The sequence below is a fragment of the Aeromonas caviae genome (assembly GCF_000819785.1).
Lineage (GTDB): Bacteria > Pseudomonadota > Gammaproteobacteria > Enterobacterales > Aeromonadaceae > Aeromonas > Aeromonas caviae.
On the sequence record NZ_CDBK01000094.1, the window covers coordinates 1 to 85,272 of the forward strand.

The 85,272-nt window shown below is 61.5% G+C and carries 73 protein-coding genes; 34 read left to right on the top strand and 39 right to left on the bottom strand.

All coding sequences use genetic code 11. From position 1 onward, the window contains the following. The first annotated feature begins 107 nt into the window (after positions 1 to 107). On the top strand, positions 108 to 2,087 hold the full coding sequence (locus BN1120_RS16485) for a Lon protease family protein (RefSeq protein ID WP_042017065.1): 1,980 nt from the start codon (positions 108 to 110) through the stop codon (positions 2,085 to 2,087). Positions 2,088 to 2,165: 78 nt separating this feature from the next. After that, the gene (gene fabA / locus BN1120_RS16490) at positions 2,166 to 2,726 is read left to right on the top strand and encodes a 3-hydroxyacyl-[acyl-carrier-protein] dehydratase FabA (protein ID WP_042017067.1); all 561 of its coding nucleotides are present in this window, start codon (positions 2,166 to 2,168) and stop codon (positions 2,724 to 2,726) included. A gap of 80 nt (positions 2,727 to 2,806) precedes the next feature. Here fabA and rmf read toward each other — a convergent pair whose 3' ends face one another. From rmf to BN1120_RS16555, 14 genes are all read right to left on the bottom strand, one after another. Beyond that, complete coding sequence (rmf, locus tag BN1120_RS21000; RefSeq protein WP_005315693.1) at positions 2,807 to 2,986, bottom strand: ribosome modulation factor; 180 nt, start codon at positions 2,984 to 2,986, stop codon at positions 2,807 to 2,809. Between the two features lie 157 nt (positions 2,987 to 3,143). Then, complete coding sequence (locus BN1120_RS16495) at positions 3,144 to 4,793, bottom strand: DUF3466 family protein (protein ID WP_010674760.1); 1,650 nt, start codon at positions 4,791 to 4,793, stop codon at positions 3,144 to 3,146. Positions 4,794 to 4,801: 8 nt separating this feature from the next. Further along, positions 4,802 to 6,712, bottom strand: coding sequence for an ATP-binding cassette ATPase Uup (uup, locus tag BN1120_RS16500; RefSeq protein WP_029314544.1), 1,911 nt, complete (start codon positions 6,710 to 6,712; stop codon positions 4,802 to 4,804). Between the two features lie 72 nt (positions 6,713 to 6,784). After that, positions 6,785 to 7,012 (bottom strand): glutaredoxin family protein, encoded by a 228-nt coding sequence (locus BN1120_RS16505; protein WP_042017071.1) that lies wholly within the window; start codon positions 7,010 to 7,012, stop codon positions 6,785 to 6,787. Beyond that, on the bottom strand, positions 7,012 to 9,183 hold the full coding sequence (rlmKL, locus tag BN1120_RS16510; protein WP_042017072.1) for a bifunctional 23S rRNA (guanine(2069)-N(7))-methyltransferase RlmK/23S rRNA (guanine(2445)-N(2))-methyltransferase RlmL: 2,172 nt from the start codon (positions 9,181 to 9,183) through the stop codon (positions 7,012 to 7,014). The genes BN1120_RS16505 and rlmKL overlap by 1 nt, the downstream gene beginning before the upstream one ends. A 307-nt stretch (positions 9,184 to 9,490) precedes the next feature. Further along, complete coding sequence (locus tag BN1120_RS16515) at positions 9,491 to 10,027, bottom strand: cell division protein ZapC (protein ID WP_042017074.1); 537 nt, start codon at positions 10,025 to 10,027, stop codon at positions 9,491 to 9,493. An 85-nt stretch (positions 10,028 to 10,112) separates the two neighbouring features. After that, a complete protein-coding gene (gene pyrD / locus BN1120_RS16520; protein ID WP_039040791.1) occupies positions 10,113 to 11,123 on the bottom strand; it encodes a quinone-dependent dihydroorotate dehydrogenase in 1,011 nt (336 codons plus the stop codon). A 47-nt stretch (positions 11,124 to 11,170) separates the two neighbouring features. After that, positions 11,171 to 16,012: an NAD-glutamate dehydrogenase gene (locus BN1120_RS16525; protein ID WP_042017075.1), complete on the bottom strand. Its 4,842-nt coding sequence runs from the start codon at positions 16,010 to 16,012 to the stop codon at positions 11,171 to 11,173. A gap of 274 nt (positions 16,013 to 16,286) precedes the next feature. Then, a complete protein-coding gene (locus BN1120_RS16530) occupies positions 16,287 to 16,508 on the bottom strand; it encodes a DUF2835 family protein (RefSeq protein WP_010674767.1) in 222 nt (73 codons plus the stop codon). A 67-nt stretch (positions 16,509 to 16,575) separates the two neighbouring features. Beyond that, on the bottom strand, positions 16,576 to 19,200 hold the full coding sequence (gene pepN / locus BN1120_RS16535) for an aminopeptidase N (RefSeq protein WP_042017078.1): 2,625 nt from the start codon (positions 19,198 to 19,200) through the stop codon (positions 16,576 to 16,578). A 129-nt stretch (positions 19,201 to 19,329) separates the two neighbouring features. Continuing rightward, positions 19,330 to 21,345: a carboxy terminal-processing peptidase gene (gene prc, locus BN1120_RS16540; protein ID WP_041211433.1), complete on the bottom strand. Its 2,016-nt coding sequence runs from the start codon at positions 21,343 to 21,345 to the stop codon at positions 19,330 to 19,332. Positions 21,346 to 21,353: 8 nt separating this feature from the next. Further along, a complete protein-coding gene (gene proQ, locus BN1120_RS16545) occupies positions 21,354 to 21,998 on the bottom strand; it encodes an RNA chaperone ProQ (protein ID WP_010674770.1) in 645 nt (214 codons plus the stop codon). A 101-nt stretch (positions 21,999 to 22,099) separates the two neighbouring features. Continuing rightward, the gene (locus tag BN1120_RS16550; RefSeq protein WP_042017080.1) at positions 22,100 to 22,558 is read right to left on the bottom strand and encodes a GAF domain-containing protein; all 459 of its coding nucleotides are present in this window, start codon (positions 22,556 to 22,558) and stop codon (positions 22,100 to 22,102) included. A gap of 108 nt (positions 22,559 to 22,666) precedes the next feature. Continuing rightward, the gene (locus BN1120_RS16555) at positions 22,667 to 23,125 is read right to left on the bottom strand and encodes a hypothetical protein (protein ID WP_042017082.1); all 459 of its coding nucleotides are present in this window, start codon (positions 23,123 to 23,125) and stop codon (positions 22,667 to 22,669) included. Positions 23,126 to 23,404: 279 nt separating this feature from the next. Between BN1120_RS16555 and ccoN the strand changes: the two genes are divergently transcribed. The 11 genes from ccoN (at position 23,405) to ttcA (ending at position 33,572) form a co-directional block, all read left to right on the top strand. Beyond that, on the top strand, positions 23,405 to 24,829 hold the full coding sequence (gene ccoN / locus BN1120_RS16560) for a cytochrome-c oxidase, cbb3-type subunit I (protein ID WP_042017084.1): 1,425 nt from the start codon (positions 23,405 to 23,407) through the stop codon (positions 24,827 to 24,829). Positions 24,830 to 24,847: 18 nt separating this feature from the next. After that, positions 24,848 to 25,462 carry a cytochrome-c oxidase, cbb3-type subunit II gene (gene ccoO, locus BN1120_RS16565; RefSeq protein WP_010674774.1) on the top strand — a complete coding sequence of 205 codons (615 nt, stop codon included), beginning with the start codon at positions 24,848 to 24,850 and terminating at the stop codon, positions 25,460 to 25,462. 11 nt (positions 25,463 to 25,473) lie between these two features. Further along, entirely contained in the window at positions 25,474 to 25,653 is a 180-nt protein-coding gene (locus tag BN1120_RS16570) for a CcoQ/FixQ family Cbb3-type cytochrome c oxidase assembly chaperone (protein WP_010674775.1), read from the top strand. After that, positions 25,653 to 26,642 (top strand): cytochrome-c oxidase, cbb3-type subunit III, encoded by a 990-nt coding sequence (gene ccoP, locus BN1120_RS16575; protein WP_039040785.1) that lies wholly within the window; start codon positions 25,653 to 25,655, stop codon positions 26,640 to 26,642. Before BN1120_RS16570 ends, ccoP begins: the two co-directional genes overlap by 1 nt. A gap of 113 nt (positions 26,643 to 26,755) precedes the next feature. Then, a complete protein-coding gene (locus BN1120_RS16580; RefSeq protein ID WP_039040784.1) occupies positions 26,756 to 27,244 on the top strand; it encodes a FixH family protein in 489 nt (162 codons plus the stop codon). Positions 27,245 to 27,332: 88 nt separating this feature from the next. Then, complete coding sequence (locus BN1120_RS16585; RefSeq protein WP_042017166.1) at positions 27,333 to 29,729, top strand: heavy metal translocating P-type ATPase; 2,397 nt, start codon at positions 27,333 to 27,335, stop codon at positions 29,727 to 29,729. An 82-nt stretch (positions 29,730 to 29,811) separates the two neighbouring features. Continuing rightward, the gene (gene ccoS, locus BN1120_RS16590; RefSeq protein WP_039040783.1) at positions 29,812 to 30,018 is read left to right on the top strand and encodes a cbb3-type cytochrome oxidase assembly protein CcoS; all 207 of its coding nucleotides are present in this window, start codon (positions 29,812 to 29,814) and stop codon (positions 30,016 to 30,018) included. After that, a complete protein-coding gene (locus tag BN1120_RS16595) occupies positions 30,002 to 30,688 on the top strand; it encodes a sulfite exporter TauE/SafE family protein (protein ID WP_042017085.1) in 687 nt (228 codons plus the stop codon). Before ccoS ends, BN1120_RS16595 begins: the two co-directional genes overlap by 17 nt. Before the next feature lie 68 nt (positions 30,689 to 30,756). Next, positions 30,757 to 31,512, top strand: coding sequence for an FNR family transcription factor (locus BN1120_RS16600; protein ID WP_041215139.1), 756 nt, complete (start codon positions 30,757 to 30,759; stop codon positions 31,510 to 31,512). Positions 31,513 to 31,648: 136 nt separating this feature from the next. Next, positions 31,649 to 32,596 (top strand): universal stress protein UspE, encoded by a 948-nt coding sequence (gene uspE, locus BN1120_RS16605; protein ID WP_039040780.1) that lies wholly within the window; start codon positions 31,649 to 31,651, stop codon positions 32,594 to 32,596. A 67-nt stretch (positions 32,597 to 32,663) separates the two neighbouring features. After that, positions 32,664 to 33,572, top strand: a complete 909-nt coding sequence (gene ttcA / locus BN1120_RS16610; RefSeq protein ID WP_010674783.1) for a tRNA 2-thiocytidine(32) synthetase TtcA — start codon at positions 32,664 to 32,666, stop codon at positions 33,570 to 33,572. A 71-nt stretch (positions 33,573 to 33,643) separates the two neighbouring features. On the opposite strand, the gene BN1120_RS16615 is transcribed toward ttcA, so the two are convergent. Both BN1120_RS16615 and BN1120_RS16620 read right to left on the bottom strand, forming a co-directional pair. Then, a complete protein-coding gene (locus tag BN1120_RS16615) occupies positions 33,644 to 34,306 on the bottom strand; it encodes a DUF2987 domain-containing protein (protein WP_042017087.1) in 663 nt (220 codons plus the stop codon). A 60-nt stretch (positions 34,307 to 34,366) separates the two neighbouring features. Further along, entirely contained in the window at positions 34,367 to 35,122 is a 756-nt protein-coding gene (locus tag BN1120_RS16620) for a DUF2189 domain-containing protein (RefSeq protein ID WP_042017089.1), read from the bottom strand. A 257-nt stretch (positions 35,123 to 35,379) separates the two neighbouring features. On the opposite strand from BN1120_RS16620, the gene BN1120_RS16625 reads away from it, so the two are divergent. The 7 genes from BN1120_RS16625 (at position 35,380) to BN1120_RS16655 (ending at position 42,154) form a co-directional block, all read left to right on the top strand. Further along, positions 35,380 to 35,997 (top strand): glutathione S-transferase family protein, encoded by a 618-nt coding sequence (locus tag BN1120_RS16625; RefSeq protein ID WP_039040777.1) that lies wholly within the window; start codon positions 35,380 to 35,382, stop codon positions 35,995 to 35,997. Positions 35,998 to 36,242: 245 nt separating this feature from the next. Next, positions 36,243 to 36,662, top strand: a complete 420-nt coding sequence (gene rbsD / locus BN1120_RS16630; protein ID WP_010674787.1) for a D-ribose pyranase — start codon at positions 36,243 to 36,245, stop codon at positions 36,660 to 36,662. 35 nt (positions 36,663 to 36,697) lie between these two features. Next, on the top strand, positions 36,698 to 38,227 hold the full coding sequence (rbsA, locus tag BN1120_RS16635) for a ribose ABC transporter ATP-binding protein RbsA (protein WP_042017090.1): 1,530 nt from the start codon (positions 36,698 to 36,700) through the stop codon (positions 38,225 to 38,227). After that, on the top strand, positions 38,224 to 39,192 hold the full coding sequence (rbsC, locus tag BN1120_RS16640) for a ribose ABC transporter permease (protein ID WP_042017092.1): 969 nt from the start codon (positions 38,224 to 38,226) through the stop codon (positions 39,190 to 39,192). The genes rbsA and rbsC overlap by 4 nt, the downstream gene beginning before the upstream one ends. Before the next feature lie 30 nt (positions 39,193 to 39,222). Further along, positions 39,223 to 40,098 carry a ribose ABC transporter substrate-binding protein RbsB gene (gene rbsB / locus BN1120_RS16645; RefSeq protein ID WP_010674790.1) on the top strand — a complete coding sequence of 292 codons (876 nt, stop codon included), beginning with the start codon at positions 39,223 to 39,225 and terminating at the stop codon, positions 40,096 to 40,098. 98 nt (positions 40,099 to 40,196) lie between these two features. After that, a complete protein-coding gene (gene rbsK / locus BN1120_RS16650; RefSeq protein WP_042017094.1) occupies positions 40,197 to 41,129 on the top strand; it encodes a ribokinase in 933 nt (310 codons plus the stop codon). Then, positions 41,129 to 42,154 carry a substrate-binding domain-containing protein gene (locus BN1120_RS16655; RefSeq protein ID WP_041211440.1) on the top strand — a complete coding sequence of 342 codons (1,026 nt, stop codon included), beginning with the start codon at positions 41,129 to 41,131 and terminating at the stop codon, positions 42,152 to 42,154. The genes rbsK and BN1120_RS16655 overlap by 1 nt, the downstream gene beginning before the upstream one ends. Positions 42,155 to 42,243: 89 nt before the next feature. Here the strand turns inward: BN1120_RS16655 and BN1120_RS16660 are convergent, their stop codons facing one another. The 13 genes from BN1120_RS16660 to thrS all read right to left on the bottom strand — a co-directional run bounded on the left by BN1120_RS16660 (position 42,244) and on the right by thrS (position 58,271). Beyond that, positions 42,244 to 43,893, bottom strand: coding sequence for a GGDEF domain-containing protein (locus BN1120_RS16660; RefSeq protein ID WP_042017095.1), 1,650 nt, complete (start codon positions 43,891 to 43,893; stop codon positions 42,244 to 42,246). Beyond that, the gene (locus tag BN1120_RS16665) at positions 43,890 to 44,369 is read right to left on the bottom strand and encodes a putative pterin-binding protein (protein ID WP_042017169.1); all 480 of its coding nucleotides are present in this window, start codon (positions 44,367 to 44,369) and stop codon (positions 43,890 to 43,892) included. Before BN1120_RS16665 ends, BN1120_RS16660 begins: the two co-directional genes overlap by 4 nt. Before the next feature lie 85 nt (positions 44,370 to 44,454). Next, positions 44,455 to 45,228 carry a Sir2 family NAD+-dependent deacetylase gene (gene cobB / locus BN1120_RS16670; RefSeq protein ID WP_041215132.1) on the bottom strand — a complete coding sequence of 258 codons (774 nt, stop codon included), beginning with the start codon at positions 45,226 to 45,228 and terminating at the stop codon, positions 44,455 to 44,457. Between the two features lie 72 nt (positions 45,229 to 45,300). Next, a complete protein-coding gene (locus BN1120_RS16675; RefSeq protein WP_042017096.1) occupies positions 45,301 to 45,915 on the bottom strand; it encodes a GNAT family N-acetyltransferase in 615 nt (204 codons plus the stop codon). Next, entirely contained in the window at positions 45,916 to 47,166 is a 1,251-nt protein-coding gene (locus tag BN1120_RS16680) for a response regulator (RefSeq protein WP_042017097.1), read from the bottom strand. A 1-nt stretch (position 47,167) separates the two neighbouring features. After that, positions 47,168 to 51,091, bottom strand: a complete 3,924-nt coding sequence (locus tag BN1120_RS16685; RefSeq protein ID WP_042017098.1) for an ATP-binding protein — start codon at positions 51,089 to 51,091, stop codon at positions 47,168 to 47,170. Positions 51,092 to 51,145: 54 nt separating this feature from the next. After that, positions 51,146 to 51,442, bottom strand: coding sequence for an integration host factor subunit alpha (gene ihfA, locus BN1120_RS16690; RefSeq protein WP_005300715.1), 297 nt, complete (start codon positions 51,440 to 51,442; stop codon positions 51,146 to 51,148). Positions 51,443 to 51,445: 3 nt separating this feature from the next. Then, positions 51,446 to 53,833, bottom strand: coding sequence for a phenylalanine--tRNA ligase subunit beta (gene pheT, locus BN1120_RS16695; protein WP_042017099.1), 2,388 nt, complete (start codon positions 53,831 to 53,833; stop codon positions 51,446 to 51,448). 12 nt (positions 53,834 to 53,845) lie between these two features. Next, positions 53,846 to 54,829, bottom strand: coding sequence for a phenylalanine--tRNA ligase subunit alpha (gene pheS / locus BN1120_RS16700; RefSeq protein ID WP_041215128.1), 984 nt, complete (start codon positions 54,827 to 54,829; stop codon positions 53,846 to 53,848). Positions 54,830 to 55,134: 305 nt separating this feature from the next. After that, positions 55,135 to 55,491, bottom strand: coding sequence for a 50S ribosomal protein L20 (rplT, locus tag BN1120_RS16705; RefSeq protein WP_010674800.1), 357 nt, complete (start codon positions 55,489 to 55,491; stop codon positions 55,135 to 55,137). A 15-nt stretch (positions 55,492 to 55,506) separates the two neighbouring features. Then, positions 55,507 to 55,704: a 50S ribosomal protein L35 gene (rpmI, locus tag BN1120_RS16710; protein WP_005300673.1), complete on the bottom strand. Its 198-nt coding sequence runs from the start codon at positions 55,702 to 55,704 to the stop codon at positions 55,507 to 55,509. 86 nt (positions 55,705 to 55,790) lie between these two features. Next, positions 55,791 to 56,339 (bottom strand): translation initiation factor IF-3, encoded by a 549-nt coding sequence (infC, locus tag BN1120_RS16715; protein WP_026139078.1) that lies wholly within the window; start codon positions 56,337 to 56,339, stop codon positions 55,791 to 55,793. A gap of 3 nt (positions 56,340 to 56,342) precedes the next feature. Continuing rightward, positions 56,343 to 58,271, bottom strand: a complete 1,929-nt coding sequence (gene thrS / locus BN1120_RS16720; protein ID WP_042017100.1) for a threonine--tRNA ligase — start codon at positions 58,269 to 58,271, stop codon at positions 56,343 to 56,345. 325 nt (positions 58,272 to 58,596) lie between these two features. Between thrS and BN1120_RS16725 the strand changes: the two genes are divergently transcribed. Further along, positions 58,597 to 58,809 carry a hypothetical protein gene (locus tag BN1120_RS16725; RefSeq protein ID WP_010674802.1) on the top strand — a complete coding sequence of 71 codons (213 nt, stop codon included), beginning with the start codon at positions 58,597 to 58,599 and terminating at the stop codon, positions 58,807 to 58,809. Between the two features lie 3 nt (positions 58,810 to 58,812). Here BN1120_RS16725 and BN1120_RS16730 read toward each other — a convergent pair whose 3' ends face one another. Then, positions 58,813 to 59,403, bottom strand: coding sequence for a tetratricopeptide repeat protein (locus BN1120_RS16730; RefSeq protein WP_042017101.1), 591 nt, complete (start codon positions 59,401 to 59,403; stop codon positions 58,813 to 58,815). A 174-nt stretch (positions 59,404 to 59,577) separates the two neighbouring features. Here BN1120_RS16730 and BN1120_RS16735 point away from each other — a divergent pair, with 174 nt between their 5' ends. After that, positions 59,578 to 60,633: a PA0069 family radical SAM protein gene (locus BN1120_RS16735; RefSeq protein WP_042017102.1), complete on the top strand. Its 1,056-nt coding sequence runs from the start codon at positions 59,578 to 59,580 to the stop codon at positions 60,631 to 60,633. A gap of 6 nt (positions 60,634 to 60,639) precedes the next feature. On the opposite strand, the gene BN1120_RS21630 is transcribed toward BN1120_RS16735, so the two are convergent. Next, complete coding sequence (locus BN1120_RS21630) at positions 60,640 to 60,813, bottom strand: hypothetical protein (RefSeq protein WP_167418740.1); 174 nt, start codon at positions 60,811 to 60,813, stop codon at positions 60,640 to 60,642. Between the two features lie 304 nt (positions 60,814 to 61,117). Further along, the gene (gene gyrA / locus BN1120_RS16740; RefSeq protein ID WP_042017103.1) at positions 61,118 to 63,865 is read right to left on the bottom strand and encodes a DNA topoisomerase (ATP-hydrolyzing) subunit A; all 2,748 of its coding nucleotides are present in this window, start codon (positions 63,863 to 63,865) and stop codon (positions 61,118 to 61,120) included. 199 nt (positions 63,866 to 64,064) lie between these two features. Between gyrA and ubiG the strand changes: the two genes are divergently transcribed. From ubiG to yfaE, 5 genes are all read left to right on the top strand, one after another. Continuing rightward, positions 64,065 to 64,781 carry a bifunctional 2-polyprenyl-6-hydroxyphenol methylase/3-demethylubiquinol 3-O-methyltransferase UbiG gene (gene ubiG, locus BN1120_RS16745; protein ID WP_042017105.1) on the top strand — a complete coding sequence of 239 codons (717 nt, stop codon included), beginning with the start codon at positions 64,065 to 64,067 and terminating at the stop codon, positions 64,779 to 64,781. After that, positions 64,781 to 65,467 carry an HAD family hydrolase gene (locus tag BN1120_RS16750; RefSeq protein ID WP_042017107.1) on the top strand — a complete coding sequence of 229 codons (687 nt, stop codon included), beginning with the start codon at positions 64,781 to 64,783 and terminating at the stop codon, positions 65,465 to 65,467. The genes ubiG and BN1120_RS16750 overlap by 1 nt, the downstream gene beginning before the upstream one ends. A 588-nt stretch (positions 65,468 to 66,055) precedes the next feature. Further along, positions 66,056 to 68,323, top strand: a complete 2,268-nt coding sequence (gene nrdA, locus BN1120_RS16755) for a class 1a ribonucleoside-diphosphate reductase subunit alpha (protein ID WP_039040757.1) — start codon at positions 66,056 to 66,058, stop codon at positions 68,321 to 68,323. Positions 68,324 to 68,402: 79 nt separating this feature from the next. Then, a complete protein-coding gene (gene nrdB / locus BN1120_RS16760) occupies positions 68,403 to 69,536 on the top strand; it encodes a class Ia ribonucleoside-diphosphate reductase subunit beta (protein WP_042017109.1) in 1,134 nt (377 codons plus the stop codon). Between the two features lie 48 nt (positions 69,537 to 69,584). Next, positions 69,585 to 69,905: a class I ribonucleotide reductase maintenance protein YfaE gene (gene yfaE, locus BN1120_RS16765; protein ID WP_042017113.1), complete on the top strand. Its 321-nt coding sequence runs from the start codon at positions 69,585 to 69,587 to the stop codon at positions 69,903 to 69,905. Between the two features lie 133 nt (positions 69,906 to 70,038). Here the strand turns inward: yfaE and mltA are convergent, their stop codons facing one another. Then, positions 70,039 to 71,190, bottom strand: coding sequence for a murein transglycosylase A (gene mltA, locus BN1120_RS16770; RefSeq protein ID WP_042017118.1), 1,152 nt, complete (start codon positions 71,188 to 71,190; stop codon positions 70,039 to 70,041). Positions 71,191 to 71,340: 150 nt separating this feature from the next. Between mltA and BN1120_RS16775 the strand changes: the two genes are divergently transcribed. Further along, complete coding sequence (locus BN1120_RS16775) at positions 71,341 to 71,592, top strand: DUF1289 domain-containing protein (protein WP_039040754.1); 252 nt, start codon at positions 71,341 to 71,343, stop codon at positions 71,590 to 71,592. An 82-nt stretch (positions 71,593 to 71,674) separates the two neighbouring features. Here BN1120_RS16775 and fruA read toward each other — a convergent pair whose 3' ends face one another. The 3 genes from fruA to fruB are packed head-to-tail and all read right to left on the bottom strand — an operon-like array spanning position 71,675 to position 75,485. Next, on the bottom strand, positions 71,675 to 73,399 hold the full coding sequence (gene fruA, locus BN1120_RS16780) for a PTS fructose transporter subunit IIBC (RefSeq protein ID WP_039040753.1): 1,725 nt from the start codon (positions 73,397 to 73,399) through the stop codon (positions 71,675 to 71,677). Then, positions 73,396 to 74,385: a 1-phosphofructokinase gene (pfkB, locus tag BN1120_RS16785; RefSeq protein WP_042017119.1), complete on the bottom strand. Its 990-nt coding sequence runs from the start codon at positions 74,383 to 74,385 to the stop codon at positions 73,396 to 73,398. Before pfkB ends, fruA begins: the two co-directional genes overlap by 4 nt. Further along, positions 74,385 to 75,485: a fused PTS fructose transporter subunit IIA/HPr protein gene (fruB, locus tag BN1120_RS16790; RefSeq protein WP_042017120.1), complete on the bottom strand. Its 1,101-nt coding sequence runs from the start codon at positions 75,483 to 75,485 to the stop codon at positions 74,385 to 74,387. The genes pfkB and fruB overlap by 1 nt, the downstream gene beginning before the upstream one ends. 307 nt (positions 75,486 to 75,792) lie before the next feature. Between fruB and cra the strand changes: the two genes are divergently transcribed. The 4 genes from cra to BN1120_RS16810 all read left to right on the top strand — a co-directional run bounded on the left by cra (position 75,793) and on the right by BN1120_RS16810 (position 79,923). Continuing rightward, the gene (gene cra, locus BN1120_RS16795; protein ID WP_010674823.1) at positions 75,793 to 76,779 is read left to right on the top strand and encodes a catabolite repressor/activator; all 987 of its coding nucleotides are present in this window, start codon (positions 75,793 to 75,795) and stop codon (positions 76,777 to 76,779) included. Between the two features lie 613 nt (positions 76,780 to 77,392). Continuing rightward, on the top strand, positions 77,393 to 78,586 hold the full coding sequence (locus tag BN1120_RS16800) for an aromatic amino acid transport family protein (RefSeq protein WP_042017123.1): 1,194 nt from the start codon (positions 77,393 to 77,395) through the stop codon (positions 78,584 to 78,586). Positions 78,587 to 78,829: 243 nt separating this feature from the next. Next, positions 78,830 to 79,234 (top strand): antitoxin Xre-like helix-turn-helix domain-containing protein, encoded by a 405-nt coding sequence (locus tag BN1120_RS16805; protein WP_042017124.1) that lies wholly within the window; start codon positions 78,830 to 78,832, stop codon positions 79,232 to 79,234. Beyond that, positions 79,234 to 79,923, top strand: coding sequence for an RES family NAD+ phosphorylase (locus BN1120_RS16810; RefSeq protein WP_042017126.1), 690 nt, complete (start codon positions 79,234 to 79,236; stop codon positions 79,921 to 79,923). Before BN1120_RS16805 ends, BN1120_RS16810 begins: the two co-directional genes overlap by 1 nt. 86 nt (positions 79,924 to 80,009) lie before the next feature. On the opposite strand, the gene BN1120_RS16815 is transcribed toward BN1120_RS16810, so the two are convergent. Further along, complete coding sequence (locus BN1120_RS16815; protein WP_010674827.1) at positions 80,010 to 81,410, bottom strand: DEAD/DEAH box helicase; 1,401 nt, start codon at positions 81,408 to 81,410, stop codon at positions 80,010 to 80,012. A gap of 305 nt (positions 81,411 to 81,715) precedes the next feature. Between BN1120_RS16815 and BN1120_RS16820 the strand changes: the two genes are divergently transcribed. After that, positions 81,716 to 82,534, top strand: a complete 819-nt coding sequence (locus BN1120_RS16820) for a substrate-binding periplasmic protein (RefSeq protein ID WP_042017128.1) — start codon at positions 81,716 to 81,718, stop codon at positions 82,532 to 82,534. An 87-nt stretch (positions 82,535 to 82,621) separates the two neighbouring features. On the opposite strand, the gene aroC is transcribed toward BN1120_RS16820, so the two are convergent. Continuing rightward, positions 82,622 to 83,710, bottom strand: coding sequence for a chorismate synthase (gene aroC / locus BN1120_RS16825; RefSeq protein WP_042017130.1), 1,089 nt, complete (start codon positions 83,708 to 83,710; stop codon positions 82,622 to 82,624). A gap of 16 nt (positions 83,711 to 83,726) precedes the next feature. Beyond that, positions 83,727 to 84,662: a 50S ribosomal protein L3 N(5)-glutamine methyltransferase gene (gene prmB / locus BN1120_RS16830; RefSeq protein WP_039040745.1), complete on the bottom strand. Its 936-nt coding sequence runs from the start codon at positions 84,660 to 84,662 to the stop codon at positions 83,727 to 83,729. Positions 84,663 to 84,727: 65 nt separating this feature from the next. On the opposite strand from prmB, the gene smrB reads away from it, so the two are divergent. Beyond that, on the top strand, positions 84,728 to 85,252 hold the full coding sequence (smrB, locus tag BN1120_RS16835) for an endonuclease SmrB (RefSeq protein ID WP_041211465.1): 525 nt from the start codon (positions 84,728 to 84,730) through the stop codon (positions 85,250 to 85,252). Positions 85,253 to 85,272 lie beyond the last annotated feature (20 nt).

The window sequence follows — 85,272 nt, forward strand, 5'->3', positions numbered from 1 at the left end:
GCGCATAATGTATATTATGTTAAATTGAATATCTTGGTATTCTGTCACCCTCAACCGAACTGTGTATAATGGTGGCAATTGATCCTATCCCCGACCGGATGTCTTAAGTGGCTGAATTAACATCAGAACAATTAAAACCCGCTTTCTCGATTGAGCAGTTCCCCACACTTGGCGAACTCGACCCCATTCCGTTTGCCGCCCTGCAACCCAGAGCGATTTCGGGTATCAAACGGCTGGCCAGTTTTGATGGTGACTGCCCGGTCATGATCCTCAACGGTTTCCCCGGTGCAGATTACGAGAATGTCTGCCAGACCCTGATTGCCTCTTCGAATGGCAAGGATGGCGACCTGTTCGATCTCTGTTATACCGAGAATCTCAACAACCCTTTCAAACCCATCTGGCTGCGCCTGCAACCGGGCTCGGGTTTCGAGTTCTGCGAGATGGTCGGCGAGCTGCTCAAGCTGATGAGCCACCATCTCGACGCCGAGCGGCTGGTCACCCGGATCATCCGCAAACAGAACAACGACCCCAAGATCGTGGATTTCCTCTCCGATCTGGCCGCCCATGTCGCCCAGGGCCTCGAGTTCCAGCACCCGGTGCTCATCAACCTGCTGATCCATCATGAGGATCAGCAAGCCCCTGTCGTCTACGGCCGCGACCTGAACTGGGATACCTTGTTCGGCTCCATCAACTATCAGACGGAACAAGGCTCCGTCTACGCCAACCAGCACCTTTTGGAACCTGGTCTGCTGCGGGAAGCCAACGGTGGTTACCTGGTACTTCAGCTTGATGAGCTGCTGGATCAGCCTCATCTCTGGTTCAAGCTCAAAAACGCCATGCAAAAAGGCGAGCTGGACTGGAATGCCTATCAGGAAGGCAAGACGCTGACGCCGTTCTTCACCCCGGAAGCGACCCCCATCCGGTTCAAGTTGATCCTGGTCGGTGACAGGCTGGACGTGGCGGAATTCCAGATGCTGGACAGGGACATGGCGGAGCGTATCTTCCTGCGTGCCGATCTGGTCTCCGAAGTGAACATCGAGGAAGATCTCCCCGCCTTCCTGCAATATCTCGCCTGGCTGCGAGCGCGCTGGGCGCTGCTGGATTTCACCCCAGGTGCCCTCCTCGCCCTCTGTCGCCATGCCAGCCGCCTGTGTGACCACCAGGAGTGGCTATCCCTCTCCGAGGTACAGCTCGGCGCCATCATGCGCATGGCCGACAGCTTGGCCCGCGAGCTGGAAGCGACCTGCGTCACTGACGAACATATCCTGCTCGCCCTGGAAGAGCAGGATTACCGCCTCAACTATCTGGTGGAGCAATCGGATCAGGGTGTCATCGACGGCCAGATCCTGCTGCAGACCGACGGGGAAGAGGTTGGCCAGATCAACGGCCTTTCCGTCATCCAGGTGGCTGGCCATCCCTATGACTTCGGGGAGCCGGTACGCCTCACCGCGACCGTCCACCTCGGGGATGGCGATGTGGCTGACATCGAGCGCAAGGCGGAGCTCGCCGGTCACATTCACGCCAAGGCCATGATGATCATCCACGGCTACCTCTCCAACAAGTTCGGCGCAGAGAACCCCTCGCCGCTCTCGGCCAACCTGGTGTTCGAGCAGTCATACCACGAGATCGATGGTGACAGCGCCTCCCTGACCGGCCTGTGTGCCCTCCTCTCCGCCCTCGCCCGCCAGCCCATCTATCAGCACTTCGCCGTGACCGGTGCGGTCGACCAGTTCGGCAATGTGCAGGCCGTTGGCGGCGTGAACGAGAAGATTGAGGGCTTCTTCCGGGTGTGCAAGATCCACGGTCTCACCGGCAAGCAAGGCATTCTGCTGCCAGGCACCAACGCCCAGCAGCTCAACCTCTCTGATGAAGTGATCGCGGCAGTAGAGGCCGGCCAGTTCCACATCCACCCGGTGGATCACGTGGAAGAGGCAATCGAGCTGCTCACCGGCTGCGTCGCTGGCGAACCGGACATGCCGGATACCCTGTTTGGTCGCATCCAGGAGAGACTGGACGAACTCAATGGCACGGCAACCAAGAGTGGCGGCCTGCTGCGCAGCCTGCTGGATCGGCTGCTTGGCCGTTAAATGAAGTGATCGGAGTTGTTTAGCGAACATCTGTAAGCTAAATTGGCCCGGCTTTGACCCATATGAAGGATAAACAGCGTGACCCTAGATAACGACACCACTGATCCCCGCCTCTCCCTGTGCGAACAAGGCAAAGAGTCCTTTACCCGTGAAGAGCTGCTTGCCTGCAGCCGTGGCGAATTATTTGGTGAAGGTAACAGCCAGCTGCCCGCCCCCAACATGCTGATGATGGATCGCATCGTCAAGATCAACGGCCATGGCGGCGAGCACGGCAAGGGTGAAATCCTGGCTGAACTCGATATCACGCCGGATCTCTGGTTCTTCGACTGCCACTTCCCCGGCGATCCCGTCATGCCCGGCTGCCTGGGCCTGGATGCCATGTGGCAACTGGTCGGCTTCTTCCTGGGCTGGAAAGGGGGTCCTGGCAAAGGACGTGCGCTGGGTGTCGGTGAAGTCAAGTTCACCGGCCAGATCCTGCCGACGGCCAAGAAGGTCACCTACAAAATCACCTTCAAGCGCGTCATCAACCGCAAACTGGTCATGGGCATTGCTGATGGCGTCGTGGAAGTGGATGGTCGCCCCATCTACAGCGCCACCGATCTGAAAGTGGGCCTGTTCAAAGACACCACCGCATTCTGATCCTGCTCCTGGGTGAGCAGAGACAACGTAAAGGGGCCACGATGGCCCCTTTCCTTTTGTAATGAGTGATGAAGTATCGGTTACTTCATGAAGAGGCCTGAGCCTCGCCCTTCCATGGCATCGCGCCAACCACCAAGCCAATGGCCCCTGGCATCCAGGCACTGGTACGGACACGCTTCTTTCTGTTTGCCGACTACGCCAGCCTGATAACCACGAGCGCGAGCTCTCTCCAGACGGTCCCGTTTCTGTCTCTTCATCATCTACGACCCTCTTCGTGGAACAAAAAAAGCGACCAGTTTTTCACCGGTCGCCTTCATCTTTACCCCAGGGGGGAGGCAGGGTCAAACAAAAAATTCCATGCTATTCAGGGGTTGTGACACAAGATACTGAACTGCATTAATTTTTGATGACACTTATTTATCGCTGATAGCGACGCAGCCAGGCAAAGGGCAGCGCCAGCAGAGTCAACCAGAACAGGCTGCCACCACCGCCCTCGCCACCATCCTGACCGGTCTGGTTGTTGACCGGCGCATTGCTGACCACATAGCTGGCCGGGGCATTGCCCTGATAATCCGCCACGGCCGGCGTCAGTTTGACGGCGACCACGGTGGCGTTGGCGCGTTTGTTGAGGTCGCTCTCGCTGTCATAGCGATACGCCGTCGCGGCAATGGTGCCGTCGCTGCTGATGCCGCTGGCATAAGCGATGTGATAGTACTTGCCGTTCTGGGCACACTGCTTGTTGCCGGCGTCATCCTTGCCACAGATGAGATCGTTCAGATACCAGCTGTTGGCCGGGGCAGCCGCGTTCAGCAGGAAGGCTTCCTGCATGCGGTTGGTGCCATTGACCACCGGTTGGGTCTGATGGCGGGAGTCGCGCCAGCCAACCACCATGTTGTGCTCGTTGATGGCGGCCGCTTCCGAGCCTGCCCCCGAGACCGGCTTGTCCTGGAGAGGAAGGCTGGCCGCCGTACCCGGCTTGCTCAGGTTGAACAGGAACATCTCCACCGGGCGGTTCTGGCCCTTGTTGATGCGATAGCGCTGGTTGCCGATCACGTAGCCGTTGTCGTTGACGGCCACGGCCCAGCTGTGTTGCAGCTTGGCATCGTCCTTGCCAGGCTCGCCATCCGGCAGCGGGATGATCTTGGTGGTGCCCACGGTGCCGGCAGCCGTATCCAGGGTCCAGTAGCTGGCGAGGTTGCGACCATCCAGATCACCGGTGCCCACCTCGCCGGTAGAGCTGTAGCCCACGCCGTAGAGGGTGCCGTTGTACTTGGCCACGCCCAGTGCAGAGGCAGTTTGCAGCACCTCGTCACGCTGATGACCATAGGTGCCGGCCTGCATCAGCTTGTTGAACCCGCCCGAGCTGTTGAGCAGCCAGAAGCTCGCCTGGGTATCGACCCCGGGGCAGTAGCGGAAGTCACCGTACTGGCTGTCATTGCCCGTCTCGAAACACCACTTGTAGAAGTCACCGCCCACCTTGTGGCGATACTTGTCGCTGGCCGCGGTACCGGTCACCAGATACTGACCGTTGTCCAGCTTCTTGATGGAGGTGGGTACGCTCAGGCCGTGGGTGCTGGCCGCATCCTTGAGCTCGACCGGGTTGCCGTCATTGACCACGGCAAAGGCGGTGCGCAGCTTGCCATTCATCTTGTAACCGACCCGATCCTCCGGGACATCCCCGAGGGCCGTCACCAGGCCATCGACCTCGGAGCTGGTCACGTAGCCCAGGTTGCTGCGTTGATCCACCTTGTCCAGGAAGTCGCGACGCCACTGGTAGGCAAAGCCCGAGTTGTCGCTCCAGAAGGAGTTGCAGACCGAGTTGGAGAGCATGCAACCCTGCTCGAAACGGAAACGATCGACCAGGAAGTCGGCAAACCGCACGGTGGAGAAGTATTCCGCCATGTTGTTCTTGGTGTTGAGCCCGATGAGGCCGTTGGCATCGCCGCTGATCCCGCTGGCATAGCCTTTGACTTCGTCATCGACGATGGTGAAAAAGGAGCTTTGTGCCGCCTGCGCGTTGAGGCTGGCGCCGACCAGGATGGCCAGCATGGATAATTGCTTTTTCATCTACTTCCTTAGTCTTGATGTTTCAACGCTTCCAACTCCTCCCAACGGGAGAAGGCGTGTTCCAATGCGGCCTCTGCCGCATTCAATGCATCCAGTTTGGGCTGGGTCTGCTCTGCTGGCAGGGAGAAGAAACCGGGGTGGTTAATCTCGGCCTGCAGGGCATCGAGTTCCATTTCCAACTGTTCCAGCCGGGCTGGCAGATTATCCAGCTCCAGTTGCAACTTGTAAGAGAGTTTTCGTGTTTTTTTCGCAGGCTCCGCTGCCGATGCGACAGGCTCTGCCACCTTGACCGGGGCCGGCTTGGCCGTCTGTTGGGCGGCCTGCAGGGCTCGTGTAGCCATCATGTCGGCGTAGCCCCCGACATAATCGCTGATCCGTCCATCCCCTTCAAACAGCCAGCAGCCGGTCACGGTATTGTCGATGAAACGGCGATCGTGGCTGACCAGCAGCAGGGTGCCCGGGTAATCGGTGAGCAGCTCTTCCAAAAGTTCCAGCGTTTCGACATCCAGGTCGTTGGTTGGTTCATCCAGAATCAACAAGTTACTGGGTTTGAGGAAGAGTTTGGCCAACAGTAGACGGTTTTTCTCGCCCCCTGACAAGGCCTTGACCGGGGTGCGCGCCCGCTTGGGCTCGAACAGGAAGTCCTGCAGATAGCCGAGGATGTGACGGGAGCGGCCGCGAACCATCACCTCCTGCTTGCCCTCCCCCACGTTGTCCACCACCGTCTTCTCGGGGTCGAGCTGCTCACGGTATTGATCGAAGTAAGCTACTTCCAGGTTGGTCCCCTGGCGCACCGAGCCACGGCTCGCCTCGAGCTGGCCCATCAGCAGCTTGATCAGGGTCGACTTGCCGCAGCCGTTGGGGCCAACCAGAGCAATCTTGTCCCCGCGCAGCACCTGCAGATCTAGTCCCTGGAACAGGGTGCGATCACCAAAGTCCAGCCCCAGCCCCTCGGTCTCGAACACCAGCTTGCCGGAGCGGCCCGCCTCGTCCAGTTGCAGCTTGGCCTTGCCCTGCAGTTCCCGGCGCTGGGTGCGCTCCATGCGCATCGCCTTGAGGGCCCGCACCCGTCCCTCGTTGCGGGTACGACGCGCCTTGATCCCCTGGCGCACCCACACCTCTTCCTGGGCCAGCTTGCGGTCGAACTCGGCGTTTTTCAGCTCCTCGACCCGCAGCCACTCCTCCTTGCCTTGCAGATATTCGTCATAGTTGCCGGGCCAGGAGGTGATCACGCCGCGATCGAGATCGATGATCCGGGTCGCCAGCTTGTGGATGAACTCCCGGTCGTGGGAGATGAAGACGATGGCGCCGCGAAAGTCCTTGAGGAACTCTTCCAGCCAGTTGATGGCATCGATGTCCAGGTGGTTGGTCGGCTCGTCCAGCAGCAACAGATCCGGATCACACGCCAGGGCGCGGGCCAGAGCCACCTTGCGCAGCCAGCCGCCAGACAGACTGTCGAGCGTCACATCAGGGTCGAGATCAAGCAGGGTCAGCACCTGATTGATGCGGGTCTCGTACTGCCAGCCGTTCTGATAGTCGAGCTGCTCCTGCAACTGGCTCATGGTGCGAATGTTGGCATCGGAAGGGTCGTGCGCCAGGGCGTGGGAGACATGGTGGTACTGCTTGAGCAGCTCCCCTACCCCGGCCAGCCCTTCTGCGGCGTAATCGAACACGGTGATCTCGCTCGAGGCGGGCGGATCCTGCTCGAGGCGGGTCACTTTCAAATCTTGTTGCAACACCAGACGGCCGTCGTCCAGCGGCAGTTCGCTGGCAATCACCTTCATCAGGGTAGACTTGCCCGCCCCGTTGCGCCCCACCAGGCAGAGGCGCTCGCCCCGCTCTATGGTGAGCTCGGCATGGTCGAGCAGCGGAAAATCACTGAACGACAGGGACGCGCCGTGCAATGTCAAAAGAGCCATGTTTGTTCCTTGTTGCTTATGAAAAAACGGGCGGCAGCGTGAATCTGCCCCCGTTTTGTCGTCAAATCCTGCTCACCCCTGTGCCAGCCAGCCTTGCAGCTCCCTCAGGGTGAAGGGCCAGCCCAGCTCCCGGCCGGCACTGTCTTGCAGCACCGGGATGCGCACCCGGTAAGCCTCGAGCCAGGCCTCCTCCTCCAGGATGTCGCAGCGGCGGGTCTGCGCGGCCATCCCGGCCTGTTCCACCAGCGCCCACGCCTGTTCGCACAGGTGGCAGCCGTCGGTGTGAAACAGGGTCAGCATCAGCCTTGTGCCTCGGCGTGGGTGATGATCCAGCAGTTGTGGATATGCTGGTTGCGCTCGAAGTCCTTGGGCCGGGTCTTGTTCGTGATGTTCTGCGCCTTGAGACCGATGGCGTCAAGGCCGGCCAAGTCCATCTTGAAGTGGCGCTTGTTGTTGGAGAAGACCAGGGTGCCGTCCGCCGCGAGCAGGCGCTTGAGGTGCTGCATCAACAGCAGGTGATCCCGCTGCACGTCGAAGCTCTCGTCCATCCGCTTGGAGTTGGAGAAGGTGGGCGGATCGATGAAGATGAGGTCGTACTGCTCGTCGGCTTCCGACAACCACTTCAGGCAGTCCGCCTGCACGAACTTGTGCTCACGGCCCACCAGCGAGTTGAGGCGCATGTTGTCCTGGGCCCAGTTGAGGTAGGTGCGCGACATGTCCACCGTGGTGGTTTCGCGGGCGCCGCCGAGCCCCGCGTGCACGGTGGCACTGCCGGTGTAGGCAAAGAGGTTCAGGAAGCGCTTGCCCCGAGCCATCTGGCCCAACATGCGGCGGGTCTGACGGTGGTCGAGGAAGAGGCCGGTGTCCAGATAGTCGTAGAGGTTGACCCAGAGGCGTGCACCGTACTCCTGCACCTCCATCCGGTGCTGCTCTTCGGAAAGCTTCTGGTACTGCTGTTTGCCTTCCTGGCGCTCGCGCACCTTCAGGATCACCTTCTCGCCGTCCATGCCAGTTACCTTGATGGCGGCCTGCACCATGTCCAGCAGACGCTGGCGGGTCTTCTGGGCGGGGATGTCCTTGGGCGCAGCGTACTCCTGTACCACCAGATAATCCTGATAGCGGTCGATGGCGGCGTTGTATTCCGGCAAGTCCGCGTCATAGAGGCGGTAACAATCGAGGTTCTCCTTGCTCGCCCATTTCTCGAGGGTCTTCAGATTCTTGCGCAGACGGTTGGCAAAGTCCTGGGCCACCTCTTTCTGGGAAGCGACGGCATCGAGGGCGATCTGGTAGTTGCGCAGTTGACACTCGAGGGCGCCGTTGAACAGGCGATACTGCTTGTCGGCACGCAGGCGCAGGCAGCTCAGGAGTTCGGGAGAAGCGGAGAGAATGGTGACCTTCCACCCCTGGAAGCCGCGGCGCAGGGCATCGCCAAGGGCCTGATGCACTTCCAGCAACGCCGGGAACTCCCCAAGACGCTCGCCATAGGGCGGGTTGGAGATAAGCATGCCGACCTGACGGCTCTCCCCTTCCACAGCCGGCATCGGCAGCGGGTTTTCCAGCTTGGTGACATCGGCCTGCTTGAAGGTGATGAGATGGGCCACGCCGGCGGCTTTGGCGTTGTCACGGGCCTTCATCAGGACCCGGGTATCCGCATCGCAACCGAACAGTTTCACCTCGCAGCGCTGCATGCCGCGCTTGGCACGCACCTGGGCTTCCATCATCAGACTCTGCCACAGTTCACCATCGTGTTGCAGCCAGCGATCGAAACCGAAGCGTTCGCGGCGCAGGGCCGGCGCCATGTCGGCAGCGATGAAGGCCGCTTCAATCAGCAGGGTGCCGGAGCCGCACATGGGGTCCATCATGGGCTCGCCGGCCCAGCCGCTGCGGGCGATCATGGCCGCAGCCAGGTTCTCTTTGAGGGGCGCCTCGCCGGTGCCCTGGCGATAGAAGCGCTGGTGCAGCGCCGGGCCTGACAAGTCCAGCGTGATATTGGCCTTGCCTTTGCCAAGGTGCGCCATGATGCGAATGTCCGGGGACTTCTTGTCCACATCCGGGCGCACGTGACCGCGCTTGGTGAAGCGATCGACGATGGCGTCCTTGATCTTCAGGGCACCGTACTGGGTATTGCGAATGGAGGCGTTGGTACCGGTAAAGTCCACCGCGATGGTGGCGGTACCGGAGAAGTGATCTTCCCAGGGAATGGTATGGGCCCCGAGGTAGAGGTCCAGATCGTCGTTCATCTGGAACTCGGAGAGCACCAGCACGATACGGGAGGCAAAGCGGCTCCACAGACAGGCCTTGTAGCCGATGGCCAGTTCGCCCTTGAAGTGGACGCCGGCCACGGTCTCACGGACCTGCTCCGCACCCAGATTGGTCAGCTCGACGGCCAGCAGGTTTTCCAGCCCTTTGGGGCAGGTTGCAAAAAATTCTTTCATCACGCTCACGGGGATGCCATAAAAATAGTGCCGCATTATACCTTATCGGCCCGCGCTCGGCACTCGAACCTTGGACAAAGGCGCCATATAAACGGCAAGAGGCGCGGCAAACGCTCCCCTCCCCCTTGCGGGCGACAGGATCCCGCTCCTGGCTGGCAGTTGTCTACCATCACATTCGTAAAGAATTCGAAAATCTTGCCCGGACCAGGCAGAAAATGGTCGTGACGACCAGACGAAGGAAAAAGACAAATAATGGAACAAGAGAGAGACTGAGCGCTTAAATATCAGACCAATATAGCAGGCCTATAACGGACTTATTCGTCGCCATATAACGGTCCCGTCGTCAGCCCACTTCCCGATATTGTGTCTGTGACCGGACTCTGGCTTGCATCCGGTTATTCATCACCTTGATCACGGCAAAGCGCGGCAGCGTCTTGCTGTTGGTCAGCACCAGCTCGTCGGTCAGGTTCAGGCAAACGCTCGCCTGATCGCCAGCTTCGATGACCATGAATTCCCCCCGACCGTGAGGCGTATCCATCCACACCAGGGATCCCATATCCGGAATAACATGAGCCTGCTGTTCATGAAAGAACCAGCTTTGCGGCATCAGGGGTTTATAAAAACGGCTGACGGCGATGGCATTGAGGACCAGCTGGACCTGGTGGGGCGTACTCCAGTCGAGTTCAGCGGCCTTGTCCATCAACTGGTAATAGAGGGCGGCATCATCCACGCAAAAAGGCTGGGTGGTGAAAGAACAGGGAACAAGTTGTCGACCTTTATATTCGGTGGCAAATATCATGCGATCGGACAAATCCAGCATCAGGCGATCATCCTGAGCGTCATAATGCCACTGCCAATTGTCATTGGGTTGAATACACATGGTGGTGCCCTTATCTAAGCCGTCCCTCGACTTTATTCCATGTCGAGAATTTGAGCAACGTTAAATAAGGGCAACCGGTTATTTTTTAAATATGGGTAACGATCTCTTTGACCAGACTCGGCCCTTTATAAATAAAGCCGCTGTAAATCTGGACAAGACTGGCACCCGCTGCCAGTTTTTCCCGAGCCGCCATGGCGCTGTCGATACCACCCACACCGATAATGGGCAGGGCGCCGTCGAGGGCCTTGGCCAGGTGGCGGATCACCTCGGTGCTCTTGTGCTGGAGCGGGCGGCCGCTAAGCCCGCCGGCCTCTGCGGCATGGGGCATGTCATATATCATCTCCCGCTCCAGAGTGGTATTGGTGGCGATGACACCGTCAATACGGTTCTTGATCAAAGAGGCGGCTACCTGATCTATTTCATCGAGTGACAGATCCGGGGCAATTTTCACGGCCAGCGGCACATACTTTTTATATTTCTCGGCCAGTTCCTGTTGACGCTGTTTCAATGCAGCCAGCAGTTCATCCAGTGCATCGCCATATTGCAATTGACGCAGACCCGGGGTGTTTGGTGAGGAAATATTGACCGCAATATAACCGGCATGGTCATACACCTTGTCCATGCAGAGAAGGTAATCATCCTTGCCCTGCTCGATGGGGGTGTCCTTGTTCTTGCCGATATTGATGCCGATCACCCCCTGATATTTGGCCTCTTTCACCTTGGCCACCAGGTGATCGACTCCCTTGTTGTTGAATCCCATGCGATTGATGATCCCCTCGGCCGGGATCACCCGGAAGAGACGAGGCTTGTCATTGCCGCTCTGGGGTCTGGGGGTCACGGTACCGACCTCGATGAAACCGAACCCCATGGCGCCGAAGGCATCGATGCACTCCCCGTCTTTATCCAGACCGGCGGCCAACCCCACCGGATTGGCAAAATTAAGCCCCATGACGGTGACGGGGCGTTTGGGCAGAGAGTGGCGGAAGAAACAATCAAGCGGGGTACCAAGAAGGCGGGGCAAATATTTGATGGAGAGATCGTGAGCCTGCTCCGGATTGAGTTTGAACAGGAAATGCCTGGCGAGTGGGTACAGCATGCTTGCTCCTTAAAAAAAGCCCCGGCAACTGGCCGGGGCTTTTGGGGTTATGCCGAGGTTCGGCAATTCAACTGGAGCAGGTTCAACTCTCGCAAGGCCACCGAGAACTTGGCGAACTCGTGCGTGCTCGTGGTCTTGAAGTCGGCCAACATGTGGGTCCAACGGGACAAGAGTTGCTCATGCTCCGAAATCCAGTCGGCCAGTATGGTAGCGCATTCCCCCTGCTCTTTGCACCCTTCCAGTACCACGGAGGTGAGGCTGCGTTGCTGCCAGTCCAGATCTTCGCGGAAGGAGGCCCGCGCCATCGCCTGCCAGTGATTGCCCACCGGCTGATGGTTGATCTGCTCGAGGAACCAGTGCAGATCCAGTTTGGCGCCCAGGCGGTAGTAGACGTTGGCAACCCGCAGGATGTCGGTCTTGTGCTCCGCGGCAATCTGCGCCAGATCCAGGCAGGAGAAGAGGCTGCTCATGTGGGCCACGCGACGGGCGATGGCCTCCGGCACCTGCTTGTCCACCAGGGCGGCGACCGCCTGGCTGTGCTCGGCCACTTCGCTCTCGTCCATTACCTCATAAAGGTGCTGACTCAAGGTCTCGAAGGCCGGGCGGAAGAAGGCGATGTTCTCGCCGATGCTCCAGCTGCGGTTGCGGGCGCGCAGGAACCAACGGGTGGCGCGGCGCACGATGCGGCGGCTGTAGAACATCAGCTCGAGCTGGGTCTGGGCATCCACCCCGTTGTCACACCCTTCGATGTCACGCCACAGGGCACCGAGGCCGAACACTTCCCGGGCCATGGCGAAGCAGCAGGCCACTTCCGCCACCGAGGCACCGGTCTCGTCCTTCATCCGGCTGGCGAAGTTGAGCCCCATGTCGTTGACCAGCATGTTGGCCACCCGGGTCGCGATGATCTCGCCTCGCAGCGGGTGCTGGGCCAGGGCCGCGCCAAATTGCTGCTGCAACTGGGTCGGGAAGCTGGTGACCAGCATGTTGGCGAGGAAGGGCTCCTCGGTCACTTCCGGGCAATTGAGCTGCTCTTTGAGCACCATCTTGCCGTAAGCCACCAGCACCGCCAGCTCGGGTCGGGTCAGCCCCTGCCCTGCCGCCATCCGCTCGGAGAGCTCCTCGTCGGAGGGGAGGAACTCGAGCGCCCGGTCCAGCTTGCCTTCCCGCTCCAGCCCCTGGATGAAGCGCTGCTGCTCTTTCAGCTGCTCGGCACCACGGAAGGCGGTCACCGAGATGGACTGTGACTGGCGATAGGCGTTGGTGATGACCACCTGGGCCACCGCATCCGTCATCTCGTAGAGCATCTGGTTACGCTGCTTGAGGGTCAGATCCCCGGCGGCAACCAATTGGTTCAGCAGGATCTTGATGTTGACCTCGTTGTCGGAGCAATCCACCCCGCCCACGTTGTCGGTGAAGTCGGTGTTGATGCGCCCACCCTGACTGGCATACTCCACCCGGCCAAGCTGGGTGAAGCCAAGATTGCCACCCTCGCCCACGATGCGGGCACGCAGATCACGCCCATTGACGCGCAGCACGTCGTTGCTGCGATCCCCGACATCGGCGTCGCTCTCGCGGGCGCTCTTCACATAGGTGCCGATGCCGCCGTTCCAGAGCAGGTCGACGTTCAGGCAGAGTAGCGCCTTGATCAGCTCGTTCGGGGCCATGCCGCTCTTGTCGGTGTCAAGCAGGGTCTGCATTTCCGGGCTCAGCTTGATGGACTTGGCAGAGCGCAGGAAGATGCCGCCCCCCTTGGAGATGAGCTCACGGTTGTAGTCATCCCAGCTGGAGCCGGGCAGCTCGAACAGGCGCTTGCGCTCGACGAAGCTCCTGGCCGCATCCGGGGTCGGGTCGACGAAGATGTGCATGTGGTTGAAGGCGCCCACCAGCTGGATGTGCTCGGAGAGCAGCATGCCGTTGCCGAACACGTCGCCGGCCATGTCACCTATCCCCACGCAGGTGAAGTCGGTGGTCTGGCAGTTGATGCCAATCTCACGGAAGTGGCGCTTGACCGATTCCCAGGCGCCGCGGGCGGTGATGCCCATCTTCTTGTGGTCATAGCCCACCGAGCCGCCGGAGGCAAACGCATCGCCGAGCCAGTGGCCGTATTCGAGGCTTATCTCGTTGGCGATGTCGGAGAAGGTCGCGGTGCCTTTGTCGGCCGCCACGACCAGGTAGTAGTCATCCTCGTCGTGACGCACCACGGATTTTGGCGGGATCACCTCGCCGCCGATGATGTTGTCGGTCACGTCGAGCAGGCCGCGGATGAACAGACGGTAGCAGGCCTTGCCCTCCTCCTGAATGACGGCACGGGGGGCGCCTGCCGGCATCTGCTTGCAATAGAAGCCGCCCTTGGCGCCCACCGGCACGATAACGGTGTTCTTCACCTGCTGGGCTTTCACCAGGCCCAGCACTTCGGTGCGGAAGTCCTCTTTGCGATCGGACCAGCGCAGGCCGCCACGGGCCACCTTGCCCCAGCGCAGGTGTACCCCTTCCACTCGCGGGGAGTAGACGAAGATCTCGAACTTCGGCAGCGGCAGCGGCATGTCGGTGATGCTGGAGGGGGCCAGCTTGAAGGAGATGTAGGGCTTGATGTTGCCCGCCTTGTCCAGCTGGTAGTAGTTGGTGCGCAGGGTGGCGTCGATCATCTCCACATAGCGGCGAATGATGCGATCGTCATCCAGGTTGGCGACTTGATCCAGCTTGGCCGCAAGCTCCTCGTGCAGCTTGGCCTGCACCTTGGCGTCCTGCTTGATGGCCGGATCCAGGCGCTGTTCGAACAGAGTGAACAGCAGCTGGGCGATGTCCGGATAACGGGTCAGGGTCTCCTCGATATAGGACTGACTGAAGGAGACGCCGGTCTGGCGCATGTATTTGGCATAGGCCCGCAGCACGGATACCTGACGACCGGTGAGGCCGGCCCCCAGCACCAGACGGTTGAAGCCGTCATCTTCCAGGGTCTTGTTCCAGATGGCGGCGAAGGCCTGCTGGAAGCGCTGCTGGCTCTGCTCCAGATCGAACGGTTGCTCGCCCCGCAGCAGCATGGAGAAATCGAGGATCCAGAACACCTCGCCGGTGGGGGTCCGTACCTGATACGGGGTCTCGCCGATGACGCGCAGTCCCATGTTTTCCAGCATGGGCAGGACGTCGGAGAGGTGGATGGGTTCGCTTCGGTGGAACAGCTTGAGGCGTACCCGGCGATCGTTCTCCTCCTCCTGGGCGCGGTAGAACAGCATGCCAAGCGGCTCGGCCTCGCTCAATCCATCCAGGGCCATGATGTCCGCGACGGCAGAGCCCGGCAGCACATCTTCCTTGTAGGCGCGGGGGAAGGCGGTGCTGAAACGGCGGCGCAGCTCGTTGCCGCGGGCCTCGCCATAGTGGGAAAGCAGCACGGAATCCAGGCGGTCATCCCAGCTGCGGGCCGCTTCAATCAGGTTGTTCTGTACTTCGTTCACATCCACATCCACGTTGTTGTTGTTGACCCGCACTATGTAGTGGGTCCGTGCCAGCACACCCTCGGTGAAGTAGACGTTGAACTCCACATCGATGCTGCTGCCAAAATATTTCTGCAAAATCTGCTGGGTCTTGACTCGCAGCGCCGTGTTGTAGCGCTCCTTGGTGACATAGACCATGCAGGAGAAGAAGCGGCCGTAGACGTCGCGGCGCACGAACAGGCGCAGCATGTCCCGCTCCTGCATCTCCAGCACCCCGAGACCGGTGGCCAGCAGCTCCTCTTCACGGGCCTGGATCAGCTCGTCGCGCGGGTAGGTTTCCAGCACGTTCAGCAGCGCCTTGTAGGCATGGGAGCCCGATTCAAAGCCGGAGGCGGCCATGATGCGCTCGAGGCGGTGGCTGATGAGGGGGATCTGGGTCGCACTGGTGTTGTAGATGGAGGAGGCATACAGGCCGATGAAGCGATCCTCTCCCACCACCTTGCCGTGCTCGTCGAAACGCTTGATGCCGATGTAGTCCACATAGGCCGGACGATGCACCCGGGACTTGCTGTTGGACTTGGTGAGGATCAGCAGGTCGGAACTGAGGGCCGCGTGACGGGCGCTGGCGGGCATGGTGCCGAGGCGCTGGCCTTCGTCCTTGATGGAGTTCTTCATCAGGCCCAGGCTGGACTCGGGCTGCGGCAGGATCTCGTGATCCCCCTCCACCGCCTTGACGTCGTAGCGACGATAACCCATCAGGGTGAAGTTGTGGGCGGCCACCCATTTGAGGAAGGCGACGCAGGAGTCAACCTCGGCCTGGCTAACCGGGTTCTTGCGTTTGGGCAGCTCCTCGATGATCTCGTTCAGGCGCGCCAGCATTGGCTGCCAGTCTCCCACCGCCAGGGCCACTTCCCGCGCGACCGAGTTGAGCTCGGCAGTCAGGGCGTCCATCTCCTCTTCACCGGTCAGGTGATCGATTTCGATGAGGAAGGCGGTTTCCACCGAGGTCTGCTCTGCGGTGTTGTCCAGATCCAGGATGGCGCCAATCTTGCCGCCTTCGCCGCGGATCAGGTGCAGCGGCTGGTGCAGCATCATGTGTGCGGTGATATTGAGACGCTTGAGGGCCATGCGGATGGAGTCCACCAGGAAGGGGGAATCCTGCAGGATGATCTCGACGATGGTATGGGGAGACTGCCATCCGTGGCGGGTCAGCTCGGGGTTGTAGACCCGGATATAGGGCTCGATACCGGTACGGTGGTTGAGGGCATTCCACAGACTGAGGGCGGCGCCATAGAGATCGCTGTCATTGCGGTCATGCAGATCAGTGCTGGCCATGTTGCCGTAGAACTTGGCAACGAAACATTCGACCAGGGAGGCACTGTTTTTCGGCAATTTCTGGTGGATCAGACTGAGAACGTTTTCGAGCAGAACGGAGGTAGGGGCGTCTTTCAATGCCATTGCTAGTTTCCTTATCGGACGACATCACAGACACGGCGACATCCACCCAGGATGCCCACCGGTACAGAGTTGCAGCGAAGTGTAATGGCTTGGATCAAGGAAGGCGAGCAAAGGTGATAACGGGATGTTAAAAACAAGGGACAGATCACGGCTTGGGTTGTGATAAATTTTGCCAAGTTGGCAAAATTCAGAAAATCGCACTGGATGCCGCGCCATTTACCGGATAGATAGTGACTTAAAGCAGATATTTACCCGGATTGATGTTCAAGTTTTGTTAATTTATGCGTTCCAGGGAAATGAATCGATGATCATCCTGGGTTTTCAGTCGAAAGTAGCCGTGAACGCCGCTCTCCGACACAAAACGCCGGATTTTCTCCAACCCCAGCTCCAGGGTCAGACCCTGCTCGGTACGTACCACCAGGCGGTTCACCTGCCCCTGGTACATCAACATGATTTCGTCGCGGCCAAGGGAGAGCCGAAAAGTGTATTGCCTCATGTCACCTCCTGGTCATCCATGAAAAACGGGCAGGAGAGCCAGGCTCCCCTGCCCGCCGTCGTGACGCTTACTGTGCCAGCGCCTTGCTCACCTTCTCGAACAGATCCCGCGCCAGCCCGTCCAGGTTGGCCAGGCGGGTCAGCTCGGCGCGAACCAGCGCCTTGCGCCCCTCATCGAGCCGCTTGAACTGGATAAGCGGGGTGATGAGGCGGGACGCCACCTGGGGATTGACCTCGTTGAGCTCGATCAAGAGATCGGTCAGGAAGCGATAGCCGCTGCCATCGGCGGCGTGGAACTGCACCTGGTTGTTCATGGCGAAGCTGCCGATGAGCGCCCGCAGCCGGTTCGGGTTGCGGATGCTGAAGGTCGGGTGCGCCATCGCCTGCTTCACGTCATCGAGCACATCCTTGGCCGGCTTGGCCCCCACCAGCCGCAGCCAGTTGTCCAGTACCAGGCCATCATGGGCCCACTTGCCTTCGAAGTCGGCCAAGAGCGCGGCGCGGCACGGCAGCAGATGGCTGTTGGCCACCTGGAGCGCCGCCAGGGTGTCGGTCATGTTGTCGGCAGCCCCGTACTGCTCGCGCACCAGGGTATCGGCCTTCGCGGCATCCAGCGCCGCCAGATAACCCAGCACCACACCCTTGAGGGCCCGCTTGGCCATGTCGGCATGGACCACCTGATAAGCCGGCAGACGCAGGCTCTCGTAGCACGCCAGCAGGCGGTCACCAAAGGCGTGGGCCAGAGCAGTCTGAATGCCGTTGCGCACCTGATGGATGGCGTCGATGTCGGCCACCTCGAACAGCTCGGCCAGGGTCGCCTCCCCCGGCAGGGCCAGGATCTCTGCCTTGAGGGCGGGATCCAGTGCAGCCTCGTCCAGAATGGCGACAAAGGCCGCCAGCAGGGTGTGGGAGAGTTCAATCCCCTGCCCGTGCTGGACCCGGGCAACCCCGTCGATCACCGCCTTGTTGATCAGCATCTGGGCCGCATCCCAGCGGGCAAACTCGTTGCGGGCATGGCGCATCAGGAAGGCCAGGGCCTCGTCGCTGTAGTCATAGTGCAGCTTGACCGGGGCGGAGAAGTCCCGCAGCAGGGAAGGTACTGGCCTGACCGGTACCCGATCGAATTCGAAAGTCTGCTGTGCTTCCAGCACGTCCAGCACATTGCCAATGGCCTTGCCCTGGTATTGCAGCGGGATGACGGCACCCTGCTCATCGTAGAGCTCGATGTCGAGGGGGATATGCAGCGGCAGCTTTTGTGGCTGATCCTGGGTCGGCGGCGTGTGCTGGCTCACGTGCAGACGATAGACACCACTTTCGGCATCGTACTCGTCGGTCACGGTGAGCTCGGGGGTGCCGGATTGGCTGTACCAGCGGCGGAAGCGAGCGAGATCCACCCCGGAGGCATCCTCCATCGCCTGCACGAAGTCGTCGCAGGTGGCAGCAGAGCCGTCGTGACGCTCGAAGTAGAGGCGCATGCCCGCCTGGAAGGCGTCCTCCCCCAGCAGGGTGTGCATCATGCGGATCACTTCAGAGCCCTTCTCGTAGACGGTCAGGGTGTAGAAGTTGTTCATCTCGATCACCACATCCGGGCGGATGGGGTGGGCCATGGGGCCGGCATCTTCGGCAAACTGCGGACCGCGCACGGTGCGCACGTTGTTGATGCGGTTGACGCCGCGCGACCCCAGATCGGAGGAGAACTCCTGATCCCGGAACACCGTCAGCCCCTCTTTGAGGCTTAACTGGAACCAGTCGCGGCAGGTGACACGGTTGCCGGTCCAGTTGTGGAAGTATTCGTGACCGATCACCCGCTCGATGCCGTGGTAGTCCGCATCGGTGGCAGTGGCCGGGTTGGCCAGCACGAACTTGGAGTTGAAGATGTTGAGCCCCTTGTTCTCCATGGCTCCCATGTTGAAGAAGTCCACCGCCACGATCATGTAGATGTCGAGGTCATACTCGAGGCCGAAACGCTGCTCGTCCCAGCGCATGGAGTTGATGAGGCTCTCCATGGCGAAACCGGCGCGGTCCAGGTTGCCCTTGTCCACGAAGATCTCGAGCGCCACCTGGCGGCCGCTTTTGGTAATGAAGTGGTTGCGCTCCACGTCGAAGTCACCGGCCACCAGGGCAAACAGGTAACTCGGCTTGGGGAAGGGATCCTGCCACTGCACGAAGTGGCGACCGTCGTCCAGATCGCCGCTCGCGACCTTGTTGCCATTGGAGAGCAGATAGGGGTACTTGGCCTTGTCGGCGGTGATGCGGGTACTGTAACGGGCCAGGATGTCCGGCCTGTCCATGTAATAGGTGATACGACGAAAGCCCTCGGCCTCGCACTGGGTGCAATAGGCATCGCCGGATTTGTAGAGCCCCTCCAGCGCCGTGTTGGCGGCGGGATCAATGTCGGTGACCACGGTCAGCACGCACTCGGCCGGCAGGTTGAACAGGGTCAGGCTGCTCTCTCCCTGCTCGTATTGCTGATAGGGCACGCCATCCACACTGACACTGACAAGGTCAAGCCCCTCGCCGTCCAGCACCAGGGGCTCGTTGTGATCGCCGCTGCGACGCAAACGGGAGATGGCGGTGACCCGGGTCAGGGGCTCTTGCAGCTGAAAATCGAGATCCAGGCTGTCACACCAATAGAGGGGAGCCTGGTAATCCTGGCGATATTTGGCCGTCATGGCCTGAGGTTGTTCAGTCATTATTGTGTGCTTCCACGCTTTGTTATTGACGTGTCAGAGGCTGTCACAAGGCTCGGACAGGGTCAAATAGTTTGCATTCAGGCAAAAGAAAGGGCGACCCGAGTCGCCCTTGTCATTTCGTTGCCAGCATCAGCTCTTCTTGCTGAGGGTGGCCAGATCCGCCGTGATGTTGGCCGCTTCCACCTGGTATTCGTCAGGTGCCTCGAAATCGGTCGGCAGTTCATCCAGGCTCTTCACCGTCGGCTTGCCAAGACGGGTCAGCCGCTCGTTGGCTCGCGCCAGCGCCTTCTCGTCCTGTTTGGCCTGTTCAGCCAGCCGCTCGGCTTCGTTCAGGGAGACCGACTTCTTGTCCTTGTCCGCCTGATACTCCTTGATGTCCTGCAGCACATAGGCAAATTCCGGATCCTTGGTGATCCGCGCCTCGTGGGCCGCTTTCAGCTTGGGCAACAGGCTGGAGAAGTCCCCCAGTCGCTCGTAGCTGGCCGAGGCGATCTTGTCCCAGGGCAAGGCGTTGAACTCGCGGCTCTCCCCCGTCTCCCCCGGCGCCACTGCGGTCGGGAAGGCGATATCGGGTGCAACCCCTTTGTTCTGGGTACTGCCGCCATCGATACGGTAGAACTTGGCGATGGTGTACTGCACGTGACCCAGCGGCTGCTCGTAGAAGTCATAGACCTTTGCGAGGCTGCGATGCTGCTGCACCGTCCCCTTGCCGAACGAGTTTTCGCCGAGGATCAGCGCACGACCATAGTCCTGCATGGCGGCGGCGAAGATCTCGGACGCCGAAGCGCTGTAGCGGTCGATCATCACCGACATGGGGCCACCGTAGTAGACATTGCCGTCGTCGTCACCATTGACGGTGATGCGACCCATGTGATCACGGATCTGCACCACGGGACCACTGGCGAAGAACAGACCGCTCAGGGCGGAGGCTTCCGTCAGGGCACCGCCGCCGTTGCCGCGCAGATCGACGATGAGGCCGTCGATCTTCTGCTTGTTGAGGCTGGAGATCTCCTTGATCACGTCGTCGTGCAGGTTGACGTAGAAGCTCGGGATCTCGAGCACGCCGATCTTCTTGCCCTCGGCGGTGATCACCTTGGACTTGGCGGCTCTGTCTTCCAGACGCACCTTGTCACGCACCAGCTCCACCAGCTCGGTCTTGGCGGTTGCACCCTTGCCGCGCTGGATCTCCAGCTTCACCTTGCTGCCCTTGGGCCCCTTGATGAGCTCGACCACGTCGTCAAGACGCCAGCCAATGACATCCACAATCTTGCCGTCGTCCTGCCCCACCCCGGTGATCTTGTCATCGGGTTTCAGGTGATTGGACTTGGCCGCCGGGCCGCCTGGCACCAGGGAGCGGATGACGGTAAAGTCATCTTCCGCCTGCAGCACGGCCCCAATCCCCTCCAGCGAGAGGTTCATCTCGGTGTTGAACCGATCGGCGCTGCGCGGAGACAGATAGCTGGTGTGCGGTTCGATGGCGCGGGCGAAGGAGTTCATGAAGAGCTGGAACACGTCCTCGCTCTCGGTCTGGGACATCCGCTTGATGGCGTTGTTGTAACGCTTGCCAAGCAGCTCCTTGATCTCGGGCCACTCCTTGCCGCTGAGCTTGAGGCTCAGGGCATCGAACTTGACCCGCTGACGCCACAGCTCGTTGAGCTCGGCTTCATCCTTGGGCCAGGGAGCCCCTTCCCGATCGAAGACGTAATTGTCTTTCTGGGTAAAATCGAAGGGAGTGTCGAGCAGTTTGAGGGCGTATTCGAACCGCTCGTACCGCCGCTGCTGACTCAGGTTGAACATCTCGTAGGCCGGAGCCAGCCGCCCTCGCTCGAGGTCGGTGTCAAAACCGGTACGATATTTCTCAAAACGGCTGATGTCAGAGGCCAGAAACAGGTTGCGGCTGTAGTCCAGATTCTCCAGATACTTGTCAAAGATCACGGAGGAAAAGGCGTCGTCCAGCTTGAACTGTTTGTAGTGGGAGCGGGTAAACAGATTGGCAATTCGCTTGCTGGCCGTAGCATGTTGGCTCTCTTGAGCCAACACAGGCAAATCACTTTCCTTGAGCACCGGCTCGATGGCCTGTGCGAGCCCGGCAAGCGCCAAGCTACAGGCAACGAGTGAAAAACGAATCACGCCATGCTTCAACATTCGTCTCCTTAGAGAACCAGATGCTCGAACTTGACCCGCAACATCATGCCGGTCTGCAATTGAACCTGTACGTCATCCTTGGTCACTTCTTTGATGGTCGCAGGCACAGGGGACTTGCCCAGCACGACGCGAACGCCCTGCTCGACTTTCAGGGTAGCGGCATCCACTTTCACCAGCGGCGCATCGGCGACCGGTGCAGCCTTGGGAGCAGGGGCGGACTTGGGCTTGTCGGAGCGGGGAGCGTCAGCCTTGCGCGGCGCGTTGCGACGCGGCTGCTTGGGCTTGTCTTCCTTCTCCTTGGTGTTGGTGCGGCGGCTGGCAAAGACACGTTCCTTGCTCTCCTTGAGCGCCTGTTTGGCATGCTCGATGTGCTCTTCGGTGAGCAGCTCGCCCGGGTTGCCGTCCAGATCGACACGGGCCTGGCCAGCCTTGAGGCCATGCAGGTAACGCCAGCTGGAGGTGTATTGACGCAGAGCAGAGCGCAGCATGGTCTTGGAGACTCTCTCGTCATCAGCAAGACGCGCGGCCAGATCCTGGAAGATGCCAATCTTGAGTGGCTTGGCCTCTCCTTCAGCGATGAAGCAGGCCGGGAATTTCTCGACCAGGTAGGCGACGATCTCTTTACTGTTCTTCAGCTTTTCAGTGTTTTCCATGTATAACCTTGGCTTTCATATAGACGCACGGGCATGCCCGAACACAACAAAGGCCCCATTATAGAGAGCTTGGGACCTTTTGCGAACCATCTAGCAATGACTTAGAGCATGCTTTCCAAAATTTGCACCGTTTCTTCGAGGCCAATCCGGTCCTGCTCGTCAAAGCGGTTAAAGATTGGACTGTCGATGTCCAGCACCCCGATGATCTCCCCGCCACGGCGCAGCGGGATCACGATTTCCGAGTTGCTGGCACCGTCACAGGCGATGTGACCCGCAAACTGGTGCACGTCGTCCACCAGCTGGGTCTTGCCATCGGCCACCGCTGTGCCACAGACGCCGCGCCCGACCGGGATGCGCACACAGGCCGGCTTGCCCTGGAACGGGCCGAGCACCAAGGTCTCTCCTTGCAGCAGGTAGAAACCAACCCAGTTGATGTCAGCCAGTTCCTGATTGAGCAGTGCAGACAGGTTTGCCAGGGTAGCGATCATGTCGGGTTCGCCCTCTAGCAATGCCTGGGCCTGCTGGTTGAGCGTGCGATAAAATGCTTGTTTTTCAATCATGATTAAATGAACTTCACTCCTTGATAATCCATGCAAGGTACCGTCCTGCCTGAAAATTTCAAATCAATTTTCAATTATCCCCCCTCCTGGGGCCCGATGAGAGTCCGTTCAACGTGCCGCGCCCAACGTCAGTTGATGGCGCTGGCCATTGCTCCACTCGATGGTCAGGAGCCAGTCCATCGCCTCGGTCGTACAACTTCCCACCTGGGTCACCCCTCGCCACCCCGTTTGGCTGGGTTCAAACAGCACGGGGATGAGCCCCATGAACATCTCCTTGCCCTCGAGCCAGGCCTTGACCGGCGTGATGGCCGGCACACCCCCTTGAAGGCGCAGGACAAAGTCATGTTCAGGGCGGATCGGCAAGCCATCGATGCTGACCGTCAGCGGGCGATCCCCGACGATGAGGCGGCAGGGGCTGTGGGACAGATCACAAATCTGAACATTGGTGCCCTCTTCATGGTCGCTTCCAGTGCCTGAAAACCAGGTTCGATAGGCCATCAGGGAGAGCAAAATGACCAGCACCATGGACAGGTGGACGATTTTGCGTGAAGTGAGTCTCTCTTTCATGAAAAAACAGCTCTGTAAGGTACGTTGAAAATGTAATTTTCGTGATCTGGCGCAAGGTAAAAACTGGCGGACATGAGACCCGCTGGAGCCAAATATATCACTGTTTGTACTGTTATTTTACCGGTCATTTCAGTATCATTCTCAATGGATTTTCATTTAACCACCTTTTGCTTTTCCTTTTATTAACAGATGTTAACGAGAGGATTTTGCAAAACCGGGGTGAAAATGGCCCAGGACACCGGGCAACACAAACAACAGCATCGGAAGCGGAATACAACGATGAGCCATACAACAAACCACCCTGAGTACAACTACACCGTTGTGCGCCAGTTCACCGTCATGACGATTGTCTGGGGTATCGTCGGCATGTCGGTGGGTGTATTGATTGCAGCCCAGCTGATCTGGCCTGCCCTCAACTTCGACACCCCCTGGCTGACGTACAGCCGTCTGCGTCCCCTGCATACCAATGCGGTCATCTTCGCATTTGGTTGCAGCGCCCTGATGGCCACCTCCTTCTACGTGGTGCAACGCACCTGTCAGGTCCGGCTGTTTGGTGGTCCCCTCGCCTCCTTCGTGTTCTGGGGCTGGCAGGCGATCATTCTGTCTGCAGCCATCTCGCTGCCGCTGGGGTACACCACCTCCAAAGAGTACGCCGAGCTGGAGTGGCCCATCGACATCGCCATCGCCGTGGTCTGGGTGAGCTATGCCATCGTCTTCTTCGGCACCCTGATCAAACGCACCACCTCCCACATCTATGTGGCGAACTGGTTCTTCGGTGCCTTCATCATCACGGTTGCCGTGCTGCACATCGTCAACAACATGGAAGTGCCCCTCTCCGGCATGAAGTCCTACTCCATGTACTCCGGTGCCATGGATGCCATGGTGCAGTGGTGGTATGGCCACAACGCGGTGGGCTTCCTGCTGACGGCGGGCTTCCTTGGCATGATGTACTATTTCGTGCCCAAGCAGGCGGGTCGCCCCGTCTACTCCTACCGCCTCTCCATCGTGCACTTCTGGGCGCTGATCTCCCTCTATATCTGGGCCGGTCCGCACCACCTGCACTATACCGCCCTGCCTGACTGGGCCCAGTCGCTGGGCATGGTGATGTCCCTCATCCTGTTCGTGCCCTCCTGGGGCGGCATGATCAACGGCATCATGACCCTCTCGGGTGCCTGGCACAAGCTGCGTTATGACCCCATTCTGCGCTTCCTGATCGTCTCCCTGTCGTTCTACGGCATGTCGACCTTCGAAGGTCCCATGATGGCGATCAAGACCGTCAACGCCCTCTCCCACTACACCGACTGGACTATCGGTCACGTTCACTCCGGTGCCCTGGGCTGGGTTGCCATGGTGTCCATTGGCGCCGTCTACCACCTGATCCCGAACCTGTTCGGGCAGGGGCGCATGTACAGCATCAAACTCATCAACGTCCACTTCTGGCTGGCCACCGTGGGCACCGTGCTCTATATCGTCGCCATGTGGATTTCCGGTGTGATGCAGGGCCTGATGTGGCGTGCGGTCAACGACGACGGCACCCTGACCTACAGCTTCGTGGAGGCGCTGCAAGCTTCCTATCCCTTCTACTTCGTGCGCTTCCTGGGTGGCTGCTTCTTCGTCACCGGCATGCTGCTGATGGCCTACAACGCCTACCGCACCGTCACTGCGCCCAAGGGTTCTCTGGAACCCGTCGCACAGCCAGCCTGATTTGAAGGGGTTTAAAGCATGAGCAACAACAACCGTCACGAGATTTTTGAAAAAAGCGTCCCCATGCTGGTCATTGGCATCATCTTCGCCATCAGCCTGGGGGGCCTGGTGGAAATCACCCCCCTGTTCTTCCAGAAGCAGACCAACGAGCCGGTGGAGGGCCTCAAGCCCTACACCGCCCTGCAGATGGAAGGACGCGACATCTACATCCGCGAAGGCTGCACCGTCTGCCACAGCCAGATGATCCGCCCGTTCCGCGCCGAGACCGAGCGCTACGGCCACTACTCGGTTGCCGGCGAGAGCGTGTGGGAGCACCCCTTCCTGTGGGGCTCCAAGCGTACCGGCCCGGATCTGGCCCGGGTCGGCGGTCGCTACTCAGATGACTGGCATCGCGCCCACCTCATCAACCCGCGCGACGTGGTGCCCGAGTCCAACATGCCGGCCTTCCCCTGGCTCGAGACCAATGTGCTGAGCGGCGAGCTGACCGGCAAGAAGCTGGCTCTGTTCCGGGATCACTTCGGGGTGCCCTACACCGATGCCGACATCGCCGGTGCCGGTGAGGCCGTCAAGGGCAAGACCGAGCTGGATGCGCTGATCGCCTATCTGCAATCACTGGGCCATGCCCTGAAATAAGGAGTCGGGATATGGATTACGGCACATTTCGCGGCCTGTACACCCTGCTGCTGATGGTCATCATGATTGGCATCATCGTCTGGGCCTACAGCAAGCGCCGCAAGGCTTCTTTCGACGAGGCCGCCAACCTGGTTTTTGCCGATGACGAGCAACCCAGTGCTGATAACAAGAACGCAGGAGCGAAGCAATAATGAGCACTCTGTTTAGCATTTTTGTGACCGTCATAAGCCTTGGCACCATTCTCGGCTGCTTCCTGCTGCTGGCCTGGTGCATGAAGGACAAGATGGGGGCCGAAGAGGGCAAACCCATGGGTCACACCTTCGACGGCATCGAGGAGATCAACAATCCCCTGCCGAAGTGGTGGTCCTATATGTTCCTCTTCTTCATCGTCACCGGGCTCATCTACCTGCTCGCCTTCCCGGGCCTTGGCAACTTCAAGGGTCTGCTGGGCTGGCAGAGCTCCAACCAGGATGTGCGTTCCCTGGCCGAGTCCAAGGCGGCGGCCGAGTCTGCCAAGGCCGAAGGACGCGCGGTGGAATACGACCGGGAACTCGCCAAGGCTGACGAGATCTACGGCGCCAAGTTCCGCGAGCTGACCTATCAGGCTGACGGCAAGAGCTACAAGGAGATCACCGAGATCGCCAAGGATCCGGAAGCCCTGAAGGTGGGTCAGCGCCTGTTCCTGCAAAACTGTTCCCAGTGTCATGGCTCCGATGCCCGTGGTGGCCGAGGTTTCCCGAACCTGACCGACAGCGAATGGCAGTGGGGCGGCGCACCCGACCAGATCAAGACCACCATCATGGGCGGTCGTCAGGGGATCATGGCCGCCTGGGGCGAGATCCTGGGTCAGGACGGGGTGAAGGAGGTGGCCTCCTATGTGCTGAGCCTCTCCGGTCGCAAGGTTGATCTGGTGGAAGCCAAGAAAGGGGAAGCACGCTTTGCCATGTGCGCCGCCTGCCACGGTCCGGATGCCAAGGGCGGCATCGCCTTCGGCGCACCGGATCTCACCAACAACATCTGGCTCTATGGCGGCTCCCGTCAGGTGGTCGAACAGACCATCACCCACGGGCGCCACGGCGTGATGCCGGCCTGGAAGGACATTCTGGGGGAAGACAAGGTACATCTGCTCGCTTCCTACGTTTACAGCTTGTCCCACAACGATCGGCAAAATCAGCAGTAACATGTGATAAGCACGTGATTAATCAGCAAAAAGCCTCGACTCTTCGAGGCTTTTTGTTATCTTGTGTTGGCTGAATTACCGCCATTTCGTTAACCATTTGTTTCGGTAGCATCATGACTCAACCCTGGTATCGCCAATTCTGGCCCTGGTTCATCATCGCCCTCCCCTGCGCCGCCGTGGTAGGCAGCATCGCCACCGCCATCATTGCCAGCAAGGATGGGGTCAACCTGGTGGCGGAGGACTACTACAAGCAGGGCAAGGAGATTAACCAGGATCTCAGCAAGTTCGATCGCGCCGAGGCGCTCGGCATCCGTATCGCCCTCAATGTCAGCGACAAGGAGCTGACCTTGACTCCCCTGGCAGGGAAGATCCCACCAGGACAAGCACTGCACCTCTCCCTGTTTCATCCCACGTTGGCGGGCCTGGACAGCGAACATCTGCTGACGGCCGATGGCAAGGGAGTCTATCGCCTGATGCTGGACAAGCCCCTCACCGGCAAGTGGCACGTGCGGGTCGATGCCTTCAACCATGAATGGCGCCTCCAGGAGACGGCACAACTGCCGACTCAGGCAGCGATTGAGCTCGATCCCAAGGGACGTTGAATCACGAAGGCAGGGTGATCGGCACGCCGGTCAGCCGCCCTTCTCCCCGACCCGGCCTGCAGGGCTGCATCAAAGAGGGATGATCACCATGACCGGCTGTTTTCACTGTGGTGAACCGGTTCCCACTGGCAGTAACTTTACTCTCGAGATCAAAGGCATCGTTCAGCCGATGTGCTGCCCTGGCTGCCAAGCCGTGGCACAGACCATTCTCGAATGCGGCCTCGCCAGTTATTACGAACACCGCACCGCTCCCGGCATCAAGGGGGAGCTGGTGCCCGAAGAGCTCGCCGCCCTCACCCACTACGATCTGGCGGAGGTGCAGCAGGAGTTCGTCACCGACACCGGTACGGGTCGCGAAACTACGCGCGAGATCCAGCTGACGGTGGAAGGCTTGACCTGCGCCGCCTGTGCCTGGCTCATCGAGCGGCACCTGATGACCCTGCGCGGTCTGCGTTACATCAACGTCAATACCACCACCCATCGCGCCCGCATCAAGTGGGATCCGGCCCAGCTCTCTTTGAGCGACATTCTCAAGGGCTTTGCCAGGGTCGGCTATCGCGCCTATCCCTTCCAGACTCATCAGCAGGAAGCGCTCTACGCCAAAGAGGTGCGCAGCTACATGTTCCGCATGGCGCTGGCCGGGCTTGGATCCATGCAGGTGATGATGTGCGCCGTGGCACTCTACATGGACCTCTTCATCAGCGTGGAAGAGGAGTTCATGATCTACTTCAAGTGGATAAGCCTTCTGCTCTCCACCCCCATCATGATCTACTCGGCCCAGCCTTTTTACGTGGGGGCATGGCGCAGCCTGAAGCAGGGGCACCTCTCCATGGATGTCTCGGTGTCGCTGGCACTGATCGGCGCCTTCGTCGCCTCCATCTGGGCCACGGTCTTCAACACGGGTGAGGTCTATTACGACTCCATCACCATGTTCGTCTTCTTCCTGCTGTTGGGCCGTCTGCTGGAACTGCGAGCGAGGCGCAAGGCGTCGGAATCGAGCTCCAACCTGGCGCGCCTGGTGCCCATCATGGCGACTCGCATCGATGATGACGGCGAACACGAGGTGGCCGCCAAGACGCTGCGAGTCGGAGACAGGGTGCGGGTACTCGCGGGGGCCACTCTGCCAGCCGACGGCATCGTCACCCTGGGCCAGGCCAGCCTCAACGAATCCATGCTGACTGGCGAACAGTTGCCTCTGCTCAAGCAGGCCGGGGATCCCGTCTATGCAGGCACCATCAATACCGATGCCCCCCTGGAGATCCGGGTCAGCCATTCCATTGAAGAGTCGCGTCTCGCCCAGATCATGCGCCTGCAGGATCATGCTCTGGACGACAAGCCCGCCATCGCCCAACTGGCGGACGTGCTGTCGCGCCACTTTATCCTGGTGCTCCTGATCATTGCGGCTGCGGTCTGGACCTTCTGGCATTTTCATCAGCCCGAACGGGCCTTCTGGGTCACCCTGGCGGTGCTGGTGGCGACCTGTCCCTGCGCCCTCTCGCTGGCCACCCCGACCGCACTGACCTCGGCCACTGCCAACCTGACCCGCAGCGGCATTCTGCTGCGCCGCGGCCACGTGCTGGACATTCTGACCCGGGCCAACCGCATCGTGATGGACAAGACGGGGACCCTGACCACGGGCAACATCAGCCTGATGAGCACCCAACCCCTCGGCGAGCTCGACGCAACCCGCTGCCTCGCCCTCGCCCAGGCCCTGGAAACCTACTCCGAGCATCCCATCGCCCGTGCGTTTCGAAGCAAACCACTGGCGGACGGGGTGCAGCTCACCGCCAGCGACGTCACCCCCGTCATCGGCCACGGCGTGCAGGGAGTGATTGAGGGCAAGCATTACCGCATCGGCAGTGCACGCTGGCTCGAACTGGCGCAGGAAGAGAGTGCCGCTCAAGGGCTGGCCATCTATCTGGCCGATGAACACGGACTGCTGGCCCGTTTCATCCTGGCCGACACACTGCGCCCCGATGCCGGTGCACTGATCCAGGCCTTCAAGACGGCCGGCCTCAAGACCACCATCCTCACCGGCGACGGTTCGGACCAGGCGGACATGCTGGCCCGCGAGCTGGGGGTCGATGAGCTGGTAAAAGGGGTCACCCCGGACGGCAAGCTGGCCTACCTCAAGGCCCGGGAAGCGGCCGGGGATATCAGCATCATGGTGGGAGATGGCATCAACGACGCCCCTGTGCTGGCCGGCGCTCACGCTTCTTTTGCCATGGCGGGGGGCACGGATCTGGCCAAGAACAGCGCCGACGCCATCCTGCTGGCCGACGATCTCTCCCGTCTGCTGGCCGCCCGGGCCCGGGCCCTGCGCACTCGCAAGATCATCAAGGAGAACTTTGCCTGGTCCATCGGCTACAACCTGCTTGTGCTGCCGCTGGCGGCCAGTGGCTGGCTCCCCCCTTATCTGGCGGCTGCTGGCATGTCCCTGAGCTCCCTCATCGTGGTCACCAACTCCATGCGGCTCAACCGGTGAGCAGCCGTCTGGCATCCTCCCGGGTGGCGGCACCTCTTGCCTCGCCGGGTTATCATCCCCCTTTCACCACAGGGTCTGCGCCATGAACATCATCTTCGTCCTCATCCCCATCGCCATCCTGTTCGTTGTCATTGCAGGAGCCGTCTTCTTCTGGGCCATCCGCTCCGAGCAGTTCGAGGATCTCGACAGGCAGGGCTCCAACATCCTGTTTGACGAGGAGCAGCGCCCCTTGCCCTCCCCTGAACAACAAGCAGAACAGGAAAGCAGGCCTCATGACCAGCAGCCTTGACCTCATGGGCGCCCTGCTGGTCGGGCTTGCCGGTGCCGGCCACTGCATCGGCATGTGCGGCGGCGTGTCTGCAGCGCTCTCCATGGCCATACCTACCGAGCAGCAGCATTTTTGGGGCAGGCTCGGTTATCTGCTCAACTACAACCTGGGGCGCATCCTGAGCTATGTGCTGGCGGGCGCGCTGGTGGGCGGCTTGCTCGCCACCACCACGGAGATAGGCGCCGGCAAACACGCCCTGGCAGGGCTTCGCCTCATCGCCGCCCTGCTCATGATAGCGCTCGGCCTCTACTTGGCTGGCTGGTGGCATGGCGCCTTGCTGCTCGAGCGCATCGGTGCGAAGTTCTGGCCTCTCATCAAGCCGCTGGCAGGCAGGTTTCTCCCGTTTACATCAGCCTGGCAGGCCCTCCCCTTTGGCATGATATGGGGCTGGCTCCCTTGCGGCCTCGTCTACTCCATGCTGACCTGGAGCGCTGCTGCAGGCTCCGCGAGTGGCGGGGCACTCATCATGCTCTTTTTCGGCCTCGGCACTCTGCCGACCCTGTTTGCGCTGGGGGGGCTGGCAGACCGATTACGCTACTGGCTCACCCTGCGCAGCCTGCGCCTTGGGGGCGCCTTGCTGCTTATTGCCTACGGGATCCACACCCTCTGGATCGGGATGGCGTCCTTTTGAAACCCTATCCAAAACGGATGAGATGGTGGTAAACTTGTTTGATATAAATCAATTATTCATTTGAGCCTATGATCCCGGACAAGAAACCTGGCAGACGTATTCAGAGCGGTGGCTGTGCAATTCATTGCCAGGATTGCAGCATCAGCCAGCTCTGCATCCCCTTCACCCTGAACGACAACGAGCTCGATCAGCTCGACAGCATCATCGAGCGCAAAAAGCCGATCCAGAAGGGTGAAGAGTTGTTCAAGGCCGGCGATGAGCTCAAGTCGCTCTATGCCATCCGTTCCGGGACCATCAAGTCATACACCATCACCGAACAGGGTGACGAACAGATCACCGCTTTCCACCTGGCGGGCGATCTGGTCGGCTTTGACGCCATCCACAAGCAGGCCCACCCCTCCTTCGCCCAGGCGCTGGAAACCGCCATGGTGTGCGAAATACCGTTCGATGTGCTCGACGACCTCTCTGGCAAGATGCCCAAACTGCGCCAGCAGATCATGCGGCTGATGAGCAACGAGATCATGGGCGACCAGGAGATGATACTGCTGCTCTCCAAAAAGAACGCCGAAGAGCGCCTCGCTGCCTTCCTGCACAATCTCTCGGTTCGTTTCTCCGAGCGCGGCTTCTCCGCCAAGGAGTTCCGCCTCTCCATGACCCGTGGGGACATCGGCAACTACCTCGGTCTCACCGTCGAGACCATCAGCCGCCTGCTGGGTCGTTTCCAGAAATCCGGTCTCATCAGCGTCAAAGGCAAATACATTACTGTACTGGACAACGTTGCCTTGGGCGTCATGGCCGGAGCCACTCGTCCTCCCTGCGGTTAATCCCCGTTTATTCCCTCTTTTGCCGGATCGGATCACCCTGAAATTTGATCCGGCACACCTTCCCGTCTCCCCCCTTGGACTAAGCTGTAATAGCTAAAGAGTTGCCATCATTGGCCTTATTGCCAAGGAGGAGAACATGGTCAAGTACCGAAACATTCTGGTGGTGATCAATCCCGAGGAGGAGCGCCAGATCGCGCTCGAGCGCGCGGTCAAGGTCGCCGAGCTGGATGAGGGCGCCCAGCTGACCCTGCTCCTGACGATTTACGACTTCTCTTACGAGATGACCGCCATGCTCTCGGCAGACGAGCGGGAAGAGATGCGCCATGGTGTCATCGCCCAGCGTCGGGAGTGGCTCGACGAGATCCTCACTCCCTATCGGGCCAGAGGACTGGAATGCGAAGTGAAAGTGCTCTGGCACAACCGTCCCTTCGAGTGCGTCATTCAGGAAGTGCTGGAACAGCGTCACGATCTGGTTGTCAAGGCGACTCACAAGCACTCCTTCCTGCAAACCTTCATCTTCACCCCCACCGACTGGCACCTGCTGCGCAAATGCCCCTGTCCGGTTCTGCTGGTAAAAGAAGGGCACTGGCAACGGGGGGGCAACCTGATTGCCGCCATCAACTGCTCGAGCGATGACAAGGAGCAGAAGGTGCTCAACGAGCGGATCACCCGCGAGGGAATCGCCATCGCCGAGCTGCTTGGTGCCAGTCTCTATCTGGTCAACACCTACCCGGGCACCCCGGTCAATGTCGCCATCGAACTGCCAGAGTTCGATCCCAACGCCTACAACGATGCCATTCGCAAACACCATGAAGATCTGCTGCGGGAACATGCCGATCAGTTCGGCATCAACCACATGTGGACCAAGGTGGCGGAAGGCTTGCCGGAGGAGGTGCTGCCGGACATGGCGGACGATCTGAATGCCACCCTGATGATCATGGGATGCGTCGGCCGTACCGGCCTCTCTGCCGCCCTGCTTGGCAACACCGCCGAGCACGTGGTGGACAGGCTCAACTGCGACATTCTCATCCTCAAACCCGACGATTACAGCTGCCCTGTGGATGACAGGCGTCATCCTGCATAAGCGTTTCTTGCCCTCCCCCGGGACATGGCTATAATAAGCCGCTTATTTTTGTCCCGGGTTTGAGGCCATGCTAGAAGAGCTTAACGCCAAAGAGAAATACAGTTTCAACAAGCTGCAGAAACGCCTGCGGCGCAACGTGGGCCAGGCCATCGCCGACTTCAACATGATTGAAGAGGGTGACAAGATCATGGTCTGCCTGTCTGGCGGCAAGGACAGCTTTGCCATGCTCGACATCCTGATGAGCCTGAAGGCCAGCGCCCCCATCCATTTCGATCTGGTGGCCGTCAACCTGGATCAGAAGCAACCCGGCTTCCCCGAGCACGTGCTGCCCGAATACCTGAGCACCCTCGGCATCGACTTCAAGATCGTGGAAGAAGATACCTACTCCATCGTCAAGGAGAAGGTACCGGAGGGCAAGACCACCTGCGCGCTCTGCTCCCGCCTGCGCCGCGGTATTCTGTATCGCACCGCCCAGGAGCTGGGCTGCACCAAGATCGCCCTTGGCCATCACCGTGACGACATCCTCGAGACTCTGTTCCTCAACATGTTTTACGGTGGCAAGCTCAAATCCATGCCCCCCAAGCTGGTGAGCGACGATGGCAAGAACGTGGTGATCCGCCCCCTGGCTTACTGCAAGGAGAAAGACTTGGTGCGCTATGCCGAGGTCAAGGCCTTCCCCATCATCCCCTGCAACCTGTGCGGCTCCCAGGAGAACCTGCAGCGCCAGGCCATCAAACAGATGATGCAGGAGTGGGATCGCCGCTTCCCGGGTCGTCTCGAAACCATGTTCACCGCCATTCAGGACGTGATCCCGAGCCACCTGCTCGATCACCAGCTGTTTGACTTCAAGAGCATCAACCGCGACTCCGGCATCATCGACGGTGGCGACAAGGCATTTGATCCGCCCGAGCTGCCCAAGGCGCCGCTGCTGGACATCGACGAGATGGACATGCTGGACGTGATTGAGGTGCGCTAAGCCCCGTCACCCACAGAAAAGGAGCGCCAGGCGCTCCTTTTTTCATTCTGGCAATCTGCGGACTCGGGTCGCTACCCCTTATGCAGCCAGGGGGTCAGACGCAGGATCTCCCCTTGCAGTTGCAGCTTGCCCTGGGCAAACCCCTTCAGCTGCGCATTGCTGAGCAGCAGTTGCCCCTGCTGCCAGGAGACGGCCTCCTGACGGGCCCCCTCCACAAGGTAGGCTGTGCCTGCGGGCGCCACCATGGAGATCCGCACCCCTTCCATCTTGGGCAGGAAATACTGGCCGACCATGCCGGCCATCTTGTCGAGCAATCGCTGCATCTGCTGCTGGCGCGAGACGAGCTCGGCCAGCGGCACCTCGGGTGTGGCGGGGGCGTCAGCCATCACCTGTACCGACAGATCGCAGGCGGCGTGGGCCTCGGTGAGCCCCACCACCACGATCGCCTTGTCGAGGTTGAGATCATCGTCATAGGGCAGACGCAGTTCGCCATCCACCGTGACCTCGGCGGGCACATCCCTGTCCGGGGTCGAGACCCGGGCCGAGGTGAGCCCGCATCGCCGACCGTTCTGTTGACTGGCCAGATAAAAGCCCAGTCTGGCGTGGCCAAATTCCCCCTTGGCGAAGGTCTTCATCTGGCTGTAGAAGGTGCCGTAGTCGAGTTCAAGGGACGGCTCAGCCTGTCCCAGCATGGGTACCAGCAGGAGCGCCGCCATCCCGTATCGCTTGTTCATATGCCATCCTTTTGCATCATGCTCCGGGCGGGTCGACACCGGCTGACCCCTGGTATCCCGTTATGCGTTGAAATGATCCGGGCCCTGCCCGTCGTTGCCACTGGCAACCTCGGTCACTTCGACTGCCACCCCACACAGATCCCGGTAGAGAATGCCCTTGCAGTTGAAGTAGAGCGGCGCCACCCAGATAAGTCCCAGCCCCATGGGGATGAGCGCCAGGAAGAAGAGTGCCAGCATGACCCCGTGCAGCAGCACTATGCTGGGCCAGCCCCGGGCAAAGAGCTTGAGGGAGACCAGAATGGCCTGAGCCGGGGAAAGACCGCGCTCCAGGACCAGAGGTACGGTAAACACCAGCCCCATGCCCACCAGGGCGGAAGGGATGAAGGCCAGCATCACCGGCACACCCAGCAGCTCGAACAGGGGTCCAAACAGGCTGGTGATGAGGCTGCCGAGCAGACTCAGGCTGCCCAGGCGCAGGAAGTGGCGGAAGAAGTCGAACACCTGGCTCGGCCGGGCGCGCACCCCCACCGACTGCTGCAACCCCAGCATGTCGAGGGAGGAGGTCATGGGTGACATGATCACCGTGACCAGCAGGCTCAGGATCAGGGCCATATCCATATCCCCTCCTTCACGGGCGACATAGGGCGTCAGCAAGGTATTGCTCAGCAGGATCCAGATTGCCATGACCCCGGCGATGGCCAGCGCCAATCCGAAACCGGTACGACGAGTCTGTTGCCACCCCTCTTTCAACACCCCTTGCAGGTCCAGACGATATCCCTGGCTGAGGGACTGTTCGAGGGTTCCACCGATCCGCATTCTATTACTCAATTGACTGTCCAACATTCACTGACGACTGATCCAAGGTGGCACATTATAGCGGTTTGAACCGGCATGCGTAGCCGTTTTTCCTGTTATCTTCCGTTCAGAAAGCCATTGATACCAAAGGCCTTGCAGCCCTTCTTGATGAGGTTCCCCTCACCCTTGGCCCCTCTGTCCAACGGGAGTAGGATGATGGCGCGCGCTGGCGGACGAGATGTCCACTGGCTCTTCTCTCTCACACAAGGAAAACGGTCATGTCCGAACTGACGCTCTATCTTGCCCCCGGTACCTGTGCCATGGCGGTGCGCATCGCTCTGGTGGAGGCCGGTGCCCCTCACCTTGTCAAGCGCCTGGATCTGGCCGCTGGTGAACAGCGCAGCCCCGACTACCTCGCCATCAATCCCAAGGGGCGAGTCCCGGCACTGGTGACGGAGCATGGCGTGCTGACCGAAACACCGGCCCTGCTGCTCTACGTGGCCCAGCGTTTTCCTAACGCCGGGCTGGCCCCATTGGATGACCCCTTCCTCCTGGCCAGGATGCAGGAGGTACACAGTTTCCTCGTCTCCACCGTCCATGTCGCCCATGCCCATGGACGCCGTCCCGGCCGCTGGGCCGACGATGAACAGGCCATGGCTGCCATGCAGGCCAAGATGCCCCAGAACATGCGCGATGGCTTTGACCAGATTGAGCGCCACTATCTGGCCGGCCCCTGGGTACTGGGGGAGCGCTTCAGCCTGGCCGACATCTACCTCTTCGTGATTGCAGGCTGGCTCGAGAGCGACGGGGTTGCCATCAGCGAGTTTCCCAAGGTGGCGGATCACTATCAGCGCATGCTGGCCCGCCCCGCAGTGCAGGCGGCGCTCGCCCTCTGATCTCCTCGCGCCGGGTACGCCTTTTTGTGCGGGCAACATCCGGCGACGCCTCTCAGACGGGTGCTCTTCTGGCACCCGTTTCTTCTGAAATTGCCCTGTCACTGAGATCGTTTTCACATTTTCGTCATCACTGCCTAGACCCGTTAACGGTTAACACCTATCTTTCGCCCTAATGACGCAACCGGTTGCGTAACCGATTGCCCAACTCAATATCCATATGCGGTCCCAGGCCGCCGAGGTGCTGTATGAAACGAGGCAAGCTGCTCAATGCTCCCTTAAGCGCGCTGGTCGCGCAGATGGGCCACACCGACGAGATCACCGTCTGCGACGCTGGCCTGCCCATTCCGGCAGGCCCCGAGCGTATCGATCTGGCGCTGATGGCGGGCACCCCCAGCCTTGAAACCGTACTGACCGCCCTGCTCACCGATCTGGTGGTGGAGAAGGTGATCATGGCAAGCGAGATCAAGCAGATCAGCCCCGCCGCCCATCAGGCGCTGGTGGATCAGCTGGAGGCCCACGCCGCGGCTCAAGGCAAGCCCATCACCATCGAGTACTGCCTGCACGAAGCGTTCAAGGCTCGCTCCTGCCAGAGCAAGGCAATCGTGCGCAGCGGCGAGGTGACTCCCTACGCCAACCTGATCCTCTGCGCCGGTGTGGCGTTCTGAATTCTTCAAAGAAGGCCTCTTCAAGGAAGCTGCAAATGAGCACAACCTCCCCCCTCTCACCCATTCTGGAGCTGACCGGGATCGTCAAGACCTTCCCCGGGGTACGCGCCCTCGACGAAGCGGGTCTTCGGGTCTATCCGGGCCAGGTGATGGCCCTGCTCGGCGAAAATGGCGCTGGCAAGTCGACCCTGATGAAGGTGCTGACCGGCATCTACCAGGCCGATGCGGGCAGCATCAGCTATCGCGGCCAGCCGGTTCACTTCAAGGGCCCCCGTGACTCTCAGGATCAGGGGATCAGCATCATCCACCAGGAGCTGAACCTGCTGCCGGAGTTGTCGATTGCCGCCAACATCTTCCTCGGCCGAGAGCCCCGTACCCGTTTTGGCAGCATCGACCACAAACAGCTGCGCGAACGGGCCAGCACCCTGCTGGCGCGACTTGGCGTCAAGCACGGCCCGGATACCCGACTCGGGGATCTCTCCATCGGTGAACAGCAGATGGTGGAGATCGCCAAGGCGCTGTCGTTCGATGCCAGCGTCATCATCATGGACGAACCCACCGATGCGCTGACCGACACCGAGACCGAGCAGCTCTTCACCGTCATTCGCGAACTGCGCGAGCAGGGCTGCGGCATCGTCTACATCTCCCACCGCCTGAAAGAGATCTTCGAGATCTGCGATCGGGTCACCGTGCTGCGGGATGGCAAGTGGATCGGCGAGCAGGCGGTGAGCGATCTCGATGAAGACAGGATCATCGAGATGATGGTGGGCCGTCGGCTGGAAGAGCAGTACCCGCGCCTGGTGCGCGAGCTCGGCCCGGTCAGCCTGCAGGTGAAGGATCTGGCCGGTCCCGGCGTGCGCGGGGTGAGCTTCTCCCTGCGTCAGGGGGAAATTCTGGGCTTTAGCGGCCTGATGGGCTCCGGCCGCACCGAGCTGATGAAGCTTATCTACGGTGCCAGCCCCATCAGCGCTGGCCAGGTGACGGTAGATGGCCACGCCCTGGTACCCAGAAGCCCGGCCGATGGTCTGGACGCCGGCATCGCCTATATCTCCGAGGATCGCAAGGGTGACGGCCTGGTGCTGGAGCTGTCGGTGCGGGAGAACATGAGCCTGTGCGCCCTCGGCGAGTTCATTCGTGGCGGCAAGATTGACGGCAAGGCCGAGCGCCAGGCGGTAGGGGACTATGTGCGTCTGTTCAACATCAAGACCCCGAGTCAGGATCAGCTGATCAAGCTCCTCTCCGGCGGCAACCAGCAGAAGGTGGCCATCGCCAAGGGGCTGCTGACCCGGCCCAAGGTGCTGATCCTGGATGAACCGACCCGCGGCGTCGATGTCGGCGCCAAGAAGGAGATCTATCAGCTCATCAACCAGTTCAAGAAGGAGGGGATGAGCATCATCCTGGTCTCCTCCGAAATGCCGGAAGTGCTCGGCATGAGTGATCGCATCATGGTGATGCACGAAGGGCGCATCAGCGCAGAATTCAACACCCGCGATGCCAATCAGGAGAAGCTGATGGCAGCGGCAGTCGGTAAACAGTGGCAAGCAGAGCAAGAGGCAGCACAATGACAACCCAAACCCTTTCCCGCCGCGGCGTCATGAGCAAGGCCTGGTGGATCGAGAACAAGTCCCTGGTCGCGCTGCTGGTGCTGATCGGCGTGGTCTCCTTCCTGAGCCCCAACTTCTTCACCGCCGACAACCTGCTCAACATCCTGCGCCAGACATCGGTCAACGCCATCATGGCGGTCGGCATGACGTTGGTCATCCTCACCGCCGGCATCGATCTGTCGGTCGGCTCGGTACTGGCACTGTGCGGCGCCCTGGCCGCCACCATGGTGGCCATGGAGCTGCCCATTGCCCTGGTGATCCCCCTCACCCTGGGGGCCGGCGCCCTGCTTGGCAGCATCAGCGGCCTCATCATTGCCAAGGGCAAGGTACAGGCCTTCATCGCCACCCTGGTCACCATGACCGCCCTGCGCGGCGTCACCATGGTCTACACCGAGGGGCGCCCCATTTCCACGGGCTTCAGTGACGGCGCCGATCACTTCGCCTGGCTCGGGACCGGCTACCTGCTGGGTCTGCCGGTGCCCATCTGGCTGATGGCCATCGTCTTCCTGCTGGCCTGGTACCTGCTCAATCACACTCGCCTGGGCCGCTACATCTATGCCCTCGGCGGCAACGAATCGGCCACCCGCCTCTCCGGTATCAATGTGGATCGGGTCAAGCTCGCGGTGTATGGTCTGTGCGGCATGCTGTCGGCACTGGCCGGGCTCATCGTCACATCCCGCCTCTCGTCCGCCCAGCCCACTGCCGGCATGGGGTACGAGCTGGATGCCATCGCCGCCGTGGTGCTGGGGGGCACCAGCCTGATGGGGGGCAAGGGCCGTATCATGGGTACCCTGATCGGTGCCCTCATCATCGGCTTCCTCAACAATGCCCTCAACCTGCTCGACGTCAGCTCCTATTACCAGATGATCGCCAAGGCCAGCGTGATTTTGCTTGCCGTGATGATCGATAACAAAAGCAACCGTTAACAAGCCACGCCACACACAAGGAATGAAATGATGAAAAAGCTCAATACCCTGCTCGCTGCCGCCATCATGTCCGTGCTGGGCACCGCCCAGGCCGCGGATCACACCCTGGCGATGGTGGTCTCCACCCTCAACAACCCCTTCTTCGTCACCATGAAGGAGGGCGCCGAAGCCAAGGCCAAGGAGCTTGGCTACGAGCTGGTGGTGCTGGACTCCCAGAACGACCCGGCCAAGGAGCTCTCCAACGTGGAAGATCTCACCGTGCGCAAGGTCAACGCCATCCTGATCAACCCGACCGACTCCGAAGCAGTGGGCAACGCCATTCGCCTGGCCAACAAGGCGAACATCCCGGTGCTGACCCTGGACCGCGGCGCAGCCCAGGGTGACGTCAAGGCCCACATCGCCTCCGACAACGTGGCCGGTGGCAAGCTGGCTGGCGACTTCATCGCCGAGAAGCTGGGCAGCGGTGCCAAGGTGATCCAGCTGGAAGGGATCGCAGGTACCTCCGCCGCCCGTGATCGCGGCGAAGGCTTCGCCCTGGCGGTCACCGCCAACAAGCTGCAGGTGCTGGCCTCCCAGCCCGCCGACTTTGATCGCACCAAGGGCCTGAACGTCATGGAGAACCTGCTGGCCGCCCATCCGACCGTGCAGGCGGTGTTCGCCCAGAACGATGAGATGGCGCTGGGTGCCATCCGCGCCGTGCAGGCCGCCGGCAAAGAGGTGATGATCGTGGGCTTTGACGGCACCGACGATGGCAAAGCCGCCGTGGCCAAGGGTAAACTGGCCGCCACCGTGGCCCAGCAGCCCGCCCTCATCGGCGCCATCGGCGTGGAAACCGCCGACAAGGTGCTCAAGGGTCAACCGGTGGAAAAATCCATCCCGGTACCGCTGCAAATCGTCAACAAGTAAGTTGTTGGGGGGAGGTTCGCCTCCCCTCTCTTTTTCTGCCAGTGCCGCCTGGTCTGGGCCCACCCAGACCAGGATGTACTCAACCAAGGGTGATAGGAATGAATCGTCTCGTAGTCCTCGGCAGCGTGAATGCGGATCATGTGCTGCGCGTCCCCCACTTTCCCCGCCCCGGTGAAACCCTGACCGGCCACAGCTATCAGGTCGTTCCCGGCGGCAAGGGTGCCAATCAGGCGGTGGCCGCCGCCCGCCTCGGCGCCCCTGTCTCCTTCATCGCCCGCATCGGTGATGATGCCATCGGCCACCAGATGAAGACCAGGTTTGCCAACGACGGCATCGATGTCAGCGCCGTCGAACTCGACCCCAGGCTCCCCACCGGCATCGCCATCATCTATGTGAGCGACGAGGGGGAGAACAGCATCGGCATCTCCGCCGAAGCCAACGGCGCCCTCACCCCGACCGTGGTGCAAGGTCACGAGGCGATGATCGCCGCCGCCCACACCCTGCTGCTGCAACTGGAAGTACCGCTCGAGAGCGTGCAGGAAGCGGCCCGTCTGGCTCGTGCCCACGGCACCCGGGTGGTGCTCAACCCCGCCCCCGCTCGCCCGCTTTCAAGGGATCTGCTGGCGCTGGTGGACCTCATCACCCCCAACCAGACCGAGGCCGAGCTGCTGACCGGCATCAAGGTGACGGACGAAGCGAGCGCCCGTGAGGCTGCCGCCCGCTTCCACCAGATGGGCATCGGTGAGGTGATGATCACCCTGGGGTCTCAAGGGGTCTATTGCAGCAAGGGGCAGCAACAGGCGCTCATGCCGGGCTTTCGGGTCAAGGCGGTGGATACCACGGCGGCCGGGGATACCTTCAACGGCGCCTTCCTGGCGGCCGAGCTCGCCGGCGCCGACTTTGACGCGGCCGTACGCTTTGCCCACGGGGCGGCGGCACTCTCCGTCACCCGGTTTGGAGCCCAGAGCTCCATCCCGAGCAAACAGGAGGTCGACGCCTTCCTCCTTGAACAAACTGCACAGGGGCACTGATGGCCAATATCAAGGAGGTGGCCGCGCTGGCGGGGGTGTCGACCACCACTGTCTCCCACGTCATCAACGAGACCCGCTTCGTCGCCGAGGAGACCCGTGAGCGGGTCTTCGCCGCCATGCGCGATCTCAACTATGCCCCGAGCCTGGTGGCCCGCAGCCTCAAGGTAAAGGAGACCAACAGCATCGGCATGCTGGTCACCACCTCCAGCAACCCCTTCTTCGCCGAGGTGGTGCGCGGGGTGGAGCGCTACTGCTTCGAGCAGGGTTACAACCTGATGCTGGGCAACACCGAAGGACAGGCCGAGACGGCGCTCTCCTACCTCAAGATGATGCTCAGGAAACGGGTCGACGGCCTGCTCATCATGTGCAGTGAAGGGCAGCAGGAGGTGTTCAACCAGCTCGACTGGCTCAAGAGCCTGCCGGTCGTGGTGATGGACTGGGGCATGGAGAACGGCGAGGTGGATCTCATCGCCGACAACTCCCATCGCGGCGGCTACCTGGCAACCCGCCACCTGCTGGGGCTGGGTCACACTGCCATCGGTTGCATCACGGGCCCCCACAGCCGCGCCCCGGCCAACCAGCGCCAGGCGGGTTTCGAGCAGGCGATGCAGGAGGCCGGGCTCACCGTCAATCCGGGCTGGATCCAGGAGGGAGACTTTGACTGCGCCAGCGGCGCCGCCGCCATGACCCGCCTGCTGGCACTGCCAGAGCGTCCCACCGCGCTATTTGTCTGCAACGACATGATGGCCATGGGGGTCATCAGTGCCGCCCATCAGGCGGGGCTGGTGATCCCCCGCGATCTCTCCATCGTCGGCTATGACAATGTGGCGCTGGCCCAGTTCATGTCCCCCCCGCTCACCACGGTCAATCAACCGAAAGAGGAGCTGGGCCGCCTCGCCGTCACCCGGCTGCTGGCGCGCATCAACGGCGAGCCCATCGCAAACCGCATGATCACCGTGGATCCGGACCTGGTGATCAGACACTCCTGCGCTCCCTTTTCCTCACCGGACAGCAAACCAGTTTAAGTGCCAGCAAGCAGCAGAAGGGCGGCCATGAGCCGCCCTTCTGTGTATTGTCTCCTTGGCATCGGCCCCGAGACTGCATAAGCCACCACTCAACTCAGCTTGAGATCATCCTCTTGCTGCGCCTCTCCCCGGGGAGCCAGGCGCAGCAGCCCCAGCGCCGTTGCCAACGGCTGGAGCAGCGCCTCGTACCCGGAGGGGGCTGGCAGCCAGTAGCGAATTGGCCAGCCCGCCTGCAGCAGTTCGGGGGCGCTGCTGCCAAGCTCGCTCAGCGCCAGCATGCAACCACACTCGCGCACCTTCTCAAGCAGGGTGGCATCCTGTATCAGCGCAGGCAATGCCAGGATCAGCCTCCCCTGTGGCAAGGGGGGCAGGCTCGCCAGCAGAGGGGCCAGCTGGGCAGGCTGATGAAGCCTTACCAGCAAGGTGCCACTGCATGGCTCTTCTGTCAGCCATCGCGCCATCACAGGCCCAAGGACACCACGCTCCTGCATCCAGCCCACGTCACAGGGCTGCTGGCTCACCCGCCAGCGCAGGCTGACCGCCGTCACCGGCACGCCCTGCTCGTCTCTCATCGGCTCGCAGAGGGTCTCCAGGGGTGAAGGGGCGGCCCCCGCCAGCCATTCCCGCAGTTGGTGCAACTGCCGCTGGGCCATGTGGAGGTCAGCCTTCATCGCACTCTGATACCACACCAGGGTGGTCCCCTCACGCTTGGCCTCGTTCAATGCCAATATGGCCTGCTCCAATAGCTCATCGGCATCCTCGCCACCCTCGCACCTGGCCACTCCGAAGCGACACGCCAGATCAAAGCTGCTTTCCCGGGTCACGAACTCAAACTGCAACAGGCTCACCATGGCGGCCATGCGGGCATCGAGATCTCCCTCTTCGTCGTCCAGCACCACGGCGAACTCATCGCCCCCCAACCGGTACGCACGGCCGGGGCATGCCTGACGCAACCGGGCCGCGACCGCCTGCAGCAGGCGATCACCAACCTGGTATCCGAGCAGATCATTGACCTGCTTGAACCGCTTCAGATCCAGCACCGCCAGCGCCTGGACCCGATCTTGCAGCAGGGATTGCCTGAGCTGCCCCTGCAAGGCCCGACGGTTGCCAAGCCGAGTCATGGGATCGAGCAGGGAGAGGCGACGATTCTGCAGATTGGTTCGAATGAGGGCAAAGACCAGCACACAGCCCATCACCAGCAGGATCAACTGCCAGATCTGGATCCAGAACAGGCTCTGCCGCAACTGGTTGAGGGAGGCTTCCCGCTCCTGGCCGGAGAGGATCTGATCCCCAATCTGCTCCACCTGATGGGTCAAGCCGGTCAGCCGGACGAGGGCAAGATCGAGGGCTTTCCCCCTCTTCAGCTCCCCGGACTGCATCTGGGGATCCAGCGCCTTGAGTTCGTCAAAGAGCCGTTCAAGCACCTCCCCCAACCCATGCCTCGCCCGCGCATCGGCGGTCTCGGTACTGATCAGGAACACATCCAGCCGGTTCCACAGCAGATCGTAATCCAGGCTCAGGGCCGCCATGTCGAGCGCCCCGGCACGGTAGAGGCGCACATCATAGAGAAATCGCTGGGACTCCTGCATTACCTGGCTGATGTTCCAGTGGGTGTTGCGGTAGAACATGTCAACGAGCTGCTCGTGCCGACTCTGCAGCAGCAGCCCCCAGAGGGACGAGAAAAGAAACAGCAGGGAAATGGCTGCAAGCAGCAGGTTATCTCGCTGTCGCCGCGTCACGGGACAACCTCGATGCGGATCACCTGCCAGACCATGTTGTTGTGGATGGCGGACACATCCATGTCGGGATGGGCCGAGAGGGGGACTAGCAGCCAGAGCGGCCCTTTATTGCGACGGGTGAGCGGTTTGTCATCCTGGTAACGCACCAGGGTCAGCGGCACCTTGGCAAACAGGGAGAGATCAACCCGCTGCTGGTAGCCATTGAGTGCGGCGACATCGATGGCGCTGGCACTATCCACCTGCTGCGCCGCCAGCACGCTCTTCAGGGTCGGGCCACGATAGCGGTGAGTGCCGAGGGTCCAGGGCGTCGCCGTCTCGAATTCCACTTGTGGCAAGGCGGCCAACGCCGCCTCATCCAGGGTGATTTCCCGCTTGTCCGGCAGGATCAGTTGCAATAGCGAAGAGGAGGAGGCCTGGGTACCGAACGAGAAAAGCACCAGCAGGAGAGAGGCCATCCCGCGCATTGGAAAGTTCATGACATGTTGTGCCAGCTGCATCTTGAAGTTAGGTGTCAGTGTGGCGATTTCAGTGGGTCAATGCAACTGTGTGAAAAATCAATAATTATGGGCCCCGCATCTCCATCCAGTTATGTCCCTCGACGGTGAGAGGCTGATGCACACCGCAACTTTGCAGGAGTTCATCCACAAAAGCGGGCACCAGCAAGGAAGCCGGACCATAACGTTTTTCATCGAACTGGCTGCCCACTTCGCTCGGCTCCAGATTGAGCTCCACCGTATGGGCACCGTTCAGGCCGGCCTCATGGACGAATCCGGCGGCAGGGTAGACCGCCCCGGAGGTCCCGATGGAGATGAAGAGATCGCACTGGGCCAGGGCGCTGTAGATACGATCCAACCCGAGCGGCATCTCCCCGAACCAGACTACATGGGGGCGCAGCGGGTGGGGAAACTGGCAGCAGGAACACAGCTCTTCCTGATGGAGATCCCCGCGCCACTCGATCACCTGACCCGAGCCCGGGCAGCGGGCCTTGAGCAACTCGCCGTGCATGTGGATGAGGTTCTTGCTGCCGGCACTCTCGTGCAGGTTGTCGATGTTCTGGGTGACCAGGGTGACGCGCCCCGGCAGCAGGCGCTCCAGCCGGGCCAATGCATAGTGGGCCGGATTGGGGTGGATCTCGGCGCGCTGCAACTGATGGCGCCGCGCATTGTAGAAACGTTGTACCAGTTCGGGATCCCGCGCATAGCCTTCAGGGGTGGCCACGTCCTCCACCCTGTGCTCTTCCCACAGGCCATCACAGGCCCGGAAGGTCTTGATACCGGATTCGGCCGAGATGCCGGCACCGGTGAGGATCACGATATGTTTGGCTGACTGCACCATGGTTGTTCTCCTCCAACGGGTAACAGGCTGACCTTAGCACAGGAGCAAGAAGCGGCCCATTCGCCCTTGGTCTTAGGCCGATGGGAGCACAAAGCTCGCCATGGGCGCGAGATCCAGCCTGGCAAAGACCATCTCCCGTCCTGTCACCAGGGTAAGCGGCAACCCGAGCCCCTTGAGCAGAGCCAGCATGGGGCGATTCTGGCCGAGCACTTCCGCCGTCCACTCCCGGATCCCCTCCTCGTATGCCAGCCGCGCAAGCGCCAGCAGGATGCGACGCCCGGCGCCGCGATGCTGAAAATGATCCGCGACGATGCAGGAGAACTCGGCCCTGTCCGGGTGCAGGCGCCGGCGCACGGACTGGGCCATGGCAAGCGGCGTCCCCTGCTCGTCGGTCAGCAGCAATCCTATCTGGGGTTCTCTGGGGTAGTCGAGAAAGAAGGCGAGCTGCTCGGCCGTCGCAGGCTGCTTGGCCCGCATGAAGCGCAAATAGACGCTCTGCTCGCTCAGGGCGTCATAAGCCGCGCTTATCCGCTCCGGGTCGCTGCCCGCCAGCTCCTGCAAGCGGCAAGTCAGCCCCCCCACCACCATCGTCATCGGCAGGGCGGCCCGTGAGGCGGGAGCCGTCCAACCCGTCATCCCCTGCCACAAGCGCGTCTCATCGAGCGGCCAGCAAAGATAGCGAGCCATTCACCAGCGACCTGCCACGCCGCGATCCTGCCACTGGGCGGCATCCTGCAGGTTGAAGGGGTCGTCGAGGTAGAGCGCGATGCCAAGCTCCCGGGAGCGCTGGATGAAGCGGGCCAGCAAGGAGTCGGCCGCCATCGCCTCCAGTTCGGGCAGCAGGTGTTGCCCGAGCAGTAAGGATTGCAACGGCAGACGCTCGATGAGATCAAACGGCAGGTGCTGGGCATGATCGAGCAGCAACGCGAGTCTGGCCCCCGCGAGGCTCGCCTGCAGCACCAGGGCGAAACGGTCCGCCTGGTTCAGCAGGTGATCCCGTCGATGGATGACCAGGGTGAGCTCGCTTGCTTCTCGTCCATGCTGCTCGAGCCAGAGCTTGAGCGGCTCCCAGTGAGGGGAAAGGCCGCTCAGGCTCAGCCAGATCGGCAGCGTGCAGGAGGCCGCATCTGCCAGCAGCCCAAGCTGTCCTCTCGCCTCTCCCTGCCAGCTACGCACGGTGCGCTTGAGCCCGCCCAGCCTGCGCTGACGCTGGGGGCCAAGATAGAGCATCTTGAGCAGACGCAGCAGATCGTCGCTTTGCAGCGGCTTGGCCAGGGCGGCCAGCACGTTGAAACCCGCATCGTGCAGGAGACGCCGGGCGCCGTCTATCAGGGTCTGATCATGAGCGGAGAGCAGGATGATGGGCAGACCGCTGTGGCGATACTGGGGATGGCTCATCAGCAGGCTGATGGCATCCTGCTCCGCCAGGCTGAGATCACAGATAAGCAATCTCACGCCCCCCTCTTCCAGCGCCTTGAGGCACCCTTCGCCATCCTGAACCCAGTGGCAGGGCAACCCCAGTCCCTGGATCTCCTGCTGAATGCAGGCTCCCTGGAAGGGGTGATCTTCGAGCAGCAGGATCTGGCACTGGGCGAGCCAGGCACGCCACCCCTGTTCCCGTGCCTGCAACCCCTCGAGCCAGGGATCGCTGAGGCGATAGATCCCCGCCCCGGGAGCCAGCAGATGAGGCAGATAGTCGGCCCCCTGATGAGAGGCAGGATCAAACAGGGCGATGGCCCCGGCGGCAAACAGTCCTTCCCATTGCCAGCCGGCATCGGGTCGGGTGCGGTGCAGATTGGCATAGGCCGGCAGGCCCGCCCCCTTGACCGCCTGATGGGAGACGGCGTCCAGGGCATAGACGCTGACCGGGTAAAACGTTGGCTCCTGGCTGTCATCAGACTCCAGCAAGGCCATCAACTCTTCATCTGTGATGATCATGTCATGCTCTCTCGCCCAGTTGTCGGCAGACCTCTTCCACGCACTGCCTCAAGGCGGCTCCAAGGGGATGTCCGGGGGCCTCCTGCCAACGGTCGATCACCTCTACCAGGGGGGTAGCCCCCACCATTTTGGCGGCCCCCTTCATCTTGTGTAAAGCCGTATTGAGGGCCTTCTCGTCCCCTTGTGTGACACACCGCTCAATGTCGGCCAGATCCTGGTGAACCGATGCCAGATAGATGTCAACGAGGGCCGGGCTGAGGGACACGGGCAGGGAAAGGGCTGCCGTTGGCTGCGGTGCCTTCCCCCCGTCATGGGGGCCAAAGACGGTACGAAGCAGTACGGCCAGATCCCTGAGCAAGACGGGTTTGTCCAGATGGCCCTGACAGCCGCATTCCGCCAGTCGCTGCGCCGCCTGCTCGCTGAGATCGGCGGTGATGACGTAGACGGGCAGATGCTGCCAGCGTTCATCGGCGTGCAATTGCCTGCAGAGCTCGGCGCCGTCCATCACCGGCATCTGCAGGTCCGTCAGCACCAGATCCACCGACTCCGATTGCAGGATCTCCAGTGCCAGACGGCCATTGGCCGCGCTCAATACCCGGGCACCCAGCTGACCCAGCTGCATGCTGATCAGCATTCTGTTCACTTCGTGATCTTCCACCAGCAACACCCGCCTGCCTGCCCCCGGCAGATCCGTGATCTCCTCGGCGCCACGGACGAGTCTGGGTTGCAGCAGGCTGACCACGGAGCCCGGGATCCAGGGTTCCCCCTGCCAGTACCAGGCGCGCAAGCCCCCATCGTCCTGCATGGCCCCAAGGCAAGGTGCAGCCGGGTCCTCGGCCACGCCAAACGCTGCGAGCCAGGCCCGCATATATTCAAGTTCCCCGGGCAACAGTTGCAGGGAGACCGTCTTGACGCGCGGTTGCCAGGGCGCCTTCTCCTGCGCATGCCTGAGGGGCAACGAGCAGAGGAAACGGCTGCCCCCGCGAGCCAGAGGCTCGACCCGGATCTCGCCCCCCATCTGTTCCATCAGCTGGCGGCAGATGGCCAGCCCAAGCCCGGTCCCCTGGGCTCTGGGCTGGCCAGGCTCCTCCCCTTGCTCGAAGGGCTGGAACAACCGGGGCAACAGCTCGGCACTGATCCCGGGCCCCTCGTCATCCACCCCGCACAAAATCCACTCCCCTTGCCGCCGGGCCCAGAGTACCACCTCTCCCCGCTCGCTGAACTTGATGGCGTTGGAGAGCAGGTTGTGCAGCACCTGTTGCACCCGGTGGGGATCGAGTTCCATCAAGGCGGGCAGCGCCGGGTCGAGCGCCAAGCGCAGCTGCAGATGGCGGGATCGCGCCTTGGACCAGTGCACCGCCGCCACATGCTCGCACAGCTCCACCAGATCCGTGGGCTGCACGGAGAGGCGCAACTGGCGCGTCTCGTTGCGGCTGAAATCGAGCACGTCGTTGAGCAATCCGAGCAGTTCATTGCCCGCCTGTCTGACATGGGCCAGAACCGAGGCCTGCTCTGCATTGAGTTCGGTCTGCTCGAGCCACTCCAGCAGGCCGAGCATGGCGTTCATGGGGGTGCGGATCTCGTGGCTCACGGCGGCCAGGAAGCGCCCCTTGGCAAGCACGGCCTGCTGAGCCTGCTCGTGGGAAAGTTGCAGGGAATGCTCCTGCTCCACCCTGGCCGTCACATCCTGCACCACCCCGTAGATCCGCCACCCCTCCCCCTGACGGCGCCCCCTGCCGGAAAATTGCAGCCAGCGGGTTCCCTTGGCGGGGTGCTGATAGCGCAGCAGATGGGAGAAAGGTCGCCCGGCTTGCAGCATGGCTAGCATGGGAGCTCGCATCTCGCGCCTGTCCTGATGGGAGATGCGGGTCAGGGTCTCGTTGGGATTGACCCGGATCTGCTGGCTCGCCAGCCCCAGCAGCTCGTGACTGCCCCGGCTCACAAACTCCACCCGGGTGATGGCTCCCCCCAGCAGGGTGAATTGCAGCACCACACCGGGCACCGTATTGGTGAGGGCGCGCAGGCGCCGCTCTGCCTGACGCAGCAGGCGGGTACGCTCGCGCAGAGCGCTGATGTCGGAGAGGGCGATAAGATCCCCTGCCGGTGCCTGGGGCCCCAGTCGCAAGGGGATCTGGGCATAGGAGTAGACCTGCTCGTGCAGCGCCAGCTCCCCTTCGGCGCCCTGCAACTGAGGCGCGGGCAGCACCAGATCGGCGGCGTAGCGCGCCTCCATGCGCTTGGCCCGCTTGTTGCGCTTGATCACCTCCCCTTTGTCATTGCGCAAGAACACGGGAACGGGGAGCGCCTGGAAGAGAGACTCCCTGAACTTGCTTTCCAGCGCCAGCGCCTGCTCTACCTTGTGACGCTCGCGGGCCTCCTGGGCCAGTTGCTGGCGGGATCGCCAGACTGACCAGATCACCGCCATGCTGATCAGCAGTGCCAGCAACACGGAGCCAAGCCAGAAACCGTAGCTGACACCCTCCTGCTGGTTGACCACCAGGTGGCGCCAGCGTTGCACCAGCTCGTCCACCTGCCGATCATTGAGGGTCATCAGGCTCTGATCCAGCACCCCTGCCAGGCTGGTCTGTTCCGGCCGGATGGCAAAGCCGAGGCCGAAACGCTCCGGCAATTCGGTGATGGTCAGCTCGCTCAACTGGTTGTTTCGAATGGGATATTGGAGCTGGTACAACTCCGCCAGCATGGCCTGGGCATCCCCATGCCGCACCGCCGCCAATCCCTGCAGCAGGTTGTCGGTGACCTCCCACTCATGCTGGCCGAACCGGGCAAGCAGGCCGGGATCATAGAGCATTCTCGGGACCACCACCTTGCCACTCACGTCCGCGAGGGAGACAGGCCCCCTCTTGCTGCGACTGACCAGGGCATAGCGGCTGGTCGCCACCATCCTGGTGAAGTCGAACTCCTTGTTCAGGGCGGCGGACTCCATGAGTCCGACCATCATGACGGCATCGCCACTGCGCAGCAATGCCAACGCCTCCTCCCGGCTGGCGGCGGGTACCAGCTCGAAGCGCAGTCCCGTCTGCCGACTCACTTCCCGCAAGACGTCCGCACTCCAGCCAATGAGCTCTCCCTGCCGGTTGACACCGCTGTATGGCATGAAGCCGGGATCCGCCACCATCTTGATGGTGTGGGCCTTGCCGACCAGCCAGGCCTGCTCCTTGTCGGTAAAATGCAGGGGATTCACATCCTGCTCACCCTGAGGCAGATACTTGCCCAGATCCCGGTAGAGACTGCCCGGCGGCAAATAGCGGATGGCTGTGTCCACCAGCTCCAGCAACTCGGGCTGGTTGCGCATCATCAGCCGATAGCTGATGACCAGATCGTCGCTGCGAAGACGGCGAAGGCGCAGCCCTTCATCCGGGTACTCCCGCATCAGGTAGCGCAGTTGCAGATAATCACCGAGATAGGCGCTGCCCTTGCCGGCCACCAGGGCGCCATACCAGTTCTCGGCATCGGTCAGCAGTTGCTGGGATGAACCAGGATAGAGACGCTTCAGGGTCTCCTGGGCCTGCCAGATGGGTGACACCAGAAACTGCGCCTGATCGAGCTCACCCCGATAGAGGATGGCAGACTCCGCTTCCAGCATGGCGCGGCTCAAGACGGTATCGCTCGAGTTCGACCGGGCAGGCCCGACGTGAGGAATGAGATCGCAGCGCCCGTGCAGCAGATCCTGCGTCACGGCTGCCCAGCTCGGCCGCTTCTCGACATGCACCGGTACCGGCAACAGCTCTGCCAGCCGCGTCATGCGATCGATAAGCAGGCCCCCCTCCGCCTCCAGATAGGGAGGACGTTGCAGGGCCGGGTAACAGAAGGTCAGTCCGGTGAGCGAATCGGCATAAGCCTGGGCATCCGGTGACAGCGGGAGTATGGCGGCACGCAGTGGCAAAGCCAGCAGCGCGCCGGACAACAGAAGGATTTTTATCATCGGAATGGAAAAGCCAGGCGATTGCCTGGCTTTTTGTCACTCGTTGGGTTCAACATTTTCTACCCTGGCCTTGAGCTTCTGGCCGGGCCGGAAGGTCACCACGCGACGGGCGCTGATGGGAATATCCTCCCCCGTCTTGGGGTTGCGTCCGGGACGCTGGTTCTTCTCGCGAAGATCGAAGTTACCGAAGCCGGAAATCTTGACCTGTTCGCCACGCTCGAGCGCCTGTCTGATCTCCTCAAAGAAGGCTTCCACCATATCTTTGGCTTCACGCTTGCTCATCCCGAGCTGGGTGAACAGGTGCTCTGCAATGTCGGCTTTGGTAAGCGCCATAGATCAATCCCTCAAGGATGCATTCAACTCTTCACCGAGGGCCCGCACGACATTGTCCACGGTCTCGGCGATCTCTTTCTCCTCCAGGGTGCGCTGGGTGTCTTGCAACACCAGGCTGATGGCCAGGCTCTTCTTGTCCTCTGCCATACCAGCGCCCTGGTATACGTCGAACAAGTTTATTCCAACTAACTGATTTCCGCCAACTTTTTTAATTACTGCCAGAACGTCGCCTGCCAGGATCTGTCTGTCAACCACCACGGCGATATCGCGACGGTTGGCCGGGAACTTGGATACTTCGGCAGCAACCGGCACCTTGGCCGGCGTCAGTTTGTCCAGCTCCAGCTCGAACATGACAGCGCGGCTCTTGAGCCCCAGCTTCTTCTCGAGGCTCGGATGGATCACGCCGATGTGGCCGATCACGACGCCATTGCGCAGAATGGCTGCGCTCTGGCCCGGATGCAGGGCACTGTGCTCGGTGCGCTCGAAGGTGAAGGTAGCCCCTTCTGCAGTCAGATCCAGTACCGCTTCCAGGTCACCCTTCAGATCGAAGAAGTCGACGGGACGGGCCTTGACATCCCAGTGCTCGTCCCCCTGGTTGCCGGTGATGATGCCGGCCAGCATGGGCTCCTGACGGATGCCGTTCTCGGCATTCTCGTCCTTGATGAAACGCAGGCCCTGCTCGAACAGGCGCACGCGCGGCTGCTGACGGTTCTGGTTGTAGACCACCGCCTGCACCAGACCCGGGAACAGAGAGACGCGCATGGCGGACATCTCGACGGAGATCGGGTTCGGCAGCACGATGGCATCGCTCTGCGGGAACAGGGTCTGCTGAGCCTTGGGATCGACGAAGCTGTAGGTGATCGCTTCCTGGAAACCGCGGTCAACCAGCAGGTCGCGCACGCGCTTCAAGGTTACCTGCCCTTCTGCCTGCTCTACCATCGCGAGGGATGCGGCGGGTTTGAGGTTCGGGATGTTGTTGTAGCCGTAGATACGGGCCACTTCCTCGATGAGGTCTTCCTCGATGGCGATGTCGAAACGCCAGGAGGGAGCCAGCGCGGTCCAGCCGTCAGCATCCACGGTTACCTGCATGCCCAGACGAGTCAGAATTTCGACCACCTGCGCATCCGCCACGCTGATGCCGATCACCTTGTCGAGCTTGGTGCGGCGCAGCTTGATGGGGGCAGCCTTCGGCAGATGGGCATCGGATTTGACTTCGATGACCGGACCCGCTTCACCGCCGCAGATATCCAGCAGCAGACGGGTGGCACGATCCATCACCTTGGCCTGCAGCTCGGGATCCACCCCGCGCTCGAAGCGGTGGGAGGAGTCGGTGTGCAGACCGTAGGCACGGGCACGGCCGGTGATGGAGAGCGGCGCGAAGAAGGCGCACTCCAGCAGGATGTCGGTAGTGGTCTCGGAGACACCGGTGCGATCGCCGCCGAAGATGCCGGCCATGCAGGCAGGGCCTTTGGCGTCGGCAATCACGAGCGTGGTCTCTTTGAGCTTCACCTCGTTGCCATCGAGCAGAGTCATGGGCTCGTCGGCACGGGCGCGGCGCACCACCAGTTCCCCTTCAAGCGTCGCCAGGTCGAAGGCGTGCATCGGCTGGCCGTATTCCAGCAGCAGGTAGTTGGTGATGTCGACAATAGCGTCGATGGAACGGATGCCGCCACGGCGCAGCTTTTCCTGCATCCAGAGCGGGCTCTGGGCCTGCAGGTTCAGCCCCTTGATGACACGGCCGAGATAACGGGGGCAATCCGCCGGCGCTTCAACCCGGATCGGGAAGGTGGCATCACAGGTGGCAGCAGCCGGCGCCCAGGTCGGCTCGACCACGTCCACGCTGTTGAGCACGCCGATTTCACGGGCCAGACCCGCGATGCCTAGGCAGTCGGCACGGTTCGGGGTCAGATCCACATCGATGCTGACGTCGTTGAGCGCGAGGTATTCACGGATATCGGCCCCGATGGGGGCATCCAGCGGCAGCTCGATGATGCCATCGGCCTCGACGTCGATGCCCAGCTCGCTGAAGGAGCAGAGCATGCCGTGGGACGGCTGGCCGCGCAGCTTGGCTTTCTTGATGGTGAAATCACCCGGCAGGGTCGCCCCGACCTTGGCCACGCACACTTTAAGGCCGGCGCGGCAGTTCGGCGCACCGCAGACGATGTCCAGCAGCTCGGCCTCGCCCACGTTGACCTTGGTCACCCGCAGCTTGTCGGCGTCCGGGTGCTGGGCGCACTCGACCACTTCACCCACGACCACATTGTTGAACTGGCCGGCCACCGCTTCCACGGCGTCCACTTCCAGACCGGCCATGGTGATCTGCTCGGCCAGTGCATTGTCACTCAACTCGGTGCGGACCCACTCCATCACCCAGGATTTACTGAATTTCATGTTCTCTCGCCCTTACTTGAACTGCTTGAGGAAGCGCAGGTCGTTTTCGAAGAAGGCACGCAGGTCATTGACCCCGTAACGCAGCATGGTCAGGCGCTCAACGCCCATGCCGAAGGCAAAGCCGGAGTATTTTTCCGGATCGATGCCGACCGAACGCAGCACGTTCGGGTGCACCATGCCGCAGCCCAGCACTTCCAGCCACTTGCCGTTCTTGCCCATCACATCCACTTCGGCGCTCGGCTCGGTGAACGGGAAATAGGAAGGACGGAAGCGAATCGTCAAGTCTTCCTCGAAGTAGTTGCGCAGGAAGTCGTGCAGGATGCCTTTCAGCTCGGTGAAGCTGGCATGCTCGTCAACCAGCAGGCCTTCGACCTGGTGGAACATCGGGGTGTGGGTCATGTCGTAGTCGTTACGATAGACGCGGCCCGGGGCGATGATGCGGATCGGCGGCTGCTGATGTTCCATGGTGCGGATCTGCACACCGGAGGTGTGGGTACGCAGCATCAGATCAGGATTGAAGTAGAAGGTGTCGTGATCGGTACGCGCCGGGTGGTGAGCCGGGATATTCAGGGCATCGAAGTTGTGGAAGCCATCTTCAATCTCGGGACCACGGGCAACCTTGAAGCCCATCTCGCCAAACAGGCGCTCGATGCGCTCGATGGTACGGGTCACCGGGTGCAGACCGCCATTCTCGATGCGGCGGCCCGGCAGGCTGACGTCGATGGTCTCGGCGGCCAGCTTCTGGTTCAGCACGGCGACTTCGAGGGCTTCACGACGCGCGTTCAGGGCATCCTGAACCTGCTGTTTGGCCTGGTTGATCACGGCGCCCGCGGCGGGACGCTCTTCAGCGGACAGGGCGCCCAGGCCCTTCATCTGCTCGGTAAAAAAGCCCTTTTTACCCAGATATTTGACCCGGATTTCGTCGAGGGCGGCGATGTCGCTTACGCCCTCAATTTCGGCCTTGGCCTGGCCGACTACTTCTTCAAGCTGTTGCATGTCTTCCTCGTCACCACTCCCGGAACAGGAGCCTTTAGGCTAAATAAGGTCAAGAGGGGAATAATACAAAAAAAGCCCCTTGGCTGACCATAGTTATGACGGGCTTTTCTCCCTGCAAATCATTTTGTTATATGGAAAAGCCACAAGCCAGATGCAACAGGATTGAGACAAGCGTCGTTTGTTCTAGTTTGTTGGCATATGGAAGGATAAAGCATTCATGAACGTGGCATGCTACCTGCCAACGCTCAAAAATGAGCAACAAAAAAGGAGGCCTGAGCCTCCTTTATTTTTATAACAGAACTGGATTAGACCAGAGCTGCTTTAGCTTTTTCAACCAGGGCGGTGAAAGCCAGCTTGTCGTGAACGGCGATATCGGACAGGATCTTGCGATCGATCTCGATGGAAGCCTTCTTCAGACCGTCGATCAGACGGCTGTAGGACAGGCCGTTCTGACGGGCTGCAGCGTTGATACGCGCAATCCACAGCTGACGGAACTGACGCTTCTTCTGGCGACGGTCACGGTAGGCATACTGACCAGCTTTGGTTACCGCTTGTACCGCTACGCGGTAGACACGGGAACGGGCGCCGTAGTAACCCTTGGCGGCTTTCATTACTTTCTTGTGACGAGCGCGAGCGGTCACACCACGTTTAACTCTTGGCATTTTTCACATCCCCCCTTATGCGTACGGCAGACAAGCGACAACACGTTTGTGGTCGGCAGCGGAAACAAAGAACTTCGGTCCCAGCTGACGCTTACGCTTGCTGCTCTTCTTGGTCAGGATGTGACGCAGGTGGTTGTGCTTGCACTTGAAGCGACCTGAGCCAGTCTTCTTGAAGCGCTTTGCCGCGCCCCGGTTGGTTTTCATCTTCGGCATTTCATACTCCGCATTGTGAGTGACAACAAAATCGCAAGGCGAACCGACTCATGGGGCCAGCCCCATGAGTCAATTTCTTGTGGGCCTTAAGATTTCTTCTTGGGTGCGAGGACCATCACAGCTTGACGGCCTTCGACTTTCGGGAACGATTCGACTACGGCCAGCTCTTCCAGATCGTTCTTGACGCGCTCGAGAACCTTGATACCAAGATCCTGGTGGGCCATTTCACGACCACGGAAGCGCAGGGTGACCTTTGCCTTGTCCCCGTCTTCCAGAAAGCGAACCAGGTTGCGTAGTTTTACCTGATAGTCGCCTTCGTCGGTGCCAGGACGGAATTTGATTTCCTTGACCTGAACGACTTTCTGCTTTTTCTTCTGTTCTTTGGTGGTCTTGCTCTTTTCGTAGAGGAATTTGCCGTAATCCATGATCCGGCAAACGGGCGGCTCAGCGTTCGGACTGATCTCGACCAGATCCACTCCTGCCTCAAGGGCCAAGTTCAGCGCATCCTGAATGGAGGTGATGCCAATGGCTTCACCATCCAGACCAGTCAGACGAACTTCTTTCAGACGGATCTCTTCATTGATCCGGTGAGCGCGGGCTTGCGGTTGCTTGCCCAGTTTTTTTCCGCCTTTTATAGCTTATTCCTCCACTTTCTTTTGTCCGCGGGTCTGAACTTCCTGGGTCAACAGAGCAATCAGCTCTTCAACAGGATAAGAGCCCAGGTCAGCCCCTTTACGAGTACGCACTGCAATCTTGCCGGCTTCTACTTCTTTGTCGCCGCAGACCAGCATGAAGGGTACTCGCTTCAAAGTATGCTCGCGGATTTTAAAGCCAATCTTCTCATTTCTCAAGTCCGCTTTTGCGCGAAGGCCCGCATCATTCAATGCCTTGGCAACTTTCACAGCATAATCGGCCTGGTTATCCGTGATATTCATGACCACGGCCTGGGTCGGCGCCAGCCAGGTCGGGAACAGACCGGCGTACTCTTCCGTCAGGATCCCGATGAAGCGCTCCAGCGAGCCCAGAATGGCGCGGTGGATCATCACGGGGATGTGGCGCTCGTTGTCTTCGCCCACATAGGTGGCGCCAAGACGGCCCGGCAGGGCAAAGTCGAGCTGCACGGTACCACACTGCCAGGCACGATCAAGGCAATCGTGCAGGGTGAACTCGATCTTGGGACCGTAGAAAGCCCCCTCGCCCGGTTGCAGGTCGAACTTCAGGCCGTTGAGTTCCAGCGCCTCGGCCAGCGCGGCCTCCGCGCGATCCCAGGCTTCATCAGAGCCGATACGCTGCTCCGGACGGGTCGAGAGCTTGACCACGATGTTTTCGAAACCGAAGGTACCGTAGACGTCATAGACCATGCGGATGCACGCAGACACCTCTTCCATGATCTGCTCTTCGGTACAGAAGATGTGGGCGTCATCCTGGGTGAAACCCCGTACCCGCATCAGGCCGTGCAGGGAGCCTGACGGCTCGTTGCGGTGGCAGGAGCCGAACTCGGCCATGCGCAGCGGCAGATCGCGGTAGGATTTCAAACCCTGGTTGAAAATCTGCACGTGACCCGGGCAGTTCATCGGCTTGATGGCGTACTCGCGGTTTTCGGACTGGGTGGTGAACATGGCCTGGGCGTATTTCTCCCAGTGACCTGAACGCTCCCACAGCACGCGATCCATCATGAAGGGGCCTTTCACTTCCTGATAGTCGTACTCTTTGAGCTTGCCGCGGATGAAGGTTTCCAGCTCGCGGAAAATGGTCCAACCATCGTTGTGCCAGAACACCATGCCCGGCGCTTCTTCCTGCATGTGGTACAGGTCGAGCTGCTTGCCGATCTTGCGGTGGTCGCGCTTGGCGGCCTCTTCCAGACGCTGCAAATAGGCCTTGAGCTGCTTCTTGTCAGCCCAGGCGGTGCCGTAGATGCGCTGCAGCATCTTGTTGTTGGAGTCGCCGCGCCAGTAGGCGCCGGACATCTTCTGCAACTTGAAGTGGTGGCAATGACGCATGTTGGGCACGTGCGGGCCGCGACACATGTCGATGTACTCTTCGTGATGATAGAGACCGGGCTGGTCATCACGGGCAATATTCTGATCCAGGATCTCGACCTTGTAGGTCTCGCCACGGGCTTCGAACACGTCGCGCGCTTCCTGCCAGGAGACCTTCTTCTTGATGACGTCGTAATCCTTGGCGGCCAGCGCCAGCATGCGCTCTTCCAGGGCAGCCAGATCTTCGTCGGTCAGGGTGCGGTCGAGATCGATGTCGTAGTAGAAACCGTTGTCGATGACGGGACCGATGGCCATCTTGGTCTGGGGCCAGAGTTGCTTGATGGCATGACCCAGCAGGTGAGCACAGGAGTGGCGCAGAATGTCCAGACCTTCTTCGTCTTTGGCGGTGATGATGGCCAGGGAGGCATCGGCTTCGATCAACTCGCAGGCATCCACCAGTTCACCGTTTACCCGACCGGCAATGCACGCCTTGGCGAGACCGGGACCGATGTCCGCGGCCACATCCATGACGGAAACGGCGTGGGCAAATTGACGTTGGCTGCCGTCAGGCAGAGTAATGATTGGCATTAGGTGTTTCCTTATACAGTGGTGACCCCTACCAAAGGCCACATGCAGGTTGGAGAAACCCTTTCATGTCCAGCTGTTCACTCCCGAGTTTCACCGTTCACAATACGGTTGGTACACGGCAGTGGCACACCATATGGCGTGTGCAAGGCCATCCATTGAGAGGTACAGCGGGGGATTGTATCAGACGCGACAACCCAGACAAGCTGTCTTGGCGATTTTGCATACCGCTTAAGCGCGGGTGTCAACCTGTCCTACTTGCGAGGGCGCCCTTCTGCTGCCATACCCTGTACCAGATTGAGGCGTCAGCCAAAGCAAGGAGAGCATGATGTACACCTACGATATTTCATTTCCGGAGCATGCAGAAAAGCTGGTTCATCCGGATCACCTTCTCACGACTCACTGTCCCGTCCATATCGGTGAGCTGGTGATCCTGGGTGATGGCAGCAAGCGGGAGGTATGCAGCATCGTCCACAGTGCCGAGCGCAGTACCCTCTATGTCACGGACGTGACGCCCGGCAAAGTCACCGCCAGCCGTTGATCCCTAACCGGCGTTCAGAAAAGAGTGGCCATTGAAATCGAAGGCGCTGCGTCCCTCCTCGGCCAGCGCCATCTCCTGCAATACCTGTAGTGCCATCTTGTTGCCCTTTTGCGAGGCCTGATAGAGCCACTGCTTCGCCTCGGCCAGTTCAACCCGCCCGTTGACCCCCATCAGGTGCAGGATGCCCACCTTCAGCATGGCGGGCACATCACCGTTCCTGGCTGCCAGCTCCATCCAGCGAAACGCCTCGTGCAGATCCCGCTTCACCCCGGCCCCGCGCAGATAGACCTCTCCCAGCCGATACTGGCCGAAAGCGTCCCCCGCCTGCGCAGCCTGACGATAGAGTCGGATGGCGCGATCCATATCCTGCTCGCTCCCCTGCCCCACTTCATGGCTCCAACCCATCAGCGCCTGTGCCCGTGGCTGGCCCTGCTCCGCCAGGGGCGACCAGATCCGGGTCGCCTCATCAAAGTGCCCTGTCCGCCAGGCGCGGTTGGCCGCCGCCAGCTCCTGCTCGGTGGAGAGCGGGATCAGACGCCAGATGACCAGCGCAATGAGGGCGATGAAGAGCCAGCGGGCGGTAGTAGGTTGCATGACATTTTCCGTGATCTGGTTCGCATTTCGTCTATGTAAACGAAATGTAGCAACAGATCAAGCAGGAGATCACCCGGGTTCACCCTCTTTCATGGGGTCGCTCTTTGCGAACTTGCAGTTTAACGGGCTACACAGCAAAATAACTGTATATATAAACAGTGCATTGGTGATGTGATGGCAGGACGAGGCGCGAACCACAATGTCGAGCACCGCTTCAGCGGCCCGCAAATCGAAACCGTTGACGACGGCTGGAGTCAGAGCGACTGGGACGCGGCATTTGCCGCCAGCGCTCCCCGCACCGAGGTGACGGAGATCAGCGCCCGCAGCATCATCAGCTACAACGATTCGCCGGATCTTCCCTTCGGTCGCTCCATCAATCCCTATCAGGGGTGCGAGCATGGCTGCATCTACTGCTATGCCAGACCCAGCCACGCCTACCTTGAGCTCTCCCCCGGGCTGGATTTCGAGAGCAAGCTGTTTGCCAAAATCAATGCTGCCGAGCTGCTGCGACGGGAGTTTGCCAAGCCAGCCTATCAGCCGCAAACCATCGTGCTGGGGGCCAATACCGATCCCTATCAACCCATCGAGCACCACTATCGCCTGACTCGCGAACTCCTGACGGTGATGCTGGCTCATCGCCATCCGGTAGGGCTCATCACCAAGAGCGCCATGATCCTGCGCGACCTCGATCTGCTGACCGAGCTGGCCCGAGAAGGGTTATGCCAGGTGATGGTGTCGGTCACCACCCTCAATGACACGCTGAGGCGACAGCTGGAGCCCAGGGCCAGCACGGGGGTTGGTCGGATCAAGGTGATCGAACGACTGGCCAAGGCCGGTGTGCCGGTCGGGGTGCTGGCGGCCCCCATGATCCCCAGGCTCAACGAGCCGGAACTGGAACAGATCATCAAGGCCGCCGTCGACGCCGGGGCGGGCTGTGCGGATTACATCTTGCTGAGATTGCCCCACGAGCTCACCACCCTCTTTTGCGACTGGCTCGATACGCACTATCCCGGCCAGAAAGAGGCGATCCTCAACCAGCTGCGGGCAAGCCGGGGTGGCGCACTCAACAGCGCCACCTTTGGCAGCCGCATGCGAGGTGAAGGGCTGTTTGCCGACCTGCTCGCCCAGCGCTTTCGCCTGATCAGCAGGCGGCTGCAACTGGGCAAGCGCCATATTGCACTCAATACAGCCGACTTCATCCGCCCGGGCGAGCAGCTGCGTCTGTTCTGAGCGCCGTCAGCCCCGTGGTCTCGGCGGGCAGCTCCCCGCTGGATGGCGCTGTGCAATCAGCTCCGCAGGCAGGCGGGATGGCTCGTGCGCCACCTCCTCCTCATACACCCTAAGGCGCGCCTTCTCCTGCCCTCCCCACATCCGGCTCCACCAGATCTCCCACATTACCCAGCTCGTCATAACAGTGCTCCTGGCAAGCGATGCCTGCCTCTGTGGTGGCCTCATTCAACGCAGGCAGCATGGCTGGCAGTCATGACAGGGCCATGACAGCCGAGTGAAGGAATCATGTTGATGCGATGGGGTCAACCCTGCATATCAGGAAGATGACGCCGTGGCAGGCAGGGCTGCATGCACGGCAGACGGAGCCGGGCACCAGAGAAGAGAGCGCCAGAGCAAGCACAAGGACGGGGAGAGCCTGCGGTGAGGCGGACAAAAAAAGAGCGACCATCAAGGTCGCTCTTTTGCACCGGACAAAGGGGGACGATTACTCGTCGCTCGCCTCTCCGGTATCGACGGCGCCAGCGTCCGCTGCGGTGTCGGTGCCTTCAGACACCTCCCCTTCAACAGCCAGGGCCTCGGTTTCCTCTTCGTCGCTCTCGGCAACGCGCTGCAGGCCAACCACGGTCTCGTCTTCACCGGTACGGATCAGACGCACACCGCCGGTGTTGCGGCCGATGACGCTCACCTCGGACACCCGGGTACGAACCAGGGTACCGCCGTTGGTGATCAGCATGATCTGGTCGGTATCTTCGACCTGGATCGCATCGATCACCTTGCCGTTGCGCTCATCCACCTTGATGGAGATGACGCCCTGGGTACCACGGCTCTTGGTCGGGTACTCGTCCAGCGCGGTGCGCTTGCCGTAACCGTTCTCGGTAGCGGTGAGGATGGCACCATCACCACGGGGCACGATGAGGGAGACCACCTTGTCACCGGCGCCCAGCTTGATGCCGCGCACGCCAGCAGCGGTACGACCCATGGGACGTACGCCCTTGAAGGTGCCCTTGCTTTCGGTGCCTTCGCCGTTGTCGCTGCCGTCATCGTCGTTGCCGGCGTCGTCATCGGTGTCGACCTCGTCAGTGGCATCGGCATCGGCGCGACCGCTGCCTTCCGCGAAGCGAACCACCTTGCCCGCATCGGAGAAAAGCATGATCTCGTTGCTGCCGTCGGTGATGTCCACCCCGATCAGCTCATCACCCTCTTTGAGGTTGATGGCACGGATACCGGAGGAGAGCGGACGGCTGAAGTCGGACAGGCTGGTCTTCTTCACGGTGCCGTTGGCGGTGGCGAAGAAGACATACTTGTCGGCGTCATATTCTTTCACCGGCAGGATGGCGGTGATGCGCTCACCCTCATCCAGCGGCAGCAGATTGATGATCGGACGACCGCGGGCGCCACGGGACGCTTCCGGCAGCTGGTACACCTTGAGCCAGTAGACCTTGCCACGGGTGGAGAAGCACAGAATGGTGTCGTGGGTGTTGGCCACCAGCAGACGCTCCACAAAGTCCTCTTCCTTGATCCGGGTGGCCGACTTGCCACGACCACCGCGGCGTTGGGCCTCGTAGTCCGAGAGCGGCTGATACTTCACATAGCCCTGGTGAGACAAGGTAACGACCACGTCTTCCGGGGTGATCAGATCTTCGATGTTGATCTCGGCACTGGACATGCTGATCTCGGTGCGACGCTCGTCGCCGTACTGCTCGCGCACGGCCAGCAGCTCGTCACGGATCACTTCCATCAGGCGTTCCGGGCTTGCCAGGATGTGCAGCAGCTCGGCGATGAGATCCAGCAGAGATTGGTACTCTTCCAGGATCTTCTCGTGCTCGAGGCCGGTCAGCTTGTGCAGACGCAGGTCAAGGATGGCCTGGGCCTGGATCTCTGTCAGGAAGTACTGCCCTTCACGGATGCCGAACTCCGGCTCCAGCCACTCGGGGCGAGCCGCGTCGTCGCCCGCTTTTTCCAGCATGGCGGCCACGTTGCCGAGCTCCCAGCCCTTGGCTACCAGGGCGGCTTTCGCATCCGCCGGGGTCGCACTGTGGCGAATGAGCTCGATGATGGGGTCGATGTTGGCCAATGCCACCGCCAACCCTTCCAGGATATGCGCCCGATCCCGCGCCTTGCGCAGCTCGAACACGGTCCGGCGGGTCACCACTTCACGGCGGTGCAGCAGGAAGGCATCCAGGATCTCTTTGAGGTTCATCACCTTGGGCTGGTTGTTGTCCAGCGCCACCATGTTGATGCCGAACGTGGTCTGCATCTGGGTGTGCTTGTAGAGATTGTTCAGCACAATCTCGCCGGACTCGCCGCGCTTGATCTCGATGACGATGCGCATGCCGTCCTTGTCGGACTCATCGCGCAGGGCGCTGATGCCCTCGATTTTCTTCTCTTTGACCAGCTCGGCGATCTTCTCGATCAGGCGAGCCTTGTTCACCTGATAGGGGATCTCGTGGACGATGATGGTCTCGCGACTGGTCTTCTCGTCCACCTCCACTTCAGCCTTGGCCCGCACATAGACGGAGCCGCGACCGGTACGGTACGCCTGCACGATGCCGGAACGACCGTTGATGATGCCGCCGGTGGGGAAATCCGGGCCGGTGACATGGGTCATCAGCTCGTCAATGGTGAGGTCGCCGTTTTCGATCAGCGCCAGGCAACCGTTGACAATCTCGGTGAGGTTGTGAGGCGGGATGTTGGTCGCCATGCCCACCGCGATACCGGAGGAGCCGTTGACCAGCAAGGTGGGGACCTTGGTGGGCATGACAGCCGGGATCATCTCGGTGCCGTCGTAGTTAGGCACCCAGTCCACGGTCTCTTTGTCCAGATCGGCCAGCAGCTCGTGGGAGATGCGCGCCATCCGCACTTCGGTGTAACGCATGGCCGCGGCGTTGTCGCCGTCCACCGAACCGAAGTTGCCCTGACCGTCGACCAGCATGTAGCGCATGGAGAAATCCTGCGCCATGCGGACGATGGTGTCATACACGGCGCTGTCGCCGTGCGGGTGATATTTACCGATTACGTCACCGACCACACGGGCCGATTTTTTATAGGGCTTGTTCCAGTCGTTCCCCAGCTCGTTCATTGCATACAGAACGCGGCGGTGAACCGGTTTCAAGCCATCACGCACATCCGGCAGAGCTCGTCCTACGATCACGCTCATGGCGTAATCCAGATAGGAACTCTTGAGCTCTTCTTCGATGTTGACCGGCGTGATCTCTCTGGCCAGATCGCTCATAGAAAGCCTTAATCCCTAATTAGTTGTTCTTTGGCTTAAACAGCGCGACATGGTAACACACTGAGCCAAATACATTAAGCCACAAATCCGATGAGCACATCGGGCTGGTGCGACGAGGTCGCTCCGTTATAATGCGCGCCAGGACAATAGATTGCGCGCGCCCAGCCCGCTGCGCGCCTTGCCACAGGATCATCAAAACATGAATAGTGATGCCAATGTCGATCTGACAGAAATCGCCAAATTTGAAGCCATCGCCTCCCGCTGGTGGGACATGGAGGGCGAATTCAAGCCGCTGCATCAAATCAACCCGGTGCGCCTTGACTGGATCACCGACAAGAGCGGCGGCCTGTTTGGCAAGCGCGTGCTCGACATCGGCTGCGGTGGCGGCATCCTCTCCGAGAGCATGGCCCGCCGGGGGGCCCGGGTCACCGGCATCGACATGGGCAAGGAACCCCTCGGCGTCGCCCGCCTCCACGCGCTGGAACAAGGTGTGGAGCTCGAGTACCGCCAGATCACCGCCGAAGCCCACGCCGATGAAGTGCCTGGCCAGTATGACGTGGTCACCTGCATGGAGATGCTGGAGCACGTGCCGGACCCGGCCTCGGTGCTGCGCGCCATCGCCACCCTGGTACGGCCGGGGGGCAAGGTGTTCGTCTCCACCATCAACCGCAACCCCAAAGCCTATCTGATGATGATCCTCGGGGCCGAGTACCTGTTGAAGATGGTCCCCAAGGGCACTCACGATCACAAGAAGTTCATCACCCCCGCCGAACTGTGTCGCATGGGGGAAGCGGCGGGCCTCCTGGTGCGGGACATGAGCGGCGTTCACTACGCCCCGCTCTCCAACAGCTTCAAGCTCGGCAAGAATGTCGACGTCAACTACATGGTGGCGTTCGAGCGCCCGGAGCAAGGCTGATGAGCACACCTCACCCGATGCCCCTTGGCTGCGTGCTGTTTGATCTGGACGGCACCCTGCTCGACACCGCCCCAGACCTTGGCGCCGCCGTCAATCACGTGCTGATAAGCGAAGGCTTTGCCCCGCTCTCTGACGACATCATCCGTCAGACCACCTCCCACGGGGCCCTCGGGCTGCTCAGGGCAGGTCTTGGGGACGAGCTGCTGGAGGAGCTGGGGGCCACCCGCCTTCGCACCGCCCTGCTCGACTACTACGCCGCCAACCTCTGCGTCGGCACCCGCCCCTATGAAGGCATGGTGGATCTCATCGAGTGGCTCGACGAGAAAAAGCTGCCCTGGGGCATTGTCACCAACAAGCCGGGCTTTCTCACCGAACCGCTCCTGGCAGCCCTGCCCGAACTCGCCAGTTGCGGCGTGACGGTGAGCGCCGACACCTTGCCGGTGCGCAAGCCCGACCCCGCCCCCATGTTCTTTGCCTGCGAGCGCCTCGGCATCGCGGCGAGCCAGTGTCTCTATGTGGGGGATCACGTGCGCGACATCGAGGCTGGCCGCAATGCCGGCATGCGTACCGCAGTGGCTGGCTGGGGTTATCTCAGTGATGACGAGGATCCCGCCCTCTGGGGCGCCGATCTTCACTTTGATACCGTGCAGGCCCTGCACCACTGGCTGCGTTACGAACTGAGCTGACTCGTTCATTGCCCATGACCGACAAGGCATCCGGATAGAGGTGGATCTGCGGGGCAACTTTGATGTTGTCCCGATGGCCATGTGGGCATCTGCCCCGGCGCGCAGCTCCCCCCGCAGCGCACCAGAGGGATCCCGGACGATCCCTCTTTTTACGGGCTTGGCAACCCCCCGAACGGCGTAACAGGACACCTTTTGACCCTGACTGCACAAGGGATGAGCAGGCCGGATTTGCTAGTAAAAACACCCTGCTTTCGCAAGCAAAAAAAGTTATTTTAATTTTCCATCTTCGATCGCCGGACTTGCATTTGACGGATCGGACGGATGAAAACCCGTTCGCTGTGAGCGTCCACTAACTCCCGTCCCGACACCCACAATTTATCCACAGCTAATGCGTTATCCACAGATTGCATTACCGCATCGACCTCACTATCTTGTAGTTCGCATTAAAAATAACACTACATCTTGTGATTCATCGCACAATCCCTGCCCAGTTTCCCTCGACAGACGGAGCCGGGTTGCGCCATTGTGCGATGGCTTTTCGGGAATCAACCGATACCGGCAGGTATCAATGAAAGGGGTCATCAGCCAATGAACTTGTTTGTGACGAAGCGTAACGGACACAAAGAACCCATCGATCTGGATAAAATTCACCGTGTGCTCGACTGGGCTGCCGAGAAGCTCGACAACGTGTCGGTCTCCCAGGTGGAGCTCAAGTCCCACATCCAGTTCTATGACGGTATCCGTACCGCCGACATCCACGAGACCATCATCAAGGCTGCTGCTGACCTCATCTCCGAGCAAAGCCCGGACTACCAGTACATGGCTGCCCGTCTGGCCATCTTCCACCTGCGCAAGAAGGCCTACGGCCAGTTCGAGCCGCCCCACCTGTATCAGCACGTCGCCAGACTGGTGGACATGGGCAAGTACGACAAGCACCTGCTGGAAGACTACACCCAGGCGGAATTTGAGGAGCTGAACGGCTACCTCGATCACTGGCGCGACATGGACTTCTCCTACGCGGCGGTCAAGCAGCTCGAAGGCAAGTACCTGGTACAGAACCGCGTCACCGGCGAGATCTACGAGAGCCCGCAGTTCCTCTACATCCTGGTAGCGGCCTGCCTCTTCTCCAAGTATCCGAAAGATACCCGTCTGGACTACATCAAGCGCTTCTATGATGCGGTCTCGACCTTCAAGATCTCCCTGCCGACCCCGATCATGAGCGGCGTGCGCACCCCGACCCGCCAGTTCAGCTCCTGCGTGCTGATCGAGTGTGACGACAGCCTGGATTCCATCAATGCCACCGCCAGCGCCATCGTGCGCTACGTGTCCCAGCGCGCCGGCATCGGCATCAACGCCGGTCGCATCCGTGGTCTGGGCAGCCCCATCCGTGGCGGCGAAGCCTTCCACACCGGCTGCATCCCCTTCTACAAATACTTCCAGACTGCGGTGAAGTGCTGCTCCCAGGGCGGCGTGCGCGGCGGTGCGGCCACCCTGTTCTACCCGCTGTGGCACACCGAGGTGGAGAGCCTGCTGGTACTGAAGAACAACCGCGGCGTGGAAGAGAACCGGGTCCGTCACATGGACTACGGCGTGCAGATCAACAAGCTGATGTACCAGCGCCTCATCAAGGGCGGTGACATCACTCTGTTCTCCCCGTCCGATGCACCAGGCCTCTATGACGCCTTCTTCGCGGACCAGGACAAGTTTGAAGAACTCTACGTCAAGTACGAGCAGGATCCGGCCATTCGCAAGAAGACCCTGAAGGCGGTGGATCTCTTCTCCCTGATGATGCAGGAGCGCGCCGGTACCGGTCGCATCTACATCCAGAACGTGGATCACTGCAACACCCACAGCCCGTTCGATCCGAGCGTGGCGCCGGTACGCCAGTCCAACCTCTGCCTCGAGATTGCGCTGCCCACCAAGCCGCTCAACAACGTGGATGACGAGGACGGCGAGATTGCCCTGTGCACCCTCTCCGCCTTCAACCTGGGCGCCATCGAGAAGCTGGAAGATCTGGAAGAGATGGCCGAACTGGCCGTGCGCGCTCTGGACGCCCTGCTCGACTATCAGGACTACCCGCTCAAGGCAGCCAAGAAGGGCAGCATGAACCGCCGCACTCTGGGGATCGGCGTCATCAACTACGCCTACTACCTGGCGAAAAACGGTGCCCGCTACTCCGACGGTTCCGGTCTGGCCCTGACCCACCGCACCTTCGAGGCGATCCAGTACTACCTGCTGAAGGCCTCCGTGCAACTGGCCCGCGAGTTCGGCCCCTGCCCGGCCTTCAACGAGACCACCTATGCCCAGGGTATCCTGCCCATCGATACCTATAAAAAGGATCTGGACACCCTGTGCAACGAGCCGCTGCACCTGGACTGGGAAACCTTGCGCGAAGAGATCAAGACCGTGGGTCTGCGCAACTCCACCCTGACCGCCCTGATGCCGAGCGAGACCTCCAGCCAGATCTCCAACGCCACCAACGGCATCGAGCCGCCCCGCGGCCTGGTGTCGGTGAAAGCCTCCAAGGACGGCATCCTCAAGCAGGTGGTGCCGGAGTACCATCGCCTGAAGGATCAGTACGAACTGCTGTGGAAACAGCCGAGCGTCGACGGTTACCTGCAGTTGGTCGGCATCATGCAGAAGTTCGTGGATCAGGCGATCTCCGCCAACACCAACTACGACCCGGCCCGCTTCGAAGGCAACAAAGTGCCGATGAAGCAGTTGCTCAAAGACTTGCTGACCGCCTACAAATACGGTCTCAAGACCCTCTACTATCACAACACCCGTGATGGTGCCGACGACACCCAGACCGATCTGCAAGATGACGGCTGCGCTGGCGGGGCTTGCAAGATCTAACCGCGAAACGCACTGATAAACCGGGCGGGAGCATCAAGCTCCCGCCCTCCTGTTTTCCCTATTTCACGGCATTCGAACCATGGCTTACTCTACTTTTTGCCAGACCCAAAACGATCAGCTCAAGGAGCCGATGTTCTTCGGCCAGTCGGTCAACGTGGCCCGTTATGATCAGCAAAAGCACGACATCTTCGAGCGGCTGATCGAGAAGCAGCTCTCCTTCTTCTGGCGCCCGGAAGAGGTGGACGTCTCCCACGACCGCATCGACTTCCAGGCTCTGCCGCCCCACGAGCAGCACATCTTCATCTCCAACCTGAAGTACCAGACCTTGCTGGATTCCATTCAGGGCCGCAGCCCCAACGTTGCCCTGCTGCCCCTGGTCTCCATTCCGGAGCTGGAGACCTGGATCGAGACCTGGGCCTTCTCCGAGACCATCCACTCTCGCTCCTACACCCACATCATCCGCAACATCGTCAACAACCCGGGCCAGGTGTTCGACGACATCGTGACCAACGAGCAGATCTTGAAGCGCGCCGGCTCCATCAGCCACTTCTATGACGATCTCATCGAGGCCACCTCCGTCTATCACCTGCACGGTGAGGGGACCCACCGGATCGGGGATCGCGAAGTCACCATCAGCCTGCGGGAGCTCAAGAAGAAGCTCTACCTGTGCCTGATGAGCGTCAACGCCCTCGAAGCAATCCGCTTCTACGTGAGCTTCGCCTGCTCCTTCGCCTTCGCCGAGCGCGAGCTGATGGAGGGCAACGCCAAGATCATCAAGATGATCGCCCGTGACGAGGCCCTGCACCTGACCGGCACCCAGCACATGCTGAACCTGATGCGCAGCGGCAACGACGACCCCGAGATGGCGGAGATCGCCGTCGAGTGCGAGCAGGCCTGCTTCGAGCTGTTCAAGGAAGCGGCCCTGCAGGAGAAGGAGTGGGCCGAGTACCTGTTCCAGGACGGCTCCATGATCGGCCTGAACAAGGACATCCTCTGCCAGTACGTGGAATACATCACCAACCTGCGCATGGCCGCCGTCGGCTTGCAACCGGCCTTTGCCGGCACCAAGCAGAACCCCATCCCCTGGATCAACACCTGGCTCTCCTCCGACAACGTGCAGGTGGCGCCCCAGGAAGTGGAAGTAAGCTCCTATCTGGTGGGTCAGATAGACAGTGAAGTGCACGCCGACGATCTCGGTGACTTCGAGCTGTGATGCAAGGCGACCTCTGCTGGCAGACCATAATGCGGGAGAGCGACGTCCGTGAGTGACGCCACCGCCACCCTGAACGTGCCCCTGCATACCGCCACCACGGCGCCGGAGGGGCAAGCCCCCCAGGTACAGACCCTGGACGGTGTGCTGCACCCCCATCCCGGCGAAAGCGTGCTGGAGACCCTGGAGCGCCACGGCCATCACGTGGAGTTCCAGTGCCGCAGCGGCTATTGCGGCGCCTGCCGCACCCCGCTGCTGGCGGGCAAGGTGCACTACGCCGCCGTCCCGCTCGCCTTTGTCTCCCAGGGGGAGTGCCTCCCCTGCTGCTGTCAGCCGGTGGGCGCCATCAAGCTCGATATCCGAAAGGGCTGACGGCCCTTGTCGCCAGATCTGCCCTGCAAACAAAAAGCCGCCGGATTGCTCCGGCGGCTTTTTTCATGGGAATCTCCCGTCTCTTGAGAGAAATGAGGGGCCATGGCCCCTCTTACATTACAACCCGGGGGCATTACAACCAGGGAGCGGCAGTCGGCCCGTGGTGCAGACCCAGCTTCCAGACCCGGCCAAAGTGCTTGTAATGACCGGCCGCGACACCGGCTTTCTCCCCCATGCCGTGGTAGAGATCGAGGTGCCCCTTCTTCACCGCGCCCCCCACATCCAGCGCAATCAGCAGCCGCAGCTGGTGCTTGCCGGTCCAGTTGCCCTCTTTGTCCAGCAGCGGCACTTCCGCGAGGATGGGGGTACCCATGGGCAGCAGGGTCTTGTCGGCAGCCACCGCCGCCATCGGCAAGAGCGGAATGCCGGCAGCCCCCACCACGTCATTGGTGGGACGGCGCTCGAAGAAGACATAGGAGGGGTTCTGCTCCACCAGCTCCTTCACGCTCTCTTCCGGCTGACGATTGGCCCACTCCTTGATGGCCTTCATGGACATCTGCTCCTTGGGCACTTCGCCACGGTCGATGAGCACCCGGCCAATGCTGACATAGCCGTGGCCGTTCTTGCCGCTGTAACCAAGGTACTGCAACCGGTCGTCATCGCCGTAGTGAACGAAGCCGGAACCCTGCACGTCCATCAGGAAGTTGTCGATGAGGGATTTGCTGTAGCCCAGCTCCAGCCCCCGGTTGGCCAGCGCCCCCCGGTGGATCTCGGCCCGGCTCGGGCAGCGACCGCCGCAGTTGGGCATGGCATAGATGGGATACTTGTACTGGGCGTCCGGGCGATGGCGCACCTCCAGCACCGGCGAGTAGTAACCGGTGAAGAGCACGTTGCCCATGCGGTCGGCACCGCCAAGCTGCGCCAGGCTGATGCCGTACTGGGTGATATGGGCGGGATTGCCCCCATTGGCGACCCAGCGTGAGAGCTGACGATAGAGCTCCCCATAGCGGCTCGCCATGCGGCCGGAGCGTTCCATCACCATCCGGCTCTGGGGACCGAACTTGCTGTAATCGGCGCGGGCGCGGCTGTTGACCCGCTCTACCCGCACCAGATCCCCCGGCAGGGCGCCATCCAGATACTGCTTGCCCAGATTCTCAGGGATCTCGCAGTTCAGAAAACATCCGGATTCCACCTTCTTCTGGGGCACCTTGACCGGTTCAGGATTGCCCGCACAACCGGCCAGCCCCACCACGGCGACGGCCAACCAGTACGCATGTCTATTCATATGTCCTCATATAACACCGAGTGTCTTGCACGGCGGGGAAGATGCCAAAATTGCCCGGGGAAAGCAAACGCCTTCACGCCCCTGACGACGGATTTCTCCTGCCGTGATCTTCTGGGTTATAACAAGGTGACAAGGTGTGAGAGGTCATGGATGGAACAGCTCGAAATCTTCCCGCTCCAGAGCCCCTGTGTCGGGGTCTGCGAACTGAACAACAAGGGGTATTGCAAGGGATGCCTGCGAAGTCGCGAGGAGCGTTTCAACTGGCTTGCCATGACCCCTGCCCAGCAGCAGGAGGTGATGCGCCTGTGCCGCAGCCGCAAGGCCAGGGTCGAGGCCGCTCGCCGCAAGGCGCAGGCCGCAGAGGCGGCCGATCCGCCGCCCCCGCCGGGCTGGGATTTTTAAATCCCACGTTGCCCCTCCCCCCAACAAGAAAGGCGGCCCCAGGGCCGCCTTGTCATTAAGAGTGTGTCACGCCGTGACGCCCTCAGGCGGTCGCCAGCTTGGCCTGCTCCTCGCCACGCTTGAGCATGGCGTAGGCCACCCCGGTCACCAGAGAACCGGCCGCGATCGCCAGGATGTACATCATCACATGGCTGATGGCGTTCGGGATGAAGAGCACGAACAGACCACCATGGGGTGCCACCAGCTCGCAGCCGAACAGCATGGAGAGCGCACCGGTCAGGGCGCCGCCCGCCATGCAGGCCGGGATGACGCGCATGGGATCCTTGGCGGCAAACGGGATGGCCCCCTCGGAGATGAAGCACAGACCCAGCACGAAGGAGGCCTTGCCCGCTTCCTGCTCCGCCTTGATGAACTTTCTGCTGGCCAGGAAGGTCGCGATCCCCATCCCCAGTGCAGGCACCATGCCGGCGGCCATGACCGCTGCCATGGGGGCATAGGTCTTGGAGGCGAGCAGGCCGACACCGAAAGCATAAGCCGCCTTGTTGACCGGGCCACCCATGTCGAAGCACATCATGGCGCCGATGATGACACCCAGCAGCACGGCGTTGGCAGAGCCCATGTTGTTGAGGAACTCGGTCATGGCGTTCATGATGCCCGCCACCGGGCCACCCACCACGTAGATCATCACCAGACCGGTGAACAAGCTGGCAAAGAGCGGAATGATGAGGATGGGCTTGAGGGCTTCCAGGGTGACCGGCAGGCGCACCTTGTCGCTCAGGAACTTGGCGCTGTAACCGGCGAGGAAGCCGCCGACGATGCCGCCAAGGAAACCGGCGCCGAGCGAGCTTGCCAGCATACCGGCGATCATGCCGGGCGCCAGACCCGGACGGTCGGCGATGGAGTAGGCGATGTAGCCTGCCAGCACCGGGATCATCAGGGCGAAGGCGGAGCCGCCACCGATCTTCATCAGGGCCGCGGCCAGCGTCCCCTCTTCCTTGAACGCTTCAATGCCGAAGATGAAGGAGAGCGCGATGATAAGGCCCCCCGCCACCACCATGGGCAGCATGAAGGAGACGCCGGTCAGCAGGTGCTTGTAGGGGCCCGCCTTTTCCTCTTTCTTGACCGCGGCCGCGCCGCTGTGGCGATAGACCTTCGCCTCGGTCCAGGCCTTGTCGAGCTCGGCCCGGGTTTTCTTCAGGGCAGCCCCCGTGCTGGTGCGATAGACGGGCTTGCCGTCAAAGCGCGCCATGTCCACCTCGATGTCGGTGGCGAGGAACACCAGATCGGCGGCGGCAATCTCGTCCGCCGTCAAGGCATTCTGGGCACCGACCGAGCCCTGGGTTTCGACGCGGATCTGGTGACCCAGCTGCTTGGCCATGGTCTCCAGGGCCTCGGCCGACATGAAGGTGTGGGCCACCCCGGTCGGGCAGGCCGTCACCGCCACGATGCGCTTGGCACCGCTGGCCGGTTTGGCAACCACAGGTGCCGCCTCATGGCGATAGACGCTGGCACCGCTTCGCGCGGCGTCCAGCAGGGCTGCGGGATCCTGGAGCGCCAGATCCATGTCGCCCCGATAGAGCGACTTGCCGTCATAGGCGGCGAGATCCACCGGTGCGCTGGCAACGACCAGCACCAGGTCGGCGGCGGCAATCTGCTCTTTCGAGGGAACCTGACGGGGCTGCACGCTGGAGTCGACGTCGAGGGTGAGCTCCCAGCCAGCCAGTTTGGCCTGCTGTTCTATCCGTTTTGCAGCGAGAAAGCTGGTGGCAATGCCCGCCGGGCAAGCCGTAACCAGAATTGCTTTCATTGGGCATCTCCTGAATTAGCCATCAAATGGGGTTGGGGTTGAGTCGGTGCCAGATCATCCAGACGCTGTACGCGCACCTGCTCGAGTAACGGTTTGAGCACATTGATATCGTTGAAGCCGACCGCGACCTGGCTCACCGCCAGTGCCGAGACGGCGGTGGCCAGACGCAGGGTCTGCTCCGGCGTCCAGTCCAGGCTCATGCCATGGACCAGGCCCGCCACCAGGGAGTCGCCGGCACCCACGGTGCTGACCACCTCCATGCGCGGCGGAATCGCCTGCCAGGTGGCATCCGGTGCAAACCAGATGAGGCCGTCGGCACCATTGGAGATCACCACGTTGGGGATCCCGCTTGCCTGCAGCGCGCGGGCGCACTCGGCCTGCTCGCTCAGGGTCTTCACGGGGCGACCCGCCCACTGGCTCAGCTCTTCCAGGTTGGGTTTGACCAGGGTCGGCGCCGCCTTGATCCCTTCACTCAACGCCGCACCGCTGCAATCGAAGATCACCTGCTTGCCCTTGGCCTTGAGCAGGCGAATGAGGCGCGCGCAGTAATCGGGGGCCACCCCTTTGGGCAGGCTGCCCGCCAGCACGAACCAGTCGGAGTGGGGAGCCAGTCGCTCCAGCGCCGCCTCCAGGGCGCTGACATCGCCCTCCTGCACGGCGAGTCCCGGCAGATTGAGATCGGTCACCCGGCCGGATTGTTCGGAGATCTTGACGTTGATCCGGGTGTCGCCCGCCACGCGCACGAAGTGATCGGCAAGGGCACGTTCCTCGAACAGGGAGACGAAGCTCTGCTGGTTGCCCTCACCGAGCCAGCCGGTCAGGCCTACGTCACGGCCGAGATCTTTCAAGACCATGGCGACGTTGATCCCCTTGCCCGCTGCGCGCAAGTTGGCCTCGCTCACCAGATTGACCTCGCCAAGGTGCATGGCCTCCAGACGGGTGGTGAGATCGAGCGCGGGATTGAGGGTGATGGTGACGATGTCCATCAGTGCGCCCCCTCGCCCAAGCCGGCGGCAATGGCTTCGCCAATGCCCTTGAGGGCTGCTTCGGCATCCGCTCCTTCGGCGCGAAACGCCAGACGATGACCGCACTTGACCCCAAGCCCGATCACCTTCATCAGGCTCTTGGCAGAGACGGCTTCACCGCTGCCATCGAGGTTGGCGACGCGGATGTCGGATTCATACTCCTTGGCCACCTTGACCAGCATGGCGCCCGGACGGGCATGCAGACCGTGGGGGTTGATGATGGTGAAGGTCTCGGACAGCCCGCTCGCCGGACCCGCCTGCAACATGGCCAGACCGTCGCTGCCAGAAAGGGTGGCCAGCTGGCCGGCTGCGGCCAGCTTGGCCAGATTCTCGAGTTGCGGCAGATGGCCGCTATCTGCGGCACACAGCAGTAGCAGGGCGCTGACCGGCAATTCACCGACGTTCAGCGGGGTGCTCGGGGTGGCCAGCACCCAACCGGTCTGGGCCGCTTGCGCACGGGCCAGCCAGATGCCCTCCCCCAGGTGAACAGGCTGGCTGGCCAGGAGGGCGCTCACCATGGCGGCGTCTCCCCAGCCTGCGGATTTGGCGCGGGCCGCAGCCCCCAGCAGCAACTGGTCCTGGTCGTCGGCCGGGAAGTCCGCCAGGGTCAGGTATTGCACCTCTTTGGCGCCAGTCGCGCCAGTCAGGATATTGATGATGGTCTCTTCGTCGGTCGCCCCCTTGAGCTGGGCTGCGGCCTGCTCGTCACCCAGCACGTGGGTGAGCTGGCGCAAGATCCCCAGGTGCTCGTCGGACTTGGCGGCGATGCCGATGGCGACGTAGGCAATCTGCCCCTCGTCCCACTCGATGCCGTGGGGGAACTGGGCCACCATGACACCGGTGCTCTTCACCAGATGACGGGTGTCCGTGGTGCCGTGGGGAATGGCGATACCGCTGCCAAGATAGGTGGCGTGCTGCGCTTCCCGCGCCAGCATGCCGTCCACGTAACCTGCTTCAACCAGACCGGCGTCGGTCAGTTTGCTTGCCAGCAGGGCGATGGCGTCCGCCTTGGTCGTCACCGATTGTCCCAGCAGGATTTGCTGTCGCGCCAACTTCAACATAGAGATTCTCCATCAGGTCCGGCTTCACCTCGCGGCGTACCGGCTCAACTCAACTCGATTTTCGGGTAACTTGCCTGCTGACAATAGACGGTGATCTCTCGCTTTGGTGAGCCGGAACCCATTTCCAAGTGCAGATAATCATCCGTTACTGACAAGCTGAATCGTTTCACTTACACTCAGACTGAATCGTTTCAGCGCATTGTTCAAGATCCCGCAGAAAGTACGTTTCAATGATATGATCCCGCGCACACTTTTCGGCGCCCCAACCAGGAACCGGCGCGGGCCTTGCAACTCAAACAGAGCCAACATGATGAAACTGGATGAAATCGCCGCGCTGGCCGGTGTCTCTCGCACCACCGCCAGCTATGTGATCAATGGCAAGGCCGATCAATACCGCATCAGCCAGGCAACCCGCGACAAGGTGATGGCCGTGGTCCATGCCCACAACTATCAGCCGGACAGCCGCGCCGCTTCCCTGCGCGGCGGCCAGACCCGCACCCTCGGCTTCATCCTGCCCGACCTCGAAAACGCCAGTTACGCCAAGCTCGCCAAGCGCCTGGAGCAAGGGGCCCGCACCCAGGGATATCAGTTGCTCATCGTCTGCTCGGAGGACGATCCGGACACCGAAAAGGAGCTGGCCCGGATGCTGGTGAGCCGCCATGTGGACGCGCTCCTGGTGGCAAGCTGCCTCCCCCCGGCGGATCCATTCTACCTGGAGCAGCAGTCCAGGGGCGTGCAGATCCTCGCCATCGACCGTGCCATGGCCACCGAGCACTTCGTCACCGTGGCGAGTGAAAACCAGAAGGCGAGCCTGGACCTCACCGCCTCCCTGCTCACCCCGGCCATCGGTCATATCGCCTTGATCACCGCGCTGCCGGAACTGACGATCAGCCAGGAGCGAAAAGCGGGCTTCGAGCAGGCCATTGCCAGTCACAGTGCGACCCGCCACCTGTGTGAAGGGGCCCACTTCTCGCGCACAGAAGGGTATCGCCTGATCAAGACGCTCCATCAGCAGCTCGGCCAACTGCCCGAGGCGCTGATCACCACCTCCTACATCCTGATGGAGGGGGTGCTCGACTACCTGCTGGAGCAGGAGGCCGACATGAGCCAGCTCGCCATGGCTACCTTCGGGGATGACCGCCTGCTCGATTTCCTCCCCTTTGGCATCAACTCCCTGCCCCAGCAGCACGACGCCCTGGCAAGCCAGGCCCTGACGCTGGCCCTCAAGGCGGTCAATGGCGACTACCAGAGCGGCCTGCACTATGTGAGCCGTACCCTCAAACGCCGCCGCTGACCCGGCAACGACGCACCACCCCGGGGGCGGCCCGCAGTGCCAGCCCCTGAGCCTCCTCCCCCACACCTGCTTGTGTTCTCCCCTGTTGTCTCAGCTTTTGCCCTTCGCCTTCTGGCTTTGAGGTGATCTGCCGGGCGGCAACCCCGCGCCAGGGCACGTTTATCGGCGCCTCGGCTCGCTATAAGTGAAAATGATGGCTTTTGGGAGTATGACCCGATGTTTGCTTATATCGGGCCAGTCGCACCACCAGGGCCCCGTGTTACCCTCTGCAAGCCCTGTTGCCGCCAACGCGGGCGCTCTTGATGTCGACCCGCAACGCAGCCTGACGGGCGGCCTCCCCTTGAGGGGCGCATTTTTTCGGCGCATGGCGCAATGTGTCACTTTTTATTGCCACCCTTCGGCTTGCCACAGCACAAAATCCGCTTTTAAGGGGTTGTTTCCGCCATTTCAATCCGCTAACTTGGCAACCAATTTTTACAACTGACAGGTTTCAGGTACAGATGTATCCACACCGATATTGCTAGCCTCCGGCTTTTCCCCGGAGGCGTCCCCCGACACAGCCAACTGGCTCTCTCTTGTTTGCAACAGCGCCCCTCACTTTCGGATGGATGACATGAATACCAAGACCCTGGGTTGTACCCTGTTGATTGCCGGCACCACCATAGGCGCCGGCATGCTGGCCCTGCCGCTGGCCTCCTCGTCCCTGGGCGGCCCCGCCACCCTGATGCTGATGATCGGCCTCTGGGCCCTGATGGCCTTCACCGCCATGCTGCAGGTGGAAGCCAGCCTCAGCACCGGCAAGTGGTACCTGCACCAGCTGGCGGATCACCTGCTCGGCCCCTGGGGCAAGGGCATCGCCTCCTTCTGCATCCTGATGCTGTTCTACGCCCTGGCCTCCGCCTACATCAGCGGCGGCAGCAGCCTGCTGGCCCAGGCACTGGCCGATGCCGGCCTTCCCCTCGGCCAGGAGCAGGCGGCCTGGGTCTTTACCCTGCTGTTTGGCGGCATGGTGTGCGTCGGCACCAGGCCGGTGGATTACCTCAACCGCCTGATGTTCACCGTGAAGCTGGTGATCATGGTGGCGGTGCTGGCGCTGCTGCTGCCCCGCGCCCAGGGGCAGCACCTGCTCTCCATGCCCCTCGGGGAAGGCTTGCTGCTGGCGGGTCTGCCGGTCATCTTCACCTCCTTCGGCTTCCACGGCTCCATCCCGAGCGTCATGCTCTACCTCGGGGACAACCCCAGGCAGTTGCGCCGGGTCTTCGTGTGGGGCTCCGCCTTGCCGCTCGTGCTCTACGTGCTGTGGCAGATCGCCATCCTGGGGCTGCTGGGTCAGCAATCCCTGATCCAGACCGGCGGCGCCCTGGACAGCCTGCTGGCCAACGTCGGCGGCCTGGTGAGCTGGCCCGCCTTCAACCAGGCGATGCATCTGTTTGCGGATCTCGCGCTCGCCACCTCCTTCCTCGGGGTGACCCTGGGACTGTTCGACTTCATGGCCAAGGTGACCCGTCGCAAGGACAACTGGCAGGGCCGCACCCAGACCGGCCTCATCACCTTCGTGCCGCCCCTGCTGTTCGCCCTCTACTTCCCGCAAGGCTTCATCATGGCGCTGGGTTACGCCGCCATTGCGCTGGCGGTGCTGGCGGTGCTGCTGCCGGTGGCCCTGGTGTGGCAGAGCCGCAAGCAGGCCGAGGCGCACCACTACCGCGCCCCGGGTGGCGTGCTGGCTCTGGGTCTGGCCGGTGCCATGGGGGTACTCATCGTCGGAGTGCAGGTCAGCGTCAGCATGGGGCTGCTGCCCGCCCTCTGATCTCCCCGGCCCGACAAACAGAAACGCCGCAAAGAGACACGCCCCGCCAACCCAGTTGGCGGGGCGTGTCATTGGCACGGGCTCACTTGGCCGACCCGCGCCCCTCCTCGCGAAGCCCATCCAACAATGAACATTTGAGCGCAACCATGTATAGATATGTACATGACTGCGCCCCTGCCCTACACTGCTTAGCAGACAACCCACGATCCCGTGCCCGTCTGGCACGCCAACCCGGGAGGCAACATGGCCGCCACCGCATCTCTTCCCCGGCAACAGCCCGCCGTCGATCCCAGCAAGGCCCTGCCCGTGGTGTTTAGCATCCTGGACAAATGGCAGTGCAGCACGGATGAACAGCTCAGGCTGCTTGGCATTACCTCCCGCTCCACCCTGAACAAGTACAAGGAGGCCAGCGGCGGTATTCGGCTGAGCGCCGATCTCCAGGAGCGGATGAGCTATCTGCTCAACATCCACAAGAGCCTGCGGCTGCTGTTCAGCCTGGATGAGAGCATCTATGGCTGGGTGCGCAAACCCAACAGCCACCCCTTCTTCGCCGGGCGCAGCGCGATGGAGGTCATGCAGGGTGGGCGGGTGGCCGATCTCTACGAAGTGGCCACCCGGCTGCACGCCTGGCGCGGGGAGATGGCCTGATGTCCTCCCCGCCCTTGCGCACCTTCCACAATGCCTGCGCCTATCGCATCATTCCGAGCCGCTTTCCCCCCATCTGCCTCTATGAAGACGTCGCTACCGCCGACGAGCTGGAGGCGGTCTGGGCCGTCGAGGCCCTGACCAACGACAGGCTGAGGGAAGAGGCGGGCGAGCTGATGCGGGTGCCCAGGGAAGACTGGCTGGTGGGGCTGCCCGGCGGCAGCTATGTGATGGCCGCCTTCACCCACCTCAATCCCGAGGGTGCCCGTTTCACCACGGGGGACTTTGGCGGCTACTATTGTGCCCCCTCCCTCGACACCGGCATCAAGGAGACGGTCTACCACAGGGAGCGGATCTTCGGGTACACCCGGGAGCCGGCCCAGAAGGTGCAGATGCGGGTGATCCAGGCGCAGTTCAGCGCCAGCCTCATCGACATCACGGGCCCGGCGTTTCTGCCAGGCCCCCTCTATCACGCCACCGATTACGGCCCCGCCCAGGCCTTCGCCCGGGAGCAGAAGGTCGCCGGGGCGGACGGCATCCACTACCGCTCGGTGCGCCACCCCGGTCACGACTGTCACGTGCTCTATCGCCCCCGTCTGGTCAGCCGGGTGGACCACGCCCGTCATCTGGAGTACCACTGGAGCGGCGAGGCCATCACCCATGTACTGGAGATCCGCCTCTACGGTGAATAGCGTCTACCAGGACAAAAAAAGCCCCGCCAGATTGGCGGGGCTTTTTGTATCAACCGAACAGTGGGGGAGCCTGGCTCCCTGGCCGCTTACTGGTTGTGGCTGGCGCGACGGGGACGACGGGCCTGGGCCGGTTTGGCGGCGCCGCCTTCCGGACGCTGACCGCCCTGGGGCTTGGGCTTGCCACCGTTGCCGGAGCGATTACCGCCGCCATTGCCACCGTTGGCAGAGCGACCGGCACCCTGACGCTGGCCCTGACCTTGCGGGCGCGGCGCACGGCGCTGCTCGCTCGGATCGCGCGGCTCTTTGCGAAGCGGCGCGCCGATGCCACGGGCGATGTTGTCGAGGGTCTCGCGGGAGGCTTCAAAACCGGCCACCTGCTCGCACGGAATGTTCTGCTTGGTCAGCCGCTCGATGGCCTTGATGAGCTTGCCTTCATCGGCCGCGACCAGGGAGATGGCGTGACCGGCGGCGCCGGCACGACCGGTACGGCCGATACGGTGCACGTAATCTTCCGCCACGTTCGGCAGCTCGAAGTTGACCACCTGCGGCAGTTTGTCGATGTCCAGACCACGGGCGGCGATGTCGGTCGCCACCAGCACCTTGACGCTGCCATCCTTGAAGCCGGCCAGGGCACGGGTACGGGCACCCTGGCTCTTGTTGCCGTGGATGGCGGCGGCGCTGACGCCGTTCTTGTCGAGGGTCTCGGCAACGCGGTTGGCCATGTGCTTGGTACGGGTGAACACCAGCACCTGCTGCCAGTCGTTGCTGGTGACCAGGTGGCTCAGCAGGGCAATCTTGTTGGCCTTGTCACAGGGGTGTACCAGCTGCTCGATGCGCTCGGCGGTGCTGTTGCGCGGGGTCACTTCGATCACCGCCGGGTTGTCCAGCAGACCGGTGGCCAGCTCGCGAATTTCGTCGGCGAAGGTGGCAGAGAACAGCAGGTTCTGGCGCTTCTTCGGCAGCAGGGCCAGAATGCGGCGGATGTCGCGGATAAAGCCCATGTCGAGCATGCGATCCGCTTCGTCCAGTACCAGGATCTCCACTTCGTCGAACTTGACGGCGTTCTGGTTGTAGAGATCCATCAGGCGGCCCGGGCAGGCCACCAGCACGTCCAGACCACGGCGGGTCGCCATCATCTGCGGGTTGATGCTCACGCCGCCAAATACCACGTGGCTGCGGATCGGCAGGTGTTTGCCGTAGTTGCGCACGCTCTCGCCCACCTGGGCGGCCAGCTCGCGGGTCGGGGTCAGCACCAGGGCACGGATGCGATTCGGGGAAACCTTGCGCTTGCTTTCAGTCAGACGCTGCAGCATCGGCAGGGTAAAACCTGCGGTCTTGCCGGTCCCGGTCTGGGCGGCGGCCATCAGATCACGGCCAGCCAGTACCGCCGGGATCGCTTGTTGCTGAATGGGAGACGGGGTGTCGTAGCCTTGCTCGGCAACGGCACGCAACAAGGGTTCGGCCAGACCGAGGGAAGTAAAACTCATAGTTACCTGCTAGGGATAGGGGCGCCAAAGATCGTGGTGGGGCTCCTCTGCTGAGCCGATGCCATCTCACAGGATCCGGGCCTATAGAGAAAACAACGATTTCCCCGGGGAGCAGAGCAAAGGGGAAAGAATAGAGGCGCAGTCTAACGGAGTTGACGCACTTAGACGAGGAAAATGTGATGCACCTCCCAGCGCGGCTGGAAATAGCGACAAAGGCAGGACAAAATGGCCCGAATCGCCGTATGTATCAAAGCCCCTGCACAGCCTGCCGGGGACGGCGCGATACACGGAACAGGAGGTTTTGATTGAAACGGAAGTTCACCCCCACCGCCCGGCGCATGCTGGGCCTCGTCTTGCCCCTGCTCTTCGCCCAGCCCATCGTCGCCAGGGAGACCCTGTCGGTGGCCTGGAGCCACTGGCCCCCTTTCAGTCAAATCGCTGCCGACGGCACCCTCGGCGGACTGGACGTGACCCTGACCCGCCAGATCCTGGGCAAGGCAGGCGTTGAGCCCGCCTTTCGCAACCTCCCCTGGGCCCGGGCCCTCTACCTCATGGAGCGCCAGCAGCTGGACGTGGCCATGGGCGCCCTCAAGACCCCCGAGCGGGAGCGGTTCGCCCGCTTCTCCGCCCCCTATCGGCGCGCCAGCTTCGTGCTGCTGAGCCAGCGCCCGCAGGCCGGGGAGCCCGACAGCTGGCAAGGGTTCACCGAGCTGGCAACCCTGTGCCAGGCCAAGGGGCTGCGCCTTGGCAAGCTGCGGGGCACCCGCCCCCTGCCGATGAGCGAGGAGTGCCCCGCCCTCGGGCAGGCGAGCGAATACAACAGCGATGACAGGCTGCTCACCCTCTTGCTGGCGCGCCGCCTCGACGGCGTCATCATGGAGTGGCAGTACGCCCGCTACCGGCTCGGCCAGCTCGGGGCGAGCGATGCCATCCAGTGTGAGGTGCTCTTGCACCAGCAGCCGGTGCGCCTGATGTTTGCCAAAGAGGCCGTGAGCGATGAGGCGCTCGCCCGCATCGATGCCGCCATCGCCACCCTGCCCTCACCGGATCCCGCCTTTGCGCCGCCCCGCTGCCGCCTGGATGCAACCCGGACCCCATCGCTCTCGACGCCATCGGCCCCCTGAGGCAGGCGCCGGCAAAAATCCATGAAAAAGGCGACCCTGGGGTCGCCTTGTGGTATCTGGTGATCACTCACCTGGCCCGCCGCGTGATCAGCGCAGCTGCGGGGTCTGGGTGTGCACGCCCTGGTTCTGGGCGCGGTGGCGCAGCAGGTGATCCATCAGCACCAGGGCCAGCATGGCCTCGGCGATGGGCACGGCACGGATGCCGACGCAGGGGTCGTGACGACCCTTGGTGATCATCTCGGTGGCCTCACCGCTGGTGGTGATGGTCTTGCCCGGCACCGTGATGCTGGAGGTAGGCTTGAGGGCCATGCTCACCACGATCTCCTGACCCGACGAAATGCCCCCCAGGATGCCCCCCGCATGATTGCTGGCAAAGCCGGTCGGAGTCATCTCGTCCCGATGCTCGGAGCCTTTTTGCTCCACCACCGCGAAGCCGTCACCGATCTCCACCCCTTTCACCGCGTTGATGCCCATCATGGCGTGGGCGATGTCGGCGTCGAGGCGGTCGAACACCGGCTCCCCCAGGCCCACCGGCACGTTGCGCGCCACGACGCACACCTTGGCCCCCACGCTGTTGCCCTCTTTCTTGAGGGCACGCATGTATTCATCCAGCGCCTCCAGCTTGCCCGCATCGGGGAAGAAGAAGGGATTCTGCTCGATCTGGCTCTCGTCGAACCCTTCCGCCTTGATGGGGCCGAGCTGGGAGAGAAAACCCACGATCTCGATGCCGTGCACCTGTTTCAGATACTTCTTGGCGATGGCCCCCGCCGCGACCCGCATGGCGGTCTCGCGGGCCGAGGAGCGGCCGCCGCCACGGTAGTCACGCTGGCCGTACTTCTGGTGATAGGTGTAGTCGGCGTGACCCGGACGGAACAGATCCTTGATCTCGGAGTAGTCCTTGGAGCGCTGATCGGTGTTCTCGATGAGCAGCCCGATGGAGGTGCCGGTAGTCTTGCCCTCGAACACCCCGGAGAGGATCTTCACCTCGTCCGCCTCGCGGCGCTGGGTGGTGTAGCGGGACGTGCCGGGCTTGCGCCTGTCCAGATCCCCCTGCAAATCGTCTTCGCTTATCTCCAGCCCCGGCGGGCAGCCGTCGACCACGGCGCCCAGCGCCAGACCGTGGCTCTCGCCGAAGGTGGTGACCCGAAAGAGTTGGCCGAAACTGTTCCCTGCCATGGATGCTCCTTGCTGCTTAGTTCTTGTAAATGGCGAAATGGGCCTGGTACTGCTCGAGCTCTGCGCGGGTCATCACAAAGACGCCGTGACCGCCGTTCTCGAACTCGACCCAGGTGAAGGGCACCTCGGGGAACTGGGCTTCCAGGTGGATCATGCTGTTGCCCACCTCGACCACCAGCACCCCATCCTCTTTCAGGAAGTCGGCGGCATTGGCCAGCAGGCGCTTGGTGAGCTTGAGGCCGTCGGAGCCAGACGCCAGGGCCAGCTCCGGCTCGTGGCGAAACTCCTCCGGCAGATCCGACATGTCTTCGGAGTCCACGTAGGGCGGGTTGGAGACGATGAGATCGTACTTGTCACCGGCCGGCAGATCCCGGAACAGATCGGAGCGAATGGGGATGACCTGCTGCTCCAGCCCGTGATCGTTGATGTTGCGCTCGGCCACGTTGAGGGCATCGACGCTGATGTCGATGGCATCCACTTCCGCATGGGGGAACTCGTGGGCCATGATGATGGCGATGCAGCCGGAGCCGGTGCACAAGTCCATGATCCGGGTCGGTTCGTCTTTCAGGAAGGGGGCGAACCGGTTGGCCACCATCTCGGCGATGGGGGAGCGCGGGATGAGCACCCGTTCGTCCACGTAGAATTCCCAGCCCGCATACCAGGCCTTGTTGGTCAGGTAGGGCGCCGGAATGCGCTCCTGCACGCGGCGGATGATGAGCTCGGCGATGCGGTGGCGCTCACTGGTGGTCAGGCGGGAGTGGCGCATGGCGGGATCCACGTCCGGCGGCAGATGTAACGCGGGCAGCACCAGTTGCACGGCCTCATCCCAGGCGTTGTCGGTACCATGTCCGTAGAAGATCCCGGCGTCGTTGAAACGACTCATGGCCCAGCGCAACATGTCCTGGATGGTGTGCATTTCGGCAACCACCTCATCGATAAATATCTTGTCCAAATCCACCTCCAAGTCGAGTAATATCCGGCCCGAGAATTTTATACAGCGAGCAAGACGAGTACCTGATGAAAAAAACGCCCTCACTCACAGACGAGGAAAGCCTGCTGTTTCGTGATGCTGTCAAAGGTACCCGGAAAATTAAGCAAGATACCATAAGGGCCTCCTCAAGCCCGGTCAAGCAGAAACGCGAAGTGCGCGAGAGCCGCGAAAAGCTTGGGGTTGACCACTTTTTCAGCGACGAGTACCAGCCCCATCTCGAGGCGGACGGGCCGACCCGTTACGTGCGCGACGACGTGTCAAAATTCGAGCTGAAAAAGCTCAAGCGCGGCAGCTACCCGCCGGAGATTTATCTGGATCTGCACGGCATGAACCAGCACCAGGCCAAGCAGGAGCTGGCGGCCCTGCTCACCCTGTGCCGAAAAGAGAACATCCACGTCGCCTCGGTGATGCACGGCATCGGCAAGCACATCCTCAAGCAGCGCATTCCGAGCTGGCTGGCCCAGCACCCCGCTGTGCGCGCCTTTCACCAGGCGCCGCGGGAGTGGGGGGGCGAGAGCGCCATCCTGGTGCTGCTGGACATCGAGGAGTGACCCCCTTCCCCGCCCCGCCT

Coding starts and splice junctions, on each gene's coding strand:
- rmf (WP_005315693.1), bottom strand. CDS start 2,986: ATGATGAAGAGACAGAAACGGGACCGTCTGGAGAGAGCTCGCGCTCGT.
- BN1120_RS16495 (WP_010674760.1), bottom strand. CDS start 4,793: ATGAAAAAGCAATTATCCATGCTGGCCATCCTGGTCGGCGCCAGCCTC.
- uup (WP_029314544.1), bottom strand. CDS start 6,712: ATGGCTCTTTTGACATTGCACGGCGCGTCCCTGTCGTTCAGTGATTTT.
- BN1120_RS16505 (WP_042017071.1), bottom strand. CDS start 7,012: ATGCTGACCCTGTTTCACACCGACGGCTGCCACCTGTGCGAACAGGCG.
- rlmKL (WP_042017072.1), bottom strand. CDS start 9,183: ATGCGGCACTATTTTTATGGCATCCCCGTGAGCGTGATGAAAGAATTT.
- BN1120_RS16515 (WP_042017074.1), bottom strand. CDS start 10,027: ATGTGTATTCAACCCAATGACAATTGGCAGTGGCATTATGACGCTCAG.
- pyrD (WP_039040791.1), bottom strand. CDS start 11,123: ATGCTGTACCCACTCGCCAGGCATTTCCTGTTCAAACTCAATCCGGAG.
- BN1120_RS16525 (WP_042017075.1), bottom strand. CDS start 16,012: ATGGCATTGAAAGACGCCCCTACCTCCGTTCTGCTCGAAAACGTTCTC.
- BN1120_RS16530 (WP_010674767.1), bottom strand. CDS start 16,508: ATGAGGCAATACACTTTTCGGCTCTCCCTTGGCCGCGACGAAATCATG.
- pepN (WP_042017078.1), bottom strand. CDS start 19,200: ATGACTGAACAACCTCAGGCCATGACGGCCAAATATCGCCAGGATTAC.
- prc (WP_041211433.1), bottom strand. CDS start 21,345: ATGTTGAAGCATGGCGTGATTCGTTTTTCACTCGTTGCCTGTAGCTTG.
- proQ (WP_010674770.1), bottom strand. CDS start 21,998: ATGGAAAACACTGAAAAGCTGAAGAACAGTAAAGAGATCGTCGCCTAC.
- BN1120_RS16550 (WP_042017080.1), bottom strand. CDS start 22,558: ATGATTGAAAAACAAGCATTTTATCGCACGCTCAACCAGCAGGCCCAG.
- BN1120_RS16555 (WP_042017082.1), bottom strand. CDS start 23,125: ATGAAAGAGAGACTCACTTCACGCAAAATCGTCCACCTGTCCATGGTG.
- ccoN (WP_042017084.1), top strand. CDS start 23,405: ATGAGCCATACAACAAACCACCCTGAGTACAACTACACCGTTGTGCGC.
- ccoO (WP_010674774.1), top strand. CDS start 24,848: ATGAGCAACAACAACCGTCACGAGATTTTTGAAAAAAGCGTCCCCATG.
- BN1120_RS16570 (WP_010674775.1), top strand. CDS start 25,474: ATGGATTACGGCACATTTCGCGGCCTGTACACCCTGCTGCTGATGGTC.
- ccoP (WP_039040785.1), top strand. CDS start 25,653: ATGAGCACTCTGTTTAGCATTTTTGTGACCGTCATAAGCCTTGGCACC.
- BN1120_RS16580 (WP_039040784.1), top strand. CDS start 26,756: ATGACTCAACCCTGGTATCGCCAATTCTGGCCCTGGTTCATCATCGCC.
- BN1120_RS16585 (WP_042017166.1), top strand. CDS start 27,333: ATGACCGGCTGTTTTCACTGTGGTGAACCGGTTCCCACTGGCAGTAAC.
- ccoS (WP_039040783.1), top strand. CDS start 29,812: ATGAACATCATCTTCGTCCTCATCCCCATCGCCATCCTGTTCGTTGTC.
- BN1120_RS16595 (WP_042017085.1), top strand. CDS start 30,002: ATGACCAGCAGCCTTGACCTCATGGGCGCCCTGCTGGTCGGGCTTGCC.
- BN1120_RS16600 (WP_041215139.1), top strand. CDS start 30,757: ATGATCCCGGACAAGAAACCTGGCAGACGTATTCAGAGCGGTGGCTGT.
- uspE (WP_039040780.1), top strand. CDS start 31,649: ATGGTCAAGTACCGAAACATTCTGGTGGTGATCAATCCCGAGGAGGAG.
- ttcA (WP_010674783.1), top strand. CDS start 32,664: ATGCTAGAAGAGCTTAACGCCAAAGAGAAATACAGTTTCAACAAGCTG.
- BN1120_RS16615 (WP_042017087.1), bottom strand. CDS start 34,306: ATGAACAAGCGATACGGGATGGCGGCGCTCCTGCTGGTACCCATGCTG.
- BN1120_RS16620 (WP_042017089.1), bottom strand. CDS start 35,122: ATGCGGATCGGTGGAACCCTCGAACAGTCCCTCAGCCAGGGATATCGT.
- BN1120_RS16625 (WP_039040777.1), top strand. CDS start 35,380: ATGTCCGAACTGACGCTCTATCTTGCCCCCGGTACCTGTGCCATGGCG.
- rbsD (WP_010674787.1), top strand. CDS start 36,243: ATGAAACGAGGCAAGCTGCTCAATGCTCCCTTAAGCGCGCTGGTCGCG.
- rbsA (WP_042017090.1), top strand. CDS start 36,698: ATGAGCACAACCTCCCCCCTCTCACCCATTCTGGAGCTGACCGGGATC.
- rbsC (WP_042017092.1), top strand. CDS start 38,224: ATGACAACCCAAACCCTTTCCCGCCGCGGCGTCATGAGCAAGGCCTGG.
- rbsB (WP_010674790.1), top strand. CDS start 39,223: ATGAAAAAGCTCAATACCCTGCTCGCTGCCGCCATCATGTCCGTGCTG.
- rbsK (WP_042017094.1), top strand. CDS start 40,197: ATGAATCGTCTCGTAGTCCTCGGCAGCGTGAATGCGGATCATGTGCTG.
- BN1120_RS16655 (WP_041211440.1), top strand. CDS start 41,129: ATGGCCAATATCAAGGAGGTGGCCGCGCTGGCGGGGGTGTCGACCACC.
- BN1120_RS16665 (WP_042017169.1), bottom strand. CDS start 44,369: ATGAACTTTCCAATGCGCGGGATGGCCTCTCTCCTGCTGGTGCTTTTC.
- cobB (WP_041215132.1), bottom strand. CDS start 45,228: ATGGTGCAGTCAGCCAAACATATCGTGATCCTCACCGGTGCCGGCATC.
- BN1120_RS16675 (WP_042017096.1), bottom strand. CDS start 45,915: ATGGCTCGCTATCTTTGCTGGCCGCTCGATGAGACGCGCTTGTGGCAG.
- BN1120_RS16680 (WP_042017097.1), bottom strand. CDS start 47,166: ATGATCATCACAGATGAAGAGTTGATGGCCTTGCTGGAGTCTGATGAC.
- ihfA (WP_005300715.1), bottom strand. CDS start 51,442: ATGGCGCTTACCAAAGCCGACATTGCAGAGCACCTGTTCACCCAGCTC.
- pheT (WP_042017099.1), bottom strand. CDS start 53,833: ATGAAATTCAGTAAATCCTGGGTGATGGAGTGGGTCCGCACCGAGTTG.
- pheS (WP_041215128.1), bottom strand. CDS start 54,829: ATGCAACAGCTTGAAGAAGTAGTCGGCCAGGCCAAGGCCGAAATTGAG.
- rplT (WP_010674800.1), bottom strand. CDS start 55,491: ATGCCAAGAGTTAAACGTGGTGTGACCGCTCGCGCTCGTCACAAGAAA.
- rpmI (WP_005300673.1), bottom strand. CDS start 55,704: ATGCCGAAGATGAAAACCAACCGGGGCGCGGCAAAGCGCTTCAAGAAG.
- thrS (WP_042017100.1), bottom strand. CDS start 58,271: ATGCCAATCATTACTCTGCCTGACGGCAGCCAACGTCAATTTGCCCAC.
- BN1120_RS16725 (WP_010674802.1), top strand. CDS start 58,597: ATGTACACCTACGATATTTCATTTCCGGAGCATGCAGAAAAGCTGGTT.
- BN1120_RS16730 (WP_042017101.1), bottom strand. CDS start 59,403: ATGCAACCTACTACCGCCCGCTGGCTCTTCATCGCCCTCATTGCGCTG.
- BN1120_RS16735 (WP_042017102.1), top strand. CDS start 59,578: ATGGCAGGACGAGGCGCGAACCACAATGTCGAGCACCGCTTCAGCGGC.
- BN1120_RS21630 (WP_167418740.1), bottom strand. CDS start 60,813: ATGACGAGCTGGGTAATGTGGGAGATCTGGTGGAGCCGGATGTGGGGA.
- gyrA (WP_042017103.1), bottom strand. CDS start 63,865: ATGAGCGATCTGGCCAGAGAGATCACGCCGGTCAACATCGAAGAAGAG.
- ubiG (WP_042017105.1), top strand. CDS start 64,065: ATGAATAGTGATGCCAATGTCGATCTGACAGAAATCGCCAAATTTGAA.
- BN1120_RS16750 (WP_042017107.1), top strand. CDS start 64,781: ATGAGCACACCTCACCCGATGCCCCTTGGCTGCGTGCTGTTTGATCTG.
- nrdA (WP_039040757.1), top strand. CDS start 66,056: ATGAACTTGTTTGTGACGAAGCGTAACGGACACAAAGAACCCATCGAT.
- nrdB (WP_042017109.1), top strand. CDS start 68,403: ATGGCTTACTCTACTTTTTGCCAGACCCAAAACGATCAGCTCAAGGAG.
- mltA (WP_042017118.1), bottom strand. CDS start 71,190: ATGAATAGACATGCGTACTGGTTGGCCGTCGCCGTGGTGGGGCTGGCC.
- BN1120_RS16775 (WP_039040754.1), top strand. CDS start 71,341: ATGGAACAGCTCGAAATCTTCCCGCTCCAGAGCCCCTGTGTCGGGGTC.
- fruA (WP_039040753.1), bottom strand. CDS start 73,399: ATGAAAGCAATTCTGGTTACGGCTTGCCCGGCGGGCATTGCCACCAGC.
- pfkB (WP_042017119.1), bottom strand. CDS start 74,385: ATGGACATCGTCACCATCACCCTCAATCCCGCGCTCGATCTCACCACC.
- fruB (WP_042017120.1), bottom strand. CDS start 75,485: ATGTTGAAGTTGGCGCGACAGCAAATCCTGCTGGGACAATCGGTGACG.
- cra (WP_010674823.1), top strand. CDS start 75,793: ATGATGAAACTGGATGAAATCGCCGCGCTGGCCGGTGTCTCTCGCACC.
- BN1120_RS16800 (WP_042017123.1), top strand. CDS start 77,393: ATGAATACCAAGACCCTGGGTTGTACCCTGTTGATTGCCGGCACCACC.
- BN1120_RS16805 (WP_042017124.1), top strand. CDS start 78,830: ATGGCCGCCACCGCATCTCTTCCCCGGCAACAGCCCGCCGTCGATCCC.
- BN1120_RS16810 (WP_042017126.1), top strand. CDS start 79,234: ATGTCCTCCCCGCCCTTGCGCACCTTCCACAATGCCTGCGCCTATCGC.
- BN1120_RS16815 (WP_010674827.1), bottom strand. CDS start 81,410: ATGAGTTTTACTTCCCTCGGTCTGGCCGAACCCTTGTTGCGTGCCGTT.
- aroC (WP_042017130.1), bottom strand. CDS start 83,710: ATGGCAGGGAACAGTTTCGGCCAACTCTTTCGGGTCACCACCTTCGGC.
- smrB (WP_041211465.1), top strand. CDS start 84,728: ATGAAAAAAACGCCCTCACTCACAGACGAGGAAAGCCTGCTGTTTCGT.